This window comes from Rhodococcus sp. G6(2025) (assembly GCF_058628105.1).
This window is the reverse complement of sequence record NZ_CP179750.1, coordinates 5,129,767-5,244,667: the sequence shown is the minus strand read 5'-3', so window position 1 is coordinate 5,244,667 and position 114,901 is coordinate 5,129,767. Positions and strand designations below refer to the sequence as shown.

Annotated in this window: 106 protein-coding genes, 1 tRNA gene and 3 rRNA genes (2 of these 110 running past the window's edge); 79 read left to right on the top strand and 31 right to left on the bottom strand. The window is 67.8% G+C overall.

Annotated elements, in window-relative coordinates:
* A protein-coding gene (locus ACLIVD_RS24085; RefSeq protein WP_491930772.1) for a TetR/AcrR family transcriptional regulator C-terminal domain-containing protein crosses the window boundary here: on the bottom strand, nt 1–569 show its 5' portion. The gene continues 61 nt to the left of window position 1, outside the view; the window shows 569 of its 630 coding nt (coding positions 1–569); the start codon lies at nt 567–569; its stop codon lies beyond the left edge, outside the window.
* Between the two features lie 153 nt (nt 570–722).
* On the opposite strand from ACLIVD_RS24085, the gene bioB reads away from it, so the two are divergent.
* From bioB to ACLIVD_RS24070, 3 genes are read left to right on the top strand one after another with little or no spacing between them, the layout of a single operon-like run.
* On the top strand, nt 723–1,736 hold the full coding sequence (gene bioB / locus ACLIVD_RS24080) for a biotin synthase BioB (protein WP_005260291.1): 1,014 nt from the start codon (nt 723–725) through the stop codon (nt 1,734–1,736).
* A complete protein-coding gene (gene bsaP / locus ACLIVD_RS24075) occupies nt 1,733–2,008 on the top strand; it encodes a biotin synthase auxiliary protein BsaP (RefSeq protein ID WP_491930771.1) in 276 nt (91 codons plus the stop codon). Before bioB ends, bsaP begins: the two co-directional genes overlap by 4 nt.
* A gap of 10 nt (nt 2,009–2,018) precedes the next feature.
* Entirely contained in the window at nt 2,019–2,576 is a 558-nt protein-coding gene (locus ACLIVD_RS24070; protein ID WP_491930770.1) for a DUF2567 domain-containing protein, read from the top strand.
* On the opposite strand, the gene ACLIVD_RS24065 is transcribed toward ACLIVD_RS24070, so the two are convergent.
* Nucleotides 2,566–3,378: an SDR family NAD(P)-dependent oxidoreductase gene (locus ACLIVD_RS24065; protein WP_491930769.1), complete on the bottom strand. Its 813-nt coding sequence runs from the start codon at nt 3,376–3,378 to the stop codon at nt 2,566–2,568. The two genes, ACLIVD_RS24070 and ACLIVD_RS24065, sit on opposite strands and share 11 nt — an antisense overlap.
* An 83-nt stretch (nt 3,379–3,461) precedes the next feature.
* Here ACLIVD_RS24065 and ACLIVD_RS24060 point away from each other — a divergent pair, with 83 nt between their 5' ends.
* On the top strand, nt 3,462–4,061 hold the full coding sequence (locus ACLIVD_RS24060) for a TetR/AcrR family transcriptional regulator (RefSeq protein ID WP_491930768.1): 600 nt from the start codon (nt 3,462–3,464) through the stop codon (nt 4,059–4,061).
* A 19-nt stretch (nt 4,062–4,080) separates the two neighbouring features.
* On the opposite strand, the gene ACLIVD_RS24055 is transcribed toward ACLIVD_RS24060, so the two are convergent.
* Entirely contained in the window at nt 4,081–4,806 is a 726-nt protein-coding gene (locus ACLIVD_RS24055; RefSeq protein ID WP_491930767.1) for an NUDIX hydrolase, read from the bottom strand.
* Nucleotides 4,807–4,884: 78 nt separating this feature from the next.
* Between ACLIVD_RS24055 and nadA the strand changes: the two genes are divergently transcribed.
* Genes nadA through nadC form a run of 3 tightly spaced genes read left to right on the top strand, consistent with a single transcriptional unit; the run spans nt 4,885 to nt 8,356 of the window.
* Nucleotides 4,885–5,922 carry a quinolinate synthase NadA gene (gene nadA, locus ACLIVD_RS24050; RefSeq protein WP_005247541.1) on the top strand — a complete coding sequence of 346 codons (1,038 nt, stop codon included), beginning with the start codon at nt 4,885–4,887 and terminating at the stop codon, nt 5,920–5,922.
* Entirely contained in the window at nt 5,919–7,487 is a 1,569-nt protein-coding gene (locus tag ACLIVD_RS24045) for an L-aspartate oxidase (protein ID WP_491930766.1), read from the top strand. The genes nadA and ACLIVD_RS24045 overlap by 4 nt, the downstream gene beginning before the upstream one ends.
* Nucleotides 7,487–8,356, top strand: coding sequence for a carboxylating nicotinate-nucleotide diphosphorylase (gene nadC, locus ACLIVD_RS24040; protein WP_491930765.1), 870 nt, complete (start codon nt 7,487–7,489; stop codon nt 8,354–8,356). Before ACLIVD_RS24045 ends, nadC begins: the two co-directional genes overlap by 1 nt.
* Before the next feature lie 51 nt (nt 8,357–8,407).
* Here nadC and ACLIVD_RS24035 read toward each other — a convergent pair whose 3' ends face one another.
* Nucleotides 8,408–9,037, bottom strand: coding sequence for a LysE family transporter (locus ACLIVD_RS24035; RefSeq protein WP_164062963.1), 630 nt, complete (start codon nt 9,035–9,037; stop codon nt 8,408–8,410).
* A gap of 37 nt (nt 9,038–9,074) precedes the next feature.
* Complete coding sequence (locus ACLIVD_RS24030) at nt 9,075–10,352, bottom strand: glycoside hydrolase family 1 protein (protein WP_491930764.1); 1,278 nt, start codon at nt 10,350–10,352, stop codon at nt 9,075–9,077.
* Between the two features lie 87 nt (nt 10,353–10,439).
* Between ACLIVD_RS24030 and ACLIVD_RS24025 the strand changes: the two genes are divergently transcribed.
* From ACLIVD_RS24025 to ACLIVD_RS23960, 14 genes are all read left to right on the top strand, one after another.
* Nucleotides 10,440–12,383 (top strand): acyl-CoA dehydrogenase family protein, encoded by a 1,944-nt coding sequence (locus ACLIVD_RS24025; RefSeq protein WP_105413685.1) that lies wholly within the window; start codon nt 10,440–10,442, stop codon nt 12,381–12,383.
* 111 nt (nt 12,384–12,494) lie between these two features.
* Nucleotides 12,495–13,556: a zinc-binding metallopeptidase family protein gene (locus tag ACLIVD_RS24020; protein WP_280782518.1), complete on the top strand. Its 1,062-nt coding sequence runs from the start codon at nt 12,495–12,497 to the stop codon at nt 13,554–13,556.
* Nucleotides 13,557–13,661: 105 nt separating this feature from the next.
* Nucleotides 13,662–14,984, top strand: coding sequence for a histidinol dehydrogenase (gene hisD, locus ACLIVD_RS24015; protein ID WP_491930763.1), 1,323 nt, complete (start codon nt 13,662–13,664; stop codon nt 14,982–14,984).
* Nucleotides 14,981–16,123, top strand: coding sequence for a histidinol-phosphate transaminase (locus tag ACLIVD_RS24010; RefSeq protein WP_283334302.1), 1,143 nt, complete (start codon nt 14,981–14,983; stop codon nt 16,121–16,123). Before hisD ends, ACLIVD_RS24010 begins: the two co-directional genes overlap by 4 nt.
* Entirely contained in the window at nt 16,120–16,734 is a 615-nt protein-coding gene (hisB, locus tag ACLIVD_RS24005; RefSeq protein ID WP_005247522.1) for an imidazoleglycerol-phosphate dehydratase HisB, read from the top strand. The genes ACLIVD_RS24010 and hisB overlap by 4 nt, the downstream gene beginning before the upstream one ends.
* 13 nt (nt 16,735–16,747) lie before the next feature.
* Nucleotides 16,748–16,900: a hypothetical protein gene (locus tag ACLIVD_RS24000; protein WP_007297398.1), complete on the top strand. Its 153-nt coding sequence runs from the start codon at nt 16,748–16,750 to the stop codon at nt 16,898–16,900.
* Nucleotides 16,900–18,081 (top strand): MFS transporter, encoded by a 1,182-nt coding sequence (locus ACLIVD_RS23995; protein ID WP_477955452.1) that lies wholly within the window; start codon nt 16,900–16,902, stop codon nt 18,079–18,081. Before ACLIVD_RS24000 ends, ACLIVD_RS23995 begins: the two co-directional genes overlap by 1 nt.
* Before the next feature lie 9 nt (nt 18,082–18,090).
* Nucleotides 18,091–18,726 (top strand): imidazole glycerol phosphate synthase subunit HisH, encoded by a 636-nt coding sequence (hisH, locus tag ACLIVD_RS23990; RefSeq protein WP_283352529.1) that lies wholly within the window; start codon nt 18,091–18,093, stop codon nt 18,724–18,726.
* Nucleotides 18,723–18,980, top strand: a complete 258-nt coding sequence (locus ACLIVD_RS23985) for a membrane protein (protein ID WP_009473676.1) — start codon at nt 18,723–18,725, stop codon at nt 18,978–18,980. Before hisH ends, ACLIVD_RS23985 begins: the two co-directional genes overlap by 4 nt.
* A gap of 19 nt (nt 18,981–18,999) precedes the next feature.
* A complete protein-coding gene (gene priA / locus ACLIVD_RS23980) occupies nt 19,000–19,734 on the top strand; it encodes a bifunctional 1-(5-phosphoribosyl)-5-((5-phosphoribosylamino)methylideneamino)imidazole-4-carboxamide isomerase/phosphoribosylanthranilate isomerase PriA (protein WP_005247511.1) in 735 nt (244 codons plus the stop codon).
* Nucleotides 19,735–19,743: 9 nt separating this feature from the next.
* Nucleotides 19,744–20,577, top strand: a complete 834-nt coding sequence (locus tag ACLIVD_RS23975) for an inositol monophosphatase family protein (RefSeq protein ID WP_280782513.1) — start codon at nt 19,744–19,746, stop codon at nt 20,575–20,577.
* Nucleotides 20,574–21,347: an imidazole glycerol phosphate synthase subunit HisF gene (gene hisF, locus ACLIVD_RS23970; protein WP_005247506.1), complete on the top strand. Its 774-nt coding sequence runs from the start codon at nt 20,574–20,576 to the stop codon at nt 21,345–21,347. Before ACLIVD_RS23975 ends, hisF begins: the two co-directional genes overlap by 4 nt.
* The gene (gene hisI, locus ACLIVD_RS23965) at nt 21,344–21,688 is read left to right on the top strand and encodes a phosphoribosyl-AMP cyclohydrolase (protein WP_061044217.1); all 345 of its coding nucleotides are present in this window, start codon (nt 21,344–21,346) and stop codon (nt 21,686–21,688) included. The genes hisF and hisI overlap by 4 nt, the downstream gene beginning before the upstream one ends.
* Nucleotides 21,689–21,717: 29 nt before the next feature.
* Nucleotides 21,718–21,897, top strand: a complete 180-nt coding sequence (locus tag ACLIVD_RS23960; protein WP_005247502.1) for a tautomerase family protein — start codon at nt 21,718–21,720, stop codon at nt 21,895–21,897.
* 1 nt (nt 21,898) lies between these two features.
* Here the strand turns inward: ACLIVD_RS23960 and ACLIVD_RS23955 are convergent, their stop codons facing one another.
* Nucleotides 21,899–22,408: a MarR family winged helix-turn-helix transcriptional regulator gene (locus tag ACLIVD_RS23955; protein WP_491930762.1), complete on the bottom strand. Its 510-nt coding sequence runs from the start codon at nt 22,406–22,408 to the stop codon at nt 21,899–21,901.
* A 178-nt stretch (nt 22,409–22,586) separates the two neighbouring features.
* On the opposite strand from ACLIVD_RS23955, the gene ACLIVD_RS23950 reads away from it, so the two are divergent.
* Nucleotides 22,587–23,366, top strand: a complete 780-nt coding sequence (locus ACLIVD_RS23950; RefSeq protein ID WP_283334305.1) for a dioxygenase family protein — start codon at nt 22,587–22,589, stop codon at nt 23,364–23,366.
* Here the strand turns inward: ACLIVD_RS23950 and ACLIVD_RS23945 are convergent.
* A complete protein-coding gene (locus tag ACLIVD_RS23945; protein WP_009473669.1) occupies nt 23,354–23,818 on the bottom strand; it encodes a peroxiredoxin in 465 nt (154 codons plus the stop codon). The genes ACLIVD_RS23950 and ACLIVD_RS23945 overlap by 13 nt on opposite strands.
* Nucleotides 23,819–23,877: 59 nt before the next feature.
* Here ACLIVD_RS23945 and ACLIVD_RS23940 point away from each other — a divergent pair, with 59 nt between their 5' ends.
* From ACLIVD_RS23940 to ACLIVD_RS23880, 13 genes are all read left to right on the top strand, one after another.
* The gene (locus ACLIVD_RS23940; RefSeq protein WP_280782508.1) at nt 23,878–25,464 is read left to right on the top strand and encodes an anthranilate synthase component I; all 1,587 of its coding nucleotides are present in this window, start codon (nt 23,878–23,880) and stop codon (nt 25,462–25,464) included.
* Entirely contained in the window at nt 25,461–26,165 is a 705-nt protein-coding gene (locus ACLIVD_RS23935) for a TIGR02234 family membrane protein (protein ID WP_280782507.1), read from the top strand. Before ACLIVD_RS23940 ends, ACLIVD_RS23935 begins: the two co-directional genes overlap by 4 nt.
* Before the next feature lie 86 nt (nt 26,166–26,251).
* A complete protein-coding gene (gene trpC, locus ACLIVD_RS23930) occupies nt 26,252–27,061 on the top strand; it encodes an indole-3-glycerol phosphate synthase TrpC (RefSeq protein WP_005247490.1) in 810 nt (269 codons plus the stop codon).
* 62 nt (nt 27,062–27,123) lie between these two features.
* A complete protein-coding gene (gene trpB / locus ACLIVD_RS23925; RefSeq protein ID WP_005247488.1) occupies nt 27,124–28,443 on the top strand; it encodes a tryptophan synthase subunit beta in 1,320 nt (439 codons plus the stop codon).
* Complete coding sequence (trpA, locus tag ACLIVD_RS23920) at nt 28,440–29,243, top strand: tryptophan synthase subunit alpha (RefSeq protein WP_009473666.1); 804 nt, start codon at nt 28,440–28,442, stop codon at nt 29,241–29,243. Before trpB ends, trpA begins: the two co-directional genes overlap by 4 nt.
* The gene (lgt, locus tag ACLIVD_RS23915; RefSeq protein WP_280782506.1) at nt 29,240–30,292 is read left to right on the top strand and encodes a prolipoprotein diacylglyceryl transferase; all 1,053 of its coding nucleotides are present in this window, start codon (nt 29,240–29,242) and stop codon (nt 30,290–30,292) included. The genes trpA and lgt overlap by 4 nt, the downstream gene beginning before the upstream one ends.
* A complete protein-coding gene (locus ACLIVD_RS23910; RefSeq protein WP_283352524.1) occupies nt 30,285–31,130 on the top strand; it encodes a TM2 domain-containing protein in 846 nt (281 codons plus the stop codon). Before lgt ends, ACLIVD_RS23910 begins: the two co-directional genes overlap by 8 nt.
* Nucleotides 31,131–31,405: 275 nt before the next feature.
* Complete coding sequence (gene gltB / locus ACLIVD_RS23905; protein WP_491930761.1) at nt 31,406–35,989, top strand: glutamate synthase large subunit; 4,584 nt, start codon at nt 31,406–31,408, stop codon at nt 35,987–35,989.
* Complete coding sequence (locus tag ACLIVD_RS23900) at nt 35,982–37,484, top strand: glutamate synthase subunit beta (RefSeq protein WP_283352522.1); 1,503 nt, start codon at nt 35,982–35,984, stop codon at nt 37,482–37,484. Before gltB ends, ACLIVD_RS23900 begins: the two co-directional genes overlap by 8 nt.
* Nucleotides 37,485–37,521: 37 nt before the next feature.
* Nucleotides 37,522–38,940, top strand: coding sequence for a pyruvate kinase (gene pyk, locus ACLIVD_RS23895; protein ID WP_009473661.1), 1,419 nt, complete (start codon nt 37,522–37,524; stop codon nt 38,938–38,940).
* Nucleotides 38,941–39,819: an acyl-CoA thioesterase gene (locus ACLIVD_RS23890; protein WP_009473660.1), complete on the top strand. Its 879-nt coding sequence runs from the start codon at nt 38,941–38,943 to the stop codon at nt 39,817–39,819.
* 105 nt (nt 39,820–39,924) lie between these two features.
* Nucleotides 39,925–40,173 (top strand): hypothetical protein, encoded by a 249-nt coding sequence (locus ACLIVD_RS23885; RefSeq protein ID WP_009473659.1) that lies wholly within the window; start codon nt 39,925–39,927, stop codon nt 40,171–40,173.
* Between the two features lie 198 nt (nt 40,174–40,371).
* A complete protein-coding gene (locus ACLIVD_RS23880) occupies nt 40,372–42,159 on the top strand; it encodes an ABC transporter ATP-binding protein/permease (RefSeq protein WP_005247472.1) in 1,788 nt (595 codons plus the stop codon).
* A gap of 12 nt (nt 42,160–42,171) precedes the next feature.
* Here ACLIVD_RS23880 and ACLIVD_RS23875 read toward each other — a convergent pair whose 3' ends face one another.
* The 3 genes from ACLIVD_RS23875 to ACLIVD_RS23865 all read right to left on the bottom strand — a co-directional run bounded on the left by ACLIVD_RS23875 (nt 42,172) and on the right by ACLIVD_RS23865 (nt 44,699).
* The gene (locus ACLIVD_RS23875; RefSeq protein ID WP_491930760.1) at nt 42,172–43,146 is read right to left on the bottom strand and encodes a glycoside hydrolase family 183 protein; all 975 of its coding nucleotides are present in this window, start codon (nt 43,144–43,146) and stop codon (nt 42,172–42,174) included.
* Between the two features lie 68 nt (nt 43,147–43,214).
* Nucleotides 43,215–43,718 (bottom strand): SRPBCC family protein, encoded by a 504-nt coding sequence (locus ACLIVD_RS23870; protein WP_005260370.1) that lies wholly within the window; start codon nt 43,716–43,718, stop codon nt 43,215–43,217.
* A gap of 90 nt (nt 43,719–43,808) precedes the next feature.
* On the bottom strand, nt 43,809–44,699 hold the full coding sequence (locus tag ACLIVD_RS23865) for a sigma-70 family RNA polymerase sigma factor (RefSeq protein WP_283352521.1): 891 nt from the start codon (nt 44,697–44,699) through the stop codon (nt 43,809–43,811).
* 97 nt (nt 44,700–44,796) lie between these two features.
* Here ACLIVD_RS23865 and ACLIVD_RS23860 point away from each other — a divergent pair, with 97 nt between their 5' ends.
* Nucleotides 44,797–45,249, top strand: coding sequence for a carboxymuconolactone decarboxylase family protein (locus ACLIVD_RS23860; protein ID WP_105413705.1), 453 nt, complete (start codon nt 44,797–44,799; stop codon nt 45,247–45,249).
* 83 nt (nt 45,250–45,332) lie between these two features.
* Here ACLIVD_RS23860 and ACLIVD_RS23855 read toward each other — a convergent pair.
* Nucleotides 45,333–45,406 (bottom strand) — tRNA-Leu (locus tag ACLIVD_RS23855).
* Between the two features lie 100 nt (nt 45,407–45,506).
* Here ACLIVD_RS23855 and ACLIVD_RS23850 point away from each other — a divergent pair.
* Together ACLIVD_RS23850 and ACLIVD_RS23845 are read left to right on the top strand one after the other, a co-directional pair.
* A complete protein-coding gene (locus ACLIVD_RS23850) occupies nt 45,507–46,136 on the top strand; it encodes an ANTAR domain-containing response regulator (protein WP_283352520.1) in 630 nt (209 codons plus the stop codon).
* Between the two features lie 312 nt (nt 46,137–46,448).
* Nucleotides 46,449–47,771 carry an ABC transporter substrate-binding protein gene (locus ACLIVD_RS23845; RefSeq protein ID WP_007295814.1) on the top strand — a complete coding sequence of 441 codons (1,323 nt, stop codon included), beginning with the start codon at nt 46,449–46,451 and terminating at the stop codon, nt 47,769–47,771.
* 69 nt (nt 47,772–47,840) lie between these two features.
* On the opposite strand, the gene ACLIVD_RS23840 is transcribed toward ACLIVD_RS23845, so the two are convergent.
* Genes ACLIVD_RS23840 through ACLIVD_RS23825 form a run of 4 tightly spaced genes read right to left on the bottom strand, consistent with a single transcriptional unit; the run spans nt 47,841 to nt 52,008 of the window.
* Nucleotides 47,841–48,635, bottom strand: a complete 795-nt coding sequence (locus ACLIVD_RS23840) for an ABC transporter ATP-binding protein (protein WP_005247455.1) — start codon at nt 48,633–48,635, stop codon at nt 47,841–47,843.
* Nucleotides 48,632–49,651: an ABC transporter ATP-binding protein gene (locus ACLIVD_RS23835; protein ID WP_105413707.1), complete on the bottom strand. Its 1,020-nt coding sequence runs from the start codon at nt 49,649–49,651 to the stop codon at nt 48,632–48,634. Before ACLIVD_RS23835 ends, ACLIVD_RS23840 begins: the two co-directional genes overlap by 4 nt.
* Entirely contained in the window at nt 49,644–50,633 is a 990-nt protein-coding gene (locus ACLIVD_RS23830; protein ID WP_009473649.1) for a branched-chain amino acid ABC transporter permease, read from the bottom strand. The genes ACLIVD_RS23835 and ACLIVD_RS23830 overlap by 8 nt, the downstream gene beginning before the upstream one ends.
* A 4-nt stretch (nt 50,634–50,637) precedes the next feature.
* Nucleotides 50,638–52,008, bottom strand: a complete 1,371-nt coding sequence (locus ACLIVD_RS23825) for a branched-chain amino acid ABC transporter permease (RefSeq protein ID WP_283334311.1) — start codon at nt 52,006–52,008, stop codon at nt 50,638–50,640.
* Nucleotides 52,009–52,234: 226 nt separating this feature from the next.
* Here ACLIVD_RS23825 and polA point away from each other — a divergent pair, with 226 nt between their 5' ends.
* The gene (polA, locus tag ACLIVD_RS23820) at nt 52,235–54,979 is read left to right on the top strand and encodes a DNA polymerase I (RefSeq protein WP_491930759.1); all 2,745 of its coding nucleotides are present in this window, start codon (nt 52,235–52,237) and stop codon (nt 54,977–54,979) included.
* Between the two features lie 19 nt (nt 54,980–54,998).
* On the opposite strand, the gene trxA is transcribed toward polA, so the two are convergent.
* Complete coding sequence (trxA, locus tag ACLIVD_RS23815; protein ID WP_005247443.1) at nt 54,999–55,367, bottom strand: thioredoxin; 369 nt, start codon at nt 55,365–55,367, stop codon at nt 54,999–55,001.
* 73 nt (nt 55,368–55,440) lie between these two features.
* Nucleotides 55,441–56,442, bottom strand: a complete 1,002-nt coding sequence (locus tag ACLIVD_RS23810) for a helix-turn-helix domain-containing protein (protein ID WP_491930758.1) — start codon at nt 56,440–56,442, stop codon at nt 55,441–55,443.
* A 191-nt stretch (nt 56,443–56,633) separates the two neighbouring features.
* On the opposite strand from ACLIVD_RS23810, the gene ACLIVD_RS23805 reads away from it, so the two are divergent.
* On the top strand, nt 56,634–57,539 hold the full coding sequence (locus ACLIVD_RS23805; protein ID WP_280782497.1) for a DMT family transporter: 906 nt from the start codon (nt 56,634–56,636) through the stop codon (nt 57,537–57,539).
* On the opposite strand, the gene ACLIVD_RS23800 is transcribed toward ACLIVD_RS23805, so the two are convergent.
* Nucleotides 57,540–58,061 carry a 2'-5' RNA ligase family protein gene (locus ACLIVD_RS23800; protein WP_280782496.1) on the bottom strand — a complete coding sequence of 174 codons (522 nt, stop codon included), beginning with the start codon at nt 58,059–58,061 and terminating at the stop codon, nt 57,540–57,542. It lies immediately after the preceding gene.
* A gap of 19 nt (nt 58,062–58,080) precedes the next feature.
* Here ACLIVD_RS23800 and ACLIVD_RS23795 point away from each other — a divergent pair, with 19 nt between their 5' ends.
* From ACLIVD_RS23795 to ACLIVD_RS23780, 4 genes are all read left to right on the top strand, one after another.
* Complete coding sequence (locus tag ACLIVD_RS23795) at nt 58,081–59,178, top strand: isocitrate/isopropylmalate dehydrogenase family protein (RefSeq protein WP_283334314.1); 1,098 nt, start codon at nt 58,081–58,083, stop codon at nt 59,176–59,178.
* 148 nt (nt 59,179–59,326) lie between these two features.
* Nucleotides 59,327–60,256 (top strand): ABC transporter substrate-binding protein, encoded by a 930-nt coding sequence (locus tag ACLIVD_RS23790; protein ID WP_050787246.1) that lies wholly within the window; start codon nt 59,327–59,329, stop codon nt 60,254–60,256.
* Between the two features lie 20 nt (nt 60,257–60,276).
* Entirely contained in the window at nt 60,277–61,260 is a 984-nt protein-coding gene (locus ACLIVD_RS23785; protein ID WP_280782602.1) for an amino acid ABC transporter permease, read from the top strand.
* A complete protein-coding gene (locus ACLIVD_RS23780; RefSeq protein ID WP_005247428.1) occupies nt 61,257–62,018 on the top strand; it encodes an amino acid ABC transporter ATP-binding protein in 762 nt (253 codons plus the stop codon). The genes ACLIVD_RS23785 and ACLIVD_RS23780 overlap by 4 nt, the downstream gene beginning before the upstream one ends.
* A 39-nt stretch (nt 62,019–62,057) precedes the next feature.
* Here ACLIVD_RS23780 and ACLIVD_RS23775 read toward each other — a convergent pair whose 3' ends face one another.
* Nucleotides 62,058–62,951, bottom strand: coding sequence for a class I SAM-dependent methyltransferase (locus ACLIVD_RS23775; protein WP_283352516.1), 894 nt, complete (start codon nt 62,949–62,951; stop codon nt 62,058–62,060).
* Between the two features lie 249 nt (nt 62,952–63,200).
* On the opposite strand from ACLIVD_RS23775, the gene rpsA reads away from it, so the two are divergent.
* Nucleotides 63,201–64,685: a 30S ribosomal protein S1 gene (gene rpsA, locus ACLIVD_RS23770; protein WP_005260398.1), complete on the top strand. Its 1,485-nt coding sequence runs from the start codon at nt 63,201–63,203 to the stop codon at nt 64,683–64,685.
* A 148-nt stretch (nt 64,686–64,833) separates the two neighbouring features.
* Here the strand turns inward: rpsA and ACLIVD_RS23765 are convergent, their stop codons facing one another.
* Nucleotides 64,834–65,052, bottom strand: a complete 219-nt coding sequence (locus ACLIVD_RS23765; protein ID WP_280782493.1) for a hypothetical protein — start codon at nt 65,050–65,052, stop codon at nt 64,834–64,836.
* 170 nt (nt 65,053–65,222) lie between these two features.
* On the opposite strand from ACLIVD_RS23765, the gene coaE reads away from it, so the two are divergent.
* Entirely contained in the window at nt 65,223–66,437 is a 1,215-nt protein-coding gene (gene coaE / locus ACLIVD_RS23760; protein WP_283334317.1) for a dephospho-CoA kinase, read from the top strand.
* Nucleotide 66,438: 1 nt separating this feature from the next.
* On the opposite strand, the gene ACLIVD_RS23755 is transcribed toward coaE, so the two are convergent.
* The gene (locus tag ACLIVD_RS23755) at nt 66,439–66,957 is read right to left on the bottom strand and encodes a ribonuclease FAU-1 family protein (protein WP_105413716.1); all 519 of its coding nucleotides are present in this window, start codon (nt 66,955–66,957) and stop codon (nt 66,439–66,441) included.
* 77 nt (nt 66,958–67,034) lie between these two features.
* On the opposite strand from ACLIVD_RS23755, the gene uvrB reads away from it, so the two are divergent.
* From uvrB to ACLIVD_RS23740, 3 genes are all read left to right on the top strand, one after another.
* Entirely contained in the window at nt 67,035–69,197 is a 2,163-nt protein-coding gene (uvrB, locus tag ACLIVD_RS23750; RefSeq protein WP_280782491.1) for an excinuclease ABC subunit UvrB, read from the top strand.
* A gap of 30 nt (nt 69,198–69,227) precedes the next feature.
* Nucleotides 69,228–70,100 carry an SCO6745 family protein gene (locus tag ACLIVD_RS23745; RefSeq protein ID WP_280782490.1) on the top strand — a complete coding sequence of 291 codons (873 nt, stop codon included), beginning with the start codon at nt 69,228–69,230 and terminating at the stop codon, nt 70,098–70,100.
* 188 nt (nt 70,101–70,288) lie between these two features.
* Nucleotides 70,289–70,741 (top strand): universal stress protein, encoded by a 453-nt coding sequence (locus ACLIVD_RS23740; RefSeq protein WP_005247414.1) that lies wholly within the window; start codon nt 70,289–70,291, stop codon nt 70,739–70,741.
* Nucleotides 70,742–70,754: 13 nt separating this feature from the next.
* Here the strand turns inward: ACLIVD_RS23740 and ACLIVD_RS23735 are convergent, their stop codons facing one another.
* The 4 genes from ACLIVD_RS23735 to ACLIVD_RS23720 form a co-directional block, all read right to left on the bottom strand.
* The gene (locus ACLIVD_RS23735; protein WP_280782489.1) at nt 70,755–71,141 is read right to left on the bottom strand and encodes a DUF732 domain-containing protein; all 387 of its coding nucleotides are present in this window, start codon (nt 71,139–71,141) and stop codon (nt 70,755–70,757) included.
* Nucleotides 71,138–73,420: a HelD family protein gene (locus ACLIVD_RS23730; RefSeq protein ID WP_491930757.1), complete on the bottom strand. Its 2,283-nt coding sequence runs from the start codon at nt 73,418–73,420 to the stop codon at nt 71,138–71,140. Before ACLIVD_RS23730 ends, ACLIVD_RS23735 begins: the two co-directional genes overlap by 4 nt.
* A gap of 160 nt (nt 73,421–73,580) precedes the next feature.
* Nucleotides 73,581–74,543: a DoxX family protein gene (locus ACLIVD_RS23725; RefSeq protein ID WP_283352513.1), complete on the bottom strand. Its 963-nt coding sequence runs from the start codon at nt 74,541–74,543 to the stop codon at nt 73,581–73,583.
* A 168-nt stretch (nt 74,544–74,711) separates the two neighbouring features.
* A complete protein-coding gene (locus ACLIVD_RS23720) occupies nt 74,712–75,401 on the bottom strand; it encodes an MBL fold metallo-hydrolase (RefSeq protein ID WP_283334319.1) in 690 nt (229 codons plus the stop codon).
* Between the two features lie 151 nt (nt 75,402–75,552).
* Here ACLIVD_RS23720 and uvrA point away from each other — a divergent pair, with 151 nt between their 5' ends.
* Nucleotides 75,553–78,549 carry an excinuclease ABC subunit UvrA gene (gene uvrA / locus ACLIVD_RS23715; RefSeq protein WP_105413723.1) on the top strand — a complete coding sequence of 999 codons (2,997 nt, stop codon included), beginning with the start codon at nt 75,553–75,555 and terminating at the stop codon, nt 78,547–78,549.
* A gap of 6 nt (nt 78,550–78,555) precedes the next feature.
* On the opposite strand, the gene ACLIVD_RS23710 is transcribed toward uvrA, so the two are convergent.
* Nucleotides 78,556–79,302 carry an alpha/beta fold hydrolase gene (locus ACLIVD_RS23710; RefSeq protein ID WP_491930756.1) on the bottom strand — a complete coding sequence of 249 codons (747 nt, stop codon included), beginning with the start codon at nt 79,300–79,302 and terminating at the stop codon, nt 78,556–78,558.
* 119 nt (nt 79,303–79,421) lie between these two features.
* Between ACLIVD_RS23710 and ACLIVD_RS23705 the strand changes: the two genes are divergently transcribed.
* Nucleotides 79,422–80,123 (top strand): helix-turn-helix transcriptional regulator, encoded by a 702-nt coding sequence (locus tag ACLIVD_RS23705; RefSeq protein ID WP_283334322.1) that lies wholly within the window; start codon nt 79,422–79,424, stop codon nt 80,121–80,123.
* Between the two features lie 7 nt (nt 80,124–80,130).
* On the opposite strand, the gene ACLIVD_RS23700 is transcribed toward ACLIVD_RS23705, so the two are convergent.
* On the bottom strand, nt 80,131–80,544 hold the full coding sequence (locus tag ACLIVD_RS23700; RefSeq protein ID WP_317567720.1) for a DUF1801 domain-containing protein: 414 nt from the start codon (nt 80,542–80,544) through the stop codon (nt 80,131–80,133).
* A 1-nt stretch (nt 80,545) separates the two neighbouring features.
* Nucleotides 80,546–80,929 carry a DUF1844 domain-containing protein gene (locus tag ACLIVD_RS23695; protein WP_317567721.1) on the bottom strand — a complete coding sequence of 128 codons (384 nt, stop codon included), beginning with the start codon at nt 80,927–80,929 and terminating at the stop codon, nt 80,546–80,548.
* A gap of 377 nt (nt 80,930–81,306) precedes the next feature.
* On the opposite strand from ACLIVD_RS23695, the gene infC reads away from it, so the two are divergent.
* The 17 genes from infC to ACLIVD_RS23610 all read left to right on the top strand — a co-directional run bounded on the left by infC (nt 81,307) and on the right by ACLIVD_RS23610 (nt 99,736).
* Nucleotides 81,307–81,963: a translation initiation factor IF-3 gene (gene infC / locus ACLIVD_RS23690; RefSeq protein WP_080606194.1), complete on the top strand. Its 657-nt coding sequence runs from the start codon at nt 81,307–81,309 to the stop codon at nt 81,961–81,963.
* A 57-nt stretch (nt 81,964–82,020) separates the two neighbouring features.
* Entirely contained in the window at nt 82,021–82,215 is a 195-nt protein-coding gene (gene rpmI / locus ACLIVD_RS23685; RefSeq protein WP_005247390.1) for a 50S ribosomal protein L35, read from the top strand.
* A gap of 63 nt (nt 82,216–82,278) precedes the next feature.
* Nucleotides 82,279–82,668, top strand: a complete 390-nt coding sequence (gene rplT, locus ACLIVD_RS23680; RefSeq protein ID WP_005247385.1) for a 50S ribosomal protein L20 — start codon at nt 82,279–82,281, stop codon at nt 82,666–82,668.
* Nucleotides 82,669–82,724: 56 nt separating this feature from the next.
* The gene (locus ACLIVD_RS23675; RefSeq protein ID WP_491930755.1) at nt 82,725–83,534 is read left to right on the top strand and encodes a TrmH family RNA methyltransferase; all 810 of its coding nucleotides are present in this window, start codon (nt 82,725–82,727) and stop codon (nt 83,532–83,534) included.
* Between the two features lie 94 nt (nt 83,535–83,628).
* Entirely contained in the window at nt 83,629–84,714 is a 1,086-nt protein-coding gene (pheS, locus tag ACLIVD_RS23670) for a phenylalanine--tRNA ligase subunit alpha (protein WP_491930754.1), read from the top strand.
* Between the two features lie 67 nt (nt 84,715–84,781).
* Nucleotides 84,782–87,268, top strand: a complete 2,487-nt coding sequence (gene pheT, locus ACLIVD_RS23665) for a phenylalanine--tRNA ligase subunit beta (protein WP_283352509.1) — start codon at nt 84,782–84,784, stop codon at nt 87,266–87,268.
* A gap of 44 nt (nt 87,269–87,312) precedes the next feature.
* Nucleotides 87,313–87,711, top strand: coding sequence for a hypothetical protein (locus ACLIVD_RS23660; RefSeq protein ID WP_491930753.1), 399 nt, complete (start codon nt 87,313–87,315; stop codon nt 87,709–87,711).
* Between the two features lie 68 nt (nt 87,712–87,779).
* Nucleotides 87,780–88,835 carry an N-acetyl-gamma-glutamyl-phosphate reductase gene (argC, locus tag ACLIVD_RS23655; protein ID WP_283352508.1) on the top strand — a complete coding sequence of 352 codons (1,056 nt, stop codon included), beginning with the start codon at nt 87,780–87,782 and terminating at the stop codon, nt 88,833–88,835.
* Nucleotides 88,832–90,076, top strand: coding sequence for a bifunctional glutamate N-acetyltransferase/amino-acid acetyltransferase ArgJ (gene argJ / locus ACLIVD_RS23650; RefSeq protein WP_280782477.1), 1,245 nt, complete (start codon nt 88,832–88,834; stop codon nt 90,074–90,076). Before argC ends, argJ begins: the two co-directional genes overlap by 4 nt.
* A complete protein-coding gene (gene argB / locus ACLIVD_RS23645; protein ID WP_005571081.1) occupies nt 90,073–90,999 on the top strand; it encodes an acetylglutamate kinase in 927 nt (308 codons plus the stop codon). Before argJ ends, argB begins: the two co-directional genes overlap by 4 nt.
* Complete coding sequence (locus ACLIVD_RS23640) at nt 90,996–92,195, top strand: acetylornithine transaminase (protein ID WP_280782476.1); 1,200 nt, start codon at nt 90,996–90,998, stop codon at nt 92,193–92,195. Before argB ends, ACLIVD_RS23640 begins: the two co-directional genes overlap by 4 nt.
* Nucleotides 92,192–93,139, top strand: a complete 948-nt coding sequence (gene argF / locus ACLIVD_RS23635; RefSeq protein ID WP_280782475.1) for an ornithine carbamoyltransferase — start codon at nt 92,192–92,194, stop codon at nt 93,137–93,139. The genes ACLIVD_RS23640 and argF overlap by 4 nt, the downstream gene beginning before the upstream one ends.
* Nucleotides 93,136–93,720 (top strand): arginine repressor, encoded by a 585-nt coding sequence (locus ACLIVD_RS23630; RefSeq protein WP_280782474.1) that lies wholly within the window; start codon nt 93,136–93,138, stop codon nt 93,718–93,720. Before argF ends, ACLIVD_RS23630 begins: the two co-directional genes overlap by 4 nt.
* 47 nt (nt 93,721–93,767) lie before the next feature.
* Nucleotides 93,768–94,967, top strand: a complete 1,200-nt coding sequence (locus tag ACLIVD_RS23625) for an argininosuccinate synthase (protein ID WP_283334328.1) — start codon at nt 93,768–93,770, stop codon at nt 94,965–94,967.
* Between the two features lie 2 nt (nt 94,968–94,969).
* Nucleotides 94,970–96,388 carry an argininosuccinate lyase gene (argH, locus tag ACLIVD_RS23620; protein WP_280782473.1) on the top strand — a complete coding sequence of 473 codons (1,419 nt, stop codon included), beginning with the start codon at nt 94,970–94,972 and terminating at the stop codon, nt 96,386–96,388.
* A 106-nt stretch (nt 96,389–96,494) separates the two neighbouring features.
* Nucleotides 96,495–99,485, top strand: coding sequence for an acyl-CoA synthetase (locus ACLIVD_RS23615; RefSeq protein WP_491930752.1), 2,991 nt, complete (start codon nt 96,495–96,497; stop codon nt 99,483–99,485).
* Between the two features lie 38 nt (nt 99,486–99,523).
* Nucleotides 99,524–99,736, top strand: coding sequence for a Trm112 family protein (locus ACLIVD_RS23610; protein ID WP_005247353.1), 213 nt, complete (start codon nt 99,524–99,526; stop codon nt 99,734–99,736).
* Between the two features lie 25 nt (nt 99,737–99,761).
* On the opposite strand, the gene ACLIVD_RS23605 is transcribed toward ACLIVD_RS23610, so the two are convergent.
* The 3 genes from ACLIVD_RS23605 to ACLIVD_RS23595 are packed head-to-tail and all read right to left on the bottom strand — an operon-like array spanning nt 99,762 to nt 101,871.
* Nucleotides 99,762–100,388 (bottom strand): TetR/AcrR family transcriptional regulator, encoded by a 627-nt coding sequence (locus ACLIVD_RS23605; RefSeq protein WP_283334330.1) that lies wholly within the window; start codon nt 100,386–100,388, stop codon nt 99,762–99,764.
* On the bottom strand, nt 100,385–101,140 hold the full coding sequence (locus tag ACLIVD_RS23600) for an ABC transporter permease (RefSeq protein ID WP_280782470.1): 756 nt from the start codon (nt 101,138–101,140) through the stop codon (nt 100,385–100,387). Before ACLIVD_RS23600 ends, ACLIVD_RS23605 begins: the two co-directional genes overlap by 4 nt.
* Nucleotides 101,140–101,871 (bottom strand): ABC transporter ATP-binding protein, encoded by a 732-nt coding sequence (locus ACLIVD_RS23595; RefSeq protein WP_280782469.1) that lies wholly within the window; start codon nt 101,869–101,871, stop codon nt 101,140–101,142. Before ACLIVD_RS23595 ends, ACLIVD_RS23600 begins: the two co-directional genes overlap by 1 nt.
* A gap of 39 nt (nt 101,872–101,910) precedes the next feature.
* Here ACLIVD_RS23595 and ACLIVD_RS23590 point away from each other — a divergent pair, with 39 nt between their 5' ends.
* The 11 genes from ACLIVD_RS23590 to recN all read left to right on the top strand — a co-directional run.
* The gene (locus tag ACLIVD_RS23590) at nt 101,911–102,582 is read left to right on the top strand and encodes a DNA-3-methyladenine glycosylase (RefSeq protein WP_283334331.1); all 672 of its coding nucleotides are present in this window, start codon (nt 101,911–101,913) and stop codon (nt 102,580–102,582) included.
* Nucleotides 102,583–102,590: 8 nt separating this feature from the next.
* Complete coding sequence (gene tyrS / locus ACLIVD_RS23585) at nt 102,591–103,868, top strand: tyrosine--tRNA ligase (protein ID WP_280782467.1); 1,278 nt, start codon at nt 102,591–102,593, stop codon at nt 103,866–103,868.
* A 603-nt stretch (nt 103,869–104,471) separates the two neighbouring features.
* Nucleotides 104,472–105,989, top strand: a 16S ribosomal RNA gene (locus ACLIVD_RS23580).
* Between the two features lie 331 nt (nt 105,990–106,320).
* Nucleotides 106,321–109,456 (top strand): 23S ribosomal RNA (locus tag ACLIVD_RS23575).
* Nucleotides 109,457–109,588: 132 nt separating this feature from the next.
* A 5S ribosomal RNA gene (gene rrf / locus ACLIVD_RS23570) occupies nt 109,589–109,705 on the top strand.
* Together the 16S, 23S and 5S rRNA genes form the textbook arrangement of a ribosomal RNA operon.
* 60 nt (nt 109,706–109,765) lie before the next feature.
* Nucleotides 109,766–110,722 carry a tetratricopeptide repeat protein gene (locus ACLIVD_RS23565; protein ID WP_491930751.1) on the top strand — a complete coding sequence of 319 codons (957 nt, stop codon included), beginning with the start codon at nt 109,766–109,768 and terminating at the stop codon, nt 110,720–110,722.
* Complete coding sequence (locus ACLIVD_RS23560) at nt 110,719–111,714, top strand: HAD-IIA family hydrolase (RefSeq protein WP_283335183.1); 996 nt, start codon at nt 110,719–110,721, stop codon at nt 111,712–111,714. The genes ACLIVD_RS23565 and ACLIVD_RS23560 overlap by 4 nt, the downstream gene beginning before the upstream one ends.
* A gap of 77 nt (nt 111,715–111,791) precedes the next feature.
* On the top strand, nt 111,792–112,019 hold the full coding sequence (locus ACLIVD_RS23555) for a hypothetical protein (protein ID WP_280784909.1): 228 nt from the start codon (nt 111,792–111,794) through the stop codon (nt 112,017–112,019).
* A 1-nt stretch (nt 112,020) separates the two neighbouring features.
* On the top strand, nt 112,021–112,851 hold the full coding sequence (locus tag ACLIVD_RS23550; protein ID WP_280784908.1) for a TlyA family RNA methyltransferase: 831 nt from the start codon (nt 112,021–112,023) through the stop codon (nt 112,849–112,851).
* Nucleotides 112,848–113,810: an NAD kinase gene (locus tag ACLIVD_RS23545; protein ID WP_009473603.1), complete on the top strand. Its 963-nt coding sequence runs from the start codon at nt 112,848–112,850 to the stop codon at nt 113,808–113,810. The genes ACLIVD_RS23550 and ACLIVD_RS23545 overlap by 4 nt, the downstream gene beginning before the upstream one ends.
* Nucleotides 113,811–113,812: 2 nt before the next feature.
* Nucleotides 113,813–114,901 carry the 5' portion of a DNA repair protein RecN gene (recN, locus tag ACLIVD_RS23540; RefSeq protein ID WP_491930750.1) on the top strand. 684 nt of this gene lie beyond the right edge of the window, so the window shows 1,089 of its 1,773 coding nt (coding positions 1–1,089); it begins with the start codon at nt 113,813–113,815; its stop codon lies beyond the right edge, outside the window.

The window sequence follows — 114,901 nt, the reverse complement described above, 5'->3', positions numbered from 1 at the left end:
CCGAAGTCGAACCGGACCGCCGGATCGCCGTCGAGGAGGTCCTCGTCGTACGCCGCGATCGGAGACTGTGGGGCGTCGGGGGAGAGGGCGGCCCGGGTGAGGGCGCCTGCCGACTCCATCTGCGCCCGCGACTGCTCGTCGACCGTGTGGCCGAGGACGTAGTACAGCAGCGAGAACGACGACAGTTCCGCGTGTTCGCGGGACAGTCCGGATCGCAGGCCGACTGCTGCGAAGCTTTCCCGGACCCGGGAGTTGGTCATGCGCGACGCGTACGTGGCGGAGACCAGTTCGGCGCCGTCGCGGTGAGCGAGCAGTGCGGTGCGGAGTCGATGGGCCAGTTCGGTGAATTCCGCGTCCCAGCCGGGGGCCGTGACCGGGGCGTCGACGTCTTCGAGAATCTTGTCGGCGAGCGCCCCGAGCAGGGTCTGCTTGTTGGGGAAATGCCAGTACAGGGCGCCCGGCTGCACGCCGAGAGCCGTCGCGAGCCTCCGCATCGTGAGGTCGGCGAGGCCGAACTCGTCGAGGATGGCCATTGCGCCGTCGAGTACGTCGCCGCGTCGCAACTGCACTGTGTGATCTCCCAATCTCGTCGAAAAGCCCGCCCGGCTTTGACAGTATTCCACCACGGATCTAACGTGAACACCGTTCAACTTGTACGGTGTTCAATTTTTCGGTTCCGTCGATTCACGGCACGTGATCGGCCCGTTTTCCAGGAGATACGTGTGACATCGGCCCCGGTACAGACAGACATCCTCGCCCTCGCGCGTGAGCAGGTTCTCGAGCGCGGTGACGCGCTGAACGAGAGTCAGGTGCTCGAGGTCCTGCAACTTCCCGACGATCGGCTCGAGGAACTGCTCGCCCTCGCGCACGACGTGCGCATGAAGTGGTGCGGTCCCGAGGTCGAGGTCGAGGGCATCATCAGCCTCAAAACCGGCGGCTGCCCCGAGGACTGCCACTTCTGCTCGCAGTCCGGCCTGTTCCAGTCGCCGGTGCGTGCGGCGTGGCTCGACATTCCGTCGCTCGTGGAGGCTGCGAAGCAGACCGCCAAGTCCGGCGCCAGCGAATTCTGCATCGTCGCCGCCGTCCGCGGCCCCGACGAGCGGCTGCTCGCCCAGGTCGCTGCCGGCATCGAGGCGATCCGCAACGAGGTCGACATCCAGATCGCCTGCTCGCTGGGCATGCTCACCCAGGAGCAGGTCGACCAGCTCGCCGCGATGGGTGTGCACCGCTACAACCACAACCTGGAGACGTCGAAGTCCCACTTCCCGAACGTCGTCACCACCCACACGTGGGACGAGCGCTGGAACACCCTCCGCATGGTGCGCGAGGCGGGCATGGAGGTGTGCTGCGGCGGCATCCTCGGCATGGGGGAGAGCCTCGAGCAGCGCGCCGAGTTCGCGGCCAACCTCGCCGAACTCGAACCCGACGAGGTGCCGCTGAACTTCCTCAACCCGCGTCCCGGAACCCCGTTCGGCGACCTCGAGGTCCTGCCCGCGAGCGAGGCCCTCAAGTCGGTGGCCGCGTTCCGCCTCGCGCTGCCCCGCACCATCCTCCGCTTCGCGGGCGGGCGCGAGATCACGCTCGGCGACCTCGGGGCCAAGCAGGGCATCCTCGGCGGCATCAACGCCGTCATCGTCGGCAACTACCTCACGACCCTCGGCCGCCCGGCCGAACAGGATCTCGACCTGCTCGTCGATCTGCAGATGCCGATCAAGGCCCTGAACGACACCCTGTGACGATCATGGCAGAGGCGACCATGGGCGACTGCCCCGACGGCCTCGAGGGCCGGGTCGACGCCCCCGAGGAGCGCTACAACCCGTACACCGGCCGCCGCGTGGTGGCCGGTGTGGACGACGCCGTGCCCACCGCCGCGCAGTTGGGGCTGGAGCCGCCCCGCTTCTGCGAGGCGTGCGGCCGCCGGATGGTGGTGCAGATCAGCCCGGACGGCTGGTGGGCGAAATGTTCCCGCCACGGTGTGTTCGACTCGATCTACGGCGGACGGCGGTAGCGTCGGACGGGTGACCACGCTCCCGCGCTTCAGGCTTCGATCTGCCGCCGGAATCTTCTGCGGGACGGTGGTGGCGAGCGCGCTCGCCGGGGTGCTGTGGGGAGTCCTCGCACCGCCCGAGCACCTGCTGGTCGTCGCCCCCGACCGCGGGGTGTCGCTGACAGGGGAGAGCGTGCACCGGTTCGATGCGATCGGGATGTTCGCGTGCGCGGGCCTGGTGGTCGGGATCCTCACCGCGGTCGCGGCGTGGACGGCGCGGAGAAGTCGCGGCCCGGTGGCGCTGGGTGCGGTTCTCGCGGGCAGTGTGGTCGGGGCCGGTGTGATGGCGCTGGGTGGAATCGGCGTGGCGGCGCTGCGTTTTCCCGACCCCGACACCTCGACCGCCGGCACGGTCGTGGCGGTCGCGCCAGGGATCGGGACCTTGCTGGTGCTGATCTTCCAGCCCCTCGTCGCCTGCGTCGTGACGTTGGTGCTCGCCGCGCTCAATCCGTACGACGATCTCGGCGTCAGTGGTCCCGCGGTCGAACTCGACGAGCCGGAAGAGCGCGACGCGACGCTTACCTCGTGACCGACGTCCGCATCCGCACGTCCCCGAGGAGGCGCCCGCTGGCGAGAGCGCCGATGCGGCGAGTCGCGAATCGGGTGCTGACCGACGACACCCAGTTCATCAGCCCGGAGACGACGCTCGGCGGGGTGCTGCGCCGGTCCAGGGCGCGCAGGGCTGTCGACACCACCTGATCCGCGGTCTGCATCCGGCCGACGGCGGCGTCCTCGGAGCCGACGACGTCGAAGAACTCGGTGCGGGTGGGGCCCGGGCAGACGGCGAGCACGGTGAGGCCGGTGCCTCGCGCCTCGGCCCACAACGCCTCCGTGAAATTGAGGACGAACGCCTTGGTCGCCCCGTAGACGGCCATGCCGGGAGTCGGCTGGAACGCGGCGGTGCTCGCCACGTTCACGAGTGCGCCGCGTCCCCGGAGCAGGTCGGGCAGGAACGCGTGCGACAGCTCGACGAGGGTGGTGACGTTGAGTTGGATCTCGGAGGTGAGGCGCTCGAGGTCGGCGGACGCGAAATCTCCGTGCGTCCCGAATCCCGCGTTGTTGATCAGTGAGTCGACGCGGATGTCGCGGGCGGTGAGTTCGCGGCGCAACCGCTCCCCGGCGCCTGGTGTCGCGAGGTCGAACGGGAGCACGGTGACCGACACGTGGTGCGCGGCGCGGAGTTCGGTGGCGAGTTGTTCGAGCCGGTCGGCGCGGCGGGCGACGAGGACGAGATCTGCACCCCGTCCGGCGAACCGGCGAGCGAATTCGACACCGAGGCCCGCGCTGGCGCCGGTGATGAGGACGGTGGTTCCGGATACGTCGAAGGACATGTCTGCTCCTGGCGGTGGGTGTCCTTCGAATGTAGTCACTGCCATCTATGTAGTCAATGACAACATTTTGCTAGGCTGGCGGCATGCCCGTCGCCGAACAGCCCTACCACCACGGGAGTCTTCGCCGGGTGCTGCTCGCGCGCGCCGAGAGCACGCTCGAGAAGGACGGCGTCGACGGACTCTCCCTGCGGCAACTCGCCCGCGAGGCCGGGGTCAGCCACGCCGCACCCAGCAAGCACTTCCGCGACCGACAGGCGCTGCTCGACGCACTCGCGGAGTCCGGTTTCCTGCGCCTCACGGCCGCCCTCGAACTCGCGGTCGAGGAGGCGGAACCGCACGCCCGGGCCCGCTTCGCCGCGCTCGCCGGCGCCTACGTGAGCTTCGCACTCGCACACCGGGAGTTGCTGGCCCTGATGTACGGCAACAAGCACGCGCCCGGAGCCGCCTCCCGGGTCGTGGAGGCCGGCCACGCCTCGATGGACCTGACGGTCCGGATCGTCGCCGAAGCCCAGGCCGCGGGCGACATCGGACCCGGGGACGCTTCGCGCATCGCCCTCGTCGCGTTCGCGACGTTCCACGGGATCGCCACCCTCGCCGCCGGCGGAATGCTCGACGGCGCGCCGGTGGACGAAGTCGTCACCGCCGCGTCGGACACGTTCTGGCGGGGTCTCGCCCAGGCGTGAGGCCGCCTGACGCGCAGGGTCAGCTCGGCGGTCGAAGCGCCGCGAACTCGTCCGTCACCCGCAGCGTGGAGTCGGTGAACCGGTAGAGCGCGGCCGGGCGCCCACCGGTACGGCCCGACGGCGCCGTGTTCCCGGTGGGAGTCAGCACTCCACGTCGCCCGAGGACGCGCTGGAGGTTGGTCGCATCCACCTGGTACCCGAGTGCGGCGCAGTAGATCTCGCGCAGCGTCGACATGGAGAACTCGTCGGGGGCCAAGCCGAACGCGATGTTGGTGTAGGAGAGCTTGGCGGCGAGGCGGGTCCGGGCGTGCCGGACGACGGTGCCGTGGTCGAACGCCATCTCGGGGAGCGCGGACACCGGGTGCCACGCGGTGTCCGGCGGCAGCTGCGGGTCGGCGGGAAGGGGGACGAGTCCGAGGAAGGTCGACGCGATGGTGCGCGGGCCGGGCACGCGATGGGGGTCGCTGAACACCGACAGCTGCTCGAGGTGGGAGACCTCCTGCACGTCCACCTTCTCGGCCAGCTGGCGTCGCGCGGATGTGGTGAGGTCCTCGTCCTCGCGGAGCAGTCCGCCGGGCAGGGACCAGGCGCCCGCCTGCGGATCGAGGGCCCGTTGCCACAGCAGCACGGCGAGCTCACCGGCGTGACGCGCATCACCGCCTTGACCTGCGGTGATGTGGTCCGGGAAGTGGCGAACCTGGAACACCGCGGTAAGCACTTCATGCGTGGTGTTACTATTGGGCATGTTTTCGATCCTAAGTCGAAAACCTCGATTGCGGAAATTCGGGCCAGCCCGCCCGAGTTCACGGTGAAGGAGCAAGCCATGACGACCACGACGTTGTGGGCGGGTACCAACCCGCAGATTCAGGACGGTCCCGGCGGTTACGCGGGCGTCGAGGCGAGCGAAGAGTGGGCTGCCGAGATCAAACGGCTGGCGCGTGAGCGGGGAGCGACCCTCCTCGCGCACAACTATCAGTTGCCCGCCATCCAGGACGTGGCCGACCACGTCGGCGACTCCCTCGCGCTCTCGCGCATCGCGGCCGAGGCCCCCGAGGACACCATCGTGTTCTGCGGCGTGCACTTCATGGCCGAGACCGCGAAGATCCTCAGCCCCGCCAAGACGGTGCTGATCCCGGACGAGCGCGCCGGCTGCTCGCTGGCCGACTCGATCAACGCCGATCAGCTGCGTGAGTGGAAGGCGGAGTTCCCCGACGCCGTCGTCGTGTCGTACGTCAACACGACCGCCGAGGTGAAGGGTCTGACGGACATCTGCTGCACGTCGTCCAACGCCGTCGACGTGGTCGCGTCGATCGACCCCGACCGTGAGGTCCTGTTCCTTCCCGACCAGTTCCTCGGCGCACACGTCAAGCGCGTCACCGGCCGCAAGAACATGCAGATCTGGGCGGGTGAGTGCCACGTCCACGCCGGCATCAACGGCGACGAGCTCACCGCACAGGCCAAGGCGCACCCCGGTGCCGAACTGTTCGTGCACCCCGAATGCGGCTGCGCCACCTCGGCTCTCTACCTGGCCGGTGAAGGGTTCGTGCCCGAGGACAAGGTGAAGATCCTGTCGACGGGCGGGATGCTCGACGCCGCCCGCGCGACCGGGGCCAAGCAGGTTCTCGTGGCCACCGAGGTCGGAATGCTGCACCAGCTGCGCAAGGCCGCACCGGAGGTCGACTTCCAGGCCGTCAACGACCGCGCGTCCTGCCCGTACATGAAGATGATCACCCCCGCGGCCCTGCTCCGCTGCCTGCTCGAGGGCAAGGACGAGGTTCACGTCGATCTCGCGACCGCGGAGCGTGCCCGCAAGTCGGTGCAGCGCATGATCGAGATCGGAAACCCGGGCGGCGGCGAGTGAGCAGCCCGGCCCGGGGGATTTCCTGGGAAGAGCACGCCGACCTCGTGGTCGTGGGCGGTGGGGTGGCCGGACTGACGGCCGCCCGCACCGCCTCGCTGCGCGGACTGACCGTGCTCACCGTCAGCAAGGGCGGGGCGACGGACACGGCGACGCAGTATGCGCAGGGCGGTATCGCGGTGGTGGGTGACGCCGTCACCGATTCGGTGGACTCGCATGTCGCCGACACGTGCGAGGCCGGGGTGGGCCTGTGCGACGAGGACGCCGTGCGGTCGATCGTCGCGGGCGGCCGTGATGCCGTGGCCGCGTTGACCGACCTGGGCGCGGTGTTCGACCGCGGCCGCGACGGCGCCGTCTCGCGCACCCGCGAGGGCGGGCACAGCACCCGGCGGATCATTCACGCCGGCGGGGACGCCACGGGCGCCGAGGTGCAGCGCGCCCTGGGTGCCGCCGGGCTTCCGGTCCTGTTCGACAGTTGCGCCGTACGGGTACTCACCGATGCGCGCGGCGTCACCGGCGTGCTCGTGGATTCGCCGCGCGGACTCGGCGTCGTTCACACACCGGCCGTCCTCCTGGCCACCGGCGGACTCGGGCAGCTGTACGCCTGCAGCACCAATCCGCCCGGAGCCACCGCCGACGGCGTCGCTCTCGCGCTGGACGCAGGCGCGGCCGTCGCCGATCTCGAGTTCGTGCAGTTCCACCCGACCGTCCTGTTCACCCCCGGCGGTCTCGGACGGCGTCCGCTGATCAGCGAGGCCGTCCGCGGCGAGGGGGCGATCCTCGTCGACGCCAACGGCGAATCGGTGACCGCGGGTGTGCATCCGCGCGGCGACCTCGCCCCCCGCGACGTCGTGTCGCGGGCGATCGCGTCGAGGCTTCGGGAACTGGGTCACGACCACGTCTACCTCGACGCGCGTCACCTGTCCGGCTTCGCGCAGCGGTTCCCGACCGTGACGGCCTCGTGCCTGGACGCCGGGATCGACCCGCGCGAACAGCTGATCCCGGTCGCGCCCGCCGCGCACTACGCGTGCGGCGGAGTGGTCACCGACGTCGACGGACGCACCGCCGTCCCCGGCCTCTACGCGGCGGGCGAGGTGGCCCGCACCGGGCTGCACGGAGCGAACCGGCTGGCCTCCAACAGTCTCCTCGAAGGCCTGGTGGTCGGCGAGCGGGTCGGCGCCGCGGCCGTCGAACGCGCCGGCCTCCGCGTCGAGGCAACCGACCCCGAGCGGCGTGCCCGGCCGTCCGCACCGCGGGAACTGGTGCAGCAGTTGATGACCGCCAACGCCTCCGTCGTCCGGGACGGCACCGGACTCGAGGCGGTGGCCGCCGCCCTCGCCGGCGCGACGCGCACGGTGCCCGAGGGTGAGACCGCGCTCGAAGACGCCGCGCTGACCCTGACGGCGTCCGCACTGGTACTCGCCGCCGCGGCGCGGACCGAAAGTCGTGGATGCCACACCCGCAGCGACTACCCGCAGACGTCCGACGAGTGGCGCCGCAGCACGCACGTGCGTCTGCGCGACGGCGAACTCGAGCTTCTCGAACCCCAACTGACAGGAGTGCTGTGATGTCCGACCATGTCCTTCCCGACGGTCTGGACGCGGACGAGGTGCGTGCGCTCGTGCGTCTCGCCCTGGACGAGGACCTGCGGTACGGACCGGACGTGACGTCGTCGTCCACGGTCCCGGCCGACGCGGTGGCCAAGGCGTCCGTGGTCTCCCGTGCGCACGGCACCGTCGCCGGCCTCGACGTGGGACTGCTGGTGCTCGACGAGGTGATCGGGGCGGGCCGCTACCAGATTCTCGACCGGGTCGCCGACGGTGCCCGGGTCGCGCCCGGCCAGGCCGTGCTGACGGTCACCGCGCCCACGCAGGGTTTGCTCACCGCGGAGCGGACGATGCTCAATCTGGTGTGCCACCTGTCCGGCATCGCCACGGCGACGTCCGCCTGGGTGGACGCGGTCGAGGGCACCGGCGCGAAGATCCGCGACAGTCGCAAGACGCTGCCGGGACTGCGCGGCCTGCAGAAGTACGCCGTCCGGGTGGGCGGCGGCGTCAATCACCGCATGGGGCTCGGCGACGCGGCACTGATCAAGGACAACCACGTCGCGGCCGCCGGTTCGGTGGTGGCGGCGCTGCGGGCGGTGCGCGCGGCGGCACCGGACATCGAGTGCGAGGTGGAGGTCGACAGCCTCGAGCAACTCGACGAGGTGCTGGCCGAGAACGTCGAACTGGTGCTGCTCGACAACTTCCCGCTCTGGCAGACGCAGATCGCCGTGCAACGCCGTGACGCGAACGCCCCCGGCACCAAGCTGGAGTCGTCGGGCGGTCTCACGCTGGACGTCGCGGCCGAGTACGCCGGAACCGGAGTCGACTACCTCGCGGTCGGTGCGCTCACCCATTCCGTCACCGTGCTGGATCTCGGCCTCGACATGTGACCCCACCCGTGAGTACTTATCAACCGCCCGCGGTTGATAAGTACTCACGGGTCAGACGGCGCGGCGCACCGTCGCCAGGAACGTGGCCGCGACGAAGAACAATCCGGAGAACGTCCGGTTGGTCGCGCGCTGCTGGCGTGGTGACCGCATCAGCCGCAGGACCTTCGACGCCAGCCCGGTGTAGCCGGTCATGACGACGACATCGACCGCGATCATGGTGGCGGCGATGATCAGGTACTGGGGGAGCAGGGGCGCCGACGGGGTGATGAACTGTGGGAGCACCGCGAGCATGAAGACGACGGCCTTCGGGTTGCTGGCATTGACCAGGAAGCCGCGCAGGGTCATCGCGGGACCGCTGGTCTCGGCGACCTCGCCATCGACGCCGGACACGTCGGTCGCACTCGCCCGCCACTGGCGGATGCCGAGATACACCAGGTACGCGACGCCGAACCACTTGATCACCGTGAACGCGAGTGTCGAGTTCGCGAGCAGCGCCCCGAGTCCGGCGGCGACCACCGCGATCTGCAGCAGCAACCCCAGCTGGAGACCCGCGATGTTCCAATAGCCCCGACGCAACCCGAACCGCATCCCCGTGGCCATCGACGCGATCGCGCCGGCCCCCGGGGACAGACTGATCACGCACGAGGCCCCGAGCACTGCACACCACATCTGCCACGACACCAGGTGATGGTACGTCGCGCCCCGGGCGGCACCCGTTCTACGGGGGATCGGTGCAGCTGAGGGGCGGATTCACGAGGGAACAGAGTGCGGCAGGGCGTTCGGGTCCGTAGCCGGGCGGGAGCCCGTTCGCGACGAGGTCCCGGTAGGTGGTCACCGCATCGGTCGGTCGGCGGGTGAGGGTGGGATCGGTCAGCGCGTCGACGGTGAACAGGCCGAACCGGGGACGGTACGTGCCCCACTCGTAGTTGTCGGTGATCGACCAGTAGTTGTATCCGATCACCGGGGCGCCGTCCGCGCGTGCCCGCTCCAGCCAGTAGACGTGATCGCGGAGATGATCGGACCGGGTGTAGCCGTCCGGGCGCGGTGTCCCGTCGTCGGTGGGCATGCCGTTCTCCACAACGTACAGCGGTAGTCCCGGAAATTTTCCGGTGTACCGCATCAGGGCGTGGTAGATGCCGTCCGGTTGGGGGCTGATGTCGTAGAAGGCGTCGGTGACCGCATGTGCCGCGGTGAGGTTGTCGGGGGAGAGGCCGTAGTAGTAGTCGACGCCGAGGAAGTCGAGCTTGTCGCGGATCCGGTCGACGAAGGTGGCGTCGAGCGCGTCCATGGCGGCCGGGACGTATGCGAGGTTGCTGCTCACCCGGGCGCCGGGGTCGTTCTCGTGGACCAGGTCGTAGGCGCGGCGGTGGACCTCGACGAGCCGGTCGAGCATCTGCGGGGCCCGGTCGGGGGTGATGCCACCGAACGTCAGCTCCTTCTGCACGTACACGGTCGGTTCGTTGATCGTGATCCAGAGCGCACCGAGACCGGAATAGCGCTCGATCACTTTCTGCGCGTTCGCGAGCCAGTCGTCGACGGTGTCCGGGTCGGCCCAGCCGCCCTGATCGGCGACCCACCCCGGATACACCCAGTGGTCGAGGGTGATCATCGGGGTCATGCCGCGGCTGGTGATCTCGTGGACGACGTCGTCGTAGTACCGCAGTTCGGTCTCGTCCCACACGCCCGGGGCGGGCTGCAGGCGGGCCCATTCGACGCCGAACCGGAAGACGTCGACACCCAGGTCCGCGGCGCGGGCGATGTCCTCGGTGTACCGGTGACGGAAGTCGACCGAGTTGCCGATCGCGTCGTGGGTCCGTCCGGAGTCGGAATACCGCCGCCAGTTGCTGTCGGGTGAGGAACCCTCCGATTGGAACCCGGACGTCGCCACGCCCCACAGGAAGTCGTCGGGGAGAGGGGCGGCGTGCGCCGCGGTCGCGGGCGCCAGCAAGCACAGGAGAACCGCGCCGGCGCCCAGGAGTCGCGAGGGAGTCCGCATCGGCCGAAGAGTAGCGGAAACGCTGTCCCGAGTGCGCCGATTGAGTGATACTGGTGAGTAGGACTACCCGCCAGTAGGAGGCGCGTCATGGTCGATACCTCAGCTCCGAAGGTCACCGAGGAAGAAGCACGAGCGGTCGCGGAGGAGGCGAGGGAATCCGGCTGGGACAAACCCTCCTTCGCGAAAGAACTGTTTCTGGGACGGTTCCGGCTGGATCTGGTTCATCCCTTCCCCCGCCCGGCCACCGAGGACGCCGCCAAGGCCGAGGAATTCCTCATTCGCCTCCGCGCCTACTGCGAGGAGATGGACGGCAGCGTCATCGAGTCCCAGTCGCGCATTCCCGACGAATACGTCCGCGGTCTCGCCGACCTCGGGTGCTTCGGCCTGAAGATCTCGGAGGAGTACGGCGGCCTCGGACTCTCGCAAGTCGCGTACAACCGGGCCTTGATGCTCGTCGCCTCGGTGCATCCGAGCCTGGGCGCCCTGCTGTCCGCGCATCAATCGATCGGCGTCCCCGAACCGCTCAAGCTGGCCGGCACCCCCGAGCAGAAGCGCGAGTTCCTGCCGCGCTGCGCCCGCGGCGCCATCTCCGCCTTCCTCCTCACCGAACCCGACGTCGGTTCCGACCCCGCGCGGCTGGCGTCCTCCGCGACCCCCATCGAGGGCGGTGCCGCCTACGAGCTCGACGGCGTGAAGCTGTGGACGACCAACGGCGTCGTCGCCGAACTGCTCGTCGTCATGGCGCGGGTACCCAAGAGCGAAGGCCACCGCGGCGGCATCTCCGCCTTCGTCGTCGAGGCCGACACCCCGGGCATCACCGTCGAACGGCGCAACGCGTTCATGGGACTGCGGGGGATCGAGAACGGCGTCACCCGCATGTACAAGGTCCGCGTTCCCGCCGAGAACCTGATCGGCCGGGAAGGTGACGGACTCAAGATCGCGCTCACCACCCTCAACGCCGGCAGGCTGGCGATTCCGGCGATGTGCGCCGGGGCCGGGAAGTGGTCGCTGAAGATCGCCCGCGAATGGTCGGGCGTCCGCGTCCAGTGGGGCAAGCCGATCGCCGAGCACACTGCCGTCGCCAACAAACTGTCGTTCATGGCCGCGACCACCTATGCCCTCGAGGCCGTGGTGGACCTGTCGGCGCAGATGAACGACGAGGGTCGCAACGACATCCGGATCGAGGCGGCGCTCGCCAAGTTGTGGTCGTCCGAGATGGCCTGCGTCATCTCCGACGAGCTGATCCAGGTCCGCGGCGGTCGCGGGTACGAGACGGCGGCGTCGCTGGCCGCCCGCGGTGAACGCGCGGTGCCGGTGGAGCAGCTGGACCGCGACCTGCGCATCAACCGGATCTTCGAGGGCTCGAGCGAGATCATGCGGCTGCTGGTCGCGCGCGAGGCGGTGGACGCGCACCTCACGGCGGCGGGCGATCTCGCGGACCCGCACGCCGACACCGGTGCGAAGGCCCGCGCGGCCGCCAAGGCGAGCGGTTTCTACGCGAAGTGGCTGCCGCAACTCGTGGCAGGCAAGGGGCAGGTGCCGACGTCATACAGCGAATTCGGCGTCCTGGCCAAGCACCTGCGGTTCGTCGAACGGCACTCCCGCAAGCTGGCCCGCTCCACGTTCTACGGGATGGCCCGGTGGCAGGCGGCGCTGGAGAAGCAGCAGGGCTTCCTCGGCCGGGTCGTGGACATCGGCGCCGAACTGTTCGCGATGTCCGCCACGTGCGTCAAGGCGGAGATGCAGCGCGAGGAGAACGAGGCCGAGGGTGCGGCCGCCTACGAACTCGCCGACGTGTTCTGCCGGCAGGCGGCGCTGCGGGTCGAGAAACTGTTCGACGGTCTGTGGCACAACACCGACGACGTGGACAAGCAGGTCGCGCACTCGATCCTCGAGGGACGATATGCGTGGCTGGAGCGGGGAGTGGTCGACCCCAGCGAAGGCACCGGTCCGTGGATCACCGAGTGGACCCCCGGCGCCTCCACCGAGGAAAACCTGGCGAGGAGGTTCCTGCACTCCACCCGCCTCTAGGCCCTCGGGTTCGGCGCCCCGGCTCGGCGGTACCCTCCGAGGAGACGCGCACACCAGCGTGGCACCCGCCTGCGTTCTCGGACGCGGGCGGGACGAGCCGAGGGAACACCAGTGCGTAGCTTCATGTGTCGCAAATGCGGCCAACGACTGTCGTTCGAGAACAGTCTCTGCCTGAAATGTGACAGCGCCCTGGGATTCCACCTGCCGAGCCGGTCCATCGTCGTCCTCGACGGCGCCGACCGGGCGGAGGTGGACGGCGAAACCTGGGTGCGGTGCGCGAATGCCGGCACGGCGAAGTGCAACTGGCTCGTCCGGAACGACGACGTCCAGAGCCTGTGCACGTCGTGCCGGTTGACGCGGACGCGTCCCGCGGACGGTGACGACGAGGGCATGGCCGCGTTCGCGACCGCCGAGACCAACAAGAGGCGGGTCGTTCTCGAACTCGACGAGCTCGGTCTCCCGATCGTCCCCAAGTTCGAGGACCCGGGCACCGGGCTGGCCTTCGACCTGCTGTCGAGCGCACGGACCCGGGTGGTGACCGGGCACGCCGGCGGGGTGATCACCCTCGACCTGGCCGAGGGCGACGACGTGCACCGGGAACAGCTGCGCGTCGAGATGGACGAGCCCTATCGCACGCTCGTCGGCCATTTCCGGCACGAGATCGGGCACTACTACCAGGTGATGCTGATCCGGGGCGACGCCGAGCGCGCCCGGTTCGAGGAACTGTTCGGGGATCCGGACCAGGACTACCAGGCCGCGCTGAAACGCCACTACCGCGAGGGTGCGCCGAAGGGCTGGGGCCGACTCTATGTGTCGTCCTACGCCACGATGCACCCCGCCGAGGACTGGGCGGAGACCTTCGCGCACTACCTGCACATCCGCGATGCCCTCGACACGGCGGCAGCCTTCGCGATGGCGCCCGCCGGAGCGACGACGAGCAGTGAACTCAGTGGTGACGTGGGGTTCGACCAGATCATCGACTGGTGGCTGCCGCTGTCGTGGGCGCTCAACCAGATGAACAGGTCGATGGGCCACCACGACCTGTATCCGTTCGTGCTTCCGGCCGCGGTGCTGGAGAAGATGCGGTTCATCCACTCGCTGATCCAGCCCGCCCCGGTGTGGGACGAGCCGGCACCGGTGCCGGCGGAAACCCGGTCGGCCGGCGACCGGTGAAAATGGGGTGCGCCTATCCTGGATAATCGGTGTCGAGCCCTGTTCTCCGCGAACAGTCCGCTCGTCCGAGACACCGTGTCCCGACAGTCGCAGAGAGGACCTCTCATGCTCGCCCGCACCGACCTTCGTGGTCGTACCCCTTCCACGGCCGAACTTCGCGCCGCACTTCCTCGAGGTGGAGTGGATGTGGACGCGGTCCTGCATCAGGTTCGCCCCGTCGTCGAGGCGGTCCGGGAGCGCGGCGCCGACGCGGCGCTCGAGTTCAGCGAGAAGTTCGACGGCGTCCGTCCCGCGCAGGTGCGGGTGCCGCAGCCCGAGTTGGACCGCGCGCTCGGCGAACTCGATCCGGCCGTCCGCGCCGCCCTCGAGGTCGCGATCGAACGCACCCGCAAGGTCCACGCCGACCAGCGCCGCACCGACACCACCACCGAGGTCGTCCCGGGCGGCACCGTCACCGAACGGTGGGTGCCCGTCGACCGCGTCGGGCTGTACGTCCCCGGCGGCAACGCCGTCTACCCGTCCAGCGTCGTGATGAACGTGGTCCCGGCGCAGGCCGCCGGTGTCCGGTCCCTCGTGGTGGCGTCGCCGCCGCAGTCCGAGTTCGGTGGTCTGCCGCACCCGACCATCCTCGCCGCGGCCGCCCTGCTCGGCGTCGACGAGGTGTGGGCCGTCGGTGGCGGTCAGGCCGTCGCCCTCCTCACCTACGGCGGCAGCGACACGAACGGCGCCGAACTCGCCCCCGTCGACCTCATCACCGGCCCCGGCAACATCTACGTCACCGCCGCCAAGCGCCTCTGCCGCGGCCTCGTCGGCATCGACGCCGAGGCGGGCCCCACCGAGATCGCGATCCTCGCCGACCACACGGCCGACCCGGTACACGTCGCCGCGGACATGATCAGCCAGGCCGAGCACGACGTGATGGCCGCGAGCGTGCTCGTCACATCCAGCGTCGAACTCGCCGACGCCGTCGACACGGCGCTGGCCGCGCAGCTCGAGATCACCAAGCACAAGGAGCGCGTCACCGCCGCGCTGTCCGGCACGCAGTCGGGCACCGTCCTGGTCTCCGACGTCGAAGCCGGGCTGCGGGTGGTCAACGCATACGCCGCCGAGCACCTCGAGATCCAGACCGAGAACGCCACCGCCGTCGCCGCGAAGGTGACCAGTGCGGGCGCGGTGTTCGTCGGCCCGTGGGCGCCGGTCAGCCTCGGCGACTACTGCGCCGGGTCCAACCACGTCCTGCCCACCGCGGGCTGCGCCCGGCACTCCTCGGGTCTGAGCGTGCAGACGTTCCTGCGCGGCATCCACGTGGTCGACTACTCCGAATCGGCGCTGAAGGAGGTCTCCGGCCACGTCATCACCCTCGCGAACGCCGAGGACCTGCCCGCGCACGGTGAGGCCGTGCGGCTGCGGTTCGAGGCGCTGCGGTGACCGCGGCGAATGTGCCGGGTTCGTCGATCGGGGTGGACGCCCTGCCGATCCGGGAGAATCTGCGTGGCAAGTCGGCGTACGGGGCGCCGCAGCTGACCGTCCCGGTTCAGCTGAACACCAACGAGAACCCGCACCCGCCCACGAAGGCGCTCGTCGACGACGTCGCCGAGTCCGTGCGGGAGGCCGCGCGGGAACTGCACCGCTACCCGGATCGTGATGCGGTGGCACTGCGCACCGACCTCGCCGCGTACCTCGTCCGCCAGACGGGGGTGCCGGTGACGGTCGACAACGTGTGGGCGGCCAACGGGTCCAACGAGATCCTGCAGCAGCTGCTGCAGGCGTTCGGCGGTCCCGGTCGCAGCGCGATGGGCTTCGTGCCGTCGTATTCGATGCACCCGATCATCGCGGACGGCACCGAGACCGAGTGGCTGCCGATCTTCCGGCGCGCCGACTTCGCGCTCGACGTGGACGCCGCGACCGCGGCGATCACCGAGCGCAGGCCCGACGTCGTGTTCGTCACCAGTCCCAACAACCCGACCGGGCACAGCGTCGGCATCGCGGAACTGCGCCGGGTCCTCGACGCCGCACCGGGCATCGTGATCGTCGACGAGGCGTACGCCGAATTCTCCGACGCGCCCAGCGCTCTGACGTTGATCGACGAGTACCCGTCGAAGCTGGTGGTGTCGCGGACGATGAGCAAGGCGTTCGCGTTCGCCGGTGGCCGGCTCGGATACCTCGCGGCCGCACCGGCATTCATCGAGGCGCTGCTCCTGGTCCGGCTGCCGTATCACCTGTCGGTGGTCACGCAGGCCGCTGCCCGCGCGGCGCTGCGGCACGCGAACGAGACGCTCGCCAGCGTGCACGCGCTCGCCACGGAGCGGGTGCGGGTGTCGAAGGCATTGGAGGACGCGGGGTTTAGCGTCATCCCCAGCGACGCGAACTTCATCCTGTTCGGTGAATTCACCGACAGTGCCCACGCCTGGCAGGCCTACCTCGACCGCGGAGTGCTCATCCGGGACGTCGGCATCCCCGGTTACCTGCGCGCCACCGTCGGTCTGGCCTCCGAGAACGACGCCTTCATCGTGGCGAGCGACGAGATCGCCGCCACCGAACTCACCAGCTCAGGAGACCGAGGATGACCGACCGCATCGCCCGCGTGGAGCGCACCACCAAGGAATCCAGCATCACCGTCGAACTGAACCTCGACGGCACCGGCATCGTCGACGTCTCCACCGGGGTCCCGTTCTTCGATCACATGCTGACCGCGCTCGGCTCCCACGCGAGTTTCGACCTCACCGTCCACGCGAAGGGCGACATCGAGATCGAGGCGCACCACACGGTGGAGGACACGTCGATCGTGCTCGGCCAGGCGCTCGGTCAGGCGCTCGGCGACAAGAAGGGCATCCGCCGGTTCGGTGACGCGTTCATCCCCATGGACGAGACGCTCGCCCACGCATCGGTCGACGTGTCCGGTCGTCCGTACTGCGTCCACACCGGCGAACCCGAACACCTGCTGCACGCCGTCATCGGCGGCTACCCGGGCGTGCCGTACGCGACGGTGATCAACCGGCACGTGTTCGAGTCGATCGCGCTCAACGCGCGAATCGCCCTGCACGTGCGGGTGCTCTACGGACGCGATCAGCACCACATCACCGAGGCCGAGTTCAAGGCCGTCGCCCGCGCACTACGCGAGGCGGTCGAACCGGATCCCCGCGTCACGGGTGTGCCGTCCACCAAGGGCAGCCTGTGATCCGGGCGCATTCGTGAGTGTCGTCCTCGTCTACGTCCTGTTCATCGCCGCGGGGATCGCGGCGGGCGGGGCGTACTCCATGTGGAAGTTCAACAAACTGGCCTCGGGCGTGCTGCTGGCACTGGCGGTGCTGGCAGCCGTGGCAGGCGTTCTCAGGTTGATGTAGTGCCCGTCGCAGTGGAGCCGCGCCGCGGCCTGCTCCGCACCCGCGGCATGCCCGCCGCGATGGTGATGGGCGCGGCGGCGTTCGGCGGCTGGGCGGTGCTGCTGCCCGTGGTGCCGCTGATCGTCTCGCTGTCCGGTGGCTCCGACACGCTCGCCGGCAGCGTGACGGCCGTGTTCATGGCCGCGACCGTGATCACCCAACTCGGTGTGCCCCGGCTCCTGCGCAGGTGGGGGCATCGCTGGGTGCTCGCCGCCGGCTGCATGCTGCTCGGGCCGCCGTCGCTGCTCCTCCTCCTGTCGACCGAGGCGATCCCGGTGCTGGCCGTGTCTGCCGTCCGGGGATCGGGCTTCGGCATGCTCACCGTCGCCAGTAGTGCGCTGGTCGCCGAACTCGTTCCCCGCGAGGTGCTCGGCCGGGCGACGGGTGCGCAGGGAATCGCGGTGGCCGCCGCGCAGATGGTCGGGCTGCCCGCGGGGCTCGCGATCATGCAGCACTGGTCCGCGACCCCCGTCTTCGTGATCGGCGCCCTCATTCCCGCCTTCGCGGTGCTCGCGATCACGCGCCTCCCCGCGATCCACGCCCCCGCGGATCGCACGTCGCAGGGCCGCATCCCGCTCGCCGTCCTACTCACGCCGTGGCTCGCGATCGCGATCTCCGCGGCCGCGTTCGGCGGCCTGTCCAGCCTGCTGCCCATCGCGATCTCGGAGCGGGCCTCGCTCGCCGGGGTGACCCTCGCCGTCTCGAGCGGTGCGACGCTGATCGGGCGATACGCCGCGGGATCGTTCTCCGACCGGCTGGGGGTGGGCCGCGCCCTGGTTCCCGCCCTGACGTTCGTATGCCTCGGTCTGGTGCTGTTCGCCGTCGCGGCGGCGACGAGTGCGCCGGTGCCGCTGCTGGTGTGCGCGGCCCTGGCCTTCGGATTCGGATTCGGGGCGGTGCAGAACGAATCCCTCGTCATGATCTTCACCGCCGCGGGACCGGCCCGATTCGGCTCGGCGAGCGCCGGATGGAACATCGGGTTCGACGCCGGAACCGGTTTCGGTTCCCTGGCGCTCGGAGCTGTCGCGTCGGCGGCCGGGTACTCCTGGGTGTTCGCGGTCGCGGCGACGGCCGTCGCGGTGGTCCCGGCCGCCGGGATGATCGTCGGCCGCGCCCTCGGGCGTCGTGCAGCCGCCGGATAAGGTTGTGTCATGACCGTCTCCACGATTGCCGTCCTCGATTACGGCTCCGGCAACCTGCATTCGGCCACCCGCGCTCTGGCCCGGACCGGCGCGCGCGTCGAGGTCACATCCGATCACAAGGTCGCACTCGCGGCCGACGGTCTGGTCGTTCCCGGCGTCGGCGCCTTCGCCGCGTGCATGGAGGGACTGCGCGCGGTCCGCGGGGAGCGGATCATCGGTCAGCGTCTGGCCGGCGGACGGCCGGTCCTCGGGATCTGCGTCGGCATGCAGATCCTCTTCGAACGCGGAGTCGAGTTCGGCGTCGAGGCGGAAGGCTGCGGCGAATGGCCCGGCACCGTCGACCGGCTCCAGGCCGACGTGCTGCCGCACATGGGATGGAACACGGTCGAGGCCCCCGACAACAGCACGCTGTTCGCCGGCATCGATCCCGACACCCGGTTCTACTTCGTCCACTCGTACGCGGCCCAGTCCTGGGACATGCCGACACCGGAGCGGCTGGCGCCCCCCGCCCTGACGTGGGCCGACCACGGCGGCAAGTTCCTCGCCGCCGTCGAGAACGGCGCGCTGTCCGCCACCCAGTTCCACCCCGAGAAGTCCGGTGACGCGGGCGCGGAGCTGCTCCGGAACTGGGTGCGCAGTCTGTGACCGAACCCGGGGACGGGCGCGGCGACCTGTCGATCGGCAGGCTCGCCGTGTACGCGATGGGCGCCGCCACCGCGGTGCTGGTACTCGCCACCGCCATCATTCTGGTGGTGAAACCGGGCCCCGTCCTCGGGCTGATCGTCGGACTGCTCGGTGTCGCAGGTGCGATCGCGGCCATGGGCTTCGTGTCGAAACGCATGACCCGCAACGCGTACGGTCCCGATCCCGAGGACCCGGAGCCGGGTTCCGACCGCTGAGCGACTAGGGTTGTCGCACGTGAGCCTGGTCCTTTTGCCTGCTGTAGATGTCGTCAACGGTGAAGCTGTTCGCCTCGTCCAGGGGGAGGCAGGAAGCGAGACCGGATACGGCTCGCCTCGTGATGCCGCCCTCGCATGGCAGAACGACGGTGCCGAGTGGGTGCATATCGTCGACCTCGACGCCGCGTTCGGTCGCGGCTCGAACCGCGAACTCCTCGCCGACGTGGTGGGCGAGCTCGACGTCCAGGTGGAACTGTCCGGTGGGATCCGCGACGACGCGTCGCTCGAGGCCGCACTGGCCACGGGCTGCGGCCGCGTCAACCTCGGTACCGCCGCCATCGAGAACCCCGAGTGGTGTGCCCGCGCCATCGCCAAGTACGGCGAGAAGATCGCCGTCGGTCTCGACGTGCGCCTCGTCGACGGTGAATACCAGCTCCGCGGTCGCGGCTGGGTCACCGAGGGCGGAAACCTGTGGGAGACGCTCGCCCGGCTCGACAAGGACGGCTGCTCCCGGTACGTCGTCACCGACGTCAGCAAGGACGGCACCCTCACCGGCCCCAATCTCGAACTCCTCGCGCAGGTCTGCGCGGCCACCGACGCCCCCGTGGTGGCCTCGGGCGGCGTGTCCACCATCGACGACCTCCGGGCGATCGCCGGGCTCGTCGATCAGGGGGTCGAGGGATCCATCGTCGGCAAGGCGCTGTACGCGGGGCGGTTCACCCTCCCCGAGGCGCTCGCCGCGGTTTCGGGCTGAGTTCCCGCCATGGCCCTGTCCCGTGATCCCCGGGAGCTCCTCGCCGTCGCCAGTGAGCTGCTCGACGGCGTGCACAACCGGTTCGTCTCGGGCGTGGGTGCGCCCAGCGCCGTCCACAAGGGTCCCGACGACTTCGCGACCGCCGTCGACCTCGAACTCGAGAAGCGGCTGACCGGCGAACTGCGCGACCGGACCGGCATCGACGTCCACGGCGAGGAGTTCGGCGGCCCCGACCTCGGCAGCGGACCCGTGTGGGTGCTCGACCCGATCGATGGCACGTTCAACTATTCGGCCGGTCTGCCCACGGCGGGCACGCTGCTCGCGCTGCTCGACGACGGGGTTCCCGTTCTCGGTCTCACATGGCTGCCGCTCGTCGGACGCCGGTATGCGGCCGTCGCGGACGGTCCGCTGCTCGAAGGGGGCACGCCCCTGCCTGCGCTCGGTCGCACGTCGCTGGCGTCGTCGATCGTGGGCTTGGGCGCACTGAACATCGACAGTCGCGGGCGCATCCCCGGCGCGTACCGGCTGCAGGTCCTCGCGCAGCTCAGCCGGGTGTCCTCCCGGATCCGGATCCACGGATCCACCGGCGTCGACCTCGCGTTCACCGCGGCCGGAATACTCGGTGGCGCGGTGGTGTTCGGCCACAATGCGTGGGACAACGCCGCCGGCGTCGCGCTGGTGCGCGCTGCGGGTGGTGTGGTGACGGATCTCGGCGGCAAGCCCTGGACCGTGACGTCCGACTCGGTGCTCGCCGGAGCGCCCGGAGTGCACGGCGAAATTCTCGATATCCTCGGATCACTGGGTGATCCTCGTTCCGAGCCTTCAGGAGGGCGTACGCAATGACTCTGGCGGTTCGAGTGATCCCGTGTCTGGACGTCGATGCCGGACGCGTCGTCAAGGGCGTCAACTTCGAGAACCTGCGGGACGCGGGTGACCCCGTCGAGCTGGCCGCCGCATACGATGCCCAGGGAGCCGACGAGCTCACGTTCCTCGACGTCACCGCGTCCACCGCGGACCGGGGCACCATGCTCGACGTGGTGAGCCGGACGGCGGAGCAGGTCTTCATCCCGCTTACGGTCGGCGGCGGTGTCCGCACCGTCGAGGACGTCGACCGGTTGCTGCGCGCCGGTGCCGACAAGGTCAGCGTCAACACCGCCGCGATCGCCCGGCCCGAGTTGCTCCGCGAACTCAGCGAACGCTTCGGCTCCCAGTGCATCGTGCTGTCGGTCGATGCGCGGACCGTGCCGCAGGGTCAGCCCGACACCCCGTCGGGGTGGGAGGTCACGACGCACGGCGGCAAGCGCGGCACCGGTATCGACGCGGTCGAGTGGGCGGTCCGCGGCGCCGAACTGGGTGTCGGGGAGATCCTGCTCAACTCGATGGACGCCGACGGCACGAAGGCCGGTTTCGACCTGCCCATGATCCGGGCGGTGCGCGCCGCCGTGCACGTGCCGGTGATCGCCAGCGGGGGAGCGGGCGCCGTCGAGCACTTCGCACCCGCGGTCGGCGCCGGCGCGGACGCTGTCCTGGCGGCCAGTGTCTTCCACTTCGGCGACATGACGATCGGCGACGTGAAGAAGTCCATGCGTGAAGAAGGGATCACCGTCCGATGAGTCTCGACCCCGCCATCGCGTCACGGCTCAAGCGCAACGAGGCGGGACTGTTCAGTGCTGTCGCGCAGGAACGGTCGACGGGCGACGTCCTGATGGTGGCGTGGATGGACGACGAGGCCCTCGCGCGCACCCTCGACACCCGCAAGGGCACGTACTACTCCCGGTCCCGTCAGCAGTACTGGGTGAAGGGCGAGACGTCGGGTCACACGCAGTACGTCCACGAGGTGCGGCTCGACTGCGACGGCGACACCGTGCTGCTCGTCGTCGATCAGGAGGGGGCGGCGTGCCACACGGGCACGCACACCTGCTTCGACACCGACGTGCTGCTCACTGCGGAGTAGCGCACCGGCACTCGGGCAGAATGTTCGCCATGCCACTCATTCAGATCAGCCAGACCCCCGGGCTCACCGCCGAGCAGAAGCGCGCCACGATCGAGGCCGTCACCAAGGCCTACGCCGACGCGACGGGCAAGGATCCCGCGAAGGTGTGGGTGACGATCACCGAGGTCCCGCGCGACAGCTGGGGTGTCGGCGGGACGCCGCTGGGGTGAGTCAGGCTCTGCCGGTGCCTGACGCGATGCTCTTGTCGAGTTGGGTGAGCATGGTGCCGGACAGTTCGGACAGCTGACGGACCTGTTCGGCGGACAGTCCGTCGAAGATCAGTGAGCGAACGGATTCGACGTGCGGGGGTGCGGCCTCGACTACTTTGGCCATGCCTTCGTCCGTGAGGACGGCGTCGGAGCCCCGGCTGCCGCGGATGCTCTCGCGGCGCACCCAGCCGGCTTTTTCCATCTTGGTGATGACGTGCGACAGCCGGGACAGTGACGCGTTGGCGCGCTGGGCGAGCAGGGACAGCTGGAGGCGCCGGTTGGCTTCGCCGGACAGCGAGGCGAGGACGAAATACTCGAAGTGGGTGAGTGCCGAGTCGCGTTGGAGCTGGGTGTCCAGTGCGGCGGGGAGCCGGGTGACCAGGGCGATGAGGGTGAGCCAGGCCTCCTGCTGCTCTGCGTCGAGCCATCGGGTGCCGGGTTCTGCGGGCTTGCCCTCGTCGTTCCCACTCATCAGTGGTGTCCTCCATCCGTACGTCGATCCACGCGTGCAGCGTGTTCACCATAGTTAGCACGTCGCGGGCCGGATCGTGTCCGGGGAATAGTTGCCGCGCCCATCGGTTGACTCCTATAGTAACTTGAAGGTTCAACATTGGCTGTCGATGTTGGATCTCGGATCCGAAGGAGTCGCGATGACCGCCACGATGCCCGCACTGTTCCTCAGTCATGGTGCGCCTCCGCTGGTCGACAGCGAACTGTGGGTGTCGCAGCTGGCGAAGTGGGCAGGTGACCTGCCGCGGCCGAAGGCCATCCTCATGGTGTCGGCGCACTGGGAATCGGCGCCGCTCACGATCGGATCCACCACCACGGGCACGCCCCTCGTCTACGACTTCGGTGGCTTCCCCGAGCGCTTCTACCGGACCACGTACGAGTCGCCCGGCGCCCCCGAACTCGCGGCGCAGATCGTGGCGCTGATGCCGGACGACGAGACCGTGTCGCACCAGCCGCACCGCGGCCTGGACCACGGCGCCTACGTGCCGTTGACGGTCATGTACCCCGACGCCGACATTCCGGTCCTGCAGATCTCGCTGCCCACGCTCGACCCGCAGCGACTGCTGCACCTCGGTGAGCGGCTGCGACCCCTGCGCGAGCAGGGTGTGCTGATCGTCGGTTCGGGATTCACCACCCACGGGCTGCCGTTCCTGCGCGACCCGTCACCCGACGCGAAGGCGCCCGGCTGGTCGTCGGAGTTCGACGCCTGGGCGGACGAGCGTTTCGCCGTGGGCGACGTCGATTCGCTCATCGACTTCCGCTCGCTCGCGCCGGGCATGCCGTACGCCCACCCGACGATCGAGCACTTCGCGCCGCTGTTCGTCACGCTGGGCGCCTCGAGCGATCCGGAGCAGATCCCCCGGCAGGTGATCGACGGCTTCTGGATGGGGCTGGCCAAACGGTCGATTCAGGTGGACTGACGCGTCCGGAGGAAGGCGAGCGCCTGATCGCCGTGCGTGTTGGCGCGGAACTCGCTCGAGATGACCTCGAGCACGGTGCGGTCGGTGTCGATGACGAACGTCGACCGCTTCACCGGGGCGAGTTTGCCGAGCAGTCCGCGCCGGACGCCGAACTTCTCCGCGACGGCTCCGTCGGCGTCCGACAGCAGCGGGTAGTCGAACGACTGCGCCTGCGCGAACGACGCCTGCTTCTCCACCGCGTCGGTGCTGATCCCGGCGCGGGACGCGCCCACCGCGGAGAACTCGATTCCGAGGTCACGGAAATGGCAGGCCTCGGCGGTGCAGACCGGCGTCGACGCCGCGGGGTAGAAGAACAGCACCAGGGGGCCGTCCTCGAGGAGGCTCGACAGGGATCGCGCGATGCCGTCCTGATCGGGCAGGGTGAATTCCGGTGCGAGCTGACCTGGCTTCATGAGAGCCGAGGCTACCCGCGCACGCAGACACGACGAGTGCGCCTGGGATGATGGTCGGCATGCACGGCGAGCCCACCACGATTCCCGCACCCGAGTCCGCCGCCACCCCGGCCGACGGCGGGTCCGACTCGACCACCACGCGCGAGCAGTTCCACGCTCTCGCCGCCGAACACCGGGTGGTCCCGGTGACGCGCAAGGTGTTGGCAGACGCGGAAACCCCGCTGTCGGCGTACACCAAGCTGGCGGCGAACCGGCCGGGGACCTTCTTGCTCGAGTCGGCGGAGAACGGCCGATCGTGGTCGCGATGGTCGTTCATCGGCGCGGGCAGTCCCGCCGCGCTGACGGTCGTCGACGGCGAGGCCGCGTGGTACGGCAACGTTCCCGCGGGCGCACCGTCCGGCGGCGACCCGATCGCGGCCCTCGGCCAGACGCTGGAACTGCTCCGCAGCGAGCGGCTGCCCGACCTGCCGCCGCTGACCGGCGGCATGGTGGGTTTCCTCGGCTACGACGCGGTGCGCCGGATCGAGCGGATCGGCGAGCACGCCACCGACGATCTGCAGATCCCCGAGATGGTCATGTTGCTGGCGACGGACCTCGCGGCCGTCGACCACCACGAGGGCGCCATCACCCTGATCGCCAACGCGGTCAACTGGGACGGCACCGACGAACGCGTCGACGAGGCCTACGACTCCGCGGTCGAGCGGCTGGACCGGATGACGCACGCCCTGTCAGCCCCGGCGTCGTCCACCGTGTCCACGTTCGCGAAGCCCGCCCCCGACTACCGGCGTCAGCGCACCACCGAAGGTTTCGGCGCCGACGTGCAGAAACTCGTGGGAGACATCGAGGCGGGCGAGGCATTCCAGGTGGTGTTGTCGCAGCGCTTCGAGATCGACTGCACCGCGGACCCGATCGACGTCTACCGGATGCTGCGCGCCTCCAACCCCAGCCCGTACATGTACCTGCTCAACGTGCCGAACGGCGACGGCGAGACCGCGTTCTCGATCGTCGGTTCGAGCCCGGAGGCCCTGGTGACCGTGTCGGAAGGCGTCGCCACCACGCACCCGATCGCGGGAACCCGGTGGCGCGGGCACACCGAGGAGGAAGACATCCTGCTCGAGAAGGACCTGCTCGCCGACGAGAAGGAGAACGCGGAGCACCTGATGCTCGTGGATCTGGGCCGCAACGACCTCGGGCGCGTGTGCGAACCGGGCACGGTGAAGGTCCACGACTACCGCCACATCGAGCGGTACAGCCACGTGATGCATCTCGTCTCCACCGTCACGGGTCACCTCGCGGACGGTAAGCACGCCTTGGACGCCGTCACCGCGTGCTTCCCCGCGGGCACGCTGTCGGGTGCGCCGAAGGTCCGGGCGATGCAGCTGATCGAGGAACTCGAACCCACGCGCCGGGGCATCTACGGCGGCATCATCGGGTACCTCGACTTCGCCGGCGACGCCGACACGGCCATCGCGATCCGGACCGCGCTGATCAAGGACGGCATCGGGTACGTCCAGGCGGGTGCGGGCGTCGTCGCCGACTCGAACCCCGAATACGAGGACACCGAGGCGCGGAACAAGGCGATGGCGGTGCTCAGCGCGATCGCGGCGGCGCACACGCTGAAGACCCTGGGAGGCGACACGCAGTGAGTGACGCGTCGGAGACGGCCCGGGAACCTGCGCAGGCGGGACGTCGCCGGTCGATGATCTCGGTGCTGCTGCTCGCGGTCGCCGCTCTGTGTCTGTGGGGTGCCTCCCGGATGACGTGGGTGGAGGTCACCTCCTCCGACGGGCTCGGCGAGGAGCGCACGTCGGCGCTCGTCGGCGGCACGTGGGCGGCGGCGCTCACGCCGCTGGCGCTGACCCTGGTCGCCGCGATCGCCGCGTCGTTCGCCGTGAAGGGCTGGGCGCTGCGGGTGCTCGGTGTCCTCGTCGCGGTCGTGGCCGTCGGGGCCGCGGTCCCCGCGGTGGGGCTGATCGTCTCCGGCGCCTCCGACGACGACGCGGGCCGGCTGGCCGAGCTGCCGGGCCGCGCCGAGGTCCAGTCGGTGTCCGTGCACGTCGGACCCGCCGTTCTGGCGCTGGTGGGCGCCCTGGCGGCGCTCGCAGCCGCGGTGGAACTCGTCCGCCGTCCGCGGGTGCGGGCCGGGCTCTCCTCCAAGTACGACAGCCCCGGTGCGCGACGGGACGCCGCGAAGAAGGCCGGCGCCGATTCGGCCGAGGGGCCCGTCACCCAGCGCATGCTCTGGGACGCACTGGACGCGGGGGAGGACCCCACGGTCGAAGACAAGAAAGCCGAACCTGTCGACAAAGTTGACGGACCGGACAAAGACCCGGGGACCCGAACGTAAACAGAATCAGAGTGCCATCTAGGCTGACTTCACCCCTGATGATGTTCCTCACATCGGGTTTCTGCCCAGAAAGGACTCGGGCCACGATGACCGTTCTCGACTCGATTCTCGACGGGGTGCGCGCCGACGTCGCCGCCCGCGAAGCCGTCCTTGACTTCGCCGCAGTCAAGGCTGCCGCCGCTGCCGCACCGCCGGCCCTCGATGCCGCGGCCGCCCTGCTCGAGCCGGGCATCGGAGTCATCGCCGAGGTCAAGCGTGCGAGCCCCTCGAAGGGCGCGCTCGCCGACATCACCGATCCCGCCGAGTTGGCCGCCGCCTACCAGGCCGGTGGCGCCCGCGTGATCAGCGTGCTCACCGAGGAGCGCCGATTCCAGGGGTCCCTCGCGGACCTCGACGCCGTCCGCCGCGCGGTGAGCATCCCGATCCTCCGCAAGGACTTCATCGTCGGGCCGTATCAGATCCACGAGGCCCGCGCGCACGGCGCCGACGTCGTGCTGCTCATCGTCGCCGCCCTCGAGCAGGACGCGCTCGCGTCGCTGATCGACCGCACGGAGTCGCTGGGCATGACGGCCCTCGTCGAGGTCCACACCGAGGAAGAGGCCAACCGCGCGCTCGAGGCGGGCGCCAAGGTCATCGGTGTCAACGCCCGCAATCTCAAGACGCTCGAGGTCGACAAGAACACGTTCGGCGAGATCGCTCCCGGGCTGCCCACCGAGATCATCAAGATCGCCGAGTCCGGTGTGCGCGGCACGGCCGACCTGCTGGCCTACGCCGGCGCGGGAGCCGACGCGGTGCTGGTCGGCGAAGGCCTCGTCACCAGCGGGGATCCGCGCAAGGCGGTGGCCGATCTGGTCAACGCCGGCGCTCACCCGTCCTGCCCCAAGCCGTCACGCTGAGGCTGCGTCGGCGGAACTGACCCGGACGGCGGCGGAACCCGGCGTTGGGGCAGACTGGACCTGTGACTTCACGTAATCAGGAAACCGTCTTCAAGGGTGGCAATCTGCCGACTGCCAGCGCCGGAATCGCCGAGCGCACGACGCACGACCCCGACGCCGGAGGACACTTCGGCGTGTACGGCGGACGGCACGTGCCCGAGGCCCTGATGGCAGTGATCGAGGAGGTCACCGCCGAGTACGAGAAGGCCCGCGCCGACGACGCGTTCCTGAACGAACTCGATCGTCTCCAGCGCGACTACACCGGCCGTCCGTCCCCGATCTTCGAGGCGAAACGGATGAGCGAGTTCGCCGGTGGGGCCCGGCTCATCCTCAAGCGCGAAGACCTCAACCACACCGGCTCGCACAAGATCAACAACGTGCTCGGCCAGGTGCTGCTCGCCAAGCGCATGGGCAAGACCCGCATCATCGCGGAGACCGGCGCCGGCCAGCACGGTGTGGCCACCGCCACCGCCTGCGCGCTCCTCGGCCTCGAATGCGTCATCTACATGGGTGCCGTCGACACCGAGCGGCAGGCGCTGAACGTCGCCCGCATGCGGTTGCTGGGCTCCTCGGTGGTGTCGGTCGAGTCGGGGTCGAGGACCCTGAAGGACGCCATCAACGAGGCGCTGCGCGACTGGGTCACCAACGCCCACAACACGTACTACTGCTTCGGCACCGCTGCCGGGCCGCACCCGTTCCCGACCATCGTCCGCGACTTCCAGCGCGTGGTCGGTCTGGAGGCGCGTGCCCAGGTGCAGGCGCTGACGGGTCGGCTGCCCGACGCCGTGACGGCGTGCGTCGGCGGCGGTTCCAACGCCATCGGCATCTTCCACGCGTTCCTCGACGACCCGGCCGTGCGGCTGGTCGGCTACGAGGCCGCCGGTGACGGCGTCGAGACCGGGCGGCACGCCGCCACGTTCGCGGCGGGCACCCCGGGCGCGTTCCAGGGCGCGTACTCGTACCTGCTGCAGGACGAGGACGGCCAGACCATCGAGTCGCACTCGATCTCCGCGGGCCTCGACTACCCCGGTGTCGGACCGGAGCATGCACTCCTCAAGGACATCGGCCGCGCCACCTACGAGCCGGTCACCGACACGGAGGCCATGGACGCGCTGCGTCTGCTGTCCGAGCGGGAGGGCATCATCCCGGCCATCGAGTCCGCCCACGCCGTCGCCGGGTCGCTGCGACTGGGCCGCGAACTGGGGGAGGGCGCAATCATCGTCATCAGCCTGTCCGGGCGCGGCGACAAGGACATGGACACGGCCGCCAAGTGGTTCGGACTGTTCGATCCCGACGACTCGACCGAGACCACCACGACTGACAAGGAAGGTTCGGCCAAGTGAGCGAACGACTCTCGCGCCTCGCCCCGACGTTCGCGCAGTGCCGCGAGGAGAAGCGCGCCGCGCTCGTCGGGTACCTCCCGGCCGGTTTCCCCACCGTGCAGGAGTCCATCGACGTGTTCAAGGCGATGGTCGAGTCCGGTTGCGACATCGTCGAGGTCGGCATCGCCTACTCCGACCCGGTGATGGACGGGCCCACCATCCAGGCGGCGGCCGAGACGGCGCTGCGGAACGGTGTCCGTGTGCGTGACGTGTTCACCGTCGTCGAGGCGATCGCCTCCGTCGGCGGCAAGGCCGTCGTGATGACCTACTGGAATCCGGTCCTGCAGTACGGCGTCGACAAGTTCGCCCGCGACCTGGCGAGCGCGGGCGGCCTCGGCCTGATCACGCCCAACCTCATCCCCGAGGAGGCCGGCGAGTGGATCGCCGCGTCGAAGGAACACGACCTCGACCGGATCTTCCTCGTGGCGCCGTCGTCGACCGAGGAACGTCTCTCGATGACCCTGGACGCGAGCAGCGGCTTCGTGTACGCCGCGTCGACGATGGGTGTCACCGGCGCCCGTGACGCGGTGTCGTCGATGGCACCCGAGTTGACGGCCCGTATCCGCGCCCACTCGGACATTCCGGTGGGTGTCGGACTGGGTGTCCGCTCCGGCGCGCAGGCCGCCGAGATCGCCGCGTACGCCGATGCGGTCATCGTCGGATCGGCGCTGGTCACGGCCGCGGAGAGCGGTCTGGACGCGGTACGCTCGCTCACGAAGGAACTCGCCGAGGGCGTTCGCTCCGCTACCGTGGCGTCGTGACTTCCACTGTGGACGTACTGGCCTACATTCCGAGTCCGCCCCAAGGTGTCTGGTATGTCGGACCGGTGGCCCTGCGCGCGTACGCGCTGTTCATCATCGTCGGGATCGTCGTCGCAATCGTGTGGGGTGACCGTCGCTGGGTCGCCCGCGGCGGCGAGAAGGGCACCGTCCTCGACATCGCCATCTGGGCGGTGCCGTTCGGCCTGATCGGCGGCCGTCTCTACCACGTGATGACCGACTGGCCGACGTACTTCGGGGAGGGCGGCGACCCCGTCGACGCCCTGAAGGTGTGGCAGGGCGGTCTCGGTATCTGGGGCGCCGTGGCACTCGGCGGTGTCGGCGCCTGGATCGGGTGTCGCCGTCGCGGCATCCCGCTGCCTGCGCTCGGCGACGCGGTCGCGCCCGCGATCCTGCTGGCGCAGGCGATCGGCCGGCTCGGAAACTACTTCAACCAGGAACTCTACGGTCGCGAGACCGACGTGCCGTGGGGGCTCGAGATCTTCGAGCGGCGCAACGACGTGGGCCAGGTGTCGCCGCAGCTGATCGACGGGGTGTCCACCGGCGAGGTCGCGTTCGTGGTGCACCCGACGTTCCTGTACGAGGCGCTGTGGAACGTGCTGATCGTGATCCTGCTCGTGTGGGTCGATCGCCGCTTCCGCATCGGTCACGGCCGACTGTTCGCCCTGTACGTGGCCGGTTACTGCGCCGGCCGCTTCTGGATCGAACTGATGCGCAGCGATCACGCGAGCCTCATCGCCGGTGTCCGCGTGAACTCGTTCACCTCCGCCCTGGTGTTCGTCGCGGCCCTGGTGTACTTCTTCGCCGCCACGAAGGGCCGCGAGGACCCGGCCGAATTGCGGCCCGCCGACGGCGAACCGGTCGACGGCGAGACCGCGGAGAAGGAGCCCGAGAAGAGCGTCGAGGACGCAGGCAAGGACGAGGGCACGTCGGAGCCGGTATCGGACGACAAGGCCGCGAGTACTGCGAGTACCGGCGGCGAGGCGGGCACGAAGACCATCGACAGCAAGAAGGATGACGCGAATGACTGAACCGGGGAAAGCATCCGACGATTCCGGCAAGGGTGCATCCGAGGACGCACACAAGGTCGACCTGGGCAAGAGCAGCGACGGCACGGAGAACAGCACGGAGTCGAGCCTGCCGCCCGAGTTCGGCTCTCCCTTCGATTACGACGCCACCGCCGAGGCCTCGCTGTCCCAGCCGCCGGCCACGTCGGACGCGACGCCGTCACCGAGTTCGACCGGCACCGGACCGGGCTGGGACACCTACTCCGGTGTCGGCAACGGCCCGGGGTGGGGGTCCACGCCGACCTACCCGTCGCCGAGCGGCACCGAGCCGACGGCCCCGTTCCCGAACGTGGGCGAGCCGACTTCGCCGACAGCGCCCTACACCGGGTACGAGAACCCCCAGCAGCAGCCGGACGGTCCCACCTACGGCGCACCCGACCCCAACTACGGCGCGCAGTACGGGGCGGCTCCGCAGTCGTCGCAGGACTACCCGCAGCCCGGGTACCAGCAGCCCGGGTACGGACAGCAGCAGGGTTACCCCCAGCAGGGGTTCCCGCCGCCCGGATACGCCCCCGCCGGCTACAACGCGTACGCCGATCCGTCGGCGCCGTTCGGCAGGCACCCGCTGACGGGTGAGCCGTACTCCGACAAGTCCAAGCTGACCGCCGGTCTGCTGCAGATCTTCCTCGGCGGCTTCGGAGTCGGGCGGTTCTACCTGAACCAGCCCGGCATCGCCGTGGCGCAGATCGCCGTCACGTGGCTCACCTGTGGAATCGGCGGAATCTGGCCGCTGGTCGACGGCATCATGATGCTGACCGGGAGCGTGAAGGACAAGTACGGACGACCCCTGCGGGAGCAGTGACGATCCCCGGCCGATTTGTGGCCCGTGTTGCTGATGCGACACGGGCCACAGTGCTTTCCGGGGCCGGATTCGGCATATCGTGCGAGGTATCGGTCCTGGTAAGCTGAGCGCGCCGGGTGTATGTCCGGTAACAACCTTCACGGGCCGATGCTGTCCCGGTAGACCCCCGAAAAGCAGTTAGCGCCCGTCGTGGCGACCCCGCTAGCGGAGGCCGCCGACAGCACGTGCGGAGCGCACACACTGGTGGTCTTCCCGGCCGATGTGGAGGTATATCGGTGCTGTTCTCTCAGTTGCCCGGTCCCCAGGGCTTGTACGACCCGGACCAGGAAGTCGATTCCTGCGGCGTCGCGATGGTGGCGGACGTGCACGGCCGCCGCTCACACTCCATCGTCTCCGACGGACTCCTCGCCCTCGAGAATCTCGAGCACCGCGGTGCGGCGGGATCGGAACCGAACAGCGGAGACGGCGCCGGCATCCTCCTCCAGCTCCCCACCGAATTCTTCGCGGACGTCGTCGACTTCGATCTCCCGGCGCCGCTCGACGACGGCAGCAGCACGTACGCGGCGGGCACCTGCTTCCTCCCGCACGACCCGCAGGCGCGGGCGGCCGCGCAACGACGCGTGTCCGACCTCGCGGCCGAGGAGGGGCTCGACATCCTCGGCTGGCGCCGGGTGCCCGTAGATCCGGACGGCGCGGACGTCGGTTCCACGGCCCGGGCCTGCGAACCGCACATGAGCCAGTTGTTCGTCACCGCACCCGCCGTCGGCGGGATCCGGCCCGGCGGCCTGGCACTCGACCGCCTGGTCTACGCGCTGCGCAAGCGGGCCGAGCAGGTCACTCCCGAGGTCGAGTCCGAGGGCAGCGGCGTGTACTTCCCGTCCCTGTCGAGCCGGACCGTCGTCTACAAGGGAATGCTGACCACGTCCCAGCTGTCGCGGTACTTCCCGGACCTGCGCGACCCCCGGATCGCGAGTGCGATCGCGATCGTGCACAGCCGGTTCTCGACCAACACGTTCCCGTCCTGGCCGCTCGCGCACCCGTTCCGGTTCGTCGCGCACAACGGCGAGATCAACACGGTCCGCGGCAACCGGAACCGCATGCGCGCCCGCGAGGCGCTGCTGTCGAGTTCGGTGATCCCGGGCGACCTGCGCAGGCTGTATCCGATCTGCACCCCCGACGCGTCGGATTCGGCGTCGTTCGACGAGGTGCTCGAACTGCTGCACCTTGCAGGCCGCAGCGTGGCACACGCGGTGATGATGATGGTGCCGGAGGCGTGGGAGAACGACACGTCGATGTGCCCCGACCGGCGGGCGTTCTACCAGTTCCACGCATCGCTGATGGAGGCGTGGGACGGACCGGCGTGCGTGACGTTCACCGACGGGACCGTGGTCGGCGCCGTGCTCGACCGCAACGGCCTGCGTCCGGGACGCTGGTGGCAGACCGTCGACGGGCGGGTGGTCCTCGCGAGCGAGAGCGGTGTCCTCGACGTCCCGCAGGCGGAGGTCGTGGCGAAGGGCCGCCTCGAACCGGGGCAGATGTTCCTGGTCGACACGTCCGAGGGCCGGATCGTGCCCGACGAGGAGATCAAGATGCGGCTCGCGGCGGAGCGGCCGTACGCCGAGTGGCTGTACGCCGGTCTGCTCGAACTGAAGACGCTGCCTGATCGCCCGCACGCGCAGCACAACCACGAGTCGGTGGTGCGACGGCAGGTGGCGTTCGGGTACACCGAGGAGGATCTGCGCATCCTGCTCGCGCCGATGGCCGCGTCCGGCGGCGAGCCCCTCGGCTCGATGGGGACGGACACCCCGATCGCGGTCATGTCGCAGCGTTCGCGGCTACTCTACGACTACTTCGTCGAACTGTTCGCGCAGGTCACGAACCCGCCGCTCGACGCGATCCGCGAAGAGATCGTGACGTCGCTGTCGCGGGTCATGGGCCCGGAGCAGAACCTGCTCGAGCCGACCGCGGCGTCGTGCAGGCAGATCGTGCTGCCGTGGCCGGTGCTCGACAACGAAGAGCTGAACAAGATCATCAACGTGAACGCCGACGGCAACCATCCGGGGCTGGCCGCGACGGTGCTGCGTGCGCTGTACGACGTGGAGCGCGGCGGTGCGGGGATGGCCGAGGCGATCGAGGAATTGCGGGCGCAGGCAAGCGCCGCGATCGCGGACGGCTATCGGACGCTGGTGATCTCGGACCGCGACTCCGACCACACCCGCGCGCCGATCCCGTCGCTGCTCGCGGTCGCCGCGGTGCACCATCACCTGGTGCGAACCAAGGAGCGCACCAAGGTGGCGCTGGTTGTCGAATCCGGTGACGCCCGCGAGGTCCACCACCTGGCGCTGCTCATCGGGTACGGCGCCGCCGCGGTCAACCCGTACCTCGCGATGGAGTCGATCGAGGACCTCGTGTCCGAGGGCGAACTCACCGGCGTCGAGCACACGATCGCCGTGCGGAACTACCTCACCGCTCTCGGCAAGGGTGTCCTGAAGGTGATGTCGAAGATGGGCATCTCCACCGTCGGCTCGTACACCGCGGCGCAGGTGTTCGAGGCGATCGGCCTGGACCGCGGCCTCGTCCACGAGTACTTCACAGGCACCGTCAGCAAGCTGGGCGGCGCCGGTCTCGACGAGATCGCCCGCGAGGTCACCGTCCGCCACCGGCAGGCGTACCCGGACAACCCGGCCGAGTTCGCCCACCGGCGGCTCGAGGACGGCGGCGAGTACCAGTTCCGCCGCGACGGCGAACTGCACCTGTTCACGCCGGAGACGGTGTTCCTGCTGCAGCACGCGACCCGCACCGGTCAGCACGAAGTGTTCGCGAAGTACAGCGAGGAGGTCAACCGGCTGGCCGAGGCCGGTGGCGCACTGCGCGGCCTGTTTACGTTCCGCGAGGGCGTGCGCCCGCCGGTGCCGCTGGACGAGGTGGAACCGGTCGAGCGGATCGTCACCCGGTTCAATACCGGCGCGATGAGCTACGGCTCGATCTCCGCCGAGGCCCACGAAACGATGGCCGTCGCGATGAACAATCTCGGCGGACGCTCCAATACGGGCGAGGGTGGGGAGAACGTCGACCGTCTCTACGATCCGTCGCGCCGCAGCGCCGTCAAGCAGGTGGCGAGCGGGCGGTTCGGCGTCACCAGCGACTACCTGATCAACGCCAGCGACATCCAGATCAAGATGGCGCAGGGCGCGAAGCCCGGCGAGGGCGGCCAGCTGCCGGCGTACAAGGTGTACCCGTGGGTCGCGGAGACCCGGCATTCGACGCCGGGGGTCGGGCTTATCTCGCCGCCGCCGCACCACGACATCTACTCGATCGAGGATCTCGCGCAGCTGATCCACGACCTGAAGAACGCCAACGACCGGGCCCGGGTCCACGTGAAGCTGGTCAGCTCGGTGGGTGTGGGAACGGTCGCCGCCGGCGTCAGCAAGGCGCACGCCGACGTGGTCCTGATCTCCGGGAACGACGGCGGAACCGGCGCCACTCCGCTGACGTCGATGAAGCATGCCGGGGCGCCGTGGGAGATCGGGCTGGCCGACGCCCAGCAGACACTCGTGCTCAATGGTCTCCGTGACCGCATCACCGTCCAGTGCGACGGCGGGATGCGCACCGCGCGGGACGTCGTGGTCGCGGCGCTGCTGGGTGCGGAGGAGTTCGGGTTCTCGACGGCCCCGCTGATCGTGGCGGGTTGCATCATGATGCGGGTCTGCCACCTCGACACCTGCCCGGTCGGTGTCGCCACCCAGAACCCGGAGCTCCGTAAGCGCTACACCGGCAAACCGGAGTTCGTGGAGGAATTCTTCCGGTTCGTCGCCGAGGACGTGCGCCAGTACCTGGCGGACCTCGGGTTCCGCAGCATCGACGAGGCCGTCGGTCATGCCGATGTCCTCGAGACCGCGCAGGGGATCGCGCACTGGAAGAACCGCGGACTCGACCTCACCCCGATCTTCGCCGTGCCCACCGGGCCGGACGGTGTGCCGTTGCCGCAGCGGCGCCGGGACCGCGATCAGGACCACGGACTGGACCGGGCGCTGGATCGCACGCTCATCCAGCTGGCCGAGGGCGCCCTCGAGGACGCGCACACCGTGGAGATCGAGATGCCGGTGCGCAACGTCAACCGGACCGTCGGGACGCTGCTCGGCGCGGAGGTCACCCGCCGGTACGGCGCCGCCGGGCTGCCGGACGACACGATCCGGCTCACGTTCACCGGTTCCGCCGGGCAGTCGCTCGGCGCGTTCCTGCCGCCGGGCATCACCATCGACCTGACCGGTGACGCCAACGACTACGTCGGCAAGGGATTGTCGGGCGGACGGATCGTGGTCCGTCCCGCCGACGACGTCCTGTTCGTCCCCGAAACCCAGGTGATCGCGGGTAACACCCTCCTCTACGGCGCCACTTCGGGCGAGCTGTATCTGCGGGGCCGCGTCGGCGAACGTTTCTCGGTGCGCAACTCCGGTGCGTCGGCCGTCGTGGAGGGCGTCGGCGACCACGCCTGCGAGTACATGACGGGCGGACGGGTCGTGATCCTCGGACCGACCGGCCGGAACATGGCGGCCGGCATGTCCGGCGGCATCGCGTACGTCCTCGACCTGGACCCCGAGGACGTGAACCCGGCGATGGTGAAGCTCCTGCAACCCGACCCGGACGACCTCGACTGGTTGTGCGGAGCGGTCACCCGGCACCACCGGTGGACCGGTTCCGCGGTGGCGGCGTCGGTGCTCGCCGACTGGCCCCGGCGGTCCGCGTTGTTCACCAAGGTGATGCCGGTGGACTACCAGCGGGTGCTGGACGCGACCCGGATCGCCAAGGCCGAGGGACTCGACGTGGACACTGCGATCATGGAGGCGGCACGTGGCTGATCCGCAGGGCTTTCTGCACATCGTCAAGAAGGAGGCGCGCAAGCGTCCGGTCGCGGAGCGGGTGCACGACTGGCACGAGGTGTATGTGCCGCAGAGTCCGGCCGAGCGGGCCGCCGAGGTGTCCGAGCAGGCCGCGCGGTGCATGGACTGCGGAATCCCGTTCTGCCACTCGGGAAGTGCGGGTTGCCCACTGGGCAACCTGATCCCGGAGTGGAACGACCTGGTGCGGCGCGGCCGCTGGTCGGCGGCCAGTGAACGGCTGCACGCCACCAACAACTTCCCGGAGTTCACGGGGCGGGTGTGTCCGGCGCCGTGCGAGTCGGCGTGTGTGCTCGCCCTCGCCGACACGCACACGACCGGCAGCGTCACCATCAAGCGGATCGAGCAGGCCATCGCCGACGTCGCGTGGGAGTCCGGCTCGGTGGTGCCCAAGCCGCCGATGATCGCGACGGGCCGCAAGGTGGCGGTGGTCGGTTCCGGCCCGGCAGGCCTTGCGGCGGCACAGCAGCTGACCCGGGCGGGGCACGACGTGACCGTGTACGAGCGCGACGACCGGCTCGGGGGACTGCTGCGGTACGGCATCCCGGAATTCAAGATGGAGAAGGCGATCCTCGATCAGCGCCTGATGCAGATGCGCGCCGAGGGTACGCACTTCGTCACCGACTGCGAGGTCGGCGTCGACCTCACCGTGGAGCAGATGCGCGAGAACTTCGACGCCGTCGTGCTCGCGATCGGCGCGCTCCGGGGCCGCGACAACACGACCGTCGAAGGCCGGGAGCTGAACGGGATCCACCTCGCGATGGAACACCTCGTCACCTCGAACAAGGAATGCGAGGGTGACGGTCCCGCGACGATCACCGCCAAAGGCAAGCATGTCGTCATCATCGGCGGCGGCGACACCGGGGCCGATTGCCTCGGAACGGCGCACCGCCAGGGTGCGCTGTCGGTGACCCAGCTGGACTACAACCCGGAGTTGCCGACGGAACGGGACGAGGCCGCGACGCCGTGGCCTGCGTGGCCGATGGTGCTGCGCACGTCGCCCGCGCACGCCGAGGGCGGTGTCCGCCGGTATCAGGTCGCGGTGCAGCGTTTCCTCGGCGACGAGAACGGGAACGTCCGATCCATGGTGCTCGCCGAGGTCCGGGTCACCCGCGAGGACGGCAAACGCATCATCACGCCGGTCGGCGAGGAGATCGAATTACCGTGCGAACTGGCGCTTTTCGCGATCGGATTCGAGGGTGTCGATCTCGGCCCGCTGCTCGACGACTACGGGCTGTCGCCCACCCGGCGCGGATCGCTCTCCTGCGGACCGGACTGGCAGACCACCGCACCCGGGGTCTTCGTCTGCGGGGACGCGCACCGCGGCGCGTCGCTGGTGGTGTGGGCGATCGCGGAGGGCAGGTCCGCGGCGCACGCCGTCGACGTGTATCTGACCGGGGCGTCGGACCTCCCGTCGCCGGTGCATCCGACGGCACTCCCGCTGGCAGTCGTCTAAATGGAGAAGGGCGCGCGGGGCGACTAGGCTCGAGGCCGTGAACCGACGCACGAAGATCGTATGCACACTTGGACCTGCTACCGCCACCGGTGACCGTATTCGCGAGCTCGTCGAAAGCGGTATGGACGTGGCGCGGCTGAATTTCAGCCACGGCGAACACGCCGACCACGAGGAGAACTACAAACGCGTCCGGGCCGCCTCGGACGCGACGGGGAAGGCGGTCGGTGTCCTCGCCGACCTGCAGGGCCCGAAGATCCGGCTCGGCCGGTTCGCCGAGGGGCGCACCACGTGGGCCAACGGTGAGGAAGTGCGGATCACCGTCGACGAGGTCGAGGGCACCCACGACCGGGTGTCGACCACCTACAAGCAACTCGCCGAGGACGCCAAGGCGGGTGACCGCCTGCTGGTCGACGACGGCAAGGTCGGTCTCGTCGTCTCCGGGGTGGACGGCAACGACGTGATCTGCCGGGTCACCGAGGGCGGCCCGGTCAGCAACAACAAGGGTGTGTCCCTGCCGGGGATGAACGTGTCGGTCCCGGCGCTGTCGGAGAAGGACATCGCCGACCTCGAGTTCGCGCTCGGCCTCGGCGTCGACTTCATCGCCCTGTCGTTCGTGCGATCGCCGGCCGATGTGGAACTGGTTCACGCCGTGATGGATCGGGTCGGTCGCCGGATCCCGGTGATCGCGAAGCTCGAGAAGCCGGAGGCGATCGACAACCTCGAGGCGATCGTGCTGGCGTTCGACGCGGTGATGGTCGCCCGTGGTGACCTGGGTGTGGAGTTGCCGCTCGAGCAGGTGCCGCTGGTGCAGAAGCGGGCGATCCAGATCGCCCGGGAGAACGCGAAGCCGGTCATCGTGGCCACCCAGATGCTCGAGTCGATGATCGAGAACTCGCGGCCCACCCGCGCCGAGGCGTCCGACGTCGCGAACGCGGTCCTCGACGGCGCGGACGCGGTGATGCTGTCGGGTGAGACGTCGGTCGGTAAGTACGTGATGGAGACGGTGCGCACGATGGCGCGGATCGTCGAGGCGGTGGAGAACGAGTCCACCCAGGTGCCGCCGCTGACGCATGTGCCGCGCACCAAGCGCGGTGTCATCTCCTATGCCGCCCGCGACATCGGGGAGCGGCTGGATGCGAAGGCGCTGGTCGCGTTCACCCAGTCCGGGGACACGGTGCGCCGGCTGGCGCGACTGCACACGCCGCTGCCGTTGCTGGCGTTCACCCCGCTGCCTGAGGTGCGCAGCCAGTTGTCGCTGACGTGGGGCACCGAGACGTTCATCGTCGACCCGGTCGAGAGCACCGACGCCATGGTGCGGCAGGTCGACCACGCCCTGCTCGGGTTGGGCCGGTACCAAAAGGGTGAACTGGTGGTCATCGTGGCCGGGTCGCCGCCCGGCACCGTAGGCTCGACCAACCTGATCCACGTCCACAGAATCGGCGAAGAGGACCACTAGGTGAGCGAAGTCGCGGCGAAGACCGATCTCCAGACTCTGCTCGAACTTCTCGATCTCGAGAAGACCGGCGAGGACACGTACCGAGGTCGGCATCCCGCGCAGGTGGGTAGCCGGACGTTCGGCGGCCAGTTGATTTCCCAGGCACTGGTCGCCGCCGGCCGCACCGTGAGCGGCGAGCGTGCCGTGCACGCGATCAACGCTCACTTCATCCGCGGCGGCGACGTCAAGGAACCCATCGAATACCGCGTCGAGCGGCACCGTGACGGACGGGCCTTCGCGAACCGTCAGGTCACGGCGCTGCAGAACGGTGAGGAACTGTTCGTCATGCTGGCGGCGTTCCAGGACTGGGGCAAGGGTCTCGAGCACGCGGTCGAGGTGCCCGACGTCCCGTTCCCGGACACGCTGCCGCCACTGGGCGACCACTTCCTGGGGTACGAGGATCGACTGAAGATGTTCGTCGACGCCCTCAAGCCGATCGACATGCGTTACGCGAACGACCCGTCGTGGATCATGAAGGGCACGGGGGAGAAGCTCACCCACAACCGGGTCTGGATGAAATCGGACGGCGACCTTCCCGACGACCCGCTCATTCACGTGGCCGTCATGGGCTATTCGTCGGACACCACGGTCCTGGATTCCATCATCACCACCCACGGACTGTCGTGGGGGCTGGACCGGATCGTCGCGGCCACCGTCAACCATTCCATCTGGTTCCACCGGCCGTTCCGGTTCGACGACTGGACGCTCTACGCCACCGAATCGCCGGTCGCGGCAGGGTCCCGCGGCCTCGCGACGGGGCGGTTCTTCTCCCTGGAAGGCGAGTTGCTGGCCACCGTGGTTCAGGAAGGTCTCATCCGCCACTTCCCGCCGCGGAAGTAGCGACTCCGCCATTCCTTTGCCACCGAACGGTTTTGAACGGTAGTCCAACTGGTGGCCGCGGCGTATGGTCGGTCTGGAATCTCCGAAACGGAACGGACGTGCACTATGAGCGCAGACGCACCCGAGCAGAAGAACACCGGCCGGCCGGCCGAGACCGAAGTTCCCCTTCCCGACGACGAGGCGCTCGCCGCAGCCAAGAAGAAGGTGGAGGAGATCGACGCCCGCTACGAGCCGGGTGCCCGCGAGACGGTCGTCCTGCCCGGCTCCGACGGCACGGTGTCGGGTACCGCCTTCGACGACTACGTCGACGACGAGGGCAACCTGAAAAAGCCTGAGCCCGAAAAGGACTCGTAGACTCCCCGTCGACGGACGCCCGTTCTCTCTGCCCGATGTCCCACTCGTGCGGCGAAACCGCCCAAATGGGACATCGGGCGATGTGTGGGTGCGCGTCGATGCGTGTCCTGCGTGTATCTCTCGCCGACGACCGAGCTCCGGGGTTAGACTTCGCCATCTTTTCTGGTGAGTTTCACCTCGTGATCGGGGATATGGGTCGTGGACTGGAACAACGTCGTCTGGGACAGCGCAATGTGGCTGCTCAAGGCCTACGTCATGACTGTCGTCGCGTTCGTCGTCGTAGTGATACTGCTCGCGCGGTTCACCAAATGGGGGAGGCAGTTCTGGCGCTTCGCCGCGCCGTACTTCAATCCGCGGCGCAGCCTGAAGCCGTTGACGATCCTGGCGGTGCTGCTGCTGTCGACGGTCTTCGCGGTGCGGATGACGGTGCTGTTCTCGTACTGGTACAACGACTTCTACGATTCGATCCAGAATCTGGACGAGTCGGCGTTCTGGCACTTCCTCCGCGTCTTCGCCCTTCTGGCGACCGTCCACGTGGTGCGGGCCCTGATCGAGTACCTGATCGGGCAGACCCTCGACATCGACTGGCGGACGTGGCTCAACCACCATCTCGTCGACGACTGGCTCGACAGCCGCGCCTACTACCGTGACCGGTTCCTGGACGACGCGATCGACAACCCGGACCAGCGCGTTCAGGCCGACATCACCAACTTCGTGACCACGTCCCGCTCGCTGTCGATGGGCGCGGTGACGGCCGTGCTGTCGATCGTGTCGTTCACGGGGATCCTGTGGGATCTGTCCGGCCCGATGACGGTGTTCGGCGTCGAGATCTCGCGGGCGATGATCTTCCTCGTCTACATCTATGTGCTGGTGACCACGGTGGTGGCGTTCTGGATCGGCAAGCCGCTCATCAAGCTGAACTTCCTCAACGAGAAACTGGGCGCCAACTTCCGCTACGCGCTGATCCGGGTGCGGGAGTACGGCGAGAGCATCGCGTTCTACCGCGGCGAGAACGTCGAGCGCCGCACCCTTGCCGGACGGTTCGCGGACGTCATCCGGAACATGTGGCAGATCGTCTTCCGGACATTGAAGTTCAGTGGATGGAACCTCACCGTCAACCAGACGGCTGTCATCTTCCCGTTCCTCGTGCAGGGGCCCCGACTGTTCACCGGTCAGGTGTCGCTCGGTGACGTGATGCAGACGTCGCAGGCGTTCGGGCAGGTCCACGACTCCCTGTCCTTCTTCCGTGAGTCGTACGCCGACTTCGCGAGTTTCCGCGCCACCCTCATCCGACTCAACGGTCTGGCCAACGACAACCAGCACGCCGCCGAACTTCCGATCCTGAAGACCGGCAAGTCGGGCGACGACCTCCAGGTCGAGAAGCTGGACGTGCGCATCCCCACGGGCCAGACCCTCATCGAGGGCCTGGAGCTCACCGTGACCCCCGGGCAGTCGTTGCTGGTCAAGGGCCCGTCCGGCTCGGGCAAGACCACCCTGCTCCGCACGCTCGCCGATCTGTGGCCGTACGCCGACGGCACGGTGTCGCGACCCGCGGGAGAGGCGATCTTCCTGTCCCAGCGGCCGTACCTGCCGCTCGGTTCGCTGCGAACCGCACTGGCGTATCCGAAGGAGCCGACGGCGGCCGACGACGTCGTGCGCGCTGCGTTGTCGAAGGTGTCGCTCGGCAATCTGGGGGATCGGCTCGACGAGACCGCCGACTGGACGCGGATCCTGTCGCCGGGTGAGCAGCAGCGTCTCGCGTTCGCGCGGGTGCTGATCGCACGGCCCGCAGTGATCTTCCTCGACGAGGCCACGTCGGCCATCGACGAGGGCCTGGAATACACGCTCTACACCCTGCTCCGGACCGAACTCCCGGACAGCATCGTGGTGAGTGTGGGTCACCGCAGCACCCTCAACCAGTTCCATTCCCGCGGTGTGGAACTGGAGGGCGAGGGCCGGTGGACGGAGTCGGAACTCGTCGGGTGACTCTGCGGCGGGCTACCCGGCGTCCAGCCGAGTCGTGAACTGCAGGACGCGATAAGGGTCACCGGTCGTCGTGTTCCATTGCGACACAAACAGATGCAGCTCGCCCAGTGTGGACGCCGGATGGATGAATCCACCGTAGATCTGCGCCCACGTGCCGTCCGTCGCTCCCCAGTCGCCGCCGGCGATCTGCACGGTCGGTTCCGACCAGGGTCCGTCGATGCGCTCCGCCGTGCGTGTGACGATCGCGTACGCGGCGGGATCGAAGTACGCGAGGACCCAGGTGCCGTCGATCCGTCGCAGGCACATCTCGCCGACGGGGCCCGGCAGGATCGGGGTCGCGGGCTGTCCCCACGCCCACCCCGTGCCGCGGTCCCAGCCCCACTCTTCGTAGGCTCCGGGCTCGAGGATGCACGGTTCGGGGACCCGCCGGAGGATCATCCCACCCGGATTGGTGCGGTCGAACGCGCTCGAGACGACGTAGACGTAGCCGTCGTGCCGCTCCATGGTCCACAGCTGATCGAGCGACCCACCACGGTTGTCCCAGCGGGCGGGTGAGCGGTGCCAGTTCTCGCCGCCGTCGTCGGACCAGGCGAGATACGTGAAATTCGTCGGCCACGCACGTGACCTCCACGAGTGCACACTGACGACGGACAGATACGTCCGATCACCGATCGTGACGGCGTCGGCAGGGACGACGGTGAACTCGGTGCCCGCCGATTCCCGGTCGGGAAGTTCGCGGACATCGTGCGCGTTCGGCAGGATCTCCCGCGCCGTCCGGCCGCCGGCCGCGGAGTCGAACTCGATGCCGCCCCGGAGATCGGTGGTGGTGGAGCGCAACATCACGGGGCTGCGCCACCGCCTGCCGTGCGAGCTGAACGTGTCGCCGAAGAAGAACGCGACTCTCCCGTCGGCGAGGCGCGCGGGACAGCCGAGGTCGGTGCCGTGCACACCCCAGCGTCGCGTCGCCTCGCCGGTGACCTCCTTCACGAAGGTCGCTGCCGGTGTGGTTGTGCTGCCCGCGATACGCGCTTCTCCCGTGTCGGTGAATCCGGTGGTCAGGACGTCTTGCGGTAGGACGCGGCGAGTTCGTCGGCCCGATCCCACGGGGACCAGTCGACCTCGCGGCCGTCCAGTTGCGCTTCGACCACCTCGAGTCCCGCGTGCCAGCCGGCGGCGTGGGCGTAGGCGGATTCTTCTTCTTCCACGGTGTGGGTGAGCGTCAGCCAGCAGCCTCCGCTGCCGTCGGGGACGAGTTCCCAGTGCAGGGTCTCGGCGTCCCACAGGTACTCGAGGATGTGCGCGGGATGCACCGAGATGACCGTCCCGGTGGTGGTCTGATCTGCGGGCAACCCGAATCGGCGCACCTGCTCCGGCGTCACCCGGAAGACGAGTTCGGCGCCCGGGGTGAGGTCGAATTCGACGTCGGCGGGGAACCAGGCCTTCAGGTACTGCGGGTCGGTGAGAACTCGCCACACCTTCTCCGGCGAGTGCGAGAGCGCTTGCTGGAATCGAAGGGCTACCCGCCCGTCGTAGGTGAAAGTGACGGTGCCGAGCTCCATGGGTGACCTCCGTGCTCGAGGGCGTACCTGTTCCACCATGGTACTGGCAGGACGGCGCAGATCCCCAGGATCGGGCACAAAAAACCGCCGCTACCTGCGGGGTCGTCGGTCGCCGGCGGAAGAGAGCCCCAGAACCTGCAGGCGGTGCGGGTCGGCGAGGATGTCGATCCGGGCGATCTTCCCACCTGAGACGGTGAAGGCCATGACGGACATGGCCTTTCCCTCGGGTGCGGTCACGACCCCGGCGGCGCCGTTCACCAGGGCGAGCCGGGCGAACGGAGCGAAGCGCGCGAAGGTGAGGGCCTGCTCGCTGACGGCGCGGGCTCCGCGCACGAGAGAGGATCCGTCCGCGCCGCCGTCGGCCCGCAGGACGATGTCCGGGTCGAGCAGGGCGAGGAGATCGTCGAACCGGCCGCCCCGCGAGGCGGCCATGAATGCCTCGACGATCTCGCGCTGCCGGGTCAGGTCGGCATCCGGAACCGGCCCCGACCCCTGGACGCGGCGGCGCGCGCGGCTCGCCAGCTGACGGGACGCGGCGGGGGTGCGTCCGGCGATCGGGGCGATCTCGTCGAAGGACAGTGCGAACATGTCGTGCAACACGAAGGCGAGCCGCTCGGCGGGCGTCAGCGTGTCGAGCACGACCAGCAGCGCGAGTCCGACCGAATCACCGAGCACCGCCTCGTGCTCGGGATCGGCCCCGTCCAGCTCGCTCACGATCGGATCCGGCACATGGACGTCCAGGGGCTCCTCACTGCGCATCTTCCGTGAGCGGAGCATGTCGAGGCACACCCGGGCGACGACCGTCGTCAGCCAGCCCCGCAGATTCTCCACATCCGAGGTCTCGGCACGGCTGAGCCGGAGCCAGCCCTCCTGCACGGCGTCCTCCGCTTCGCTGATCGAGCCGAGCATCCGGTAGGCGACCGCAGACAGATGCGTCCGGCTCTCCTCGAAGCGGTGTGCCAGAACTTCGTCGTCGTTCATCTGTCACATTCTGCCGTCGCGGTTCGTCATGTCAGTGAGAACGAAAATCACCCGGTGTGACATCAGATCACCCGAATACCTTTGGAGGCAGGCAATCATGAAAGCCCGGATGACCAACCCCGCGATGATCGTTCCCGACGCCATGAAGTCTCTGCTGGCTCTGGGAAAGGCAGCGTCGAAGGCGGACGTGCCGCCGGTGACGCACGCTCTCGTCCATCTGCGGTCGAGTCAGATCAACGGCTGCAGCGTGTGCGTCGACATGCATTCGCGTGAGCTGGAGAAGGAGGGCGAGACCAACGAGCGGATCTTCGCGGTGGCCGCGTGGCGGGAGGCTCCGTACTTCAGCGACGCCGAACGCGCGGCCCTGGCGCTGGCCGAGTCGATGACCCGGTTGAGCGACCGTTCGGACCCGGTGCCCGACGACGTGTGGAACGAGGCCGCCCGGCACTACGACGAGCAGGCCCTCGCGTCGCTGGTCCTGTCGATCGCCACCGTGAACCTGTGGAACCGGCTCAACGCCGCCACCCGGCAGGTCGCGGGCCAGTGGTGACGCAAACACCGTGACGGGGGACGAGATGCGAATCGCAGGTCAGAGAATGCATCTGACCTGCGATTCGCGAGAAATCCTGGCAGTGCCCTCGGTGAGACTCGAACTCACACTGGACGGGTTTTGAATCCGTTTCCTCTGCCAATTGGGATACGAGGGCGTGTTGCGCTGTACCACTGTAGAAGATCGCCGTCGGGAGTCAACCACCGGTACCCTTCTAACGTTCGCTCCCCGTGCCGGGGTCGTCCGAGCAGAGGAGAATGGTGGCCATGAACGCTCCCCAGCAGCAAGGTGTGCCGTCGCAGCCGCGACGGGTCGTGGTGGCCGAGGACGAGGCGCTGATCAGGCTCGATCTGGTCGAGATGCTGCGGGAAGAGGGCTACGACGTGGTCGGTGAGGCGGGTGACGGGCAGGCCGCCGTCGACCTGGCGGTGGAGCTCAAACCCGACCTCGTGATCATGGACGTGAAGATGCCCCGTCGTGACGGCATCGATGCGGCCTCGGAGATCGCGGCGAAACGTATTGCGCCCGTGGTCATTCTCACAGCGTTCAGTCAGCGCGAGCTGGTGGAGCGGGCTCGCGACGCCGGGGCGATGGCCTATCTCGTCAAGCCGTTCTCCACTGCCGACCTGGTTCCTGCGGTCGAGTTGGCGGCCAGCCGGTTCAAGGAAGTGACCGCGCTCGAGCGGGAGATCTCCGATCTGTCCGAGCGTCTGGAGACCCGCAAGATCGTCGAGCGGGCGAAGGGCGTGTTGATGGAGAAGCAGTCGCTGACCGAGCCCGAAGCGTTCAAGTGGATCCAGCGGGCCGCGATGGACCGCCGGTCGACGATGAAGGCGGTCGCGCAGGTGGTGCTCGAGACCCTCGGTGGGGAAGCTCCCGCCAGCTGACCCGCGAGATCGGCGACGGGCGACGCGTTTTCGCCGGAGGCGTCAGGCGCCGGCGGGGAAGTCCGCGGATCGGCTGGCGTCGGCCCACCGCTGGGTCTCCGGCGTCAGGTGTCGTCGACTCCGTGCGCCTTCTCCTCGGCGCCTGAGGCTTGCCACGCTACGGCCGCGTAAACACTCGTCGTATTCAGATCACAGTAAGGTCACGAGCCTTTCTGGACGGATCGCGAAAGCCGCCGGACCGCTAGCGTCTCATCCCACAGCGGACGCCAACTCTGGTGGCGTCCGCACTCAGGTGATCTAAGGAGAGTTTGGATGGCTAAACGGACCCTCGTGCGGGCGGCCGCGGTTCTCGGCGCGGCATCTCTCGCACTGGCAGGTTGTAGTTCGGACAGTGGCGACGACTCCGCGAGTGGGAGTGACAGCTCTGCCTCGGCCACCACTGTTTCCACCGACTGCACGCCCGAAGAGGCGGCGGCAGCGGGTGCCCCGTCCACGGCGCCGCTGAAGATCGGCACTCTGCTCCCCGACACGGGAAGCCTCTCCTTCCTCGGACCGCCGATGGTGGCGGGCACCCAGCTCGGCGTCAACGACGTCAATGCGGCCGGTGGTGTCCTCGGCCAGCCGGTCCAGCTGATTCCCGGCGACTCGGGCGACACCACCACCGACACGGCGAACACCACCGTCGACCGGGAACTGGCCGCGGGCACCCAGGTGATCATCGGCGCGGCGTCGTCCTCGGTGTCGCTGAAGGTCATCGACAAGGTGTCCAGCGCCGGCGTCGTGATGTTCTCCCCGGCCAACACGTCCGACCAGTTCGTCTGCTACCCGGACAAGGGCCAGTACTTCCGCACCGCCCCCACCGACGTGTTGCAGGCTCAGGCTGTGTCGCAACTCATCTCGGACGACGGCGGCCAGCGCGTGTCCATCCTGGCCCTCAACGACCCGTACGGAACCGGGCTCGCCGACAACATCCAGAAGAACCTCGTCGACGCGGGCATCCCCGAGGACCAGATCCAGAAGATCATCTACGACCCCAACGCGCAGTCGTTCAACTCCGAGATCGACCAGGTCAAGGACTTCGCCCCCGACGCCGTCGCGGTGGTCGGATTCGAGGAGTCGGCGAAGATCATCACCCGCATGCACGAGGTCGGCATCGGCCCGTCCGACGGGATGAAGGTCTACGGCGTGGACGGCAACATGGGTAACGCGCTCGGCGAGTCGGTGGCCGCACCGCTGCTCGACGGCATGCAGGGCACCACGCCGCTCACGGACGTCGGTCCGGCCTTCCAGGATCGTCTCAAGGGCATCAACCCGGGGCTGATCGACTTCAACTACGCCGGTGAGTCCTACGACGCCGTAGTCGTTTCCGCGCTCGCCGCGGAGGCCGCGAAGTCGACGGCCGGTCGCGACATCGCCGCGAACATCAACGCCGTCACCGAGGGCGGAACCCCGTGCACGTCGTACCAGGAGTGCCTGCCGCTCGTGCAGGCCGGCACGGACGTCGACTACAACGGCATCACCGGCAAACTCGACTTCACCGCCGCAGGCGAGCCGTCCATCGGTTCGTACGGCAAGCTGAAGTTCGGTGCCGACAACAAGCTGACGACGGACGGATACATCGTCGTCGGCGGATGATCGCACTCACCTGAAACGGACTGTGGGCCAGGGAAACCTGGCCCACAGTCGTGTCCGGAACCACCGGATCTACTTCTTCTCCTGACTTCCCGCCAGGGTCCCGAGGTACAGCTCGATCACCTTCGGGTCGTGCATCAGGTTGGGTCCCGAGTCGGTGTAGGCGTTGCGGCCCTGGTCGAGGACGTAGCCGCGGTCGCAGATCTGCAGGCACCGGCGGGCGTTCTGCTCGACCATGATCACCGAGACGCCCGCCGCGTTGATTCGCTTGCAGCGGATGAACACCTCGTCCTGGAACATCGGGGACAGTCCGGCGGACGGCTCGTCGAGCAGCAGCACGGACGGTTCCATCATCAGTGCCCGGCCCATCGCGACCATCTGCCGTTCACCGCCGGACAGGGCGCCCGCCTTCACCTTCTTCCGTTCGACGAGCAGCGGGAAGAGGTCGCCGACGAACGCGAATCTCTCCGCGAAGAGCTTGGGCCGCAGATACATCCCCATCTCGAGATTCTCCTCGATGGTGAGCGACGGAAAGACGTTCTGCGTCTGCGGGACGTAGCCGACACCCTTCTGCACGAGAACGTGGGCGGGTTTGGACGTGATGTCCTCACCGCGCAGGGTCACCGAACCCTCACGCACCGGTATCAGCCCGAACAGCGACTTCAGGAGCGTGGACTTCCCGGCGCCGTTGGGACCGATGATGCCGACGATCTCCCCCTCGCGAAGGAAGAAGTTGCATTCGCGGAGGATGTTGACGCCGGGGATGTAGCCGGCCACCACACCGTCCGCGCGGACGAGGGCACCCTCGGCGAGCCGGGCATGCTCCTCGGGTGTGGCCGCGAATTCCGCTGGGGTCAGTTCGGTCATGAGTTCTCACGCCTCAGCTCGGTGATGTCGGGTTCGGAGAGGTCGCCGCCGGTCTCGAGGGTTGCCGCCTCCGCGTTCTCGAGTGCCTCGGCCAGAACGGCCGTCGCGCCCACCGGATTCCCCTCGTCGTCGAACTCGAGCGCCTGATCGTGGTGGCTGCCCAGGTAGGCGTCGACCACCGCGTTGTTGGACGAGAGGTGTCCCGGCGTGGACTCGGCGATCACACTGCCCTGAGCCATCACCACCACCCAGTCGCTGATGTCGCGGATGACGTCCATGTCGTGTTCGACGAACACGACGGTCATGCCCTCGTCCCGAAGCGACTTGATGTGGCCGAGCAGGCTCTGGGTGAGCGCCGGGTTCACGCCGGCCATCGGCTCGTCGAGCATCACCACGGTCGGCTCGGTCATCAGCGCCCGCGCCATCTCGAGCAGCTTGCGCTGACCACCGGACAGCGAGCCGGCGAGATCGTCGGATTTGGTGTCGAGCTTGAACCGCGCGAGCAGTTCGTTCGCTCGTTCGGTGACGGCCCGTTCCTGCGCCTTCCACGTCCACGGCAGGAGCGTGTTGAAGATCCGCTCACCGCGCTGCCCGGTGGCGCCGAGCCGAACGTTGTCGAGCACCGTCAGCTTCGACAGCGCCTTGGTGAGCTGGAACGTGCGGACGACGCCGCGGCGGGCCACCTGGTGCGGATACATCCGGCCCAGCGACTGGCCATCCATCGACCACGTGCCGCTGTCCGGCCGGTCGAAACCGGTGAGCAGGTTGAACAGGGTGGTCTTGCCTGCACCGTTCGGACCGATCAGTCCGGTGATGCAGCCGCGCTGAATCTCCAGATGCGCCACGTCGACGGCCTTGAGCCCGCCGAACGTCCGGGACACGTTGTCGACCACGAGGATCGGGTCGGGTTTCGGTGCGCCGGGGGAGTGCGGGACGTCGGTGAATATCGAGGCTCGTTCCTCGTCGGTGAGCACGGTGTCGGTCTGCAGATGATCCGGCAGTCTGTGGTCAGGCATTGAGCTGCACCTCCCGCTTGTTGCCCAGTATGCCCTGTGGCCGGAAGACCATCAGCACCGCGATCATGATGCCGAGCAGGACGAACCGCATGGCCCCGACCTGCTGTTCCGTCAGCGGCAGCAGCGGCTCCGGCCCGGAGATCGCCTGTCGCAACAGGGCGTCCGGGATGGCCAGCAGGAACCAGAACAGCATCGCGCCGACCACCGGTCCGAAGACCGTGGCGGCGCCGCCGAGGATGAGGGCGCCGAACGCGAAGAACGTCTGTGCGGTGGAGTAGAAGTCGGGGTTGATCGACTTGGTCTGCAGTGCGTTGAACACGCCGCCGAGCCCGCCGATCATGCCGCCGAGGACCAGCGCCTGCATCTTGTAGACGAACACGTTCTTGCCGAGGGCGCGTGCGGCGTCCTCGTCCTCGCGGACGGCCTTGAGGACACGGCCCCACGGGCTGTGCGTCAGGAGGAACACGAACCCGCACAGCACCAGGACGAGAGTCCACCCCACGACCATCGACCAGAGGTCGTCGCCGTAGAACTTCACGCCGAGGAAGTTGTACTGCTTACCCGAGTCGAACGGGCTGAGCGTCGTGAACGGGTCCGCGAAACCGAACAACCCGTTGGTGGATCCGGTGATGGAATCCGACGCGGTGGAGCGGAAGATCAGGCGGAGGATCTCGGATGCGGCGATCGTGACGATGGCGAGGTAGTCGGCCCGCAACCGCAGCGTCGGGATACCGAGGACGACGGCCAGCAGTCCGGCCGCGGCGAGACCGACGAGGATGCCGACCCACAGCGGCTGCTGGTAGGTGACGGTCATGATCCCGACGCCGTAGCCGCCGAGGAGGGCGAAACCGATCTGACCGAAGTTGAGCAGTCCGGCGTAGCCGAAGTGCAGGTTGAGGCCGATCGCCAGCAGCGCGTAGAAGATCGCGGACGGGCCGATCAGCTGGGCGAGCGAGACCTGGAGTGCTCCTGCGATGTCCATGCCCTCACCCGATCCTTTGCCGGCTGCCGAGAATGCCCTGAGGCCGGACCACCAGGATGACGATCAAGATGAGCAGTCCTCCGATGTACTTGAGGTCGGGGTTGATCACCAGCGTCGACAGCTGGACGAGCAGACCGACGATCACGCAGCCGAGCAGCGCGCCGTAGGCGGTGCCGAGTCCGCCGAGCGTGATGCCGGCGAACATCAGCAGCAGGAGCTTGAAGCCCATCTCCCACTGCACGCGGCCGCCGAGTTCGGAGATGCCGAACAGGACGCCGCCGAGCGCGGCGAGACCGCCGCCGAGACCCCACACGAAGCGGATCACCCGTTCGACGTCGATGCCGGACGACGCGGCCAGGTCGCGGTTGTCGGACACCGCGCGCATGGCCTTGCCGATGCGCGTCTTCTGCAGCAGCAGGGCCACTCCGACGAGAACGACGAGACTGATGCCGATGCTCACGAGGTTGGCGTCGGTGATCGCGATCGGACCCCAGTGCCTCTCGACCTGGGCCTGGTAGTCGACGAACGGTTCCGCGCGATCGGAGAAGAAGATCAGGATCAGGTAGCGCAGGGAGATCGCGAGCCCGATCGACACCACCAGCTGCGCTATCAGGCCGGTCTTGCGTCGCCGCAGCGGTTTCCAGATCCCGGCGTTGTTCAGCAGTCCGATCAGGATGCCCACGAACACTGCGAGGATGGTGGCCGGGATCAGCTGCACACCGAACGTCACGTTGATCACCCACGCCGCGACCGCGCCGAGGGTGACGAGTTCGCCGTGCGCGAAGTTCGTCAGGCCGGTGGTGCCGTAGATCAGGCTCAGCCCGACTCCGGCGATGGCGATCACGAGACCGAACCGGAGTCCGTCGATGGTCTGGCGAATCAGCTTCTCGTAGAACGGGACCGCGGAACCGGTACGGGCCTCGCCGAACGAGAAGATCACCGTGTTGGTGCGACCGGCCACCACTTCCCGCTGCACCGTGGCCTGCACGCTGACGTCGTCGGGAAGCGAGTCCGCCACGATCTCGAACGTGTACGTGCCGGGCGCGACCTGGAGTTCCCAGCGGCCGTTCGACTCCGACGTCGCCTTCGCCACCTCGTTGCCCGACGAATCGAGAGCGCGTACCTCGACGTCCGCGAGCCGTTCGCCGGCGTTGTTCAGATTGCCGCTGACCCGCACCGCGTTCTCCGGGGGCGCCGGTTGCCCGCTCGTCGCGGGCGGTGGGGGCGGCGGGGTGGGTTCCTGCGCCGCCGCGGGACCGCCGAAGGCGATCGCCGCGACGAGGCCGAGCAGGACGAGGACGAACGCACGGCCGAGTTGCCGGGTGACCGACCCTCGCCTCGTGCGTTTCCTCGCGGATGTCGGTCGCGTCCTCACTGCTGGGAGTCGCTTCCTCACGGTTGGGGCCACGCAGGTCCTCCGGGGACGTGTAGATCGGTCAGGAACGTGCTGCGACGGACTCGACTACCGCCCGTGCCGCAATTTCCGGACTCTAACGGCTCCGGTCGCGCGAAATGGGGTTCTCGGATTTCCGGCACGTTTCGGTTGGGTATCGAACCATCCGGCTGATCGGTGTCGGATCCGCTCCCTAGACTGGGCAACCGTGAGCCCTGCAACCACCCCCCGGTCCACCACGTCCCCCGCGTCCGGCGCCGCCGCGTCGTCCGACGATCGCCCCACCCTGATGCTGCTCGACGGCCACTCGCTGGCCTTCCGCGCGTTCTACGCCCTGCCCGCCGAGAACTTCAAGACGCACAGCGGTCAGGTCACCAACGCCGTCTACGGGTTCACGTCGATGTTGATCAACCTGCTGCGCGACGAACAGCCCAGCCACGTGGCGGCGGCGTTCGACGTGTCCAGGCAGACGTTCCGGGCCGAGAAGTTCCCGGAGTACAAGGCCAATCGCAGCAAGGCACCGGACGAGTTCAAGGGGCAGGTCGAGATCACCAAGGACGTCCTCGGGGCCCTCGGTATCCCGGTGATGGCCGAGGAAGGCTTCGAGGCCGACGACATCATCGCCACGCTCACCACCCAGGCCGAGGCGCTCGGGTACCGCGTCCTGGTGGTGACCGGCGACCGGGACTCGCTCCAGTTGGTCACCGACGGGGTCACGGTGCTGTACCCCAAGAAGGGCGTCTCGGACCTCACCCGGTTCACACCGGCGGCCGTCGAGGAGAAGTACGGGCTCACACCTGCGCAGTACCCCGACTTCGCGGCGCTGCGCGGCGACCCGAGCGACAACCTGCCGGGCATCCCGGGGGTGGGGGAGAAGACCGCCACCAAGTGGATCAAGGAATACGGCGATCTCGTCGGCCTGGTCGACAACGTCGACAAGGTCCGCGGCAAGGTCGGTGACGCGCTGCGCGAGAACCTGCCGAACGTCCTGCTCAACCGGGAACTCACCGAAATGGTGCGCGACGTCCCGCTGCCGTACACCCCGGACCAGCTGATGCTCGCGCAGTGGGATCGGGAGAAGATCCACGCGCTGTTCGACGACCTCGAGTTCAAGGTGCTGCGCGACCGGCTGTTCGCCACGCTGGCCCCCGTCGAAGCCGAGGCCGAGGAGGGCTTCGAGGTACGGGGGAGCGCGCTCGATCCCGGGGCGGTCGCGGACTGGCTGTCGGCGCACGCGTCGACGGGCGAGCGATCCGGCGTGTCGGTGGTCGGCACCCGCACCCCGTACGGCGGTGACGTGACGGCGATCGCCATCGCCGCCGCAGACGGCGAGGGCGCCTACATCGCCACCGCGTCCGCCACCCCGGAGGACGAGAAGGCGCTCGGCGACTGGCTCGCGGACGCCGGTCAGCCGAAGGCCCTGCACGAGGCCAAATGGGCGATGCACGCGCTGCGCGGACGCGGCTGGGTGCTCGGTGGTCTCACCAGCGACACCGCGCTGGCGGCCTACCTGGTGCGTCCCGGGCAGCGGACGTTCAACCTCGACGACCTGTCGCTGCGGTACCTGCGCAGGGAGCTGCGGGTGGAGGAGACCGGCCAGGAGCAGCTGTCGCTGCTCGACGACGCCGACCAGGTCGACGCGGAAGCCGCCGAGACCGAAATTCTCAGCGCCAGCGCCGTCCTCGACCTCGCGGCCGCGCTCGACACCGAACTCGACAACATCGAATCGACGGCTCTGCTGTCCGAGATGGAGTTGCCGCTGCTGGAGGTGCTGGCCGACATCGAGGCGTCCGGTATCGCCGTCGACGGCACCCACCTGCACGACCTGCAGAGCCGATTCGCGGCCGAGGTCTCCGCGGCGGCGGAGGCGGCCTACGGGGTCATCGGCAAGCAGATCAACCTCGGGTCGCCCAAGCAGCTGCAGGTCGTGCTGTTCGACGAGCTGGAGATGCCCAAGACGAAGAAGACGAAGACCGGGTACACCACGGACGCCGAGGCGTTGCAGAACCTGTTCGAGAAGACGTCGCACCCGTTCCTCGAGCACCTGCTCGCGCACCGCGACGCGACGCGGCTGAAGGTCACCGTCGACGGTCTGCTCAAGACGGTCGCCGAGGACGGGCGGATCCACACGACGTTCAACCAGACCGTCGCGGCCACCGGCCGGCTGTCGTCGACCGAGCCGAACCTCCAGAACATCCCGGTGCGCACGGATGCAGGCCGGCAGATCCGGGACGGCTTCGTCGTCGGCGAGGGCTACGATTCGCTGCTCACGGCCGACTACAGCCAGATCGAGATGCGGATCATGGCCCACGTGTCCGGCGACGAGGGCCTGATCGAGGCGTTCAACACGGGCGAAGACCTGCACAGCTTCGTCGGCGCGCGTGCGTTCGGCGTGCCGATCGAGGAGGTCACACCGGAGCTTCGCCGCCGCGTGAAGGCGATGTCGTACGGGCTGGCGTACGGGCTGAGCGCGTTCGGTCTGGCCGCCCAGCTCAAGATCTCGACCGAAGAGGCCAAATCGCAGATGGAGGCGTACTTCGCCCGGTTCGGCGGGGTCCGCGACTACCTGCACGAGGTCGTCGAGCAGGCCCGCAAGGACGGCTACACGTCGACGCTGTACGGGCGTCGCCGCTACCTGCCCGACCTCACCAGTGACAACCGCCAGCGGCGGGAGGTCGCCGAGCGCGCCGCGCTCAACGCCCCCATCCAGGGCACGGCCGCCGACATCATCAAGGTCGCGATGATCAACGTGCAGCGATCACTGCGCGACGCGGGCCTGAAGTCGCGGATGCTGCTGCAGGTCCACGACGAACTCGTGCTCGAGGTCGTCGATTCGGAACGAGAACAGGTCGAACAGCTGGTCCGCGACAAGATGTCCTCGGCCATCGAGCTGTCGGTGCCGCTCGACGTGTCCGTCGGCACCGGTCGCAGCTGGGACGCCGCCGCACACTAGGCGGCGGCGGTCCTCCGCCCTATTCGGCCGGCGCCTGCTCGGCGATCTGCTTACGCACCTCGTCCATGTCGAGGGCCTTGACCTGCGTGACCAGATCCTCGAGCGCCGCAGGCGGCAGCGCACCCGGCTGGCTGAACACCAGCACACCCTCGCGGAACGCCATGATGGTCGGGATCGACCGGATGTTCGCGGCGGCGGCGATGCCCTGTTCCGCCTCGGTGTCGACCTTGGCGTGTACGACGTCGGGGTGCTGCTCGGACGAGGCCTCGAAGGTGGGGGCGAAGGAGCGGCACGGACCGCACCACGATGCCCAGAAGTCGACCAGAACGACGTCGTTGCCGGTCACGGTCTCGTCGAAGTTCTGCTGAGTCAGAGTCTTGGTGGCCACAAGGGTCCTTTCGTTCGGTGACTGCTTTGCGTGTGCAACGCCGCGCCGCCGTCGATTCTTCCCTGCGGCGCCGTCAGCCGGTGCGCTCCGTGTCCCGGAACGTGCGGCGGTACGCCTGCGGGGTGGTGTGCCGCAGCCGCAGGAAATGCTGCCGCAGCACGGCGCCGCCGCCGAAACCGACCCGTTCGGCGATCACGTCCACCGACAGGTCCGAGTTCTCCAGCAGGTGCTGCGCGGCCAGCACCCGCTGATCGCTGAGCCAGCGGGCCGGGGTGGTTCCGGTCTCGGCCTGGAACCGCCGCGCGAACGTGCGGGGCGACATGTTGGCCTTGGCCGCCACCGCGGTCACGGACAGGTCGAGGGCGAGGTGCTCGGTCATCCAGTCGAGCAGCGGGCCGAGGGTGTCGATCGTCGTCGACGGCAGCGGCATCGCCACGTACTGCGCCTGACCGCCGTCCCGGTGCGGCGGGACGACCATGCGCCGCGCGATCCCGTTGGCCACCCGGCTGCCCTGCTCCTTGCGCACGATGTGCAGGCACAGGTCGATACCCGCGGCGGTGCCCGCGCTGGTCAGGACGGGATCGTCGTCGACGTACAGGACATTCGGGTCGACCGTCGCAGCCGGGTGGAGGTCGGCGAGCCGCTGAGCGTGCCGCCAGTGGGTGGTGCACTTGCGTCCGTCCAGCAGTCCGGCCGCGCCGAGCACGAAGGCGCCGCTGCAGAGGCTGGCGACCTTGGCGCCCCGGTACACCGCGGCCCGGAGTTTGTCGAGGAGGGGGTCCATGCACGGGTCGGGGTCCTTCGCGCAGACGAAGGTGCCGTCCGCCTCGGCGTAGGTTCCGCCCGCGGGAACCACGATGAGGTCGGCGTCGTCGAGCCGGTCGAGGTCGTACGGGACGTCGATGCCGTAACCGAATCGGGTGCGGATGGGTTCCCGTGAGCCGGCGACGAGGGAGAAGTCGTAGGTGGGAAGTCCGTCGTCGGATCGGTCGAAACCGAACACCTCGCAGGCGACTCCGAGCTCGAACGCTTCGGTGAGCGGCATGAGCGGGACTACGACTTTTTTCAGCACCATCCCACTATGGCAGAAATATGGTCAACAATGTCGTTTCTGCCACTATTTCTCGGACGCCGATGCTACGAGGCTGAAGAGATGACAATCCTGGTCGTGGTACTCCTCGTGTTCCTGGCGCTCGACGCGCTGGCGCTCGCCGGCCGCACGCCCGACACGCACAACGAAGTCATCCAGCACGGGGACTTCCGGTTTTGAGAGGGAATCTGGCGGTCCAGTACGCGGGCACGGCGCTCGCCTGGGGCGCGAGTTTCCTCTTCATCAAGGTCGGGCTCGAGGGCCTGTCCTTCACGCAGGTCGTGCTGTGGCGACTCGTGTTCGGGGCGGTGACCCTCGGTGCCGTCCTCGGACTCACCCGGACGCGGTTGCCGCGCGAAGCGGCGACATGGGCGCACCTGTCGGTACTGGCGGTCGCCCAGTGTGTGGTGCCGTGGTTGCTGTTCAGCTGGGCCGAGCAGAGCATCAGTTCGGGCCTGGCCAGCATCTACAACGCGACCACACCGCTCATGACGATGTCGGTGGCACTGGCGTTCCTGCCGGGGGAGAAGCTTACGGACGCAAAGCTGTTCGGCCTCCTGCTCGGATTCACCGGGGTGGTCGTGGTGCTGGCGCCGTGGCAGGCGGGGATCATCGGCAGCGTCCCCGCCCAGCTCGCGTGCCTCGGTGCGACCGCGTCGTACGGCGTGGCACTGGTCTACCTGAGGCGGTTCATCCTTCCGCGAGGCGTCGGAACACCCACCATCGCGTTCATGCAGGTGTCGATCGCCGCGGCCGCCATGCTCCTCGCCACCCCGTGGGTCGCGAGCACGCCGATGCACCTGACCCCCGCGATCGTCGCCTCGATGATCGGGCTCGGGGCGTTCGGCACCGGGCTGGCGTTCGTGTGGAACACGAACGTGGTGCGCGGCTGGGGGCCCACCGCGGCCTCCACCGTCACCTACCTGACGCCGGTGGTCGGGGTCGTGCTCGGCGCGGTCGCGCTCGACGAGCACATCTCCTGGAACCAGCCCGTCGGGGCACTCGCGGTGATCGCGGGAATCGTCGTCACCCAACGGTCTTCGCGCAAGGCCGCCGAGACGGTCGCCGCGGACGCACCGTGATCACGGCGGTGCCGTGACCACCCACTCGCGTTTGGCGTCCCCGTCCCACCGGCGCACCACCGACGCCCGGCCGACGATGTCGCCACCGTCGAGCAGCCGCGCGGCCTCCGCGATCTGATCGGCAGGCAGTCGCCGCGCGAGAGTCACGTGCGGCGTCCACTCGCCCGGGCGGATGTGCGGCGTGATCTCCGTGGCGTGCGCCGCGAGATCGAACACGCTGCGGTGAAGGGACAGCAGGGCCTTCGACGGCACCACCAACCGCGACAGCGTGACGTGCCTGCCGCCGAACATCACGAGCCCGCCCAGCCTGATGTGGAACGAGGGCGTCGCGATCCGGCGGCCCAGCAGTTCGTCGATCTCGGGCGGGATGTGGCGTGCCACGAACAGGGTGATGTGGGGCCGATTCGATTCGGCGCGAACGCGAGTGCGGCTGGGCATCCCGGCATCCCACAGGCGTTGCCACTCCGCGCGCACGGCAACGTCGGTCGCTTCGTCGAACAGCAGTTCCACCGACTGGACCATGGTAGGCAATGATGGCCTCATGAGCGGTGCCACGGCAAACATTTCCGATACCCGGATCGGCGTGCTCCTCGGCGACGGCATCGGTCACGAGATCGTCCCGGCAACCCAGCGGGTGGTCTCGGCAGCGGTGACCGCGGCGGGCGGCGGCGCCGTCGACTGGGTGGAACTGCCCCTCGGCCTGGGTGCCATCGAGTCGCACGGAACGCCGATCCCCGACTCCACGCTCTCCGCGCTGGACGAACTCGACGCCTGGATCCTGGGCCCGCACGACAGCGCCGCCTACCCGGAACCGTTCCGCGGCCGGCTGACCCCCGGCGGGGTGGTGCGCAAGAGATTCGACCTCTTCGCGAACATCCGCCCCGCCCGCTCGCTCGAGGGCGTCGCCTCGACGGTCCCGGACATGGACCTGGTGATCGTCCGGGAGAACACCGAAGGGTTGTACGCGGACCGGAACATGTTCGCCGGCAGCGGCGAGTTCATGCCGACCCCCGACGTGGCGCTGGCGGTCGGCGTCGTGACGAGGAAGGCGTGTGAGCGCATCGCGCACACCGCATTCGCGCTGGCGCGCACCCGCGGCCGCCACGTCACGATCGTGCACAAGGCCAACGTCCTGTCGATGACGACCGGACTGTTCCGCGACGTCTGCCGGGAGGTGGGGGAGCGCGACTACCCGGACGTGCGGATCGACGACGAGCACGTCGACGCCATGACCGCGCACCTCGTCCGCAGGGGGCGCGACTTCGACGTCGTGGTGACGGAGAACATGTTCGGCGACATCCTGTCGGATCTGACGGGTGAGCTGTCCGGCTCGCTCGGCACCGCCCCGTCGATCAACAGTTCGGAGACCAAGGTGATGGCGCAGGCGGCGCACGGAGCCGCGCCCGACATCGCCGGACACAACCGGGCCAATCCCACGGCGCTGATGCTGTCGGCCGCGATGATGCTCGAATGGCTCGGGGACCGCCGCGCAGACCGGCATCTGGGCGGCGCGGCACACCGGATCCGCGACGCGGTCCGTGCGACCATCGCGTCCGGAGTCGCCACGGCTGACCTGGGTGGACTCGCGTCGACCGGTGAATTCACCGAGACCGTCCTCGCCCGGACACTGCGTCGCTGAAACCGCCGCCACGGGCCGGGACAGGCCGTTAATGTTCGGTAACGACGTCCGCAGATGCGGGTGCCGTAACCTACCGTTCGACTATTCGGAGTTCGAGAGTTCTCCGTCGCCGTAGCTCGCTCGGTGTACCACGATTTCCTTGGAGGACATGCCAGTGTCTGGTCGATCCGTCTTCGCGCGAGGCCGAGTGGCCCGCACCATCTGTGCACTGGCGGGCGGCAGTGCTCTGCTGCTCGCCGGATGCGCCAGCAACACCGAGGGCGGCGGTACGCCTTCCGGAGAAGAGACCGTCGCCGTGGAAGTCGACAAGGTGGATGCCATCGCGGCGACACTGCCCGAGAAGATCGCGTCGTCCGGCAAGATCATCGTCGGTGTCAATATTCCCTACTCGCCCAACGAGTTCAAGGATCCGAGCGGCAAGATCGTCGGCTTCGACGTCGACCTCGTGGACGCCGTGAGCAAGGTGCTCGGCGTGACACCGGAGTACACCGAGGCGGACTTCGACAAGATCATCCCGTCGATCCAGGCCGGCAGCTACGACATGGGTATGTCGTCGTTCACGGACACCAAGGAACGCGAGCAGTCGGTCGACTTCACCACCTACTTCAGCGCCGGAGTGCAGTGGGCGCAGCCCGCAGGCAAGTCCGTCGACCCCACCAACGCCTGCGGCCTGCGGGTCGGCGTGCAGACCACCACCATCGAGGATCTCGAGGAGGTGCCCGCCAAGAGCGCGGCGTGCGTGGCGGCCGGGAAGCCGCCCATCGAGATCGTGAAGTTCGACAGCCAGGACGACGCCGCCAACGCCGTCGCGCTCGGCAAGGTCGACGCGATGTCCGCCGATTCGCCCGTCACCGCGTACGCGATCAAGCAGAGCGACGGCAAGATCGAGGCCGCGGGCGAGGTCTTCGACGCCGCGCCGTACGGCTGGCCCGTCGCGAAGGGTTCGCCGCTCGCGCAGACCCTCCAGCAGGCGCTGCAGCACCTCATCGACGACGGCACCTACCGGACGATCGCGGAGAACTGGGGTGTCGAGGCGGGCGTCATCACCACGTCCCAGATCAACGGCGCCACGAGCTGAGCGGTTGACGAGTGTCTGACGTGGAGAAGGCTCCGGACCGGTCCGGCACCGAGGCGGGGCAGGAACCGGAACCGATCAAGGCGATCCCGCTGCGGCGGCCCGGCCGCTGGATCGCCGCGATCGTCGTCGGTCTGTTGCTGGCGCTGTTCGTCAACGGTGCGCGCACCAACGAGGCGTACCGCTGGGACGTCTACGCCCGGTATCTGTTCGATGCACGGATCTCGGCCGCGGCGTGGAACACCATCCAGCTGACGATCCTGTCGATGGCGATCGCCATCATCCTGGGTGTCGTCCTCGCCGTCATGCGACTGTCGCCGAACCCGGTGCTGAAGGCGGCGTCGTGGGGTTACCTGTGGATCTTCCGCGGGACCCCGGTCTACGTGCAGTTGGTGTTCTGGGGACTGTTCCCGTCGATCTACAAGCAGCTGGATCTGGGCATCCCGTTCGTCCACCAGTTCGTGCACATCGACCTGCAGGGGATCAACGCGGCGTTCCTGTTCGCGGTGATCGGTCTGGGACTCAACGAGGCCGCGTACATGGCCGAGATCGTCCGGGCCGGCGTGAACTCGGTGGCCGAGGGGCAGACCGAGGCGTCGGTGGCGCTCGGCATGACATGGTCGCAGACCATGCGCCGCACGGTCCTGCCGCAGGCCATGCGGGTGATCATCCCGCCCACGGGCAACGAGCTGATCAGCATGCTGAAGACGACATCGCTGGTCACCGCGGTGCCGTACAGCCTGGAGTTGTACGGACGTGCCAGAGACATCTCGGGTGCGAACTTCCAGCCGATCCCGCTGCTGATGGTGGCCGCCACCTGGTACCTCGCCATCACCAGCCTGCTGATGATCGGCCAGTTCTACCTGGAGCGCTACTACTCGAAGGGTGCGTCCCGCAAGCTCACCCCGCGGCAACTGCAGGCGCTCGCCGACGCGCAGGGCAAGCCGCTGGTGATCGAACCCGGGCCCGAGACCTTGCCCGACACTCCCGGAGGGGAACGACGATGACGCCGATGGTCAAGGCGGACCGGGTCTGCAAGAACTTCGGGGCGCTGAAGGTACTCAAGGGTGTGTCGCTGGAGATCGACGCCGGTCAGGTCCTGTGCCTGGTCGGGCCCTCGGGCTCGGGGAAGTCGACGTTCCTGCGGTGCATCAACCACCTCGAGCAGGTCAACGCCGGGCGGCTGTACGTCGACGGCGAGATCGTCGGGTACTCCGAGCGGGGCGGCAAGCTCTACGAACTCCATCCCAGAGCGGCCGCGAAGCAGCGCCGCGACATCGGGATGGTCTTCCAGCACTTCAACCTCTTCCCGCACCGGACGGCACTCGAGAACATCATCGAGGCGCCCATCCAGGTGAAGAGGCTGAGCAAGAAGAAGGCGCTCGAGCGAGGACGTGACCTCCTCGAGCAGGTGGGCCTGAGCGAGAAGGCGGACGCGTACCCGGCGCAGCTGTCGGGTGGTCAGCAGCAGCGCGTCGCGATCGCCCGCGCGCTGGCGATGGACCCCAAGCTGATGCTGTTCGACGAGCCGACGTCCGCCCTCGACCCGGAGCTGGTCGGGGAGGTGCTGACCGTCATGAAGGATCTCGCGGCCGGCGGCATGACGATGGTCGTCGTCACGCACGAGATGGGCTTCGCACGCGAGGTGGCCGACCAGCTCGTGTTCATGGACGCCGGCGTCGTCGTCGAATCGGGGAACCCCCGCGAGCTGCTCGCCAATCCGCAGCACGACCGCACCAAGTTGTTCTTGTCGAAGCTGCTGTAGTGGCCTCCGGCCCCGTGAGTACTTCTCAACCGCGGGCGGTTAAGAAGTACTCACGGGTTTGCGGCAGCTGAAGATGGCGGTGCCGGGGAAGATCTGTCCCCGCAGCGGGCTCCACTGCCCCCATTCCCGGTCGAGCCATTCGGGCCACTCCGGCTCGATGATGTCGCGTACCTCCAGTCCGGCCGACACGATCTCGCGCACCCGGTCGCCGATGGTCCGGTGGTGCTCGACGTAGGTGGGGACGCCGTCGCCGTCGACCTCCACGTAGGGGGTGCGGTCGAAGTAGGGGAGCGACGCGGTGAGCCCTCGGGGGCCCGGGTCGTCCGGGAAGATCCAGCGGATCGGATGGTTGACGGCGAACACCCACGCACCGCCCGGGCGGAGTACCCGGGCCACTTCACTCATCACCTGCTGTGAGTCCGCCACGAACGGAACCGCTCCAAAAGCCGAACACGCGATGTCGAAGCTCGCGTCGGCGAAGGGGAGGTGCTCGGCTCCCGCATGAACGAGCGGCACGGTCGCGCCGCCCGCCCGCATGGCCTCGACCCCGCGGGTCAGCATCGACATGGACAGGTCGAGCCCGACTGCCCGGGCGCCCCGGCCGGCGAGCCACCGCGCGCAGGGCGCGGAACCGCATCCCACCTCGAGGACGTCCTTGCCCGCCACGTCACCGAGAAGGTGGTAGTCCCCCTCGTGGAGGCCCTCCGGACACCAGACGAACTCACCCTCGGACGAGTCCACGCCGAGGAACTCGCCGTGGGTGCGGTGGTAGTCGTCCGCATCGGCGTCCCACCAGGCACGGCTCGCGCGTTCGCTGGACTCGGAATCGACGCGGACGCGGCTCACCCCGGACGTTCCGAGCACGCTGTTGGCGGTGCCGTGTCGGTCGTCTTCCGGGGACAGAGGAGAATCGGACGGGCGAGGATCGGGCATGGGCAACAGAGTAGAGCGTGGGAACGTGCCCGGGTTTGCCCAGCTTGCCCACGGGCGCGTAGCCTATTGCACGCGAGTGTCTATGTGTGCGGCATCGGATTCGGTTCAGTTCGAGTTTGTTCGGTTCCAGTCGGGTGTCGTTCACTGCGCTTGCGGTGATCTGATTCGGCGGAGTGTTTCGTCGGTTCAGGTTGCTTGTCCGACAGAACACCATCAACCGACCACAACCCGTCCGGAGCAACTCAACACATGCCCTCCACCACCGTGACCTCGCCGCAGGTAGCCGTAAACGACATCGGCTCCGCCGAGGACTTCCTCGCCGCCATCGACGCAACGATCAAGTACTTCAACGATGGCGACATCGTCGAAGGCACCATCGTCAAGGTCGATCGCGACGAGGTCCTGCTCGACATCGGTTACAAGACCGAAGGCGTCATCCCTTCCCGTGAGCTCTCCATCAAGCACGACGTCGACCCCAACGAGGTCGTCTCCGTGGGCGATGAGGTCGAAGCTCTCGTCCTCACCAAGGAGGACAAGGAAGGCCGGCTGATCCTGTCGAAGAAGCGCGCTCAGTACGAGCGTGCCTGGGGCACCATCGAGGAGCTCAAGGAGAAGGACGAGGCCGTCAAGGGCACCGTCATCGAGGTCGTCAAGGGCGGCCTGATCCTCGACATCGGCCTGCGTGGCTTCCTTCCCGCTTCGCTCGTCGAGATGCGCCGTGTCCGCGATCTGCAGCCGTACGTCGGCAAGGAGATCGAGGCCAAGATCATCGAGCTCGACAAGAACCGCAACAACGTCGTCCTCTCGCGCCGTGCATGGCTCGAGCAGACGCAGTCCGAGGTTCGCAGCGAGTTCCTGCACCAGCTGCAGAAGGGCCAGGTCCGCAAGGGCGTCGTGTCCTCCATCGTCAACTTCGGTGCCTTCGTGGACCTGGGCGGCGTCGACGGCCTGGTGCACGTGTCCGAGCTGTCCTGGAAGCACATCGACCACCCGTCCGAGGTTGTCGAGGTCGGCACCGAGGTCACCGTCGAGGTTCTCGACGTCGACCTGGACCGCGAGCGCGTCTCCCTGTCGCTCAAGGCGACGCAGGAAGACCCGTGGCGTCAGTTCGCCCGCACGCACGCCATCGGCCAGATCGTGCCCGGCAAGGTCACGAAGCTGGTTCCGTTCGGTGCCTTCGTGCGCGTCGAAGAGGGAATCGAAGGCCTCGTCCACATCTCCGAGCTGGCCGAGCGCCACGTGGAGGTCCCGGACCAGGTTGTCGGCGTCAACGACGATGCGCTCGTCAAGGTCATCGACATCGACCTCGAGCGTCGTCGCATCTCGCTGTCGCTGAAGCAGGCCAACGAGGACTACAACGCCGAGTTCGATCCGTCCAAGTACGGCATGGCGGACAGCTACGACGAGCAGGGCAACTACATCTTCCCCGAGGGCTTCGATCCCGAGACCAACGAATGGCTCGAGGGCTTCGACAAGCAGCGTGAAGAGTGGGAGAACCGCTACGCCGAGGCTGAGCGTCGTCACAAGATGCACACCGCTCAGATGGAGAAGACCGCTGCAGACGAGGCCGCCGAGGCTGCCACCGCTGCTGCCGGCTACTCCTCCGAGTCGGGTGCCGGCGACGCCGACGCCGCTTCGGCTGCCAGCACCTCGTCGTCCGAGTCTGCCGGCGGATCGCTGGCCAGCGACGCACAGCTCGCCGCTCTGCGCGAGAAGCTGTCGGGCAACGCCTAGCAAGTCCGCCTGACTCGTCAGGCAAAGCCGAAGACCCCGCTCCTGCCCTGCAGGGGCGGGGTCTCGTCGTTGCAGGACGTCCGAACATGACTGTGGCCCAACCTCTCCGGAGGTTGGGCCACAGTGGTGTGGGGGGTGAGGCTGGTGCTCAGTTCGCGGTGGCGGGAATCCAGTAACCGGACGACGGCTGTACGTCGGCGCGCTTGCGCATCGTTGCGAAGCTGTGCCTGCCCTGGCTGATGAGTGCCGTGAGCCAGGTCCGGCGGTGGTCGGCGAGCGCGGAGGCCACCTCGGGGATCTCCATGCAATGCACCCCGCCCGCAATGCCGAGGCGGTGCCGACCGAACTGGTTGCGGTGATCGCGCATGGCGTTCCTCTTCTTCGAGAAGGTGCAGGTCGGGTGCGTTCGCTAGAACATAACCGACCGTGTCGGACATCTGTGGTATTTGGGGCAGGTGAGTCTGCAGAGGGAGGAGAGGGTGGAGATCGGCGAGGGACGTGCGTACTCGGTGCGCGGCGGGTGCAACACTGGGAGGCGTGTTGAGAATCGGCCTCACTGGAGGCATAGGAGCCGGTAAGTCCACCGTGTCGAAGGTCCTCGCCGAACTCGGGGGAGTGATCGTCGACGCCGATCTGATTGCGCGGGAGGTCGTCGAACCCGGAACACCCGGCCTCGTCGCGCTCGTCGACCGGTTCGGCGAGGAGATCCTGACGGAGGACGGCACACTCGACCGGCCCGCCCTGGCTGCCCGCGCCTTCGCCGACGACGAATCGCGGCTCGGGCTGAATGCGATCGTTCACCCGCTCGTCGGGGCGCGCACCACCGAGACGATCGAATCGGCGCCCAAGGACGCCATCCTCGTCCAGGACATTCCGTTGCTGGTCGAGGGCGGAATGGGCGCGGCCTTCCACCTGGTCGTCGTCGTGTTCGTCGATGCCGAGGAGCGGGTGCGGCGGCTTGTCGGATCGCGGGGAATGCCCGAGACCGATGCGCGCGCGCGGATCGCAGCCCAGGCCGACGACGATCAGCGGCGGGCGGCGGCGGACGTCTGGCTCGACAACAGCGGTGCCCCTGGCGCGCTCGAGCCGGCGATCCGGGCACTGTGGTCGGAGCGTCTCGTGCCCTTCGAGTCCAACATCCGCACGCGGACCGTCGTCCGGGTCCTGCCCGAACTCGCTCCGCCGAATCCGCAGTGGCCGGCGCAGGCCGACCGGCTGATCGCTCGCGTGAAACTGGTGTGCGGCGACCGCGCCATCCGGATCGACCACATCGGGTCGACGGCCGTCGAAGGATTGCCCGCCAAGGACGTCATCGACGTCCAGGTGACCGTCGCGAACCTCGAGACCGCGGACGACCTCGCCGAATCCCTCGCCGACGCCGGGTTCCCCCGCATCGAGCACATCACCGCCGACGACCCGAAGCCCTCGTACCAGGGCGGAGAGACCGACCCGGCCCTGTGGGGCAAGCGAATCCACGGCGGTGCCGATCCCGGACGGCCCGTCAACATCCACATTCGCGTCGACGGGTGGCCCGGACAGCAGTTCGCGCTCGTCTTCCGCGACTGGCTCCGCGCCGACACCGAGGCCCGGACCGAGTACCTCGCGGTCAAGGAAGGTGCGGCGGAGAAGGCGGCCGGTCACACGGACTACCGGGACGCGATCACCGCCTATGTGGACGCGAAGACCCCGTGGTTCGACCGTGCCTATCACCGGGCGTGGGAATGGGCCGAGCGGACCGGCTGGAGCGCGTAGGTCACCGCCAGTCGATCGGCATCCCGATCGAGGCCAGCCAGCGGCCGAGGTCGTGGCCGTGCGCGGCGATGCCGTCGATCGCCGTGGTGGCGGTGAGGATCGCCCGCTCGGCCGTCGCCGTGTCGAGCAGGCCGGTGGTGTGCGCCTCCATCAGCTCGTCGACGTCGAGGAGTTCGGTGTCGCGGCCGGTGCGGACGACCAGGTCCAGGTAGTGGTCCTCGGACTTCCACACGTCGTCACCCCGGGTGAAGCTGCCGATGTCGACGTAGTGGTCCTGATCGCGCTGGTGGTAGGGGTGGTAGTGGAAGATCGACGCCCGCAGGCCGAGGTCGGGGAGCAGCCACGACTCCAGGTAGTGGAACTGCCGGTGGTCGGAGGTGCGCGCCATGTACAGCCCCCACGGTTCGACGCGGTAGTGATCGACGTGGCGGACGAACCCCTTGGGGTCGGTGTTGGTGTGATCTCGTAGGTCGAAGTACTCGACCTTCGGTGGGTGGATGTCGTGACTCGCGCCTGCCATGGTGGGGAACCTACCGGGTTTTTCAGCTGACGGAGATCGTCGGAGAGTTTGTCGGTACCTGCGCCTACCCTGGTTGTATGGCGTTTGCATCCGAGCACCCCGTGGTGGCACATTCCGAGTTCCGTCCCATCGGGGAGATCGAGCGGTCGGAAGCGCGGTTCGAGGTCGTCAGCGACCACAAGCCGGCCGGCGATCAGCCCACCGCGATCGCCGATCTGGAACGCCGCATCAACGCCGGCGAGAAGGACGTGGTCTTGCTCGGCGCCACCGGTACCGGCAAGTCCGCCACCACGGCGTGGCTGATCGAGAAGGTGCAGCGGCCCACCCTGGTGATGGCGCCCAACAAGACGCTCGCCGCGCAGTTGGCCAACGAGCTGCGCGACATGCTGCCCAACAACTCCGTCGAGTACTTCGTCTCGTACTACGACTACTACCAGCCCGAGGCGTACATCGCGCAGACCGACACCTACATCGAGAAGGACTCGTCGATCAACGACGACGTCGAGCGGCTGCGCCACTCCGCGACGTCGAGCCTGCTGTCGCGGCGGGACGTGGTCGTGGTGGCGTCCGTGTCGTGCATCTACGGTCTCGGCACCCCGCAGTCGTACCTCGACCGCTCGGTGCAGCTCGAGGTCGGGGTGGAGGTTCCGCGCGACGCTCTGCTGCGGCTGCTGGTCGACGTGCAGTACACCCGCAACGATCTGGCGTTCACCCGCGGATCCTTCCGGGTGCGCGGCGACACCGTCGAGATCATTCCCTCGTACGAGGAGTTGGCGGTCCGGATCGAGTTCTTCGGCGACGAGATCGAGGCGCTGTACTACCTGCATCCCCTCACCGGGGACGTGGTGCGGAAGGTCGACTCGGTGCGCATCTTCCCGGCCACGCACTACGTCGCGGGTCCCGAGCGGATGGAACGTGCCGTCAAGGACATCGAGGCCGAACTCGAGGAACGGCTCGCCGACCTCGAGAACAAGGGCAAGCTGCTCGAGGCGCAGCGTCTCCGGATGCGCACCCAGTACGACCTCGAGATGATCAAGCAGGTCGGGTTCTGCTCCGGCATCGAGAACTACTCGCGTCACATCGACGGTCGCGGGCCGGGTACGGCGCCCGCCACGCTGATCGACTACTTCCCGGAGGACTTCCTCCTCGTCATCGACGAGTCCCATGTGACGGTCCCGCAGATCGGCGCGATGTACGAGGGCGACATGTCGCGCAAACGGAATCTCGTCGAGTTCGGGTTCCGGTTGCCGTCCGCCACCGACAACCGCCCGCTGACGTGGGAGGAGTTCACCCAGCGCATCGGGCAGACGGTGTACCTGTCGGCCACACCCGGCAAGTACGAGCTCGGGCAGGCAGGCGGAGAGTTCGTCGAGCAGGTCATCCGCCCCACCGGTCTCGTCGACCCCCAGGTGGTCGTCAAACCGACCAAGGGGCAGATCGACGACCTCGTGCACGAGATCCGCGAACGTGCCGACCGGGACGAGCGCGTCCTCGTCACCACGTTGACGAAGAAGATGGCGGAAGACCTCACCGACTACCTCCTCGAACTCGGTATCCGGGTGCGGTACCTGCACTCGGACATCGACACCCTGCGACGGGTCGAGTTGCTCCGGCAACTTCGTTTGGGGGAGTACGACGTCCTGGTGGGTATCAACCTGCTGCGGGAGGGCCTCGACCTCCCCGAGGTGTCGTTGGTCGCCATCCTCGACGCCGACAAGGAGGGCTTCCTCCGGAGCTCGACCAGCCTCATCCAGACGATCGGCCGCGCGGCTCGTAACGTCTCCGGCCAGGTCCACATGTACGCCGACAAGATCACCGACTCGATGCAGCACGCGATCGAGGAGACCGAGCGGCGGCGTGAGAAGCAGATCGCCTACAACGAGAAGATGGGCGTCGATCCGCAGCCGCTGCGGAAGAAGATCGCAGACATCCTCGACCAGGTCTACGAGGAAGCCGAGGACACGGCCAGCGGAGTCGACGTCGGCGGTTCCGGCCGCAACGCCACTCGCGGGCGCCGCGCCCAGGGCGAGGCCGGGCGCTCGGTCAGCGCCGGGGTGTACGAGGGCCGCGATACGAAGTCGATGCCGAGGGCGGAGTTGGCAGATCTGGTCAAGGAATTGACCGATCAGATGATGAACGCCGCCCGAGATCTGCAGTTCGAACTCGCCGGACGACTGCGCGACGAGATCGCCGACCTGAAGAAGGAGCTGCGCGGCATGGATGCCGCGGGCCTGAAATAGCGGGCGCGCCCAGGCAGTACGGTCTGAAGCATGGATGCACACAACGCAGGTCGTACCGCCCGGTCCTTGGAGTTGCTTCATTCGCTCAGCTATTTCGTTCCCGAGGTCGAGAATCGTCTGGTCGAGGCGGGCCTCGCACCGGGTCGGATGGGCTACTTCGCGGGCCGCTCCGCGCCGATGGGCGCGGTCGGTGCGGGCGTCGTCACTGCGACCTTCTACAACTTCAGTCCGGCCGTGATCGAGTCGGTCATTCCGCGTGCCTGGGGTCTGGCCACGCCCGCGGCAGTCGTCGACGCGCGGTACCGGGCGGTCGGGGAGGCGTATGTGCGACTTCTCGGCGAATCGGTGACGAATTCACCGGAGATGGCCGAGGCCGCCGAACTCGCGTCGATCGCGGCCCGCGGAATCCCGGGTGTCGAGGGACGGCCGCTGTACGCGGGGTACGCGGGGGTGGAGTGGCCGGACACACCGCACCTCGCCTTCTGGCATGCCCTCACATTGCTGCGGGAGTACCGCGGCGACGGTCACGTCGCCGCCCTGCAGACGGCGGGACTGAGCGGACTCGAATCGCTGATCACGCACACCGCGACCGGGTTCGGCTTCCAGAAGAAGTTCGCGATGACGCGCCGCGCCTGGACCCAGGACCAGTGGGACTCGGCGAGCGACAGTCTGCGTGACCGCGAGATCCTGGATGCGCGGGGCGAACTCACCGCCGACGGCAAGGAGTTGCGCGAACTGGTCGAGGATCTCACCGACGATCTCGCGCTGGCTCCGTGGGCCGCGCTGGGGGAGGACGGGGCGGCCCGGCTCGTCGAACTCGCAACCCCGTGGCGCGACGCGATCGTCGCGGCGGGCGTGTTCCCCGCCGGCGTGTTCGGTCCCAAGGTCGGCACGTCACGCTGACGCTGATCACAGCCGAAGCGCCTCCGGAATGTGATCCGTCATGCACTGGGGATATCCCCTGTGGCATGTGTTGCAAATGCACCTATGCGGGCACCGATACAGCTAGGGTCAGCGCAGTGGCTGCTGGGTCCAGGCATGACGTATGTCCGGACCCCGGCCAATTGACCACCGCAGACATGGAGGAATGAATGAGCGCCTACCGGACCGTTGTCGTCGGAACCGATGGCTCCGAGTCGTCGTTTCTGGCCGTCGAGAAGGCTGCTGCCATCGCGGGGGACGCCGGTGCCAAGCTGATCATCGCCTGCGCGTACTACCCGGCCGATCCGAAGGACGTCGGGCAGGCCGCCGACGCGCTCGGTGACGAGGCCTACCAGATCACCGGTTCCGCCCCGACGTACGAGATCCTCCGCACCGCGAAGGAGCGCGCCCACGCCGCCGGCGCCAAGGAGGTCGTGGAACGCGCCGTCGTCGGTGCGCCCGTCGAGTCGCTGCTGAACCTCGTCGACGAGGTCGAGGCCGGTCTTCTGGTGATCGGCAACCGCGGACTCAACACCCTTACCGGGCGTCTCCTCGGCTCCGTTCCGTCGGATGCCGCACGCAAGTCGACGTCCGACGTCCTCATCGTCCACACGGTGCGCTGACGCACCACGCGGATCAGCAGTAATTCGCCTCGGCGGCATCGAGATAGACCTGCGCCACCTGTTCGGTGGTGAGGCCGATATCCGACGTCGCCGAGGCGAACTGCGCCATCGGGGTCAGATGCGCGAGGATCGTGGCCTCGTCCGTCCCCTCGGACAGCTGGCCGCAGATCCCGTTGGCGAGAGCCATGACCGTGTCGTCAGGCAGCGCCGGTATGCCGGCCCCGGTCAGCGACTCCTTGTAGCGCAGGCCACGGGCGTCGAGGTGTGATGCGGCAGTGGTGGCGGCAACCGAGGCCGTCGACGGCGGGTCGGAGGCGGTGGCCTCCGAACATGCGGTCGACACGATCGCGGTGAGGACGAGCCCACACCCGATCAGCCGACCGCGACCGCCCGGTGTCACGACAGGATCCCGACCTCGGCCGGACCGAGTTCGGACAGCACCGCGGGCAACGTCTTCGTATGCACCACACCGAGTCGTTGCGTCGCGCGGGTCAGGGCGACGTAGAGGTCGTTCATCCCCCGCGGCGACTCGTCGAGAATGTCCTGTGGCTCGGCGATGAGCACCGAGTCGAACTCCAGCCCCTTGACGTCCCGCACCGTCAGGACGCTGACGGTGTCCGACTTCAGATCGGCGAGTGCGGCGACGAGGTCGTGGCCCCCGATCACGACAGTCGTGCCCGGTCCGGTTTCCCGGGACACACACGTGCGCACGGTGTCCGCGAGATCGGGTTCGGACACCTGCAGCGCCCACGGCGCGAATCCGGATTCGCGCACCGACCGCGGCACGGTCTGCTCTGTGTCGATCTCGGCGAGAACCCGCCGTGCCGACGTCATGATCTCCGCCGGAGTGCGGTAGTTGACGGTCAATTCCGTGAGCTTCCACCGTGCGGCCACGTACGGCTCGAGGATCCGTTGCCACGACGACGTACCCGCCGGGTCGCCGGTCTGCGCCGTGTCGCCGACGAGCGTCATCCAGCGATTCGGTATGCGCCGCATCAGCATTCGCCAGGCCATCTCCGAGAGTTCCTGCGCCTCGTCGACGATGACGTGGCCGTAGGTCCAGGTTCGGTCGCCCGCTGCGCGCTCCGCGGTGGTCTGGTGCTGTCCCACGTCGTGGCGTTCGGCCAGCTGGCTGGCGTCGATCAGGTCGTACGCCATCAGAATTTCCGGGTCCAGCTCGTCCTCGAGATCCTGCGGCGCCGAACCGGTCAGGATGTCCAGGGCGCCCTGGGCATCCGCGATCTGTGCCCGCCACTGGCGGCGGGCGCGCTCCCGTTCGGCGGCGTCGTCGACGCCGAGCAGTTCCGCCAACTCGTCGAGGAGTGGCGCGTCGGCGGCACTGAAGCCGCGCATGACGGGGCGTCGCAGCGACTCACGTTGGGTTTCGGTCAGATTCGGCGCGGCATCGGCCAGCCGCTTCGGTGAGGCGTACAGCTCGGCGAGGACCTGCTGCGGCGACAGTTCCGGCCACAGCGCGCTGATCGCCGTCATGATCTCCGGGTCTTCACGCATCTCGTCCCGCATGTCGGCGATGTCGTCCCGGCTCAGCAGGTTCCCGCCGTCGACGACGTTGGCGCCCAGTGTGTCCGCGAGTTGCTGGGCGAGTGCCTCGATGACCGACGAGACGAAGATGGTCCGTGCCAGGTTGTGCGGGCGCCGCGACGACCTCGCCCGGCCACGAGCGCGGGTGACGACCTTGCGGTCGAGGGTGATCCGGTAGGTGTCGAACGTCAGCTCGACGGGACGCGACGGCACTTCCTGCCGATCCCGGACCGCCTTCTTGAGCACGTCCAGCATGTCGAGCGAGCCCTTGATCTCGCCGGCGTCGAGGCTGTCCTCGACGGTGGCGCGGACGCCGGGGTAGAGGTCGCCGATGGTCGAGAGCAGCACACCGGTCTCGCCGAGCGACGGCAGCACCTGGCCGATGTAGTCGAGGAACGTGGCGTTGGGGCCGATGATGAGGACGCCGGCCTTCGCGAGCTGCTGCCGGTAGGTGTAGAGCAGGTAGGCGGCGCGGTGCAGAGCGACCGCGGTCTTGCCGGTTCCCGGTCCTCCCTGGACGACCAGCACACTCTTGTGCTCCGACCGGATGATGGCGTCCTGCTCACCCTGGATGGTCTCGACGATGTCGTTCATCTGACCGGTGCGGGCCGCGTTGAGCGCGGCGAGCAGTGCACTTTCACCCGCGACGCCGTCCGAGCCGGTGATCGTGCCCGCGGCCTCTGCCGCCGCCAGATCCAGATACTCGTCGTTGACGGCCGTCACTCGGCGGCTCCGCGTCCGGATGTGCCGTCGACGGGAGACGCCGTCGGGGGCTGCGGGGGTGGCGAGGTAGAACGGGCGGGCAAGGGGCGCACGCCAATCGAGGAGCATCGTCTCGTAGTCGTTCTCCTCGTCGAGGATGCCGAGCCGGCCGATGTAGCGGTGCTCGCCGTCGAGATCGATGCGTCCGAAGCACAGCCCGTTCTCGGCGGCGTCGTACTTGGCGAGGTCTTCGGTGTAGAGCTGGTTGAACGACTCCCGCTCGCTGCGGGCCTGCGGGGTCCCGCCGGTTTCGAGCAGTACACGGCTCAGCCGGTTCGCCGCGTACTGGCGAAGGCCGTCCAGTCGGGTGTAGAGCATCGTCACGTACTGCTGCTCGAGCTCGCGCTCGTCGCGTGACGTGTCCTCGTCGGGCAAGAGGTCTCCTTGACTGGTTCGGCTGCAACCGGATCGGCTGCAAAAGTGCCTGGACAGTCTAGTCGGCCCCGGAGGCCGCCCGCTGACATTGCAGGTCAGGGGTGATCTCCGGGGCCGATCAGATCGATTATCCGGCGCAGGTCGGCGCCGCGGCTCGGGGTCAGTGGGACAGTTCGTCCCGCTTCGCTCGGGCCTTCTCGAGCGCGGCTTCCGCCTGCTTGCGGGCCCGCTTGCTCAGCACCTCGCCGCGTTCTGCGGCGGTGCCGGCCCATTCGCCGCCCTTCTCGCGGGCGACCTCGGCCAACTCCGGGCCGCGTTCCTTCGCGACGTCGACGAGTTCCGCTCCGCGTTCCTTCGCCAGTTCGACGAGTTCCGCGCCGCGCTCCTTGGCGACCTCGGCCCACTCGGAGCCGTGTTCCTTGGCGACCTCGGCCCACTCGGAGCCGTGTTCCTTCGCGACGTCCGCCCATTCGGGACCGCGATCCGCCGCGACCTTCGCGAATTCGGCGCCACGGTCTTTCGCGACCTCGAGGATTTCGGACCCGCGCTCGGCGGCCTCACCGGACAGGATGCGTGCGCGCTCCGACGCCGCGGCCAAAGCCTCCCCGATCTCGGGACCGTGATGGTCGTGACCCGATCCGAGCGGCAGAGCCGCGGCCACGGCCTCCTGTGCGTGCCGGGCGGCGCGACGGCCACGCCAGCCGAGGGACGGCTTGCCCTCGGTGTCGACGGCGGCGATCAGCAGTCCGCCGAGCAGGCTGACGTTCTTGAGGAACTGAGTGCGCTGCGCCGCTTTCTTCGCCGGGTCGGTCTCGTTCCAGAAGTCGTGCCCCACAACGGTAGTGGGCACGAGGCTGCCGGCCAGCGCGAGCGATGCGAGTCGCGGCGCCTTCCCGGTGGCGAGAAGAATTCCGCCGCCGATCTGCACGGCGGCGTTGATCTTGACCAACGTCTCCGGGTCGGACGGGATCTTCTGGGTGACGGACTCGGGGAGCGTCTCTGTGGACTTGTCGATCAGTGGTGCGGCGGCCTGTGCTCTCTGCGCCGGATTTCGAAGTGCATCGATCCCTCCGCTGATGAAGACTGCGGACAGCAGTGGGCGAGCGATACGACGGACAAGCATTCCTGGCCTCCCAATCTCGAGTTCTCCCGTCTCACACTAACGAGAGTTCAGGGCAGTCGTCGGCGTACGACCATGTTGCCGAACCGACAGGCTGCCCATTCACCAGTACCCAGGGAGGCCGATCGCCAATCGCGGACCGTCCGGTGCGCAATCGGCGATCGGATGCGGTCACCAGCCGCGCTCGCGCCACTCCCCGAGGTGGGGGCGCTCGGTGCCGAGGGTGGTGTCGTCACCGTGGCCGGGGTAGACGACCGTGTCGTCGCCGTAGCGGTCGAAGAGCTTGGTTTCGACGTCGGTGAGCAGTGATGCGAACTTGCCGGCGTCGGCGGTCTTGCCCACGCCGCCGGGGAAGAGGGAGTCACCGGTGAAGAGATGGACGCGTGTGCCGCCAGTCTCGGTGAGCGCGAGCGCGACGGAGCCGGGGGTGTGGCCGGCGAGATGGATCACGTCGAGAGTGACGTCGCCGACGGTGACCGTGTCACCGTCTTCCAGGAGACGGTCGGGCCGGATGGGCAGAGCGTCGGCGTCGAGTGGATGCGCGGCGGTGTTCACGCGGGTGGCGGCCGCGACGTCCTCCAGCGCCAGCCAATGGTCGCCGTGCTGGTGCGTGGTGACGATCAGCTCGAGGGATGGAGCGTGTTCGCCGATCAACTGGTTGACGCGGTCCGCCTCGTTGGCGGCGTCGATGAGGACGGATTTTCCGGTTGTGGAACAGACGACCAGGTACACGTTGTTGTTCATGGGGCCGACGGACATCTTCGTGATCGTGGCTCCCGGAACCGTGCGGCGCTGCGGCGCCGAACCGGGGGAGACGTGGCCGGAGTACGAGTCTTCTATCACCATGGGCTGCTCGGTCATGATGGGGAGGCTACCGTCGAATACAGGCAGGTGAGTGGCAGGGCGGCCATGCGTCCCACAGAACGTGTCGGTGCCCCGGCTTACCATGGCACGGCCAGAGGGCCCAGCGTTCATGCGCGTCCTCGGCTGTCGAACAATGAAGGGACTTGGAGTGGCGGATCGCCTTATCGTGCGGGGTGCCCGTGAGCACAATCTGCGAGGGGTCGATCTCGATCTGCCCCGCGACAGCCTGATCGTGTTCACCGGGCTGTCGGGCTCGGGCAAGTCGAGTCTGGCGTTCGACACGATCTTCGCCGAGGGCCAGAGACGTTATGTCGAGTCGCTGTCGGCGTACGCGCGCCAATTCCTCGGCCAGATGGACAAGCCCGACGTCGACTTCATCGAAGGTCTGTCGCCGGCGGTGTCCATCGACCAGAAGTCGACCAACCGCAACCCGCGGTCGACGGTCGGCACCATCACGGAGGTTTACGACTACCTCCGTCTGCTATACGCCCGGGCGGGCACCGCCCACTGCCCGGTGTGTGGCGAGCAGATCGCGCGGCAGACGCCGCAGCAGATCGTCGACCAGGTCCTCGACATGGAAGAAGGCACCCGCTTCCAGGTGCTCGCTCCCGTCGTGCGGACCCGCAAGGGTGAATTCGTCGACCTGTTCGACCAGCTCAACATGCAGGGCTATTCGCGTGTGCGAGTCGACGGCGTGGTGCATCCGCTCTCCGATCCGCCCAAGCTCAAGAAGCAGGAGAAGCACGACATCGAGGTCGTCGTCGACCGCCTCACCGTCAAGGCCAGCTCCAAGCAGCGACTCACCGATTCCGTCGAGACCGCGCTGCGGTTGGCGGAGGGCATCGTCGTCCTCGACTTCGTCGACCGCGAAGAGAACGCCGCAGACCGGGAACGTCGATTCTCGGAGAAGCTGGCGTGTCCGAACGGCCACGCGCTCTCCATCGACGACCTCGAACCGCGGTCGTTCTCGTTCAACTCCCCGTACGGCGCCTGCCCCGAGTGCACCGGTCTCGGAATCCGTAAGGAGGTCGACCCGGACCTCGTTGTCCCCGACCCCGAGCTGTCCCTCGAGGACGGAGCCATCGCGCCGTGGTCGATGGGGCAGAGTTCCGAATACTTCGGCCGCCTGCTGTCCGGGCTCGGCGACATTCTCGGCTTCGACATGAAGACGCCGTGGAACAAGCTGCCCGCGAAGGCGCGCCGCGCGATCCTCGAGGGAAGTGAGGAGCAGGTCCACGTCCGGTACAAGAACCGGTACGGGCGTACCCGTTCCTACTACGCCGAGTTCGAGGGCGTCATGCCGTTCCTGCACCGCCGCCTCGAGCAGACCGAGTCGGACCAGATGAAGGAACGCTACGACGGCTACATGCGCGACACCCCCTGTCCCGCGTGTGGTGGTGCGCGTCTGCGCCCCGAGATCCTGTCGGTCACGATCGCGAACGAGAAGTTCGGTATGAAGTCGATCGCCGAGGTCTGCGAACTGTCGATCTCTGATTGCGCCGACTTCCTGAACAGCCTCACATTGGGCAGCCGCGAGGAGGCCATCGCCGGTCAGGTGCTCAAGGAGGTCCAGGCACGTCTCGGCTTCCTGCTCGACGTCGGCCTCGAATACCTGTCGCTCGCCCGCGCCGCCGGCACCCTGTCCGGTGGTGAGGCGCAGCGTATCCGCCTCGCCACCCAGATCGGTTCGGGCCTGGTGGGCGTCCTGTACGTGCTCGACGAGCCGTCGATCGGTCTGCATCAGCGCGACAACCGGCGTCTCATCGAGACCCTGACGCGCCTGCGCGACCTCGGGAACACGCTCATCGTGGTCGAACACGACGAAGACACCATTCGCACGTCCGACTGGGTGGTCGACATCGGACCGCTCGCCGGCGAGCACGGAGGCAAGGTCGTCCACAGCGGGCCGTACGAGGAACTACTCGACTGCGAGGAATCCCTCACCGGCGCGTACCTGTCGGGCCGCAGTCACATCGAGATTCCGGCCATTCGCCGACCGGTCGACCGCAAGCGGCAGGTCACGGTCATCGGTGCGCGCGAACACAACCTCGGGGGCATCGACGTCAGCTTCCCGCTGGGCGTGCTCACGTCGGTCACCGGCGTGTCCGGGTCCGGTAAGTCGACGCTCGTCAACGACATCCTCGCGACGGTGATGGCGAACAAGCTCAACGGCGCCCGCCAGGTGCCGGGCAGGCACACCCGCATCAACGGGCTCGACCAGCTGGACAAGCTCGTCCAGGTCGACCAGTCGCCGATCGGCCGCACCCCGCGGTCCAATGCGGCCACCTACACCGGGGTGTTCGACAAGATTCGCACCCTGTTCGCCGCCACTACCGAGTCGAAGGTGCGCGGCTACCAGCCGGGCCGGTTCTCGTTCAACGTCAAGGGCGGCCGGTGCGAGGCCTGCTCCGGAGACGGCACGTTGAAGATCGAGATGAATTTCCTGCCCGACGTGTACGTGCCGTGCGAGGTCTGCCACGGCGCCCGGTACAACCGCGAGACGCTCGAGGTCCACTACAAGGGCAAGACCATCGCCGAGGTCCTGGACATGCCGATCGAGGAGGCCGCGGAGTTCTTCGAGCCCATCACCTCGATCCACCGCTACCTCAAGACCCTGGTCGAGGTCGGTCTCGGGTACGTGCGGCTCGGTCAGCCCGCGCCCACGCTGTCCGGTGGTGAGGCGCAGCGCGTGAAACTCGCCGCCGAACTGCAGAAACGTTCGACGGGCCGCACGGTGTACATCCTCGACGAGCCCACGACGGGTCTGCACTTCGAGGACATCCGCAAGCTGCTGGGGGTGGTCAACGGGTTGGTCGACAAGGGCAACACGGTGATCGTGATCGAGCACAACCTCGACGTGATCAAGACGTCCGACTGGGTGGTCGACATGGGGCCCGAGGGCGGGTCCGGCGGCGGAACCGTCGTCGCACAGGGCACCCCGGAGGAGGTTGCGCAGGTTCCGGAGAGTTACACGGGGCGGTTCCTCGAAAACGTCCTCGAGGTGACGGCGCCTCCCGCTGCGGCGAAGTCGAAGGCGGCCAAGTCGTCGTCGACGCGGAAGTCCGCTTCGGCGAAGAAGACTGCCGCGGCCGCCACGGCGACACCGCGCAAGCGGGCGCCGAAGAAGGCCGCAGCAGTCGGCTGAGTTCGGTCAGTCCCTCGCGGCCGTGTCGATCGCGGTCGCGAGGTCTGCGGGCCGCGACCACATCGGCCAGTGGCCGGTCGGCAGATCGACGTAATCGACCTTCGCGATCTGCGCGAGTTCGGCGGCCATCGGATGGCCCGCGCCGGCCATCTGCTGGATGACCTCCGACGGGAAACTGGTGCAGATCACCGTGGTCGGCACGTCCAGACGGCTGCTGTCGACGAGTTCGAGCCTGTCCCTCGCCGGGCCGGCGGGTTCGGGCACCGCGCGGCTTCGAAATATCTCGAGCGTTGCGTCGTCCAGTCCGTCGAGGCTGCTGCCCTCGGCCTCGAGTTCGGACCACGACGGAAGCGGGATCTCGGTGACCGACGCATCGAGATCCTCCCGGAGTGCGGTGCCGTTCTGCAATGGCCCCGAGTCGACGTAGACGATGCGGGCCAGCCGGCCGGGCACCCGGTCGCTCGCCGCGTAGGCCACCGGTCCCGCACCGCTGTGCGCGACGAGCACAACCCGCTCCGACGACGGTGTGTCCGCGACGACGTCCGCGATTGCGGAGATGTGATCGTCCAGTCGGATGCCGGCGCGGTCGCTGTCCGCGGAGTGAAGCCCGGGCAGGGTCACCGCGGTGACGTGGTGTCCTCGCCGGATCAGGTCGGAAGCCACTGCCTCCCACGCCCATGCGCCGAGCCAGAATCCGGGAGCCAGGATGATGTGAGTGCCTGTGCTGTCGTGTGATTCGTTTGTCTGGGTCATGGGACAAGAGTGAACCCGCAACGGTGACATCTGCGTGTCACCGTAAGTGTCACAGTCGTATAACGGAATCGGTCGGCGAGAATCGGGACTTTGCCGCGGTCGTTCGGCAGACTGCCCTCATGGACCGTCCAGCCCGCCTTCACGCCCTGACGGAAGAACTACGCCGCGCGGGGGACCGGGGCCGGACCGCGGAGCAGTTGGCGGCGCAGTTCGAGGTGACCGCCCGGACGATCAAGCGGGACGTCGCCGTGCTGCAGTCCTCGGGCGCCCCGATCTGGGCCAGTGCCGGGCCGGGTGGGGGATACGGGATCATCGGGAACGGCACGTTACCGCCCGTGAATTTCACTCCCGCTCAAGCGGTCTCGGTGGCACTGGCCCTGACGGCGTTTCGCGATGCTCCGTTCGCGACCGACGGCCGCGCCGCGCTGGCCAAGCTGCTCGACGTGATGGATTCCGAGTCGAGGGAGCGGGTGGAGCGCCTCGGCGCGAAGGTGTGGATCCGCCGAGACGCCGACACGGCGAGCGCGGAACCACGCGTCCGCCGCGTCGTCGAAGACGGATTGCAGCGCGAACTGATGGTGTCGCTCCGATATGTGGACCGGGACGGCGAGCGCACCGAACGGGTCGTCGAACCGCACCTTCTCGCTCACACGAGGGGATCGTGGTTCCTCATCGCGTGGTGCCTGAGCCGGGCGGGTGTGCGGTGGTTCCGGCTGGACCGGGTGTCCGACGCCACCCTCACCGGCCGGTCGTTCGTCCCGCGCGATCCGAGCCTTTTCGGCGAACCGCCTGCCGACGCGCGCAGCGTGTTCGAACGGTGAGATTCGATCAGAGCGCGCGGGCGGCGGCCACGGATCGGTTCAGCAATGCGACGAGAACCGACTCGTCGACGTCGGCGAGCTTCTTGACGTAGAGGCAGCCCTTGCCGAGTGTGTGCTTGCCGAGTGCGGCGAATTCGGCCTCGTGCTCGGTGAAGTCGAGCGAGAGGTACAGGGTGAGTGCCGCGGCCCGGGGCGAGAAGCCGATCAGTGCGGTATCGCCCTCGTGTCCGCTGGCATACCTGTAGTGGCGGGAGCCGAACCCGACGATGCTCGTGCCCCACATCGCGGCGGGCTCTCCGCTCGCAGCGGTGAGCAGCTCCACCAGTCGTACGCTGTCGGCGCGCTTGACCGGGTCGGCGATCGTGGCGAGGAACTCGTCGACGCCGGCAGGCGTCTGCGCGGTCTTGTTGCGGCTCGCCATGTCAGTACACGGGGCCGGTGTACTTCTCGCCCGGACCCTTGCCCGGCTCGTCCGGGTGCGAGGACGCTTCGCGGAACGCCCGCTGCAGCGCCTGGAGGCCTTCGCGGATCGGTCCCGCGTGCGGTCCGAGGTACTCGATGGACGCGGTCACCAGGCCGGCGAGGGCGGTGATGACCCGCCTGGCCTCGTCGAGGTCGCGGTGGGGGCTGGAGTCGGGGTCGGCGTCGGACAGGCCGAGCTTCTCGGCTGCCGAACTCATGAGCATGACCGCGGCGCGGCTGATGACCTCGACCGAGGGAACGTCGGCCAGTTCCCGGACGTCGGTATTCTGGTCACCGTCGGTCGGGGTGCCGTCGTTCGGGGTGTGATCGATGTTGTCCGTCATGCCTTAGAGGATTCCACCAGGGCCCTGTGGCGCAACGTCCCGGTATCGATTAGCTCGCGACGTGCGCAAATGTTACTCTTGACGCAACGACCGCCTTCGGATTTGTCGGGGGCAGCAAGTGGAGTCCGACTCCCACCTCTGCGCGGCAGGTAAAACTGCAGTTCAGTGGTCCGGTCGCTCGGTCCGAGGTTACTCGGTTCGAGTTCCTCGAATGTGAGGAGATGAGGGATCGGCGTGAGCCGTGAGTTCGTCTGATCGGTCGACATCGGGCCCCGCATGGTGAGAGTCATTCACCGCCGCGGGGCTTTTTTGTTGGGAATCCGGGCGTACGGGCTGCTGGCGGTCTCGAGACAAGACCGTTCAACCTAGGAGGCCCCATCAGCACTGAGACCCGCATCAACGATCGCATCCGAGTTCCCGAGGTCCGCCTCGTCGGACCCGGAGGTGAACAGGTTGGCATCGTGCGTGTTGAAGATGCACTCCGCTTGGCCCTCGAGGCCGATCTCGACCTGGTCGAGGTGGCCCCCGACGCTCGCCCGCCGGTCTGCAAGATCATGGACTACGGCAAGTTCAAGTACGAGGCCGCGCAGAAGGCGCGTGAGTCGCGCAAGAACCAGCAGCTCACGGTCATCAAGGAGCAGAAGCTCCGCCCCAAGATCGACGATCACGACTACGAGACGAAGAAGCGCAACGTCGTGCGCTTCCTCGAAGCGGGATCCAAGGTCAAGGTCACGATCATGTTCCGCGGACGTGAGCAGTCGCGTCCGGAGCTCGGATTCCGGCTGCTGCAGCGTCTCGGTGCAGACGTCGCGGATCTCGGGTTCGTGGAGACGTCCGCCAAGCAGGACGGTCGAAACATGACGATGGTGCTCGCTCCGCACAAGGGCGCGAAGACCCGTGTGAAGGCGCAGGAAAGCGCCGCTGCGCCGCCGGCGCAGCGGGCAACTCCCGCGCCGGCCGCACCGGCACAGGCTCCGGCGGCACCTGCGGAGCAGGCGGGCGACAGTGCGCCCGGCGAAGCGCCGACCAGCTAGTCCGACTACACCAGCACGACCCGGATCACGGTCCGGATACAGAGAACTGAGGACTCCATGCCCAAGTCGAAGACCCACAGCGGCACCGCGAAGCGATTCAAGGTGTCCGGCAGCGGAAAGATCCTGCGCCAGAAGGCCGGTCGCCGCCACCTGCTCGAGCACAAGGCCACGAAGGTGACCCGTCGCCTCGATGGCGTGGCTGTCGTCAGCAAGGCTGACACTCCTCGCATCAAGCGCCTGCTCGACATCTGAGTCGACACCCTTTTACTGACCACCCGGGGCAGCTCACCGCCCCAAGATTGACAGGATTTTTCAGTGGCACGCGTAAAGAGGGCGGTAAACGCCCAGAAGAAGCGTCGTTCGATTCTCGAAGCCTCCAGCGGCTACCGCGGACAGCGCTCGCGCCTGTACCGCAAGGCGAAGGAACAGCAGCTCCACTCGCTGACCTACGCCTACCGTGACCGCCGTGCGCGCAAGGGCGACTTCCGCAAGCTGTGGATCACGCGTATCAACGCTGCTGCACGGGCGAACGACATCACGTACAACCGCCTGATCCAGGGTCTGCGTCTGGCCGAGATCGAGGTCGACCGCAAGAACCTCGCCGAGCTGGCCGTGTCCGACGCGGCGGCGTTCGCCGGCCTCGTGGCCCTCGCCAAGGCGGCGCTCCCGGCTGACGTGAACGCTCCGGCCGGAGAAGCGGCCTGAGTCTCGCAGCACCCCGGCCTTCAGAGCCCCGGCCTTCAGAGCCTCGGAAACGACCCGTGGACCCGCTCACCGAGCGCACTCCACGGGTCGTTTCTGCTGTCAAGCTGCTGCGCACCGCGGAACGCCGCAAGGTCGGGCGCTTCCTGGTGGAGGGCGAGAACTCCGTCGGCGAGGCACTCGACACCCGTCCCGTGCACGATCTCTTCTACACCGAGGACGCCGAGCAGCGGTACGCGAGGCTGATCGACCGGGCACACACGGCGGGCGTCCGTACGTCGTTGGTGACGGACCGGGCGGTTCGAGCGCTCAGCGACACGGTGACCCCGCCGGGTCTCGTCGCGGTGTGCGATCTCCTCGACGTTCCGCTGGCGGAGGCGATCGGACCCGGAACCCGTCTGCTCGCGGTCCCGGTGGCGGTCGCGGAGCCGGGTAACGCGGGCACCGTCATCCGGGTCGCGGACGCGGTGGGCGCGGACGCGGCCATTCTCGCGGGCGACAGCGTCGACCCGCACAACGGCAAATGCGTCCGGGCGTCCGCCGGAAGCCTGTTCCACCTTCCGGTGGTGCGTGAACGGGACACCGCGGCGGTCCTCGACAGCATCAGCGCGGCGGGAATTCAATTGTTCGCCACGGCGGCAGACGGCGAGGTCGATCTGGACGACGCCGACGAACTGCTGGCCCGCCCCACGGCGTGGCTGTTCGGCAACGAGGCCCACGGCCTCGACGCGGCCACGTCCGCGCGAGCCGATCACCGGGTGCGGATTCCGATCCACGGTCGAGCCGAGAGCCTCAACCTGGCGACGGCGGCGTCGATCTGCCTGTATTCGAGCGCGCGGGTCCAGAATCGCAAGCGAACCGACAGCTGAACCGGCGAAAATCGGATCGCATAGGATTTGACGGCGAGCTGTTTCGGTTTCGTCGAGAGTGTTGACTGAAAGAACTTAAGGAGTGGCACCGGTCGTGGCTAAAAAAGAGGGCGCTGCCTCCACGGGCGTCGAAGGCGGCGCGGTCGATGCGAGTGCGCTCACCGAGGACGCTCTGACTGCGGCAGCGGAGAGCGCCGAGAAGGCGTTCGCGTCGGTGGCGGATCTCGACGACCTGGCGAAGGCCAAGGTCGAGCACATGGGCGACAAGTCGCCGATCGCCCTCGCCCGACGCGGACTCGGAGCCCTCCCTGGCAAGGAGAAGGCGGACGCGGGCAAGCGCGTGAACGTCGTCCGCACCCGGATCAGTGCGGCGTTCGACGAGCGCCGCGCCGTCCTGCTCGCCGAACGGGACGCGGCCGTGCTCGTGGCCGAGGCCATCGACGTGACCCTGCCGTCGCAGCGTCAGCCGGTGGGCGCCCGCCACCCGATCAGCATCATCTCCGAGCAGGTCGAGGACGTGTTCGTCGCGATGGGCTGGGAAGTCGCCGAGGGCCCGGAGGTGGAGACCGAGCACTTCAACTTCGATGCCCTCAACTTCCTGCCCGATCACCCCGCGCGGACGATGCAGGACACGTTCCACATCGCACCGGAGGGCTCGCGCCAGGTGCTCCGCACGCACACGTCGCCGGTACAGGTGCGGACCATGCTCTCGCGCGAGGTGCCGATCTACGTGGTGTGCCCCGGGCGGACGTTCCGCACCGACGAACTCGACGCAACCCACACCCCGGTCTTCTCTCAGGTGGAGGGTCTCGCCGTCGACAAGGGCCTCACCATGGCCCACCTGCGCGGCACGCTCGACGCGTTCGCCCGCGCACTGTTCGGTCCCGAGACCCGCACCCGGATGCGCCCGAACTACTTCCCGTTCACGGAACCGTCCGCCGAGGTGGACGTCTGGTTCCCGAACAAGAAGGGTGGCGCAGGCTGGGTCGAGTGGGGCGGCTGCGGAATGGTCAACCCGAATGTGCTGCGCGCCTCCGGCATCGACCCCGACGTGTACACCGGGTTCGCGTTCGGCATGGGGCTCGAGCGCACACTCCAGTTCCGGAACGGGATCCCGGACATGCGCGACATCGTCGAGGGCGACGTGCGGTTCACGCTGCCCTTCGGTGTCCAGGGCTGACTTCGCGTCACCCGAATCCCGCCCACCACAGTCACGACATCTTCACGAACGAGAGAGCTGAGCAGACGTGCGAGTAGCGCAATCCTGGCTGACCGAGATCCTCCAGCGTGCCACCCCGGACTGGGACGTCACCGCCGAGGAACTCGACGCAGGTTTCGTCCGGGTCGGGCTCGAGGTCGAGGAAGTCGACCGGCTCGAACCCGTCGACGGCCCCCTCGTGGTCGGCAAGGTTCTCGAGATCACCGAGCTCACCGAGTTCAAGAAGCCGATCCGCTTCTGCAAGGTGGATGTGGGGGCGGCCGAACCGCAGGGCATCGTGTGCGGCGCCCGGAACTTCGCCGTAGGCGACCTCGTGGTGGTCGCACTCCCCGGCGCAGTCCTTCCCGGTGGTTTCGCCATCGCGTCCCGCAAGACGTACGGGCAGGTCTCCGACGGGATGATCTGCTCGGTGGCCGAACTCGGCATCGGCAAGGACCACTCGGGCATCCTCGTCCTCGAGCCGGGCACCGCGCTCCCCGGCGCGGACGCCAACGAGTTGATGGGCCTGCACGACACGGTCATCGAACTCAACATCACCCCGGACCGCGGCTACTGCTTCTCCGTCCGCGGGCTCACCCGTGAACTGGCGTGCGGGTTCGACCTCGACTTCGCCGACCCGGCGTCGGTGGCGCCGTACCCGGCGGAGGGGGAGGCCTGGCCGATCCGCGTCGAGCCGGAGTCGAAGGCGACGCGTTTCGCCGCCCGCCGGGTGACGGGTATCGATCCGAAGGCGGTCAGCCCGTGGTGGCTGCAGCGCCGCCTGCTGCTGTCGGGGGTCCGCCCGATCTCGCCGGCCGTCGACGTCACCAATTACGTTCTGCTCGAACTGGGCCAGCCGCTGCACGCGTTCGATGCCGCGAAGATCAGCGGCGAACTCGTCGTGCGCCGCGCGGTGGCGGGGGAGAAGCTGACCACTCTCGACGAGACCGAGCGCGTCCTCGACCCCGAGGACGTCGTGATCTCGGACGATTCGGGCGTCGTGTCGCTGGCCGGGATCATGGGTGGCGCGTCCACCGAGGTCGGGTCGGAAACCACCGACATCCTGCTCGAGGCGGCCACGTGGGATCCGCTCGCGGTGTTCAAGACCGCGCGCAGGCACAAGCTGTCGAGCGAGGCCAGCAAGCGTTTCGAGCGTGTGGTCGACCCCGAGATCCCCGTCGCGGCACTGGACCGGGCGGCCGCGCTGCTCGTCGACATCGCCGGCGGGCGGGTCGAGCCGGCGCTCACCGACATCGGTGAGGTCACCCCGCACGAGCCCATCCACATGGACATCGACCTCCCCGACCGCGTGGCGGGTGTCGACTACCCCACCGGCACCGCTGCGCGCCGGCTCACGCAGATCGGCTGCAACGTCGAGGTCGGGGTCAGCGACAGCGGACACGGTCAGCTCGTCGCCGGTCCGCCGTCCTGGCGGCCCGATCTGGTGCAGCCCGCCGACCTGGTGGAGGAGGTGCTGCGCCTCGAGGGGCTCGAGAAGATTCCGTCGGTGCTGCCCGCAGCCCCCGCGGGTCGTGGGTTGACTCCGGCGCAGCGCCGCAAACGCGCGGTCGGCCGGGCTCTGGCGTTCTCGGGATACGTCGAGATCCTGCCTCCGGTCTTCCTTCCCACGGCGATATTCGACACGTGGGGCCTGGACCCCGAGGATCCGCGTAGGAACACCAGCACGGTGCTGAACCCGCTCGAATCGGATCGGCCGGAACTGGCCACCACGCTCCTTCCCGGACTTCTCGAGGTTCTCGCGCGCAACGTCTCCCGCGGTCAGCGCGACCTGTCGCTGTTCGGCATCGCGCAGGTCGTGCTGCCCGGCGCCGACACCAAGCCGGTCGAGGCACTGCCGGTGGATCGCCGCCCGACCGACGAACAGATCACGGCACTGCTGCAGTCGTTGCCGGACCAGCCGGTGCACGTGGCGGCGGTGCTCACGGGGCAGCGTGAGCCGAGCGGCCCGTGGGGCGCGGGACGCGCAGCCGACGCCACCGACGCGTTCGCCGCCGCCCGGACGGTCGCTGCCGCCGCCGGTGTCGAACTGGAGTTCCGCGCGACGCAATACCTGCCGTGGCACCCGGGCCGCGGCGCGGAACTGCTCGTGAACGGTGTCGTCGTCGGCCACGCGGGCGAGTTGCATCCCGCCGTGCTCGAGCGCGCCGGGCTTCCCCCGCGGACGAGTGCCGTGGAGATCGATCTGGACGCCCTGCCGCTGGTGGAGAACCTGCCCGCGCCGAAGGTCTCACCCTTCCCCGCGGTCCTTCAGGACGTGGCGGTCGTGGTCGACACGGCGGTACCCGCCGCCGAGGTCCAGGCGGCCCTGCGGTCGGGTGGAGGAGAGCTCCTCGAGGACATCCGGCTGTTCGACGTGTTCGAAGGTGCGCAGGTCGGGGAGGGCCGGAAGTCGCTGGCGTTCGCGCTGCGATTCCGCGGCGTCGACCGCACCCTGACCGAGGACGAGGCGAGCGCCGCCCGCGACGCCGCGGTGGCCGCGGCGTCCGCTGCCGTGGGTGCCGAACTGCGCAGCTGACCCGTAGCCTGGGTGGAGGGCCCGAGGCGGTGAGGAGCAGTGCGATGACCGAAGTGCGCGACGTCGTGGCGGCGGCGAGTCAGTTGACCGACGCCGAGTTCCTCGAGGTGGTGCGCGCGGTGGCCGCGGGTCGTCCGGGTCTCGGGGCGCTCCTCGCGGCGGTGGACGTGGGCGCGGCGATTCCGGCCGAGGATCCGGTGACCGCGGAGGTCGTGCCCCACATCGCGCCCGCTGTGCCCGAGCCGGACTACACGCCGGGCGGGGTCCCGACGTTAGACCGCGTGCGTGAGCGGATCGAGGGCCGGTTCGGGACGGCGATGGGCTCCTCCGAACTCGCGCACGACAGCCCGTCGGGGCAGTCGCTGGACGAGGCGTGGGAGAAGCGGGAGAAGGCGGGAAAGGCCAAGCTCGACGAGATTCGGCGGTCGCTCGGCAAGCAGTGACCACGCATTCCGTCCCGTCGAGAGACCGCGGTGTGTATTAGCTTGCATGATGATGCATAATCAATCGTATGACTGAGCACGCGGGAAAACCGATCAGGATTGCCGTCGCCGGCGCGAGCGGATACGCCGGTGGCGAAGTGCTGCGTCTGCTGCTGGGGCACCCGTCGTATGCGGACGGTTCGCTCGTCATCGGCGCGCTCACTGCCGGCGGCAACGCCGGATCGACTCTGGGCTCGCACCATCCGCACCTGCTTCCGCTCGCCGAACGAGTGCTCGAGGACACCACCGTCGAGACGCTCGCCGGGCACGACGTGGTGTTTCTCGGTCTGCCGCACGGCAATTCGGCGCAGTACGCGAAGGCGCTGCCCGAGTCCACGGTCATCATCGACTGCGGCGCCGACTTCCGGCTGACGAACGCCGAGGACTGGGAGCGGTACTACAAGAGCCCGCACGCAGGCAGCTGGCCGTACGGACTCCCGGAACTGCCGGGTGCCCGCGAGAAACTCGTCGGCGCCACACGCATCGCCGTCCCCGGGTGCTTCCCGACGGTGTCGAGTCTGGCGATGGCCCCGGCGGTCGCGGCGGGTGTCGTCGAACCGCGGGTCACGATCGTCGCCGTCACCGGTGCCTCCGGCGCGGGCCGCGCACCCAAGGCCGACCTGCTCGGCTCCGAGGTGATGGGTTCGGTCCGTGCCTACGGTGTCGGCGGCGTGCACCGCCACACCCCGGAGATCATCCAGAACCTCTCCGAACTCGCCGGTCAGCGCGTCACCGTGTCGTTCACCCCCGTGCTGGCGCCGATGCCGCGTGGCATCCTCGCCACCTGCACCGCGGCCACCACGGCGTCCGAGGACGAGGTGCGCGCGATCTACGAAAAGGCGTACGCGGACGAGCCGTTCGTGCACGTCCTGCCCCAGGGTGTGCTGCCGCAGACCGGTGCCGTCGTCGGATCGAACGCGGTCCAGATCGCGGTGACGGTCGACGCCGATGCCGGTCAAATCGTCGTGGTCGCGGTGATCGACAACCTTGCGAAGGGCACCGCCGGCGGAGCGGTGCAATCGATGAATCTTGCGCTTGGACTACCCGAGACCGCCGGTCTCTCGACAGTGGGAGTTGCCCCGTGAGCAGTGACAGCACGATCGATCCGCACCCGACCCGGGAGGTCGCCGGCGGCACCCTGGTCCGAACCCAGGGAGTGTCGGGGCCCGCGGGCTTCCGCGCGGCCGGGATCAAGGCGGGTATCAAGGCGAGCGGCAACGCCGACCTGGCTCTCGTCGTCAACGAGGGACCCGAGCTCGCGGCGGCCGGCGTCTTCACCGCGAACAAGGTGAAGGCCGCCCCCGTGCTGTGGTCGCAGCAGGTGCTCACCACGGGCAGGCTGCGCGCCGTCGTGCTCAATTCCGGTGGGGCCAACGCGTGCACGGGTGCGGGCGGGTTCCAGGACGCGCACAAGACGGCCGAGGAAGTGGCATCCGCGCTGAGCAACTGGGGAACCGAGACCGGAGCCGTCGAGGTCGCGGTGTGTTCCACCGGTCTGATCGGCGACCGCCTGCCGATGGAGAAGGTCCTGGCCGGGGTCACGGAGGCGGTGCACGAACTCGCCGGGGGAATCTCGGGTGGCACCGACGCCGCGTACGCGATCATGACCACCGACACGGTGCCGAAGCAGGCCGCCCTGCACCATGCGGACAAGTGGAACGTGGGCGGAATGGCGAAGGGCGCAGGCATGCTGGCCCCCGCGCTGGCGACGATGCTGTGCGTCGTGACGACCGACGCCGTCGCGACCGCGGCGCAACTCGACGCTGCGCTGCGGGCGGCCACCCGGGTGACGTTCGATCGGCTGGACGTCGACGGTGCCACGTCGACCAACGACACGGTGCTGCTGCTGGCGTCCGGTGCGAGCAACGTGACACCGACCCAGGACGAACTGAATGCGGCCGTGACGGCCGTCTGCGACGATCTGGCCGATCAGATGATGGCCGACGCGGAGGGCGTCACCAAGCGGGTGCGGATCACGGTCCGCGGCGCGGTCAGCGAGGACGACGCCCTGATCGGCGCCCGGACGGTGGCGCGGGACAGTCTCGTCAAGACGGCGCTGTTCGGATCCGACCCCAACTGGGGCCGGGTACTCGCCGCCATCGGCATCGCGCCGATCGAACTGGACCCCGACACGATCTCGGTGTCGTTCAACGGCGCCCCCGTCTGCATCGACGGCGTCGGCGCACCGGGTGCGCGGGATGTGGACCTGAGCGACATCGACATCTCCCTGGACATCGACCTCGGTCTGGGCGAGCACGCCGTGACCATCCGGACCACCGACCTGTCGCACGCGTATGTCGAAGAGAACTCGGCGTATTCGTCATGACAGCGACCAGCGAGGCACTCAGCGGCATCACCGATCACCAGAAGGCGCACGTCCTGGCGGAGGCTCTGCCGTGGCTGCAGCAGTTCCGTGACAAGGTCGTCGTCGTGAAGTACGGCGGCAACGCCATGGTCGACGACGCGCTGAAGACGGCGTTCGCGGCCGACATGGCGTTCCTGCGGACGGTCGGAATTCAGCCGGTCGTCGTGCACGGCGGCGGCCCCCAGATCAATGCCATGCTCGGAAAGCTCGGCATGACAGGCGAATTCAAGGGCGGCTTCCGCGTCACCACTCCCGAGGTCATGGACGTCGTCCGGATGGTGCTGTTCGGTCAGGTCGGCCGCGAACTGGTCGGACTGATCAACGCGCACGGACCGTACGCCGTCGGCATCTCCGGTGAGGACGCGCACCTGTTCACCGCCACCAAGCGCACCGTGATGGTCGAGGGCACGCCGACCGACATCGGTCTCGTCGGCGACGTCACGACGGTGAACCCGGAGGCCGTCCTGGATCTGATCCGTGCGGGCCGAATTCCCGTGGTGTCCACCATCGCCCCCGACTCGGACGGTGTGGTGCACAACATCAACGCCGACACCGCCGCCGCCGCGCTCGCCGAGGCCATCGGCGCCGAGAAGCTCGTGGTCCTCACGGATGTCGAAGGGCTGTACACGAACTGGCCGGACCGCGATTCGCTGGCCACCGAGATCGACGTGGACGCGCTCGCGCAACTGCTGCCCAGCCTCGACGCCGGCATGGTGCCCAAGATGGAGGCCTGCCTGCGCGCCGTCCGCGGCGGCGTGCCCACCGCGCACGTCATCGACGGCCGCGTCGCCCATTCCGTTCTGCTCGAACTGTTCACCGGCGAGGGCATCGGCACGATGGTCACGCCCGGCCCGACTTCACCTACCGAGGGAGTTGCCTCATGACCGGAACCCCGGAACTCCAGCAGCGCTGGTCCGGCGCTCTGATGAACACGTACGGCGTCCCCCGGGTGGCACTGACGCGTGGTCAGGGAGCGGTGCTGACCGACGCCGACGGCAAGGAGTACGTCGACTTCCTCGCCGGCATCGCCGTCAACATCCTCGGGCACGCGCACCCGGCGATCATCGAGGCCGTCACGACGCAGTTGTCGACCCTCGGGCACGTGTCGAACCTGTACGCCAGCGAGCCGGCGATCGAACTGGCCGAGAAGCTGCTGTCCCACCTGGGCGCCCCCGGACGTGTCTTCCTGTGCAATTCCGGCACCGAGGCCAACGAGGCGGCGTTCAAGCTCGCGCGGGCCACGGGCCGATCGAAGATCATCGCCGCGGAGAACTCCTTTCACGGCCGGACGATGGGTGCTCTCGCGCTCACCGGCCAGGCCGCCAAGCGCGCGCCGTTCGAGCCGATGCCCCCGGGTGTCGAGCACGTGCCGTACGGCGATCTCGACGCACTCGATCGCGCCGTCGACGCCGACACCGCTGCCGTGTTCCTGGAGCCGATGATGGGTGAGGGCGGTGTCGTCGTTCCGCCGGAGGGATACCTCGCGGGCGCACGGCGGATTACCGCCGATCGCGGCGCCCTGCTCGTGCTCGACGAAGTGCAGACCGGGATCGGGCGCACGGGCTGGTTCTACGCACACCAGGCGGTCGGGATCGTGCCCGACGTCATGACCCTCGCGAAGGGTCTCGGTGGCGGGATGCCGATCGGCGCGTGCATCGCGACCGGCGCGGCCGCGGACCTGTTCGGGCCGGGCAAGCACGGCACGACGTTCGGCGGGAACCCCGTCTGCGCGTCGGCGGCGCTCGCCGTGCTGCGGACGATCGCCGAGGACGACCTCATCTCCCGCGCCGACACGCTCGGCAAGTCGCTGTCGGCCGGCATCGAAGGTCTCGGACATCCGCTGATCGACCACGTTCGCGGCGCCGGGCTGCTGCTCGGCATCGTCCTGACCCAGGACGTGGCCCCCGCGGTGGAGAACAGCGCGCGCGAGGCCGGATACCTGATCAACGCCGCGCAACCGGGCGTCGTCCGGCTGGCTCCGCCCCTGGTCCTCACGGACGATCAGGCCGAAGGTTTCGTCGCGGCGCTGCCCGCGATTCTCGACAACGCGCAATCGGCCGCTCAGCCGGGAAAGCAGTGACGACCGTGGTGAAACATTTTCTCCGGGACGACGACCTCACCCCTGCACAGCAGGCCGAAGTCCTCGAACTCGCCGCCAGGCTGAAGAAGGCTCCGTTCGCGGAGCGTCCGCTCGAAGGCCCCCGTGGGGTCGGCGTGATCTTCGAGAAGAATTCGACGCGCACCCGGTTCTCGTTCGAGATGGGCATCGCGCAGCTCGGCGGTCACGCGATCGTCGTCGACGGTCGCAGCACCCAACTCGGCCGCGAGGAGACGCTGCAGGACACGGGCCGTGTCCTGTCGCGGTACGTCGACGCCGTGGTGTGGCGCACGTTCGGGCAGAAGCGGCTCGAGGCGATGGCGTCCGGCGCCGACGTCCCGATCGTCAACGCGCTGTCCGACGAGTTCCACCCGTGCCAGGTCCTGGCCGATCTGCAGACGCTCGTGGAGCGGAAGGGTTCGCTGAAGGGGCTGAAGCTCACCTACCTCGGCGACGGCGCCAACAACATGGCGCACTCGCTGATGCTGGGCGGTGTGACCGCCGGCGTCAACGTGACCATCGCCAGCCCCGAGGGATTCGCGCCCCTGCCGTGGGTGGTCGAGGCAGCCCGGGCGCGGGCGGCCGAGACCGGCGCGACCATCACCCTCACCGGTGACCCACAGACGGCGGTCGTCGGCGCGGATGCACTCGTCACCGACACCTGGACGTCGATGGGCCAGGAGAACGACGGGCTCGACCGCGTCGGCCCGTTCCGCCCGTTCCAGATCAACGAGGCGCTGCTCGCAAAGGCCGACGCCGACGCGGTGGTCCTGCACTGCCTGCCCGCCCACCGCGGGGAGGAGATCACCGACGACGTCCTCGACGGACCGCAGAGCGTCGTCTGGGACGAGGCGGAGAACCGGCTGCACGCACAGAAGGCACTGCTCGTGTGGCTGCTCGCACAGCGAACCGGGGACCGTCCGTGAGTGCGGCACCTCCGCAGAGTGCAGGTGCGGCTCAGCCGCAGCGTGCAGGTGCGGCACCGCCGCAGCGTGCAAGTGCGGCACCGCCGCAGCGCCCCGCGAACGCGGCGACGGCACCCACACGGGCGGGACGGCAGGCACGCATCGTCGCGATCCTGTCGAACAACCCGGTCCGCAGCCAGACCGAACTCGCGGCGCTGCTCGCCGCCGAGGGCATCGACGCCACCCAGGCCACGCTGTCGCGGGATCTCGAGGAACTGGGTGCCGTGAAGCTTCGCGCCGCAGACGGCGGCGCCGGGGTCTACGTGGTGCCCGAGGACGGAAATCCCGTCCGCGGCGTCTCCGGCGGAACCGACCGGCTGTCGCGGTTGCTGGGGGAGTTACTGGTATCGACCGATGCCAGTGGCAACATGGCGGTGCTGCGAACTCCCCCGGGGGCAGCGCACTATCTGGCGAGTGCACTCGATCGGGCATCATTACCTGACGTCGTGGGAACCATCGCGGGGGATGACACCATTCTCGTGGTGGCACGGGAGCCGCTGAGCGGGGCGGAACTCGCGGCCAAGATCGAATCCCTCGCCTGACAACTGAATCATCTCTACAGATCTTCAACCTAAGGAGCACAAGGACCATGGCCGATCGCGTCGTACTCGCCTACTCGGGCGGGCTGGACACCTCAGTCGCCATCAGCTGGATCGGCAAGGAGACGGGCAAGGAAGTTGTTGCTGTCGCCATCGATCTCGGCCAGGGCGGCGAGGACATGGAGGTCGTGCGTCAGCGTGCACTCGACTGCGGTGCGGTCGAGTCGGTCGTGGTGGATGCGCGCGACGAGTTCGCCGACGAATACTGCCTGCCGACCATCCAGGCCAACGCCCTCTACATGGACCGCTACCCGCTCGTGTCGGCCATCAGCCGCCCGCTGATCGTCAAGCACCTCGTCGAGGCCGCGCGTGCCCACGGCGGCACCACGGTCGCGCACGGCTGCACCGGCAAGGGCAACGACCAGGTCCGGTTCGAGGTCGGCTTCGGATCGCTCGCCCCCGACCTGGACGTCATCGCACCGGTCCGCGACTACGCGTGGACCCGGGAGAAGGCGATCGCGTTCGCCGAGGAGAACGAGATCCCGATCAACGTCTCCAAGAAGTCGCCGTTCTCGATCGACCAGAACGTGTGGGGCCGCGCCGTCGAGACCGGGTTCCTCGAGGACCTGTGGAACGCGCCGACCAAGGACGTCTACGACTACACGCAGGACCCGACCGTCAACTGGCAGGCACCCGACGAGCTGATCATCAGCTTCGAGGCCGGCCGGCCCGTCGCGATCGACGGCAAGCCGGTCAGCGTCCTCGAAGCGATCCAGGAGCTCAACCGCCGCGCCGGCGCTCAGGGTGTCGGCCGCCTCGACGTCGTCGAGGACCGTCTCGTCGGCATCAAGAGCCGTGAGATCTACGAGGCTCCCGGAGCGATGGTCCTCATCCACGCCCACCAGGAACTCGAGCACGTCACGCAGGAACGCGAACTCGGCCGCTACAAGCGTCAGACCGAGCAGCGCTGGAGCGAGCTGGTGTACGACGGCCTCTGGTTCTCCCCGCTGAAGGTCGCGCTGGACACGTTCATCGAGAAGACGCAGGAACGCGTCTCCGGCGACATCCGGCTTGTGCTGCACGGCGGTGCGATCATCGTCAACGGCCGCCGCAGCAACGAGTCGCTGTACGACTTCAACCTGGCGACCTACGACGAGGGCGACACGTTCGACCAGTCCTACGCCAAGGGATTCGTGCAGATCCACGGACTGTCCTCGAAGGTCGCGGCGAAGCGCGATCTGGGCCTCTAGGTATGAGTGCTCACGGCACCAACGAAGGAGCCCTCTGGGGCGGCCGGTTCGAGTCCGGACCGGCCGCCGCCATGGCGGCGCTGAGCAAGTCCACCCACTTCGACTGGGTGCTGGCCCCGTACGACGTGCGCGCGTCCCAGGCGCATGCCCGGGTGCTGCACAAGGCCGGCCTGCTCGGTGACGAGGACCTGGCGGCGATGCTCGACGGTCTCGGCAGGCTCGCGGCGGACGTCGCGAGCGGCGAGTTCGTCCCGAGCGAATCCGACGAGGACGTGCACGGGGCGCTCGAGCGCGGGCTGATCGATCGGGTCGGTCCGGAGGTCGGGGGACGCCTGCGCGCCGGGCGTTCGCGCAACGATCAGGTGGCGACGCTGTTCCGGATGTGGCTGCGGGACGCCGTCCGCCGGGTGGCGGCGGGTGTTCTCGACGTCGTCGATGCCCTCGCGACGCAGGCAGCCGCGCACCCCTCCGCGGTGATGCCGGGCAAGACCCACCTGCAGGCCGCGCAGCCGGTGCTGCTCGCGCACCACCTGCTGGCGCACACGCATCCGTTGCTTCGTGACGTTCAGCGGCTGCGGGACTTCGACGTGCGGGCGGCCGTGTCGCCGTACGGTTCCGGAGCGCTGGCCGGCTCGTCACTCGGACTCGATCCCGAGGCGATCGCCGCGGAACTCGCCTTCGATTCGTCGGCCGAGAACTCGATCGACGCCACGTCGTCGCGGGACTTCGCGGCCGAGGCGGCGTTCGTGCTCGCGATGATCGGCGTCGACCTGTCGCGGATGGCCGAGGAGGTGATCCTGTGGAGCACTCCGGAATTCGGCTACATCACGCTCGCCGACGCCTGGTCGACCGGCTCGTCGATCATGCCGCAGAAGAAGAACCCGGACGTGTCCGAGCTCACCCGCGGCAAGTCCGGGCGGCTGATCGGTAACCTGACGGGTCTGCTGGCCACCCTGAAGGCGCAGCCGCTCGCGTACAACCGGGATCTGCAGGAGGACAAGGAGCCGGTCTTCGATTCGGTGGCGCAGCTCGAGTTGCTGCTCCCGGCGATCACCGGACTGGTCTCCACTCTCGAATTCCACACGGACCGAATGGCGGAACTGGCACCGGCGGGATTCACGCTGGCCACCGACATCGCCGAGTGGCTCGTTCGTCAGGGCGTCCCGTTCCGGGTCGCGCACGAGGCGGCGGGGGCGTGCGTCCGCGTTGCCGAGGCGCGGGGCGTCGGACTCGAGGATCTCACCGACGACGAACTCGCCGGGGTCGATCCGGCGCTCACTCCGGACGTGCGGGAGGTGCTCACCGTCGAGGGCTCGATCGCCTCGCGTAACGCCCGCGGCGGTACGGCCGGTATCCGTGTGGCCGAACAGTTGGGCGGGGTCCGTCAGCTGTCCGAGTCGCTGCGTGAGTGGTGTCGATGACGCCCGTGTCGGACGCCCCGGATTAGGGGCTGTGTGACGCGTCGAGCGCAGTAGGGTGAGGGCGGGCGGCAGTGAGACGTGCGTCACGGTTCGAGAGTCTGGGAGAGTGTTCGTGGGACTGAATACCGAAACGGTGATGGGCCCGATCCGTCGCGTGGTGGCGACGGCGCAGAACGGGTTGGAGGTAGTTCGCCTCGGCGGACTCGAGACGGACCTCACCACGTCGCCGTTCGAGGTGGTCGAACGCGCACCGATGTATCGGCTCCGCAGGTATTTCCCCGACACCGACCCTGCCGACGCCGGGCCCCCCATCGTCCTGGTCCCGCCGATGATGATGTCGGCCGACGTCTACGACGTGACCCGGGATCAAGGCGCAGTCGGCATCCTGCACTCGATGGGGATCGACCCGTGGGTGGTCGACTTCGGATCGCCGGATTCCGAAGAGGGCGGGTGGGATCGGAATCTCGCCGACCACATCGTCGCGATCAGCGAGATCATCGACCAGGTGCGGGCGCACACCGGTCGCGACGTCTACCTGTCCGGATACTCGCAGGGCGGCATGTTCGCCTACCAGGCCGCCGCCTATCGCCGCAGTCGCAACATCGCCGGCCTCGTGACGTTCGGCAGTCCGGTCGACACGCTCGCCGGGCTGCCGTTCGGCATCCCGGCGGGGTTCGCCACCGACGCTGCCGGCTTCCTCGCGGACCACGTCTTCAACCGGCTCGCGGTGTCGGGGTGGATGGCGCGCACCGGTTTTCAGCTTCTCGATCCCGTCAAGACACTGAAGTCGAGGCTCGACTTCCTGCGTCAGTTGCACGACCGGGAAGCGTTGTTGCCGCGGGAGCAGCAGCGGCGCTTCCTCGCGACGGAGGGCTGGGTGGCGTGGTCCGGTCCTGCTGTTGCGGAGTTGCTCAAGCAGTTCATCGTGCACAACCGCATGATGACCGGCGGGTTCGTGATCAAGGACCAGGTCGTGTCGCTCGCGGAGTTGACCTGCCCCATCCTCGCGTTCGTCGGGGAAGTCGACGACATCGGTCAGCCGTTGGCCGTCCGCGGTATCCGCCGGGCCGCACCACGGGCGAATGTGTACGAATCAACTTTGCGGGCAGGACATTTCGGCCTCGTCGTCGGTTCGGCTGCGGCGACCCACACGTGGCCCACGACCGGGAAATGGGTGCTGTGGAACGAGGGTCTCGGCCCACGGCCCACCAATATCGAGCTCATGCGCTACGACGAACATTTCGGCAGCGAATCCGGAGTCTCCATCAGCGACCGCATCATTCACACCGTGGCGTCGGTCGCCGAGGTCGGCGTCGGTGTCGGCAAGGGGATCAGTGATTTCGCTTCGGGGGCGCTGCGGGGAACGGTGGAGCTGTCCGGCGAGGCCACGCGGGCGCTGCCGCGGCTGGCCCGGCTCGGTCAGATCCAGCCCCACACCCAGATCTCGCTCAGCCGGTTGCTGGCCGAACAGGGGCGGAAGGCGCCGGGCGGCGAGTGCTTCCTCTTCGACAATCGCGTCCACACCTACGCGGCGGTCAATCAGCGGATCGACAACGTGGTGCGCGGCCTGATCCAGGCCGGTGTCCGTCCCGCCGCTCACGTCGGCGTCGTGATGCAGACGCGCCCGAGTGCGCTCGCCGCCATCGCGGCGCTGTCCCGTCTCGGTGCCGTGGCTGTCCTCCTGCCCCCGGGCCGGGAGGTCCACACCGCGATCCGCATCGACGGTGTCGAACGCATCGTCACCGACCCGGAGAATCTCGACGCGGCGATCGCGACCGGGATGCAGGTCCTGGTTCTGGGCGGTGGCGACCAGCGCGACCTCGACGTCGATCCCTCGGCGAACGTCGTGGACCTCGAGAAGATCGACCCCGCCGCAGTGACACTGCCGGGCTGGTACCGGCCCGATCCCGGTCTGGCTCGTGAACTGGCATTCATCATCTGCAGTGAGTCCAACGGCCATTGGGAGACGAAACAGATCACCAATTACCGGTGGGCGCTGTCGGCGTTCGGAACGGCCTCAGCCGCCGATCTGGACCGTGGCGACACCGTATATTGCCTTGCACCCCTGCATCATTCGTCGAGTCTGCTGGCCGCGATCGGTGGTGCCGTGGCAGGTGGCTCCCGGATCGCGCTCTCACGCGGAGTCGATCCCGAGCGGTTCGCCGAGGAAGTCCACCGCTACGGGGTGACCGTGGTGAGCTACACGTGGACGATGATGCGAGAAATCCTCGACGCCGAGAACCTCGCGCTCGACGGCAGTCACCCCGTCCGGCTCTTCATCGGATCCGGAATGCCGCAGGGGTTGTGGCGTCGCACGACGGAGCGGTTCGCACCGGCGAAAGTCCTCGAGTTCTACGCGTCCACCGAGGGCGACGTGGTTCTCGCGAACGTCGCAGGCGCGAAGGTCGGGGCAAAGGGACGCCCCCTCCCGGGGAGCGCGGAGGTCCGGCTCGCGGCCTACGACCCGATCGCCGGCCGACTGCTGGAGGACGAGCAGGGGTTCATCCGGGAATGCCAGGACGACGAGGTCGGTCTGCTCCTCGGCAGGGCGGGCGTGCACGCCGAGATGTCCGGCGGCGCGATGCGGGGGATCTTTGCCGCGGGCGACGCCTGGATTCCGACGGAGAACCTCTTCCGTCGCGACGCCGACGGGGACTACTGGCTGGTCGACCACCGGAAGACCGTCATCGCGACTCCGAGGGGAGCCGTGTTCACCCAGCCGATCGTCGATGCGCTCGTGTCCGTCGATCGCGTCGACCTCGCTGTTGCCTACGGGGTGGAGGTCGGAGGCCGGACACTGGCCGTGGCCGCGTTCACCCTCCGCGAAGGGCGGGCGCCGAGGCTGGCGGAAATCTCCGACGCCTTCGAGGTGCTTCCTCCCGCGCTGCGACCCGACATCATCCAGGTGGTGGAGGACATCCCGCTGGGGTCCTCGTACCGTCCGAACGCCGAGGCGCTGAGCGCGGCCGGACTGCCCAAGCCGGGAACCCGTGTGTGGTACGTCGATCCGGAATCGCAGCAGTACAAGCGACTGACCAAGGCAGTGGCCGCGGAGTTTCAGAACGGCTCGGCCGGGGTGCCTGCCGGTGCGCGGTAACCTGACACTGCTCACCCGAACGGTTGGAGAGGACTTCCGTGGTTATTGATCCGACGTTGCTCGGCATTCTCGCGTGCCCACAGGACAAGGGTCCTCTGCTGTTGGTCGGCGACGAGTTGCTCTACAACCCTCGCCTGCGACGGGCGTATCCCATCGAGAACGGGATTCCCGTCCTCCTCATCGACGAGGCCCGGGACGTCGGCGCGGACGAGCACGAGACGTTGCTCGCCCGGGCTGCCGGCGAGGCCTGATCACACCTGACTCGGGTGAGCCCGATCACACCGGCAGAGCGCCGGTGAGGTAGCGCTGCAACGTCGGTCCGACGATCGCGACGAGGTCGTCGACGGGCAGCGACGCGAGTGGCTCGAATTCGAGGATGTACCGCGTCACCAGAACCCCGGCCATCTGGGATGCCACCAGCTGCATGCGCAGCATCCCGGTTCCCGGCGGCTCGTCGACGCGCGGTCCGAGGTCTCGGAGCACGACCTCCAGCAGGAACGTGCGAATCAGGTTGGGTTCGTTTCCCGCCATCGCGGACCGGAACGCCGCGACCACGGCGGGCCTGTGCGGCGACTCCCAGACGGAGAAGACGGCCCGGGCGAGGTGACTGCCGACCTCGCCCGTCGGGATGTCCAGCACCGGGGCGATCACCTGCGTAGGATCCACGGGAATGTCCACCGAGGCGAGGAACAGTTCTCGTTTGGTTCCGAAGTAGTGGTGGATCAGGGCGGAGTCGACGCCGGCCCCGGTGGCCACCGAGCGCACACTGGTCTTGTCGAAGCCGTTCTGTGCAAACAGTTTCCGTGCACTCGCCAGGATTCGTGACCGTGTGTCCGGGTTGCCCGGGCGTCGTCCAGTGCGCAGACCCGGGGTGGCGTCCGCGCGTGTCGCGGGGCCGGTCATGGTGTGCGACGCCTCAGGGTCGCGGCGCCCAGCGACAGTGCGAGGAGCGCGAAGGCGGCGACCACCGCCAGGTCGCGCCACATGAGCCCCGTCGCCCCGGGATGGGTGGCGACCTGTTGCAGCGCCTCGACCGCGTAGCTCAGCGGGAGGACGTTGCTGATCCACTCGAGCCACGTGGGGAGCTGATCTCGCGGAACGAGCAGACCGCACAGGAAGAGCTGGGGCACCACGACCACCGGCATGAACTGCACCGCCTGGAACTCGGTGCGTGCGAAGGCGCTGCACAACAGGCCGAGGGCGACGCCGAGTATCGCGTTCAGCACGGCGATCAGCAGCACCCACGTCACGCTGCCCTCGGTGGTGAGGCCGAGGAATCCGAACGAGACGACGCACGCCAGCGCCGCCTGCGCGGCAGCGGCCGTGGAGAACGCCGCCGCGTAGCCGCCGAGCAGGTCGAGTTTGCCCATCGGGGTCGTGAGCAGGCGTTCGAGTGTTCCCGACGTCCGTTCGCGCTGCATCGCGATCGACGTGACGAGGAACATCACGACGAACGGAAGGATGCCGAGCATCGTGATCGCGACGCGCTCGAAAAGCGACTGCTGACCGGGCGGCGCCGGAACGTTCTGATACAGGAAGTACAGCAACACCATCAGCAGACTGGGTACCACCAGAATCATGGCGACAGTGCGGTGATCCGTTCGCAGTTGCGCGAGGATCCGTCCTGCAGTGGCCGCGAAGATCGTGACGTTCATCAGTTCTCGCTCCCGACATGTGATGCGCGAATGAGGTTCAGGAAGGCGTCTTCGAGGCTCGTCTCACCGGTCTGCTCCCGAAGTTCGCCGGGGGAGACCTGCGCGAGAACGTAGCCGTCGCGCATGAGGAGCAGCGAAGCGCAATGTTCGGCCTCGTCCATGACGTGGCTCGACACGAGCAGGGTGGTACCGGCGTCGGCGAGGGCTTCGAACCGTTCCCACAGTTCGACGCGCAGGAGTGGGTCCAGTCCGACGGTCGGCTCGTCGAGCACGAGGATCTCGGGGCGTGCCACCAGCGCGCAGGCGAGGCTGACCCGTCCCAGCTGTCCTCCCGACAGATCCGCGGCCTTCTGGGTTGCGAAGCGGGTCAACCCCACCGCGTCGACGGCTTCGGTGACCGCGTCCGAGGGCTGGCCGTAGAGCGCGGCGAAGTAGGCCACGTTCTTCTTGACCGAGAGGTCGGCGTACACGCTGGGGGACTGGGTGACGTATCCGACGCGGCTTCGTAACGAGACCGAGCCTGCGGGGGAGCCCAGCACCGTGACCGTCCCCGATTCCACGATCTGCGTGCCGACCACGCACCGCATCAGCGTGGTCTTTCCGCAGCCGGAGGGTCCGAGGAGGCCGGTGATGGATCCGCTCGGCACCTGGACGTCGATGCCGTGCAGCACTTCGTTCTTGCCTCTTCGCACGTGCAGATCTCGGATGTCGATCGCCGGGCTGCCGGTCATGGCGGGCCTCAATTCATCACTGGGTGAATTCATTGCTTGATGAATTATGCGACCGCCGGGGTGGCGACGTCAACGGTTGTGGAGAATCGGGACGTGACCATCGATCGACTTGACCGGGCCGAACCCGTCGACGCCGCGCGAATCGTCCTCGGATCCACGCTGATCGTCGGAGACGTCCGCATCCGCATCGTCGAAGTGGAGGCGTACGGCGGGGAGAAGGACGGCCCGTGGCCCGACCCGGCATCGCACTCGTACCGGGGAAGGACGCCGCGCAACGAGGTGATGTTCGGACCGGCCGGGCATCTGTACGTCTACCGCAGCTACGGAATGCACTTCTGTATGAACGTGTCGTATGGGCCCGTCGGAATCGCGGGCGGGGTGCTGCTCCGGGCGGGCGAAGTGCTCGACGGTTGCGCGACGGTCCAGGCGCGCAGGCCCCGCGTCGCGCGACCCGCGGAGTGGGCGCGCGGTCCCGGCAACCTGGGGTCCGCGACCGGCGTGACCCTCGCGGAGAACGGTGCGGCACTCTTCGAGTCCGATTCACCGGTTCGACTGGAGGTCGGGGAGTCGGACGGCTGGGTGAGTGGCCCCCGGGTCGGTGTCAGCACGGCCGCCGACCGGCCGTGGCGCTTCTGGATTCCCGAGTCGCCGGCCGTGTCCGCGTACCGGAGAAGCCCGCGTGCGATGCCCGCCGACGAGCAGATGGGATGATCGGAGCCGTGACTGAGAACATCATCGATGAACTGACCTGGCGCGGGCTCATCGCCCAATCAACCGATCTGGACGCGCTGCGCCGTGATCTCGACGCCGGACCGGTCACGCTCTATGCCGGTTTCGATCCGACCGGACCGAGTTTGCACGCCGGTCATCTCGTGCCCCTGCTCGCGCTGAAGCGATTCCAGCGTGCGGGCAACCGCCCCATCGTGCTGGCCGGTGGAGCGACCGGTCTGATCGGCGATCCCCGCGACGTCGGTGAGCGGACGATGAACTCCGCCGACACCGTGGCCGAATGGGCCGATCGGATCCGGGGGCAGCTCGAACGTTTCGTCGACTTCGACGACTCGGCGAGCGGCGCGATTATCGAGAACAACATGAACTGGACCGGCAAGCTGTCGGCCATCGACTTCCTGCGCGACGTGGGCAAGCACTTCTCCGTCAACGTGATGCTCGCGAGAGACACCGTCAAGCGGCGCCTCGAATCCGACGGCATGTCCTACACCGAGTTCAGCTACATGCTGCTCCAGGCCAACGACTACCTGCACCTGCGGCGCAGTCACGGCTGCTCGCTGCAGGTCGGCGGATCCGACCAGTGGGGCAACATCATCGCGGGCGTCGAACTGAACCGTCGCATCGACGCCGAGTCGGTGCACGGTCTGACCGTCCCGCTCGTCACGTCGGCGGACGGCAAGAAGTTCGGGAAGTCGACCGGCGGCGGAAGCCTGTGGCTCGACCCGGAGATGACGAGTCCCTACGCGTGGTACCAGTACTTCGTGAACACCGGCGACGCCGACGTGATCAAGTACCTGCGGTGGTTCACCTTCCTCACGGCCGAGGAGTTGGCGGAACTGGAGACGGCGACGGCCGAGCGGCCGCATGCACGCGAGGCACAGCGAAGGCTCGCCGCCGAGATGACGACGCTCGTGCACGGCGAAGCCAACACTCGCGCGGTGGAGCTCGCGAGCCAGGCACTGTTCGGTCGCGCGGAACTGCAGGACCTGGACGAGCCGACCCTCGGTGCCGCCCTCCGCGAGGCGTCCGTCGCGGAACTTGCGCCGGGGGAGCCCGCGGGCATCGTCGACCTTCTGGTTCTCAGCGGATTGTGCGAGAGCAAGGGTGCGGCCCGCCGCACTGTCAAGGAAGGCGGCGCGTCGGTGAACAACCAGAAGATCTCGAGTGAGGACTGGACCCCGGCACCGACCGATCTGCTGCACGGAACGTGGCTCGTGATTCGCCGGGGAAAGCGCAACTTCGCCGGCATCAAGGTGCTGTCGAACTAGCGTGCGGCGGGTCACACCGGCGTAATTCGGCGGACTCCGGTCCGGTGGCCCGCGCGCAGCGCGGGCCACCAGCGGATTTTACCTGCCGGATGCGTGTGACCTGGGGATTTGACGCTCCGTTTCCCGTCGCGTAACTTATTCCAGGTCAGAGCGACACGGACACCAACCCCGACCGAGAGGCCGGGGACACGAGGTTGGACGCAGGCGCCTGAACTTCCCGAGAATACCGAACTTGGTTCGATGTTTTCGAGATGTCCTGATCGCCCCGGTTTGCGCCGGGAAGCGGCAGGAGATAAGTTGGAACGGTTGCCCCGGAGCGGCTGGCGAGTGTGTCAGTGGTGATGGTGTGTGCGTGTTCTTTGAGAACTCAACAGTGTGTCGATGAATGTCAGTGCCAAATGTTTTTGGTACTCCGCATCACGGATGATCAACTGGCCCTTCGGGTTTGGTTGTGAGTTGTGGTGTGGGTATTTACTGGCCCTTCTCCTTCTTCCGTCGGAGGGGGGTCAGTGTTTGAAAATGCTAGTTTGAGTTTTTGATTGCTAGTGATTTGACTCGATGTCTATGACTGATTAGCAGGTTCGCCTGTGAAATCTAGAGTCTTCAACGGAGAGTTTGATCCTGGCTCAGGACGAACGCTGGCGGCGTGCTTAACACATGCAAGTCGAGCGGTAAGGCCCTTCGGGGTACACGAGCGGCGAACGGGTGAGTAACACGTGGGTGATCTGCCCTGCACTTCGGGATAAGCCTGGGAAACTGGGTCTAATACCGGATATGACCTTCGGCTGCATGGCTGAGGGTGGAAAGGTTTACTGGTGCAGGATGGGCCCGCGGCCTATCAGCTTGTTGGTGGGGTAATGGCCTACCAAGGCGACGACGGGTAGCCGACCTGAGAGGGTGACCGGCCACACTGGGACTGAGACACGGCCCAGACTCCTACGGGAGGCAGCAGTGGGGAATATTGCACAATGGGCGAAAGCCTGATGCAGCGACGCCGCGTGAGGGATGACGGCCTTCGGGTTGTAAACCTCTTTCAGCAGGGACGAAGCGAAAGTGACGGTACCTGCAGAAGAAGCACCGGCTAACTACGTGCCAGCAGCCGCGGTAATACGTAGGGTGCAAGCGTTGTCCGGAATTACTGGGCGTAAAGAGTTCGTAGGCGGTTTGTCGCGTCGTTTGTGAAAACTCACAGCTCAACTGTGAGCCTGCAGGCGATACGGGCAGACTTGAGTACTGCAGGGGAGACTGGAATTCCTGGTGTAGCGGTGAAATGCGCAGATATCAGGAGGAACACCGGTGGCGAAGGCGGGTCTCTGGGCAGTAACTGACGCTGAGGAACGAAAGCGTGGGTAGCAAACAGGATTAGATACCCTGGTAGTCCACGCCGTAAACGGTGGGCGCTAGGTGTGGGTTCCTTCCACGGGATCTGTGCCGTAGCTAACGCATTAAGCGCCCCGCCTGGGGAGTACGGCCGCAAGGCTAAAACTCAAAGGAATTGACGGGGGCCCGCACAAGCGGCGGAGCATGTGGATTAATTCGATGCAACGCGAAGAACCTTACCTGGGTTTGACATATACCGGAAAGCCGTAGAGATACGGCCCCCCTTGTGGTCGGTATACAGGTGGTGCATGGCTGTCGTCAGCTCGTGTCGTGAGATGTTGGGTTAAGTCCCGCAACGAGCGCAACCCTTGTCTTATGTTGCCAGCACGTAATGGTGGGGACTCGTAAGAGACTGCCGGGGTCAACTCGGAGGAAGGTGGGGACGACGTCAAGTCATCATGCCCCTTATGTCCAGGGCTTCACACATGCTACAATGGCCAGTACAGAGGGCTGCGAGACCGTGAGGTGGAGCGAATCCCTTAAAGCTGGTCTCAGTTCGGATCGGGGTCTGCAACTCGACCCCGTGAAGTCGGAGTCGCTAGTAATCGCAGATCAGCAACGCTGCGGTGAATACGTTCCCGGGCCTTGTACACACCGCCCGTCACGTCATGAAAGTCGGTAACACCCGAAGCCGGTGGCCTAACCCCTTGTGGGAGGGAGCCGTCGAAGGTGGGATCGGCGATTGGGACGAAGTCGTAACAAGGTAGCCGTACCGGAAGGTGCGGCTGGATCACCTCCTTTCTAAGGAGCACATCTCCAATGTTGTTGTCACACAGGTGTACAACGGCTTGGCAGAGACCGTTTAGTCCTCATCAGTAGGGCTGCGGACGCTCATGGGTGGAACACTGACAAGCATTCTTCTCGCGTACTGCCGGCCCGAGTGCCGGTGGGAGAAGAGTTATATCGATGCACTGTTGGGTCCTGAGAGAACACGCGAGTGTTTTTTCTAGGCAAGAACTTACAAGTGATCATGGTGGTCATACCGGCCGGGTTTTTCTGGTGTTCGGTGGCGACGAGGACATGGTTGGTTGTGTGTTGTTTGAGAACTGCACAGTGGACGCGAGCATCTTTGTTGTAAGTAATGAAGAGCGTACGGTGGATGCCTTGGCACCAGGAGCCGATGAAGGACGTAGGAGGCTGCGATAAGCCTCGGGGAGCTGTCAACCGAGCTGAGATCCGAGGATGTCCGAATGGGGAAACCCAGCACGAGTGATGTCGTGTTACCCGCACCTGAATATATAGGGTGTGTGGAGGGAACGTGGGGAAGTGAAACATCTCAGTACCCACAGGAAGAGAAAACAATAGTGATTCCGTGAGTAGTGGCGAGCGAAAGCGGAAGAGGCTAAACCATGGATGTGTGATAGCCGGCAGGTGTTGCATTCGTGGGGTTGTGGGGTTCATCTTGTCAATGCTGCCGTGTTGGCCGACAGTAAGAAATCATTGTGTTAGTGGAAGTGGTCTGGAACGGCCTGTCGTAGAGGGTGAGAGTCCCGTACACGAAAACATGATGACTGTCGTGATGGAAACCCAAGTAGCACCGGGCCCGTGAAATCTGGTGTGAATCTGTCGGGACCACCCGATAAGCCTGAATACTCCCTGGTGACCGATAGCGGACTAGTACCGTGAGGGAAAGGTGAAAAGTACCCCGGGAGGGGAGTGAAATAGTACCTGAAACCGTGCGCTTACAATCCGTCAAAGCCTTTGCACACTTCGGTGTGGGGGGTGATGGCGTGCCTTTTGAAGAATGAGCCTGCGAGTTAGTGGCATGTCGCGAGGTTAACCCGTGTGGGGTAGCCGTAGCGAAAGCGAGTCCGAATAGGGCGTTTTTAGTGGCATGTTCTAGACCCGAAGCGGAGTGATCTACCCATGGCCAGGTTGAAGCGACGGTAAGACGTCGTGGAGGACCGAACCCACTTAGGTTGAAAACTGAGGGGATGAGCTGTGGGTAGGGGTGAAAGGCCAATCAAACTCCGTGATAGCTGGTTCTCCCCGAAATGCATTTAGGTGCAGCGTCGCGTGTTTCTCACCGGAGGTAGAGCTACTGGATGGTCTAGGGGGCCCACAAGCTTACCGAAATCAGCCAAACTCCGAATGCCGGTGAGTGAGAGCGCGGCAGTGAGACTGCGGGCGATAAGGTTCGTAGTCGAGAGGGAAACAGCCCAGATCGCCAGCTAAGGTCCCTAAGCGTGTACTAAGTGGAAAAGGATGTGGGGTCGCGAAGACAACCAGGAGGTTGGCTTAGAAGCAGCCACCCTTGAAAGAGTGCGTAATAGCTCACTGGTCAAGTGATCCTGCGCCGACAATGTAGCGGGGCTCAAGTACACCACCGAAGCTGCGGCATTCACACAATGCACCCCCTTGATTCTGCGGAGTCTTGGGCAGTGGTGTGGATGGGTAGGGGAGCGTCGTGTGGCCATGGAAGCGGCGGGGTGACCCAGCCGTGGAGGCCACACGAGTGAGAATGCAGGCATGAGTAGCGAAAGACGAGTGAGAAACTCGTCCGCCGAATGACCAAGGGTTCCTGGGCCAGGTTAATCCGCCCAGGGTGAGTCGGGACCTAAGACGAGGCCGACAGGCGTAGCCGATGGACAACGGGTTGATATTCCCGTACCCGTGTGAACGCGCCCCTGGTGAATCAGTGATACTAACCATCCTGAAGCGTCCTTACGCCCCTTCGGGGGCCCTGGATGTGGATGCATGGGACCTGATCTGGTAGTAGCCAAGCGATGGGGTGACGCAGGAAGGTAGCTGAGCCAGTCAGTGGTAATACTGGTGTAAGCCTGTAGGGCGAATGGTAGGCAAATCCGCCATTCACACAGCCTGAGAGGTGACGCATAGCCGAATGAGGCGAATTCAGTGATCCTATGCTGCCGAGAAAAGCCTCTAGCGAGCTTTCACACGGCCCGTACCCCAAACCGACACAGGTGGTCAGGTAGAGAATACTAAGGCGATCGAGATAACTATGGTTAAGGAACTCGGCAAAATGCCCCCGTAACTTCGGGAGAAGGGGGGCCTCGTCCGGTGATCACTCTTGCAGTGTGAGCTGGGTGGGGCCGCAGAGACCAGTGAGAAGCGACTGTTTACTAAAAACACAGGTCCGTGCGAAGTCGTAAGACGATGTATACGGACTGACGCCTGCCCGGTGCTGGAAGGTTAAGAGGACCGGTTAGCCACTTCGGTGGCGAAGCTGAGAATTTAAGCCCCAGTAAACGGCGGTGGTAACTATAACCATCCTAAGGTAGCGAAATTCCTTGTCGGGTAAGTTCCGACCTGCACGAATGGCGTAACGACTTCTCAGCTGTCTCAACCATAGACTCGGCGAAATTGCATTACGAGTAAAGATGCTCGTTACGCGCGGCAGGACGAAAAGACCCCGGGACCTTCACTACAGCTTGGTATTGGTGTTCGGTTCGGTTTGTGTAGGATAGGTGGGAGACTGTGAAGCGCTCACGCCAGTGAGTGTGGAGTCGTTGTTGAAATACCACTCTGATCGTATTGGACCTCTAACCTCGGACCATGATCTGGTTCAGGGACAGTGCCTGGTGGGTAGTTTAACTGGGGCGGTTGCCTCCCAAAATGTAACGGAGGCGCCCAAAGGTTCCCTCAGCCTGGTTGGCAATCAGGTGTCGAGTGCAAGTGCACAAGGGAGCTTGACTGTGAGACTGACAGGTCGAGCAGGGACGAAAGTCGGGACTAGTGATCCGGCACCGGCAAGTGGAAGCGGTGTCGCTCAACGGATAAAAGGTACCCCGGGGATAACAGGCTGATCTTCCCCAAGAGTCCATATCGACGGGATGGTTTGGCACCTCGATGTCGGCTCGTCGCATCCTGGGGCTGGAGTAGGTCCCAAGGGTTGGGCTGTTCGCCCATTAAAGCGGCACGCGAGCTGGGTTTAGAACGTCGTGAGACAGTTCGGTCTCTATCCGCCGCGCGCGTTAGAAACTTGAGGAAGGCTGTCCCTAGTACGAGAGGACCGGGACGGACGAACCTCTGGTGTGCCAGTTGTTCCACCAGGAGCACCGCTGGTTAGCTACGTTCGGAAGGGATAACCGCTGAAAGCATCTAAGCGGGAAGCCTGTTCCAAGATGAGGTTTCTCACCCCCTCGAGGGGGTAAGGCCCCCGGCAGACCACCGGGTTGATAGGCCAGAACTGGAAGTCCGGTAACGGATGCAGGTGACTGGTACTAATAGGCCGAGGACTTACCACAAAGAAGCTACGCGTCCACTGTGCAGTATCTGAAACAACACACACGTTTCAGAACAGAAGAAAGAAGAACACCACCAACACTGTTTGTTGTTGTGTTTCTTCGCTGATGTTCCGTGTGACAGTTTCATAGAGTTACGGCGGCCATAGCGGAGGGGAAACGCCCGGTCCCATTCCGAACCCGGAAGCTAAGCCCTCCAGCGCCGATGGTACTGCACCCGACAGGGTGTGGGAGAGTAGGACACCGCCGAACATCCGTTACCGAAAGGGGACCCAATATACTGGGTCCCCTTTCGTGGTTTGTGTGAAAGGAATGACTGTGTCGGAGAGTGACGACGGACGTCGATCCTTCCGCGGAGGCGGTGCCTCCAACAGCAATCGGGGCGGTGCCTCCAACAGCAATCGGGGCGGTGCGTCCGGCGGCGCCGGCGGTTCGGGTCGGGGTGGCTCGACCGGTGGTCCCCGTCGCGATTCGCGCGACAATCGTGGCGGCGCCGGTGGCGACCGTCGCGGTGGTGGACCCCGTCGTGGCGGCGAGGGCGGCTTCGCGCCTCGCGGACGTGAAGGTGACCGTCCGCAGCGGCAGCAGGCGCGTCCGGACGAACCGGATCTGCCCGAGAACGTCGAGGCCGGCGAGCTCGATCCCGCTGTACGCCGCGACCTGCTGAGCCTGGACAAGACAAACGCGAACACGGTTGCGCGTCACCTGGTGATGGCAGGCAAGCTCGTCGACGACGATCCGCGACTTGCGCTCGCGCATGCTCGCGCCGCGCGCCAGCGTGCGGGCCGCATTGCCATCGTGCGTGAGGCCGCGGGTATCACCGCGTACCACGCCGGCGAATGGGCCGAGGCGCTGTCGGAGTTGCGCGCCGCTCGTCGCATGGCCGGCGGTCCCGGACTGCTCGCGGTCATGGCGGACTGCGAACGCGGAATGGGCCGCCCGGAGCGTGCGATCGAACTCGGTCGGAGCGAGGAAGCTGCTGCGCTGTCCGGTGACGAGGCAGCCGAGCTGCGCATGGTGGTCGCCGGGGCGCGCATGGACCTCGGTCAGTTCGACCAGGCCGTGGTCACGCTGCAGACCCCCGATCTCGACGCCTCGCGGACCGGACCCGGTGCCGCTCGCCTGTTCTACGCGTATGCGGACGCCTTGGTGGCTGCCGGCCGCATCGAGGACGGACTCAAGTGGTTCCTCAATTCCGCCGCCGCGGATCTCGAGGGTGACACCGACGCGGAGGAGCGTGTGGCCGAGCTGACCGGAGACGATCAGTGACGGCTCTGCGCGACGGCTACGACGCCCTGCTGCTCGACCTCGACGGCACCCTGTACCAGGGGTCGCAGGAAATCCCCGGCGCGCGAGAGGCTTTGGCGGCCGCGGAGCAGTCCTGCTACTACGTGACCAACAACGCCAGTCGCAGCCCGGGCGAGGTCGCGGAACACCTGACCGAACTCGGGTTCGACGCCGACGAGTCGACGGTGGTGACGAGTTCCCAGTCCGCGGCCAGGCTGCTCGCGGAGAACGTCGCCCCCGATTCGCCGGTCCTGATCGTGGGCACCGAAGCGCTCGCCGACGAAGTCCGGAACGTCGGACTGCGCCCGGTGCGGTCGTTCGAGGACGCGCCCGCGGCTGTCGTCCAAGGACATTCGCCGACGACGGACTGGGCGATACTCGCCGAGGCGACCCTCGCGATCCGGGCCGGAGCGGTCTGGGTGGCGGCGAACCTGGACTCGACCCTCCCCACCGAACGCGGACTCGTCCTCGGCAACGGATCGATGGTCGCGGCGCTACGCACGGCGACGTCCCGCGAACCTCTCGTGGCGGGTAAACCGGCCGCGCCGCTGATGGAAGACGCGATGCTCCGCAGCGGGTGCTCGCGCCCGCTCGTCGTGGGCGACAGGCTGGACACCGACATCGAAGGCGCCAACAATGTCGGTCTCGACTCGCTGCTGGTGCTCACCGGAGTGAGCACCGCGGTCGACGTGCTGCGTGCCGCCCCGGAGCAACGGCCCACCTATCTGGCGTCCGAACTGGACGCGCTCAACCGCCCCGCCGAGGAATCCCTCATCGGCGAGGACAGCCGGTGGTCCGTCGAGTTCGACGGCACCGACCTGGTGATCGAACCGACCGCCGATTCCGCCGCGCCGGTGGATTCGGCCGCTCTGCTGCGGGCCGTGGCCGTTGCTGCCTGGAAGTTCCCCGACTTCGCGCGAATCACGTCGACGACGCCCGCGGTGAGTGCGGTCGCCTCCGGCTGGGGTGCCTGAAACCCGGCAGACCCGCGTTGTCCGTCACGCGATTCGCTGTATGCGTATCGGAACGCGATGGACTAGCGTTGTGCCCGATGAGCACGCCAATACCGCGCCCGGGAGCCCATCTACCTGGGCCTCCTCAGAGTGTCGACCCCGAGACGATCCACTCGGAGGTCGATGGATTGTTGTCGCGGCTCGGAGCCGTCGAACCGGATCCTGACGACGAGCACGGCGTCGGAGTCATCCCACGCAAAGCCCATCTTCTCGAGAAGGCGCACGACGTGCTGGTGGAGGCGCTGGCCACCGTGGACAAGATCTGACGTGGCCCGTAGAGCACGGGTGGATGCCGAACTCGTTCGGCGGGGACTGGCCCGGTCCCGCGAACACGCGCAAGAACTCATCGCCTCCGGCCGAGTACTGATCTCGGGAGCGGCAGCGACCAAACCCGCCACCGCAATCGAAGCGGGAACTCCGCTGCGGGTGGTCGAGGTCGACAACGAAGTGTCCTGGGCATCGCGCGGAGCCCACAAACTCCTCGGTGCGCTCGAGGCGTTCGGCCCCCGCGGACTCGAGGTCGAGGCCAAGCGCTGCCTCGACGCAGGCGCGTCCACCGGCGGCTTCACCGACGTGCTGCTTCACCACGGCGCGCGGGAGGTCGTGGCGGTGGACGTCGGCTACGGCCAGCTGGTGTGGCGGCTGCAGTCCGACGACCGCGTCCACGTCATCGACCGGACCAACGTGCGATCCATCGACGCCGAGCAGATCGGTGGCCCGGTCGATCTGGTGGTCGCGGACCTCTCGTTCATCTCCCTGAAGCTCGTCCTCCCGGCGTTCGTCGCCTGCGTAACCGACGGCGCAGATCTGATTCCGATGGTGAAGCCGCAGTTCGAGGTCGGCAAGGACCACGTGGGCTCCGGTGGTGTGGTGCGTGACCCGGAGTTGCGCGTCGCCGCGGTACTGGATGTCGCGAAGACGGCAGCGTCGCTGGGACTGCGTACCGTCGGTGCAGTGGCCAGTCCGCTGCCGGGACCGTCGGGGAACGTCGAGTACTTCCTGTGGCTCCGCGCGGATGTCACACCCGGGACGGATGATGTACCGGTCGAGTCGATAGAAGAGTTGATCCGCACCGCGGTGCAGGAGGGACCACAGTGAGCGGGGGAAGCAGCGGCACCCAGCAACGCGAGCGGGAAATCCTGCTCGTTGCGCACCCGGGCCGCGCCGAGATCACGGAGACCGCGCGACGCGTCGGCAAGATCTTCGAGCGGGCCGGGATCGGACTGCGCGTCCTCGTCGACGAGGTCGACAGCACCCGAATCGAACCGATGGACGGCATGGCGGCCGACGAATTCCTGGTCCCCGGGCTGGAAGTCACCATCGTCCAGGCCGGCCCCGACGCCGCCCTCGGTTGCGAGATGGTGCTCGTGCTCGGCGGAGACGGAACGTTCCTGCGGGCAGCGGAACTCGCCCAGGCCGCGTCCATTCCGGTTCTGGGCATCAACCTGGGCCGCATCGGGTTCCTCGCGGAAACGGAGGCCGAGCACCTCGACGAGGCGCTCGCCCAGGTGGTGCGTCGTGAGTACCGCATCGAACACCGCATGACGCTGGACGTGCTGGTCCGGGTGGACGACGAAATCATCGAACGCGGCTGGGCGCTCAACGAGGCGAGCATCGAGAACCGGTCCCGGCTCGGTGTCCTCGAGGTGGTGCTCGAGGTGGACGGCCGCCCCGTGTCGGCCTTCGGCTGCGACGGCGTCCTCATCTCCACCCCGACCGGGTCGACGGCATACGCGTTCTCGGCAGGTGGCCCCGTGGTGTGGCCGGAGCTGGAGGCCCTGCTCGTGGTCCCGAGCAACGCGCACGCGCTGTTCGCGCGCCCACTCGTGACGAGCCCGAACTCGCTGATCGCGGTGGAGACGGTGGCCGGCAGCCACGACGGTCTGGTGTTCTGCGACGGTCGCCGGACCCTCGAGCTACCCGCGGGCGCCCGCGTTGAAGTGGTGCGTGGCAAGGAACCCGTTCGGTGGATACGACTGGATTCGGCGCCGTTCGCAGACCGGATGGTGCGAAAGTTCGAGCTGCCCGTCACCGGGTGGCGAGGAAGGAAGCCCTAAACGTGCTGGCAGAGATCAGGATCGACAACCTCGGTGTGATCTCCGAGGCGTCGGCGCAATTCCACGAAGGTTTGACGGTGCTCACCGGTGAGACCGGTGCGGGCAAGACGATGGTGGTGACGAGCCTGCACCTGCTCAGCGGTGCGCGGGCAGACGCGGGCCGGGTGCGTCTCGGCGCGCCCCGTGCCGTGGTCGAGGGCCGGTTCACGACGGACGAGGGCTCGGAGCACGTCGAACGGGCCGTGACCCGGCTCCTCGAATCGACCGGCGCCGAGCGAGACGAGGACGGCACCATCATTGCGGTGCGGACCGTCGGCAGCGACGGACGGTCCCGCGCCCACCTGGGCGGGCGCAGCGTTCCGGCGGGTGTGCTGTCCGAGTTCACCGACCCACTGCTCACCGTCCACGGGCAGAACGATCAGCTGCGGCTGCTCCGGCCCGACCAGCAGTGCGCCGCCCTGGACAGGTTCGCGGACAAGACGGTCGGCCCGCTGCTGGCGCGGTACCGCAAGCACCGCGACGAATGGGTGACCGCGCGAACCGAACTGATCGAACGCACCGGGCGCACCCGGGAACTCGCGCAGGAAGCCGACCAACTGACGTTCGCCCTCAACGAGATCGACGGCGTCGCGCCCACCCCGGGTGAGGACGAGTCGATCGTGTCGGAGGTGCGCAGGCTCAGTGAACTCGACTCGCTGCGCTCTGCGGCCGAGGAAGCGCACGCCGCGCTCGCCGGCGGCGACGACATGGACGGCGACGGCGTCGGCGCACCCGCGTTGGATCTGTTGTCCGAGGCGCGGGCCCGGATCGAATCGACCACCGACCCCGAACTGGACGGGCTCGGACCGCGCCTCGCCGACGCGATCGCGGTGATCACGGACGTCTCCGCCGACCTGACCACGTATCTCGCCGGGCTTCCCGCGGATCCGGGGGCACTGGACTCCTTGCTGTCGCGGCAGGCGGAACTGAAGAACCTCACCCGCAAGTACGCTGCCGACGTCGACGGCGTACTGGAATGGGCAGACAACGCCCGTGCGAGGCTCGAGAAGATCGACGTGTCCTCCGATGCATTGGCGGCGCTGACGAAGCAG

What these genes read in the sequence shown, in the direction of transcription:
- ACLIVD_RS24065 (WP_491930769.1), bottom strand. Translation starts at nt 3,378, where the DNA reads ATGTCCTTCGACGTATCCGGAACCACCGTCCTCATCACCGGCGCCAGC.
- ACLIVD_RS24060 (WP_491930768.1), top strand. Translation starts at nt 3,462, where the DNA reads ATGCCCGTCGCCGAACAGCCCTACCACCACGGGAGTCTTCGCCGGGTG.
- ACLIVD_RS24055 (WP_491930767.1), bottom strand. Translation starts at nt 4,806, where the DNA reads ATGCCCAATAGTAACACCACGCATGAAGTGCTTACCGCGGTGTTCCAG.
- nadA (WP_005247541.1), top strand. Translation starts at nt 4,885, where the DNA reads ATGACGACCACGACGTTGTGGGCGGGTACCAACCCGCAGATTCAGGAC.
- nadC (WP_491930765.1), top strand. Translation starts at nt 7,487, where the DNA reads ATGTCCGACCATGTCCTTCCCGACGGTCTGGACGCGGACGAGGTGCGT.
- ACLIVD_RS24030 (WP_491930764.1), bottom strand. Translation starts at nt 10,352, where the DNA reads ATGCGGACTCCCTCGCGACTCCTGGGCGCCGGCGCGGTTCTCCTGTGC.
- ACLIVD_RS24025 (WP_105413685.1), top strand. Translation starts at nt 10,440, where the DNA reads ATGGTCGATACCTCAGCTCCGAAGGTCACCGAGGAAGAAGCACGAGCG.
- hisD (WP_491930763.1), top strand. Translation starts at nt 13,662, where the DNA reads ATGCTCGCCCGCACCGACCTTCGTGGTCGTACCCCTTCCACGGCCGAA.
- hisB (WP_005247522.1), top strand. Translation starts at nt 16,120, where the DNA reads ATGACCGACCGCATCGCCCGCGTGGAGCGCACCACCAAGGAATCCAGC.
- hisH (WP_283352529.1), top strand. Translation starts at nt 18,091, where the DNA reads ATGACCGTCTCCACGATTGCCGTCCTCGATTACGGCTCCGGCAACCTG.
- ACLIVD_RS23975 (WP_280782513.1), top strand. Translation starts at nt 19,744, where the DNA reads ATGGCCCTGTCCCGTGATCCCCGGGAGCTCCTCGCCGTCGCCAGTGAG.
- hisF (WP_005247506.1), top strand. Translation starts at nt 20,574, where the DNA reads ATGACTCTGGCGGTTCGAGTGATCCCGTGTCTGGACGTCGATGCCGGA.
- hisI (WP_061044217.1), top strand. Translation starts at nt 21,344, where the DNA reads ATGAGTCTCGACCCCGCCATCGCGTCACGGCTCAAGCGCAACGAGGCG.
- ACLIVD_RS23960 (WP_005247502.1), top strand. Translation starts at nt 21,718, where the DNA reads ATGCCACTCATTCAGATCAGCCAGACCCCCGGGCTCACCGCCGAGCAG.
- ACLIVD_RS23955 (WP_491930762.1), bottom strand. Translation starts at nt 22,408, where the DNA reads ATGAGTGGGAACGACGAGGGCAAGCCCGCAGAACCCGGCACCCGATGG.
- ACLIVD_RS23950 (WP_283334305.1), top strand. Translation starts at nt 22,587, where the DNA reads ATGACCGCCACGATGCCCGCACTGTTCCTCAGTCATGGTGCGCCTCCG.
- ACLIVD_RS23945 (WP_009473669.1), bottom strand. Translation starts at nt 23,818, where the DNA reads ATGAAGCCAGGTCAGCTCGCACCGGAATTCACCCTGCCCGATCAGGAC.
- ACLIVD_RS23940 (WP_280782508.1), top strand. Translation starts at nt 23,878, where the DNA reads ATGCACGGCGAGCCCACCACGATTCCCGCACCCGAGTCCGCCGCCACC.
- trpC (WP_005247490.1), top strand. Translation starts at nt 26,252, where the DNA reads ATGACCGTTCTCGACTCGATTCTCGACGGGGTGCGCGCCGACGTCGCC.
- ACLIVD_RS23910 (WP_283352524.1), top strand. Translation starts at nt 30,285, where the DNA reads ATGACTGAACCGGGGAAAGCATCCGACGATTCCGGCAAGGGTGCATCC.
- ACLIVD_RS23885 (WP_009473659.1), top strand. Translation starts at nt 39,925, where the DNA reads ATGAGCGCAGACGCACCCGAGCAGAAGAACACCGGCCGGCCGGCCGAG.
- ACLIVD_RS23870 (WP_005260370.1), bottom strand. Translation starts at nt 43,718, where the DNA reads ATGGAGCTCGGCACCGTCACTTTCACCTACGACGGGCGGGTAGCCCTT.
- ACLIVD_RS23865 (WP_283352521.1), bottom strand. Translation starts at nt 44,699, where the DNA reads ATGAACGACGACGAAGTTCTGGCACACCGCTTCGAGGAGAGCCGGACG.
- ACLIVD_RS23860 (WP_105413705.1), top strand. Translation starts at nt 44,797, where the DNA reads ATGAAAGCCCGGATGACCAACCCCGCGATGATCGTTCCCGACGCCATG.
- ACLIVD_RS23850 (WP_283352520.1), top strand. Translation starts at nt 45,507, where the DNA reads ATGGTGGCCATGAACGCTCCCCAGCAGCAAGGTGTGCCGTCGCAGCCG.
- ACLIVD_RS23845 (WP_007295814.1), top strand. Translation starts at nt 46,449, where the DNA reads ATGGCTAAACGGACCCTCGTGCGGGCGGCCGCGGTTCTCGGCGCGGCA.
- ACLIVD_RS23840 (WP_005247455.1), bottom strand. Translation starts at nt 48,635, where the DNA reads ATGACCGAACTGACCCCAGCGGAATTCGCGGCCACACCCGAGGAGCAT.
- ACLIVD_RS23835 (WP_105413707.1), bottom strand. Translation starts at nt 49,651, where the DNA reads ATGCCTGACCACAGACTGCCGGATCATCTGCAGACCGACACCGTGCTC.
- ACLIVD_RS23830 (WP_009473649.1), bottom strand. Translation starts at nt 50,633, where the DNA reads ATGGACATCGCAGGAGCACTCCAGGTCTCGCTCGCCCAGCTGATCGGC.
- ACLIVD_RS23810 (WP_491930758.1), bottom strand. Translation starts at nt 56,442, where the DNA reads ATGGTGCTGAAAAAAGTCGTAGTCCCGCTCATGCCGCTCACCGAAGCG.
- ACLIVD_RS23800 (WP_280782496.1), bottom strand. Translation starts at nt 58,061, where the DNA reads ATGGTCCAGTCGGTGGAACTGCTGTTCGACGAAGCGACCGACGTTGCC.
- ACLIVD_RS23795 (WP_283334314.1), top strand. Translation starts at nt 58,081, where the DNA reads ATGAGCGGTGCCACGGCAAACATTTCCGATACCCGGATCGGCGTGCTC.
- ACLIVD_RS23790 (WP_050787246.1), top strand. Translation starts at nt 59,327, where the DNA reads ATGCCAGTGTCTGGTCGATCCGTCTTCGCGCGAGGCCGAGTGGCCCGC.
- ACLIVD_RS23780 (WP_005247428.1), top strand. Translation starts at nt 61,257, where the DNA reads ATGACGCCGATGGTCAAGGCGGACCGGGTCTGCAAGAACTTCGGGGCG.
- ACLIVD_RS23775 (WP_283352516.1), bottom strand. Translation starts at nt 62,951, where the DNA reads ATGCCCGATCCTCGCCCGTCCGATTCTCCTCTGTCCCCGGAAGACGAC.
- rpsA (WP_005260398.1), top strand. Translation starts at nt 63,201, where the DNA reads ATGCCCTCCACCACCGTGACCTCGCCGCAGGTAGCCGTAAACGACATC.
- ACLIVD_RS23765 (WP_280782493.1), bottom strand. Translation starts at nt 65,052, where the DNA reads ATGCGCGATCACCGCAACCAGTTCGGTCGGCACCGCCTCGGCATTGCG.
- ACLIVD_RS23755 (WP_105413716.1), bottom strand. Translation starts at nt 66,957, where the DNA reads ATGGCAGGCGCGAGTCACGACATCCACCCACCGAAGGTCGAGTACTTC.
- uvrB (WP_280782491.1), top strand. Translation starts at nt 67,035, where the DNA reads ATGGCGTTTGCATCCGAGCACCCCGTGGTGGCACATTCCGAGTTCCGT.
- ACLIVD_RS23745 (WP_280782490.1), top strand. Translation starts at nt 69,228, where the DNA reads ATGGATGCACACAACGCAGGTCGTACCGCCCGGTCCTTGGAGTTGCTT.
- ACLIVD_RS23740 (WP_005247414.1), top strand. Translation starts at nt 70,289, where the DNA reads ATGAGCGCCTACCGGACCGTTGTCGTCGGAACCGATGGCTCCGAGTCG.
- ACLIVD_RS23725 (WP_283352513.1), bottom strand. Translation starts at nt 74,543, where the DNA reads ATGCTTGTCCGTCGTATCGCTCGCCCACTGCTGTCCGCAGTCTTCATC.
- ACLIVD_RS23720 (WP_283334319.1), bottom strand. Translation starts at nt 75,401, where the DNA reads ATGACCGAGCAGCCCATGGTGATAGAAGACTCGTACTCCGGCCACGTC.
- ACLIVD_RS23710 (WP_491930756.1), bottom strand. Translation starts at nt 79,302, where the DNA reads ATGACCCAGACAAACGAATCACACGACAGCACAGGCACTCACATCATC.
- ACLIVD_RS23705 (WP_283334322.1), top strand. Translation starts at nt 79,422, where the DNA reads ATGGACCGTCCAGCCCGCCTTCACGCCCTGACGGAAGAACTACGCCGC.
- ACLIVD_RS23700 (WP_317567720.1), bottom strand. Translation starts at nt 80,544, where the DNA reads ATGGCGAGCCGCAACAAGACCGCGCAGACGCCTGCCGGCGTCGACGAG.
- ACLIVD_RS23695 (WP_317567721.1), bottom strand. Translation starts at nt 80,929, where the DNA reads ATGACGGACAACATCGATCACACCCCGAACGACGGCACCCCGACCGAC.
- rpmI (WP_005247390.1), top strand. Translation starts at nt 82,021, where the DNA reads ATGCCCAAGTCGAAGACCCACAGCGGCACCGCGAAGCGATTCAAGGTG.
- ACLIVD_RS23660 (WP_491930753.1), top strand. Translation starts at nt 87,313, where the DNA reads ATGACCGAAGTGCGCGACGTCGTGGCGGCGGCGAGTCAGTTGACCGAC.
- argC (WP_283352508.1), top strand. Translation starts at nt 87,780, where the DNA reads ATGACTGAGCACGCGGGAAAACCGATCAGGATTGCCGTCGCCGGCGCG.
- argB (WP_005571081.1), top strand. Translation starts at nt 90,073, where the DNA reads ATGACAGCGACCAGCGAGGCACTCAGCGGCATCACCGATCACCAGAAG.
- ACLIVD_RS23640 (WP_280782476.1), top strand. Translation starts at nt 90,996, where the DNA reads ATGACCGGAACCCCGGAACTCCAGCAGCGCTGGTCCGGCGCTCTGATG.
- ACLIVD_RS23625 (WP_283334328.1), top strand. Translation starts at nt 93,768, where the DNA reads ATGGCCGATCGCGTCGTACTCGCCTACTCGGGCGGGCTGGACACCTCA.
- argH (WP_280782473.1), top strand. Translation starts at nt 94,970, where the DNA reads ATGAGTGCTCACGGCACCAACGAAGGAGCCCTCTGGGGCGGCCGGTTC.
- ACLIVD_RS23605 (WP_283334330.1), bottom strand. Translation starts at nt 100,388, where the DNA reads ATGACCGGCCCCGCGACACGCGCGGACGCCACCCCGGGTCTGCGCACT.
- ACLIVD_RS23600 (WP_280782470.1), bottom strand. Translation starts at nt 101,140, where the DNA reads ATGAACGTCACGATCTTCGCGGCCACTGCAGGACGGATCCTCGCGCAA.
- ACLIVD_RS23595 (WP_280782469.1), bottom strand. Translation starts at nt 101,871, where the DNA reads ATGACCGGCAGCCCGGCGATCGACATCCGAGATCTGCACGTGCGAAGA.
- ACLIVD_RS23590 (WP_283334331.1), top strand. Translation starts at nt 101,911, where the DNA reads ATGAATTATGCGACCGCCGGGGTGGCGACGTCAACGGTTGTGGAGAAT.
- ACLIVD_RS23565 (WP_491930751.1), top strand. Translation starts at nt 109,766, where the DNA reads ATGACTGTGTCGGAGAGTGACGACGGACGTCGATCCTTCCGCGGAGGC.
- ACLIVD_RS23555 (WP_280784909.1), top strand. Translation starts at nt 111,792, where the DNA reads ATGAGCACGCCAATACCGCGCCCGGGAGCCCATCTACCTGGGCCTCCT.